This window comes from Corynebacterium sp. CCUG 51687 (genome assembly GCF_024453995.1).
Lineage (GTDB): Bacteria > Actinomycetota > Actinomycetes > Mycobacteriales > Mycobacteriaceae > Corynebacterium > Corynebacterium pseudogenitalium.
The window spans coordinates 1-89,679 of the sequence record NZ_JAGPYT010000009.1; the positions used below are offsets into that span (position 1 = coordinate 1).

Below are 89,679 nucleotides of genomic sequence, written 5' to 3' on the forward strand. Positions count from 1 at the left end.
GGTGTTAAAGGAGTGCGACGCTGGTCGCCGGAAATCGCCCGGGGTGGGTCGAAATGCGCGACCTGCATCGCACGCTTTGAAGCGCACGCTACGAGCAGGTTTGAGGTGCGCCGGGGCTGATTACAGGCCTGGTTGATCATGAATGGCGCTGTGGAGATAGCACGCTGCTTGCTGAAATCCGTTCCGGTCGAGGTGTTAAAGGAGTGCGACGCTGGTCGCCGGAAATCGCCCGGGGTGGGTCGAAATGCGCGACCTGCATCGCACGCTTCGAAGCGCACGCTACGAGCAGATTTGAGGGCCGGAGGCGGCAGAGAGCCGGGGCAGCCGCCTACCAGGTCGGGCCGGGCAGGTGGGCGCGCCAGCCGAGGACCACGTTGACCAGGCAGCACAGGGCGAGGATGGTGCCGATGACGAACAGGGTGGTGAAGCCGACGACGGGCGCGGCGGCGCTGAAGACCATCGGGATGAAGAAGCCGGTGTAGGACACGGAGTAGTAGACGGCGGTCAGGCCGGCGAGTTCGTCGGCGTTGGCGATGCGTTGGACCTCTGAAAGTCCGGCTACCAGGGCCAGGCCGTAGCCGGCGCCCATGATGGCGGCAGCCGCAACGCCGATTGGCAGCGACAGCGACCGGGACGCTTCGGCGGCGAGGATGCAGCCGACGGTGATCACGGCCATCGCGACGGCGGACGCGCGGGCGGACCTACTCGTATCGATGACACGGCCGAGCATCTGGACGCCGACGCCGCAGCCGAGGGTCACGACCGTCATGAAGCCGGAAAACGCGATGGGCATATCGTGCGCTGAGCTGGACAGCAGCTGCGGCAGCAGGGCGTACGCGGCGCCGGCGCAGCCGAACACCCACGGCGCGACCGGCACGACGATGCGCACGAAGCGGCGGTGCGCGGCGGATGGGATGTGCAGCATCTCGAGCATGTCGCGAACTCGCAGTTCAAGGAAGGTTTCCTTCACGGTGCCCCGGCGCGGCGGGCGGGTCTCCGGGGTGTCGAGCAGCCAGTAGGCGGTGCCGAGTGTGAGCAGGATGTGCAGCACGTACGCGGTGTGCGTGGGCCACGGGCCCCACTGCGCCAGCACGGAGGCGAGCGCAGCGCCGATCAGGAAGCCGACGGTCAGGCACATCGACGCCTTGCGCGGCCCCGACGCCGGGTCCCCGCCCGCTTTAATAATCAGCTCCGAGACCCACGTGGACCCCACCGCCATCACGATGCCCAGGGCGAGCCCGCACAGGATGCGGCCCGTCGCGATCACCAGCGGCTCGTTCGGGGCGATGGACAGCAGGAAGGACCCCACGAGCGAAAGTGGTGCGGCTGGGAGCATGGTGGGGCGTCGTCCAATGTGGTCGGACAGCGGACCGCTGATCAGCAGCGCCGGGATGATGCCCAGGACGTAGGCGGCGAGCAGCCCATTGACGGTGACCTGCGAAAAGTGCGAGGTTTCGCGGTACATCACGAGCAGCGGGGTGAACTCGTTGCCGCCCCACGCGACAGCAACCATGCTGCCTGCGACGGGGAACCATGCGCGCGGATGAAATTGTTGAGTCATAATCAGTTCTTCACGTTGTCCGATTGGTAGCACGAATATATTGCTCCTCGGATGAGGTATGACCAAATCGCGCCCCGCTAGGGGTCCAACTTTTCGACGACGGCTCCGCCCCTCAATCTTCTGAAAATCTGGAAAAGCAGAACTTAGGCGCTGCTCGATACGCACCTATCTTATAGAAATCGCGGTTTTTAAAAGATAGCTCCGTGCACGAGCCGTTCTATCTTCTGTCCCGCACGGTTGTTAGAATGACGCCATGATTACAGGCGCACTAAAGTCCCAGGTAGACCGCATTTGGGACGCTTTCTGGTCCGGCGGCATCTCAAACCCGATCACCGTGATCGAACAGTTCACCTACCTCCTCTTCATGCGCCAGCTCGACGAGCGCCAAGCACAGGCCGAATTCTTCGCCAACACACTGGGCGGCGAGCCCGATGACACCCAACTATTTTACGACGCCACCCACGACCACCTGCGCTTTTCCAAATTGTTGGCCGTCGATTCGCCGGAAGCACGCTTCGCCGCCTTCCGTGAGGGGTTCGACTACATCAAACAGCTCGGCGCCGCGCGTGACAGTGGGTTTGTCACCCATATGAAAGACGCGGCGTTCCTGATCCCGAACGCGGCGACGCTGACGGCGGTAGCGACGATGATCGCGAAGCTGGAGTTCTCGAATAAGGACATGACGGGCGACTTGTACGAGTACATGTTGTCCAAGCTGGCCACCGCCGGCACGAACGGACAGTTCAGGACACCAAGCCACATCATCGAACTGATCGTGGCGCTGACTGAGCCGACAATCACCGACCGGCTCATCGACCCAGCCTGCGGCACCGCAGGTTTCCTCGCCGCCACCAGCGAATACCTGCGCGACGACTTCAAGGACGCCACCAAACTGCAGCGCGAGCAGTACCTCGCCTGCGGCCTGACCGGATTCGATTTCGATTCCACGATGGTGCGCATCGCCGCGATGAACATGGTGATGCACGGCTTTAGCGACCCGAACATCTCCTACCTCGACTCCCTGCAGGAACTAGCCCCCGAACAACTCGAGGCGTTCGATGTGCTACTCGCCAACCCGCCGTTTGCGGGCTCGATTAATCAGGACATTTTGGACCCAAAGTTGGCGTCGATCAAGACGAAGAAAACAGAACTACTCTTCATCGCAAGGTTTCTGACCTTGTTAAAGCTCGGTGGCAGAGCAGCTGTCGTTGTGCCGGAGGGGGTGCTGTTCGGCTCGACGCGCGCGCATAAAACCCTGCGCAAAGAACTTGTGGACAACCAGAAAATCGACGGCATCATCAAACTGCCGTCCGGCGCGTTCAAACCGTACACCGGGGTGTCGACCGCGATCGTGTGTTTTACCCGCACCGACTCACCGGGCCAAAATGAGCACATCTGGTTCTACGACATCACCGCCGACGGGCGCTCCCTCGACGACAAACGCACCCCACTGCTCGACGAGGAACTACTCGGCCCGTGGCCTGAGACTCCACTTGACGACGACCAGCTGCGCCTCAACAACCTCCCCGACGTCGTAGCCCGCTTCCACAACCAGACCGCCGAACAGGACCGCGCCCGCACCGAGGCGTCCTTTACCGTCCCCGTCGACGAGATCCGGGAGGCGGACTACGACTTGTCGATGAACCGGTATAAAGAAATCGTTTTTGATGCCGAAGAAACCCGTAACCCGCAGGACATCCTCGCCGACATCGACGCCCTCGACGCCCAAATCGCCACCGCCATGAGCACGCTCAAGGGGCTGATCTAGATGAGGTGGGAGATGGTGAAGCTGGGGGATGTTGCCGAGATTGTAATGGGGCAAGCGCCGAAGGGAGCAGACACTTCTGAAGAACCAGTTGGGATTCCACTGATTGCTGGCGCCGGAGACTTCACTGCCACCGGAATCAAATGCACCAAGTATGCATCAAAAGCGCCACGCCTCTGCAAACCTGGTGACGTCATTCTTTCGATTCGGGCAACAATCGGAACTTACCGAATTACAGATGACAAATACTGCATTGGCCGAGGCGTTGCAGCGATTCGCCCAAAATCTGAGTCCATTACGCACGAATTCCTACCATTCCTTCTCAGACACATGAAGCCGCAATTGATGCGGCAGGCACGCGGTGCAACGTTTCTCCAGGTGTCTAAGGCAGATATCGCTGACTCCCCAGCCCCTCTCCCTCCCCTGGAGGAGCAGCAGCGCATCGCGAAGATTCTGAACGCAGCATTATCGATGACGGAATTGTTCCAAAAGCAGCTTGGTGAGGTTTTGGACCTGAAGCATAACCTCGTTCATGCAGCGCTGGTCTCGTCGACAATTGAGAGAGTGCCACTACAGGAATTGGTTACTGTCAATCCGAAACAACGCCGCGGCATTCCCGATGAGACGCCAACCACCTTCGTCGCAATGTCAGACGTCGACGAGCGCCTTGGCCTTTGCTCGCACACCTCTGGCACGGTTGGAGAATACAAGAAGGGATACACGGCCTTCGCCCAGGACGATGTGCTTGTGGCAAAAATTACGCCATGCTTCGAAAACGGGAAGTCCGCAATTGCGTCGATTCCGACCGAGCTCGGCCATGGATCAACTGAGTTTCACGTGCTGAGAGTGAAAGACACTTCACGAACTTCGCCAGAAATTATTTGGTCGCTTATGAAATCAAAGGCGTTCCTCGCTGAAGGCGAAAACTCAATGCGTGGCAGCTCAGGACACCGCCGCGTACCTGACTGGTTTATCAAGAAGTATCCTGTCCCAGTTTTCGACAAAGAAAAAACGATGTCACTTACTAAACAGTTGACCTCACTAGACCAGGTCGCGGGCCACATCAATCAGAAAATCGGTCTTTCCAAAGAGCTCTACGCCTCCCTCTCCTCTCGGGCTTTCGCGGGAGGACTTTAGAGCTGACAGATAAAAGGACTAGTTGAAGACCCCTTGGCAATCTACTCGAAACAGTTTCGAGTAGATTGTTTTACGCTTTTCACGACTTGAAAGTTCGTTTCGAGTACGTTTCGAGCTATACGTAGAATTACATTTGGACTATCTTCCACCCGGTCGCATCTCGGACAATGTTGTAGTTCTCTTTTACAAACCCCTCGGGTCTATTCCGCAGGCGGACAATCCTCAAGGTTCTGCTGTCCGCGGCATCGGAACAACCAGCGACTTTCCTGGCGTAAACCCGTCGAGGTGTCTGCCGCGCGGACAACCAACTACACCGGCTTTCCGCGGGGCGGACAAGTTGTCACTGGATTCCGCCGCGCGGACAGATCTTCATCGCTCACCCGGAAGCCGGGTCATGTTGTTGGTGGTTAGCGTGGTGGGACGGAGAGGGCGTCAATAAGAAAGTATTCGCTGCTTCCACTGTCCGCGGCACCATCGTGACCAGCGAGCTTCTTGACGGCAACCAGTTGAGGTGTCCGCCGCGCGGACAGTCGGCAGCAGTGAACATGATGTGGATGACGGATGAAGGTATCCGTGGTGGGAGGGCCACCTATAAAAAGCTGCGACAGATTCCGCGGGGCGGACTGACATCCACCACTCACCCGGAAACCGAGGCGCGTTGTGAAAGGTAAACGTGATGGGACGGAGCCGGCGTTGATTAGAAAACCCGCCGCTGCTTCCACTGTCCGCGGCACGCCATCTACCAGCAACTTTCCCGGCGTGAAGCCGTCAAGGTGTCCGCCGCGCGGACAGGCAACCACACCGACTTTCCGCGGGGCGGACAGGTTGCCACCGGTGAATGTGGCTTCGGGGTTACGGCAGAGTTCCGCGCCGCGGACACTCTGGAAAACCTCGGTTTCCAAGTCGAACTGTCCGCGGGGCGGACAGTGGGATCGGTATTCGGGTGTCCGCCGGGCGGACAGTTGGCAGCAGTGAACACGATGTGGATGACGGAAAGGTATCCGCGGTGGAAGGGGCGTCGATAAGAAAGCTGCAGCAGATTCCGCCGCGCGGACAATGGAGTCGGTATTCAGGTGTCCGCGGGGCGGACAGGTAGTCGCTGGATTCCGCGGCGCGGACAAATAATCACAGTTCACCTGGAAACTGGATCATGAGTGTTAAAGGTAAGCGTGGTTGGTCGAAGGGGCGTCGATAAGAGCCCTCGTGCTTCCACTGTCCGCGGCACTGCCACTGCCAGCAACTTTCTCGGCGGTGAACTTATCAAGGTGTCCGCCGCGCGGACGAAATAGCCGCGAACATCCTGCAGCTCATGGGATGAGGAGGCGGCAACCCGACTGATAGTTTCGCAGGAGTTATGAAATCTCCGTGCTGCAAAACTATCCTATATGGTAATTTTTGAAGTATGGATGCCGCCGAATCGTTGGAGATCATCGGGGAGATCGCTTCCCAACAGTGGGGACTGTGCACGGCAAAACAAGCACGCGCAGAAGGAGTAACGCCCTTGACTCTCTCCCGACTAGAGACAAGGGGTGGACTCATCCGAGTTCGACATGGGGTTTATGCGACCGTCGGCACCATGATGAGTCCAGCGTTAGACGTCAAAGCACAATGGCTTGCACTCCGACCCGAGATGATGGCCGCTGACCGGGTCCACGACCCTACATTGGCGTCCGAATCCGTCATCTCCCACACCACCGCAGCTGAACTCTGGGGCATCGGTGACCTCTGGCCCGATGGAATCCACTTCACCGTCAACCGTCGACGCCAAAGTAGGCAACCAGAAGTCCAGTTTCATCGAAACAAACTCGACGACCACGAATGGACCCTGCACCCCGAACACAACCTCCCCATCACAACTGCAGCTCGCACCATCGTGGACCTCGCACTAGACGGACATGAACCCCAACATCTCCTTGATCTCATCGCAGATGCGAGCGAAAAGCAATTACTGCAAGAACCTGAGCTACTCAGCGCTTTTGCTGGAAACGAAACAGCTTTCGGCCTGCCAAAAGGTGATCAGGAGGGGCTACGTATGCTTTGGAAAGAATGCTTTCCACCTGTTCCCGCGGCAATCATGGAAGAGCAAATCCAAAGAGCTGTCGCCAAGGCGCTCGAGCCATTTGCTGAAGAGTTAAAGGCGCTCGTCGCAAAGATGCCACTTCAAACCGACTTTCACAGCAGCAATGTAGAAGAGGCACTCCAGAACATGCTCGCTGGCAGAGCAGCTACTGCCCATGCGCTCGAAGCAACACATAAACAATTAGCCGAAACGATCGTGCACAGTGAAGGTTTGAAGACCCTCTGGCTGTCCACCCCTCTTCCCCCATCCCACACAGCAAAACCTCAAGGAGAATCCTGTGCCACAACCTCAAAAACAAAGGGAGCGCCACGGTCAGATCGTTTCAGCACTGAAGAAGGAAGCAAGCCACGCCGGAAAGAAGCCAAACGACGTATATAACCAGTTTTTCCGTGAGGTGTTCCTTCATGAACTCATGCGCCTAAACGACGGTTGGGTGCTCAAAGGGGGCGCCAACATTTACTGCCGAATACCAGGCGCCCGGCAGACAAAAGACCTCGACCTATTTCGGCAATATGCCCCTACCTCAGCCTTAAAAGCCGCTGACAGCCTCATCGCGACAATGAACAAGCACCGAGTAGGCCCTTATACATTTCAAGTGGAAAAGAGCAATGGCAAGGCGGAACGAATCGGCACGATAGACAGCAAACGCCTCAAAGTTACAGTCACTTACGGCTTAGGTAGCAGCAACCGCTTCATTGAGTTTTCCATCGACGTCAGTGGTGACCTTGAGGTCACTAGTGAAGTGGAATCAGTCACCGTAGCTTCAAGTTACGACGTCCAGACACCTTATCTTCCAGAACATTTCCAAGTCACGTCGTACCCCATCGCAAACCAGATCGCAGATAAAGTCTGCGCAATGTATGAGATACACGGCGACACACCTCCGGGCAAAGCGTCGACACGCTATCACGATCTCTACGACATTGCGCTATTAGCTTCAGAGCTTCCGCCAACAACACAGCTCAATGCTGCTGAACTCCGCGACGCTCTCAACTCACAGCAACAAATCCGAGGCGTTACTCTCCCAACAAATCTCAATATCCCTGATGCAACGTGGGCAGATCGGTACCCGAAAGCCGCAAAGAAATTTGGCAACGAAATACGAAAAGAATTCTTGATTCTAGATGAAGCCCTTCGGGTTGCTGCACTCCTCATTGACCCCGTTCTGAACAATGAACTCCATACGTTGACCACAACCTGGAACAGCGCAACACTTTCCTGGACACAATAGCCAGCGCCGGATATCCGCTTGAGGGTGTTCACTCTTCCTCAACCAACTGCACCAAACGCACATTGCCAAAGTGCAAAACCAAAGTGTGAAAGTGCAAAACTTTTTGCGTGGCTTGAACATATGGCGATGAAAACTAGACTTCAAGTAGTTGAACTTTTGGTATGGAGATGCCTATGCGTAAGACCTTAATCAGCCTCACCGGCCCCGCCTTCGTTGCTGCAGTGGCTTACGTCGACCCCGGCAACGTAGCCGCCAACATCAGCGCCGGCTCCCACTACGGCTACCTCCTGGTGTGGGTACTCGTCGTGGCCAACCTCATGGCCATGTTCATCCAGTACCACTCCGCCAAACTGGGCCTAGTCACCCACCGCTCCCTGCCGGAAATCATGGGCGAGCGTCTCTCCCGCCGCGCGCGCCTAGGCATGTGGGCCCAGGCCGAGCTCATCGCCGCGGCCACCGACCTCGCCGAAGTCATCGGCGGCGCCATTGCCCTGCAACTCCTCTTCAACCTCCCCCTGTTCGCGGGCGCGCTCATCATCGGCACGGTCTCCATCATTCTCCTCATCTTCCAGAAGAAGAACCAGTGGTTCGAGGGGCTTGTCATCGGCCTGCTCCTGGTCATCTGCATCGGCTTCCTTGCCGGCCTCGCCATCGCCCCGCCCGACCCCGCCGACGTGGCCGGCGGCCTCATCCCCCGCCTAGAGGGCAAGGACAGCATCCTGCTGGCCGCCTCCATGTTGGGCGCCACCGTCATGCCGCACGCCATTTACCTACACTCCTCCCTGACCAAGCAGCGCTACCCCGACCTGGAAATCCCCCACGTGCTGGCCGGCACCCGCGCGGACATCGCCGTGGCGCTGTCCATCGCCGGGCTCGTCAACGTGGGCCTGCTGGTCCTGGCGGGCTCGGCCCTCTACGGCGTGGACGGCACAGAGACCATCTCCGGGGCCCACACGGCGATTGCCAGCCACCTCGGCCCGCTGGCCGGCGTTCTCTTCGCCATCGGCCTGCTGGCCAGCGGCCTCGCCTCGACGTCAGTGGGCGCCTACGCCGGCTCCGAAATCATGGACGGCCTGCTTCACATCAAGGTCCCCCTACTAGTCCGCCGCCTGGTCACGCTCATCCCGGCGCTGGTCATCATCGGCTGCGGGGTCGACCCCACTATGGCACTGGTGGTCAGCCAGGCACTTCTTTCCCTGGGCATCCCCTTCGCCATCATCCCGCTTTTCCGCTATGCCGGCTCCCGGGACGTCATGGGTGAGTTCGCCGCGAAACCCTGGTCTATGGCCGTGGGCTGGACGCTTGCCGCGCTGGTCATCGCACTCAATCTCGCCCTCGTGCTCCTGCCGCTGCTCTAGGCCGCCTACAATCAGCAGCCATGATTGAAGTAGCAGCCGTCGTCATCCGCAACCCACAAGGCCACGTGCTTACCGTGCGCAAGAAGTCCTCCACCAAGTACCAACTGCCCGGCGGCAAGCCCGAGGCGGGCGAGGCGCTTGTCGACGCCGCCCTGCGCGAAGTTGCCGAAGAAGTAGGCCTCACCCTCGACGCCGAGAGCCTCAACAAACTCGGCACCTTCGACGCTCCCGCCGCCAACGAACCGGGCGAGGTCGTCGTCGGCACCATCTTCACCTACACCCGCACCGTCACCGCCGACGAACCCCATGCCGCCGCCGAAATCGGCGACACCGCCTGGGTCAACCCAGCAGCCCCCGACCGCGAGCTTGCACACCTGCTGCGCGACCGCGTCTTCCCCACGCTGGCCTAGCGCCAACTGTCAACACTTCGGCGTCATTGACCTCGAAACCATCAAGAGCTACCCTTTTGAACATGTTCACTGAACACGTTCACTCATCGCGCTCGGCCGCCAAAGCTGGCACCGTCAGCAAGGTCCTAGCCACCGCCTACGAACTCTTCCTCACTCAGGGCTACGCCACCACCAGCATCCGGACTATCGCATCCGAAGCTGGCGTTAGCGTGGGAACCGTCATGGGAGTCGGCGACAAACAAACGCTGCTCATCCGCACCATTGGCCAACACATTTCAGAACTCCACGATGACATCCGGGGACAATCCGATAGCCTTCTCGATGTCCTGAGACCTTTCCTCCAGATGTTTACCGGCCACGAAGAGCTCTCCCGCGCCTTTGGCGCAGCACTCATCCAACAAGGCAATCAAGGCGAAGCGCTCACCGCACTCAAAACGCTCCTGACCGATGAAATCACCCTGCGACTCGGCACCAGGCTCAGCAGCGCCGATGCGGCCGAGTACGCCGACCTGCTGTACAACGTCTACCTCGGCTTACTCATCGGCTGGGCCGCCGGAATCTACGACACCGAGCACCTCACATCCCAAGCCGCCTCATCGATCGAACGCCTCAACACCGCATTCGGAGTAACCCAATGATCCTAGAATCTTCCCCAGCCTGGCCCTCCCTTCTACTAGCAGCCATTCTGCTTGGCGACGCCGCCCTCTCCCTCAAACCAGTCCCCTTCATCGAAGCCTGCCTCAGCGGCGTCAAACTCCCCAAGGACTGGTGGTGGGCGCTCATTGTCATCAAGTGCCTCGCCGCCGTAGGACTCATTGCCGGCCTCTGGTTCCCCGGCGTAGGAATCACAGCCATGATTGGAGTCATCGCCTATTTCTGCGCGGCCGCAGCAGCCCATGTCCGCGCCCACTTCCTCGGTAGCGCATTCTGGATCAACTGCTTAGGCATGCTCGCATTCTCCATCGGAGTACTGATCCTGACGCTCGCACTGAATTAAGACACCAGTCAACCTTTCACGGCTTCCTGAAGGCAGATACATCATTGCACCTCTTGAATGATGACTTGATGCTTTCTACCCTAAAGGTATGCGCACGACGATAAACCTCCCGCCGAAACTCCTTGAAGAAACGAAGGTCCAAGCCAAAGCCAACAATGTCACTTTGAGCTCATACGTCGAAGAGGCGGTCCGCGCTGCCCTCAAGAAGGAAGCCCGCATCAGTACCGAAGACACCCCCGTTAACCTGCCCTCCTTCGATTGCGGCGGACCGGCTCTAGTTGATCTCAGCAACAAAGAAGCTGTGTGGGCGGTACTCGATGATCATTCCTGATGTCAACATTCTCGTTTATGCCTTCCACTCCGCTGCACCGCAACATAAACCCGCTCAACAATGGCTAAGTAGTGCTCTAAATCGGCATGAAACAATTGGACTCCTGGATGTTGTGGCAACGGGCTTGCACTGAGGAGGGCTTCCCACTATTCAAACTGCTAAACATGCAGGTGATCAAAGTGTGAAACTTCAAAAACCATACTGTTAAAGTGTAAAACTGTTGCTTGCTCCCAGACCAGTTATGTTTCACATGAAACGGAGTGTCGGGTTGTCACAAAGTTCCGCGGACGGCGGGGCGGACACCCCGGGCGGCCTCTGCCTACAGGTCGAACTGTCCGCGGGGCGCACAAGCTGTCGCGGGGTTCCGCCGCGCGGACAACCACGCTGACGAAGGCGGCGGCACCCGCGAAGCGATCACCTCCTGCCGCGAATCACGCGTAGCGACGCCCCGCTTCATCAACACCAGCGTCCAATTCACCGTACTGTTCCCACGAGGCTCCCGCTCCAGCGCAGAACACGATGCCCGGCTGGAAGACATAGGCTCCAATACCCGACTCTCCCCGACCGAGGAAGACCTACTGGTCAACCTCCAAGCCTTGGGCAAGAACGTACCCCGGATCTACCAGGCACTCTCCGCGACAGGTAGCGGTATCACCGTGAACGTACTGGCAGCCAATACCGGACTTTCCACAGGCCAAGTGCGCTACGGACTCGCGCCACTGCTTCGCGAGGGCATCGTCACCATGGAAGGTGGCCAAGGCGACCGAGCAACGGTGTACAGGATTGTGCAATCGGTGAGTTAGTAAAACCGCATCATTTTCTTTATTAAGCCTTTCTGGGGAAATTTTTTCCCGTAATGAGCTTTTCTCACCTAAACTTACTTCCATGAGACTGCTTAGCTTTATTGCGGAGAATCACCGTAGCTTCCGTGATGAGTTTGCGCTGGAAATGACGCGCAGCTCCTGGCGCACCGCAGTTCCTCGTCAAGGTGAGAGTTGGGCCGATGCCGTTCTACCGGTTGCAGCCATCTTTGGACCCAACGCGTCAGGAAAGACGGCGGTACTCGACGCAATGCGCTATGCAATGGAGGCAATCCAATGCTCTGCAAGCAGATGGCTTGAATTTCAGAAAAATCGTCGATCTCCATTCAAGCTAGATGAGGACTCTGTACGTTCCCCCAGCTTCTTTGCACTCGATTTCACGTTAACCGGTGGCATTGGCGGCCCGGAGCTTGCGGCCCGAGAAATTCGATATCACTACGAATTCTCCATTTCCGCGAACCGCATTGAACACGAGCTGCTGCTTGGTTATTTCTCCTCCCGCCCAACACGACTTCTGGAAAGAGACGCCGAACAAGGCATAACCAGCTGGCATAAGTATCTGGGACCACGTATATCTCCAGCCCCGCGAGAACTTGTGCTCTCCCGTGGCTACGTTGCAGGTCACGACAAACTGCAGTCGTTTGTGGGAAGCATTATCGCTGGCGTCGATTTCTACGACATCAGCGACAGTGCCCGGCGGCAACGCCTCGACCGAATTGCGGCGGATATCGCCGATGAACGAATTCCGTTGAACGTACTCACCACACTCGCAGCAGTAGCGGATATCGGAATCACGCGAATTGATGTAGATGAACGAGAGTTACCCCCGGAAATACGCAAGATTCTCGAGCGATCTGCGGCACGGGGCCTGAAGGCGACCGGGAAAGCTCTATCAGGCCAAAGTCTGATCGACCACGACTTCGTAAACAGAACACTGCGGTTTTATCACCATGGCAACGAATCCGCCGACGCCGGCTTTCTCATGCGCGATGAATCATCCGGAACGTTGGCATGGCTCGCCATGGCCGTTCCCATCTTAGAAGCGCTCCGCGACGGCACAATTTTTTGCGTCGACGAGCTGGATACCAGCCTCCACCCCATTCTCGCCGAAGCAATCGTCGCACTGTTCCAAGATCAAGATACAAACCCACACGGGGCCCAACTGATCTTCACGTCACATGACGTATCCCTGCTCCAGCCGCAGTCTTCTGCGAACCTGACGAAAGAGCAAGTCTGGTTCACCGAAAAAGACAGCTCTGGTGCAAGTACGCTCTATAACTTGCAGGACTTCCGCGATTTGAAACCGGCATCAAATCTTGCAAAGCAATACCTGGAAGGCCGATTCGGCGCGCTACCGTATCTATTACCAGGTTTAATGCGAAGTGCTGTTGAAGAACTATCACCTACACGACGGGGGCAAGAAAATGGGGAACGTGGCAGCGCGTAAAGGTACACCCAGAAAGCCCAAGAGCAGGGCAAAGCGGAAGCTGAAAAGTCGGCTTCTGATTGTTGTAGAAGGCGACAAAGGAAAGTCTGAGCAAGTTTACTTCCAAAGGCTCGCACAAATTCTGCGTTCCAACGACGTGGCCACGGACATCAAGGTTGTACCTAGTAAGGGAGAACCCAAGCGAGTTCTTGATACATGCGAGAACCATCTGAAGTCCGACAACTTTGACCGCGCGTTCCTAGTCGTCGATTGTGACCAACACACCACCCTGGGTGATGTTCTTCAGCTCGCACAAAAGAGCAATATCTCAGTCGCAGTAACGAACCCTCAATTTGAGCAGTGGCTGTATTGGCACCTCTACGACGGCGGGAGCGACGCGAAGAAAATGACCGATGTACTGCAAAAGGAACGCTATCTCACAGGCCGCAATGCGAAAGAACTCGGGGTAACGTTCCCAGTCGAGAGATACCCTGAGGCAACGGCACGCGCAAAACGCCACTGGACCGAAATGCGCCCCAATGCACCAATGCAAAAGGGCCATGCCCGTCATCTTCAATCCCGTACCTTATAGAAGCGATGCAAAAGTAATGACTAACTAGAGGGCCACACAAACCTCCCCACGCACCCGTGGGGAACTTTTGTTCGTTGGTCATGTATCAGTAACGCAGCGGGCTGACCGCTGACCATGTTGCGCGAGGATCCCTCAAACCGCTTCCGTTCCACTGCACGAGTCCAGCGTCCCGGAGTGCTTGCAGAGCACGGCGGACGGGAGGGTTCGAGAGGTGAAGGGCGTTGGCAACTTGGCCCGTCGATAAGGGATGTGGGCTTGCCTGCAAGGCTGCAAGCACCTCTGTTGAGTAGCGCGGCAAGTCCGCACGAAGCGACTCGTCGAGGCGTTGCACTGCCTTCAATGTCAAGACAACACTGCCACTTGTCTGCCGGTACACGGGGTCTGCAAAACCCGCCTTTCGCATACCAGCGATCATTCGTCGAATCCCTTCCCCCAACTCCTGCCCAATCCGCAACTCAGCAGTCCCACGTGCAATCAGCGGGTTTCTTGCAAACCTCGCAATTGCTTCGGGTTTCGACGGGTCCACCAAGCCAGGGAACCTGCCAGGGCTAGACACCTCAACCCGATCAGGATAGATCTCGAACCTGACGTGATCCCCAGCCATACTGTAAGACCTGTGGATCACCGCATTCACCAAACCCTCTAGCCACACATCCGGCGGGATCAAATCCTCCTCTTCAAAAAGCCCACTGCCCACAAGACGGCGCACTTTTGGAAGAATCTTGCTAATCGCAGTTCTGGCCTGCTGAATCTGTTCTGGCAGGGTGCCGTCGAAGCGTTCGTCGTAAAGAATTTGCTGACCATGACCCGGCAACCGATCTATGTCATTGAACTGAACCACACGAACATGAGCGTTTGGAAAGAACTCCTGCGGATGTTTTCCGAAAAGCAACAATGCCGCTGTCCGCGGGTTGCCTGCCCTATCTATCAAGTTTCGCGCCCTCAACGCATCTTGGGCCGAGGCAGAACCAATCGCCTCCGCATACCGCTCGACCTGCGCCATATCGAGGTCTCCAGGCTCAGCACGTGGTGGAACAATTGCATCAAACTGCTGCTCCCCCTTCAAATACCGCAACTCTAAAATGCCGTCGGGGCCCAGCTGCTTCGTTTCATCCCCGATGCGCAGGAAGCACTCCCCCGAATTGGAATAATGTACACGCTCACTAGGCAAAATATGGAATAGGTATACAGAAGTGGCGTCATCAATGCGAAGGCTCTCGATCTCGACTCGAACCGTTGGATCGGTGTGATCAAACGCCGATTGCCGTAAGTCGTTGTCCTGCCGTGCGCTAGGCAACCCATCGAATTGTCGATCAGTGATACCGACAGCGATGACCCCGCCCTCGGCATTGGCAAATGCGATAATCGCCTTTGCAAGATCCTTCGGTTTAATACGAAACGATTTCCGCTCAAACCACTGATCTTCGGGACGCGTAAGTAACTCATCAACCTTTACCGCAGTATTCATGTGGATCACTCTACTCGAAACGATTTCGAGTAGAGTGATATACCCAGGTCAAAACATGTGAATCCGTTTCGAGCATGTTTCGAGTAGGTTTCGAGCCACAATCCAACGGTATAGAATAACGCGCAGGCGAACGAGCGCACCGGGAAGAAAGGCGATCAGGTGAGCATCACTCCACGTCCGTCCAACTTTGGCTTCGTTGGGCAAGCATGGCCCCAGCTCATTATTGAGTGTCGCAATGCGGAGGATGCCGCGCTGACCAACCCGCGCGCGTCGATGTTCCAATCCCGGTTCGTGTTAGAGCAGGTCATTGGGCATATCGCGGCGTTGAATGGGCTGGAGAAACAGTCCAACATCTTTGATACGCTGACCAACCCGGACTTCTCGCGGCTGCTGCCGGAGACGATCCGTTCCAAGATGCACATCCTGCGCAAGGTCGGCAACACCGCGGTGCACAGCGAAGCGCACATCACCAGCGATGAGGCGCTGCAGGCCCTGAAGCACCTGTATGACGTGATGGTGTTCGCAACTACGCACTTCTCGGGGAAGGCGATTCGGGGGATCGCGCCGTTTGACGTCGAGATCTTGAAGCAGGCGCCGCGGCAGGCGGCGTTGAACCAGCGGCAGATGATGGCGCTGGCGGCGAAGGAGAAGTCCGCGAGGGAGCAGGCTGACCTGTACAAACTGCAGCTGGATGAGGCGCAGCAGCGGGAGCTGGAGCAGGCTGCGGGGTATGAGGAGGAGATCGCGAAGCTGCGGGAGCAGATTCGCAAGCAGCAGGAGAAGCTGACGCCGCCGGCGCCGCAGTTGGCGGTGGATGAGGCGCAGACGCGCCGTGACATCATCACGCCGATGCTGGAGGATGCCGGGTTTGTCCGCGGCCGCACGCTCATCGAGGAATACCCGGTGGCGGGCATGAAGGTGGACTATGTGCTGCTGGATACACAGGGTGTGCCGATCGCCGTTGTGGAGGCGAAGAAGGCCAGCCGCAGCATTAACGACGGCCGCCAGCAGGCCGCGATCTATGCCGATGCCATCGGCAACGCGACGGGCCGTGTACCGCTGATCTTCTACACCACCGGGTACGAGGTGCGCTTTTGGGACAGGGACGCCGACCTGCCGGGCGGTGTCGGCTACGAAACCCGCACTATTGAGTCCTACCCAACAGTGCGTGCGATGGAGGCGCTCATCGCCCGGCGCGACAAGCGCCAACCGCTCAGCGCGCACAGCGCCACCATCACCGAGATCGCCGGTAGGCCCTACCAGCTGGAGATGATCCAGTCCGTGGCGGAGGCGTTCGGCAAGGGCAAGCGCCGCGCGCTGTTGGTCATGGCGACGGGGACGGGCAAGACGCGCGTCTCCATCGCCACCGTGTCCATGCTGTTGGAGGCCGGCTGGATCCGCAACGTGCTCTTCCTCGCCGACCGCAAAGCGCTGGTCACGCAGGCGCACGCGGCGTTCAACGAGCACCTCGCAGAGGCGGTGCCCGTCAACCTGACCACCAACCCCGCCGGCGAGGGCCAGGTGTACGTGAACACGTACCAGACCATGATCGGCATGATCGGCGAAGGCCAACGCTTCAACTCCTTCGACTTCGACCTCATCATTGTCGACGAGGCTCACCGATCCATCTACCAGCGTTATCGACGCATCTTCGACTACCTGGACGCCCTCGTCGTCGGGCTGACAGCCACCCCGCGCAGCAACCTCTCCCACGACACCTACACCTTCTTCGGCTGCGAGCCCGACACCCCGACCGGCTACTACAGCCTGCACCGCGCCATCGAGGAAGGCAACCTCGTGCCCTACGAGGTGTTCTCCGGCAGCACCGCCTTCATGCGCCGCGGCATCTCCTACGGAGAGCTCACCCCCGAGCAGCAGCTGGAGTGGGAGAACGCCGAGTGGGGTGTCGACGAGCACGGCGACCCACTTTCCGCGCCCCAGGAGGTCAACGCCGCCGAGATCAACGCGAAGCTGCTCAACCGGGACACGATCCGGAAGGTGTTGCGCCAAGTCATCGGCAAGGGGCTGAAGGTCGACGGAGCGGACCGGCTGGGCAAGACCATCATCTTCGCCCGCAACCAGGCCCACGCCGACCTCATCGCCGACGAATACCGGGCCATCTTCCCCACCACCGCCACCCGCGCCGAAGTGATCACCCACGGCGTGTACAACGCGGAAGCGCTCATCGCCGAGTTCAAGCAGCCCGACTCCGGCCTGGACATCGCCATCAGTGTGGACATGCTCGACACAGGTATCGACGTCCCCGAGGTGGTCAACCTGGTGTTCTTCAAACCCGTCTACTCCCCCACCAAGTTCTGGCAGATGGTCGGCCGCGGCACCCGCCTGCGCCCTGACCTGTTCGGCCCCGCCGTGGACAAAACGTGCTTCTACATCTTCGATTACTGCGACAACGTGCACCAATTCAGCGGCACCACCAACACCACGGAGGGCTCGCACCAGATCTCGCTGTCGCAGCGCAGCTTCACCACCCGCGCCCGCCTACTGCTGACGGCCACGGATGAAGTGCGAGGGGACGTCGCAAAGCATCTTTCGGACGCAGTGCGCAGCGTGCCCCACCGCAGCATCCTCGTGCCCACTGAAGCACGCGCCTACCTCGACATATTTAGCGACGCCACCCCCTGGCTCACCGCCGACGCCGACACCCACCAACAAGCCGTGAGCGCGCTCGCGCCACTACCCTTCGCCGCGACCGGCGACAAAGAACAAGCCCGGCGCTTCGACTACCTCATGTACCAGCTCGAACTCGGACTATTCGAAGAACGCGGCGACTGGGACGTGCTCGCAGAGAAAGTCTCGACCATCGCCGCGGCGCTACTGCAGAAAACCAACATCCCCACCGTGGCCAACAACGCAGCACTACTCGAGGCGATCGCCAACCCGCAGTGGTGGGACGGCGTAACCTACAAGGACCTCGAACTCGCCCGCAAAACAGTCCGCGGACTCACCGTCTTCCTCGACAAAGCGCAACGCGCCGTAGTGATCACCGACATCGAAGACGAACTCGGCGAACTCGAACAAAGCACCCTCCAAGCCACCGGCGGCACCCAACGCGAAAGCTCCGTCGTCGAAGAAGAACTCCGCCGCGCACTCGAAGGCAACACCACCAGCCTGGCGCTGCGCAAACTCCGCAACGCGCAACAACTCAGCACGCACGACCTCGACGAACTACGCCAACTGCTGCTCAACGCCCACGTCGACGGCGCCGCCGAACTCGCCGAGACCCACCAAGCCAAACTCGGCCTCTTCCTGCGCGAAGTCGTCGGGATGGACGCAGCCGCCGTCGAAGCGCACTTCGAGGAACTGCTGCACTCCACCGACCTCAACTCCGTGCAGCGCACGTTCCTCAACACCGTCGTCAGCGAGGTGATCCGCAACGGCGTCGTCGAAGCCCACGAGCTCACCCAACCGCCTTTCGACGAAAACGGCTCCATCATGGACATCTTCCACGAGAACGTCGGCGTAGTCCTGCAACTTCGCGACAGCCTCGAGCAGCTCAACAACACCGCCATGCCGACCGCCGGGTAGCTTCGATAAAATCAGGCGCATGAGCAAATGGGCACAAATCCTTAGCGTTGGCGCGACGGCACTGCTGATCGGCGGCGGAGTCGGCGCGGGCACCTACGCAGCCATCGACGAGCCCGACCCGGCGCACTACGCCATCGCTACCACCGCCGAGGCGCCACGCCTGCAACTGACCAACCCCGACGGCCTGCTCACCCCAGCTGACCAGGCGCAACTCGAGCAGAACCTCCAGCGCATCGACCACCCCGAAGTCGTGCGCACCATCCACATCCTCGCGTTCAACAACGCCGAAAACACGCGCGAGAACATCAACGACACCATCGAGGAATACTTCCGCGCCCACTACCCCGACGAAATCCTGGACAAGCACGGCTTCCGCGACGGCACCCTCGTCCTCGCCGTGGACATGGCGCACCGCCACCACGCAATCTACGCCGCCGACGACGTCGCCGACGTCCTCGACCTCCACAGCGAATCATCGCGCGTCTCCTCAGTTATCGACGCCATGGTCCCCGGGCTACAAAGCAACAACGTCCCCGCCGCCCTCTTCGCCGGCGCGAGCCTGGCCATGGACACCGTCGGCCTGCAGCAGGAGCGTTACGAGTCCGCAGTCGACGACCGGATCGGGGGTGGCATCGGCGCCGGTGTGGGATCCGGCGTGTTGGCAGGCGTTGTTGGCGGCACAGGCGTCGCGCTGCGCAACCGGCGCCGCCGATTGATCGAGCAGGCGCGGGCGGACTACTCGCTCGTGACCAAGGAATACGCCGACCTCGCCGGGCGCCTCGACGGCATCGACGTCCGCGCCAACTCCCTGACCAGCGCGTTTGCCGATGCGGAGCTGCGTCGTCAATGGGGCGACGTCCGCGACCGCTTCCTCAAACTCCACGACACCGTCTCCGGCGCCGGCGGCATCAGCAGCATCCCCATCTCCGACGACGCCGCTGCCTACCGCGCCCGCAAACAACTCGCCGACGCCGCCGAAACCCTCACCCACACCAGCCACGCCGAAGACAACATCAACCGCCTCTTCAACATCGAACAAGGCGACACCACCACCCGCCGCACCGACCTCGCGCGCCTCAGCAGGGACATCACCAAAGCACGCACCTCAATTAACGACGCCACCCTCCGCCAAGAACTCGTCTCCTTGGAGGAGCGCGTCCGGCAGCTGCATGCGGACCCCGCCAGCCCCACCTTCCTCGACGACTACCTCCGCCTCCTCTCCGACTACCGAATCGTCCTCGACGCCGTCAAAGACAAAGAGTTCAGCGACGTCAAAGACCGTCACAAACTCACCACCCCAGCCATCTACGACAAGGACTACTGGTACCCCACCTACATCCCATTCGTTGCGATGCAATCCTGGCACAACACCAACGTCGCCGCCGCGAACTCGGCTGCTTCTTCCTCCTCTTCGGGCGTGAACACGACGTTCAGCTCCGGGTTCACGGCCGCTGGCGGGTCGGGGAGTTTTTAGTTCACACTGGCTTGGGAACTATTTTGGGCCAGGGCATTTGACACCTGGGAAACGCTATTGTTGGGTCCGGTTTCGGGATTGAGACGTGAAATAGTTCCCCATCACAGGAGGTCGCGCACCAAATTCCCTCATACGCCCTAGCCGACCTGGGCTTTTGCAGATTGGGCTGCTGAAAAGCGGGAATGTGGTGCGCGCCCCGGCTATAAAAACATCAGAACGCAGATTGATGCTAAATTGGCGTTGCAGACCTCCACCGCACATGCGGAATTTGGGGGTCTAGCTGTTTTCCAGGGCTATTGGCCGTATCTTCGGGGAGTTCCACCCCAGTCTCACCTCTCAACCGGTCCGGGACAGATCTTGAAATCTTGTAAATTTGAGGCCTGTGGAATCCATCTGAGCAGGAGGAATCTGAGTGATAGCCTTATTCTCGTGCGAAAAATGAACATTAATTTCAGGGCCGAATGGAATAACGTGCAAGCCATCGTCGCTCTGCTCGTTGCTTTCGTATCGTTCCTGGTCATGGTGCACTGGGGGTTGGTGATATTCTGGGAAAAGCCCTGGCAGGAATCGCTTGCGACGATATTTTCATATCGTGGAGCGATACCTGCTGCCGCAGCCGCCGTACTTACGCTAGGTATCGCCACCAAGTCACTGTCGCAGAAATCAAATGCTGATGACCGCTCTGCGTACTACGAACGTGTTCAGTGGGCAATCGATATGACACTTGCAGAAAATCCCGCTCAGCAGAATGCAGGTTGGCATTTTTTGACCCCAATGCTGGAGTCAGGGTTGAAGTCTTCAGAAGATATCGGGTTTACTCGGGCAATTCTTGAATACGACAATAAATTTAACCCGAAGAATTCAACCTTTTCGCCGGGTACTACTTCGAAGAACTGGGTTTCAGACCTAGAGATTTTGTTACTATTATCCGTACTAGGTCATAACAGGGATAGGAAGGAGTCTGCTGATGACTAATCAGGCAATGGCAGAGCGGAAGTATCCACTGACCGAGTCCCATAAACGAATGATCGAGCAGTTGCCAATGACACAGGCGAAAGCTAGCCGTGATTTGCAAGAGTATGCCAAGAAACTCGAAGCACGTCAGAACCGGCCCTTATGGCAGCGGATTCTAGGCATTTACCCGATATAGATGGTGTTGCCCGGAGGGCTCCACACATAGGTTAAAAGACCGAGTGTGATCCATGCGACCATCAAACACAGCCACAAGCAGCGGTACTAAAACGTTTCACGGGCTTCTCCTAGTATGAGTAGTGTTTCCTTGCAGGATAAATGCAAATATTTTTGCACACAATTGTTTGCTCTGCCCGAACACATTCACTCCAGCTGACTGACTAGCCGTCACCGACCTGGGCTTTTACAACTTGGCCAACTCAAAACGAGGGAATGTGGTGCAGGCACCTCTTCCCTGCGCACCAAATTCCTGGTTTTTCGCGGGGCGCTCGGCGTTTTCCCAGGTCGCGATTCGGCAAGATGGGAATGTGGTGCGCGTCCCGGGCACTTGAGTGCCAAAGGACGCAATTCCAAAAAGTAGCACCGACATAGTGCCTGGTCAGCAATGGGCTGGATGTTTTGGGGTGCGTCCTTTGGCACTCGCGGCACTCGAGACCTAAGAACGCCAAAGGCCCCACCAAAAAGGCGGGGCCCTAAGCCAAAAACTAAAACTACTCCACGGTGACGGAGTTGATCACGACGTCCTCGACGGGGCGGTCCATGCGGCCGGTCGGGACGTTGGCAAGCTCGTCGACGACCTTGCGGGAAGCCTCATCGGTGACCTCGCCGAAGATGGTGTGGCGGTTGTTCAGCCACGGGGTTTCGGCGACGGTGATGAAGAACTGGGAACCGTTGGTGCCTGGGCCGGCGTTGGCCATGGCCAGCAGGTATGGGCGGTCAAACTGGAGTTCTGGGTGGAACTCGTCGGCGAACTGGAAGCCTGGGCCGCCGGTGCCGGTGCCGGTTGGGTCGCCGCCCTGGATCATGAAGTCGGGGATGATGCGGTGGAAGATGGCGCCGTCGTAGAAGGGGCCTTCGGTGGTGCCGGAGGCGTTCTTGGTGGAGTAGTCGAGGGTGCCCTTCGCCAGGCCGGTGATGGTGTCAACGGTGTGTGGGGCGTGGTTACCAAACAGGTCGACTTTGATGTCGCCGTGGTTGGTATGGAACGTCATTGTCTGCGTCTTTTGAGTCATGGTGTACAGCGTACACGACCCTCCACGCCCCTCGTCCGGTGTTAGCGCTGGGCGAGCACCGCGTCGCGTGCGGCTACCAGGTTGCGTAGCGAGGGCTCCACTTCCTCATACTTGCGCGTCTTCAGGCCGCAGTCGGGGTTGACCCAGAGGTGTTCGGCTGGGACGTGACGCAGTGCTGCTTGGAGCAGCTCGACGATCTCCTCGACGGAGGGGACGCGTGGTGAGTGGATGTCCCAGACGCCGGGGCCGATTTCGGAGTGGAAGGTCTCGTCGATGTCGGCAAGCAGCTCCATGCGAGAGCGGGCGGCTTCGATGGAGGTGACGTCGGCGTCGAGGCCGGCGACGGCTTCGATGATCTGGCCGAACTCTGAGTAGCAGAGGTGGGTGTGGATCTGGGTGGTCGGTTTGGCGTCGACGGCGACGAGTCGGAAGGAGCGGACGGCCCAGTCGAGGTAGGACGGGCGGTCTTTGGCGCGGAGTGGGAGGAGTTCGCGCAGGGCTGGCTCGTCGATTTGGATGATGCTGATGCCGGCTTCCTCGAGGTCACGGACTTCGTCGGCGAGGGCGGCGCCGATTTGGTCGGCGGAGACGGACAGGGGGACGTCGTCGCGTTTGAAGGACCAGGCCAGGATGGTGACTGGGCCGGTGAGCATGCCCTTGACCGGCTTGTTGGAGAGGGATTGGGCGTAGGTGGCCCATTCGACGGTCATTGGGGCTGGTCGGGAGACGTCGCCGTAGACGATTGGTGGGCGGGTGCAGCGGGAGCCGTAGGACTGGACCCAGCCGTTTTCGGTGACGACGAAGCCGTCGAGGAGTTCGGCGAAGTATTGGACCATGTCGTTGCGTTCGGCTTCGCCGTGGACGAGGACGTCGATGCCGATTTCTTCTTGCAGTTCGATGACCTGCTTGATTTCTTGCTGCAGCGCTTCCTTGTATTGAGCGTCGCTGAGTGTGCCGTTGCGGTGTGCGGCGCGGGCTTGGCGGATCTCGGGGGTTTGGGGGAAGGAGCCGATGGTGGTCGTCGGCAAGCTGGGGAGGTTCAGGGCGTCGCGCTGAGCCTGCTGGCGCTCGGCGAACAGCGGCTGGCGCTGCACCTGACCTGCAGGAAGCGTGCCAAGACGCTTCGCGACGGCCTCGTCGTGGCGCAGCGGGGACTCCGCGCGGGTGCGCGCGACCCGGGCGGATGCGGCGAACGCGACCTCGGCGTCCTGCGGGCCGGCGCTCAGGGCGAGGGCTTCCGCGATCTTCTCGTCGGCGAAGGCGAGCCAGGTGGCGACGTCCACGGGCAGGTTGCGCTCGGCCTTGAGGGTGTGCGGCACGTGCTGCAGCGAGGTGGACGTGGTCACCGATGTGGCGCCGAGGGTGGTGAGGATTTCGGTGCGTTCGGCGAGGTCGGCGGCCCAGACGTTGCGGCCGTCGATAAGTCCGGCGACGAGGTGCGTCTCGGGCGCGACGTGGGTGCGGACCTGCTCGACGTAGTCCGGGGTGGCCTGCAGGGTCCATGGGGACAGGTCGACCTGGAGGGCTTCGGGCTTCAGTTCGCCGAGGACGGGCAGGGCGGCGTCGGCGGCGCCGTATGGGGTGGTCAGGTAGACGCTCGGGCGGGCGTCGGCGCCGAGGAGCGTCGACCATGCCTCACCCAGGTAGCGCGCGATATCGGTGTCCGGGGTATCAACGTCAGCAACGACGATCGGTTCGGCGACCTGGACCCACTCCACACCAGCCTGGTGCAGCGCCGCGAAGACCTGGGCGTATGCCTCGACTAGGGCCGGGAGCAGGGACCACTCCACCGGCTTCGACAGCGCGAGCAGCGTGACCGGGCCGACGAGGTACGGGCGAATCTGGTGGCCGGCCTCGCGGGCCTCCTCCACGATGCGCACGATGCGGTCCGGCACCGGCGTGATCTCCTGACCAGCGGCGACCTCGGGCACGAGGTAGTGGTAGTTGGTGTCGAACCACTTCGTCATCTCCAGTGGCACGCGGGTGGCGGTGCCGCGGGCGAGCGCGAACTCCTCGTCAAGGTCGGTGCCGCCGGCGACGAGGCCGACGGTCAGCGCGGTCTCCAGGACGTGGTCGTAGAGGGCGACGTCCGCCGGGATGGCGTAGGGCTCGGAGAGACCGAGGTCACGCAGGTGGTTGTACGTATCGATGCGCAGGGCGCGCGTCGTGGAGCGGAACGTGTCCGCGTCGATCTGCCCGGACCAGTAGGACTCCAGGGCGCGCTTCAGTTCGCGTTGCGCGCCGATCCTCGGGTAGCCCTCGATGGTCGTGGTGGGGAATGCTACGGTGCTCACAGGTTGAGTCCTTTCAATAGTTCACGTGTTACTGCTAAGTCGTTATGTGTGTAAACATGCAGGCCACCGGCGCCGGCCTGCAGAATCGTGCGCGCTAATGCAACGGTGAGTCGCATGCCAATCTGGTGCTCTTCCTCCGGTGTCCGCGCGGCTTCAAGCTGCTTGATGACGTCCACCGGGGGTGCCACACCGGACAACTCGCCCATCCTGCGCACCCGGTTCACGCTGGTCATCGGCATGATGCCGGGGATCAGCGGGATGCGCACCCCGGCGAGCCGGGCACGTTCCGCGAAGCTGAGGTAGTCCTGCGCGTCGAAGAACAGCTGCGTGATGGCGAAGTCGGCGCCGAGGCGCTGCTTCGCCAGCAACACGTCCAGGTCCTGGTCGTCGCTGGTGCTCTCCGCGTGTCCCCGCGGGTAGCAGGCCACCGACAGCGCCAGCTTGCCGGCGGCGAGGCGGTAGGCCTGGGCGTCGGCGACGTCCTGGATCAGGTTGAGCAGGTCCGTTGCGTGCTGCAGGTGTGTGTCCGGCAGGCGGTCGAGTCCGGCTGGGATGTCGCCGCGAAGGGCGAGGAATCCGCGGACGCCGGCGTCGATAAGCTGGGTGATCCACTGCTCGAGCTCGTCGGGCGTGCCGGCGGTGCAGGCGAGGTGCGCGATGGGGCGCATGCTCGTGGTCTGCGCGATGCGCTCGATGAGGCGGGCGGTGCCTTCCAACCAGTCGCTGCGGTGCGAGCTGGTGACCGACACGTAGTCGGGTTGGTAGGCGGCGAGCCCTTGGATGAGGGCGTCGAGCTTGGCGGAGTCGGCGCTGTGACGCGGCGGGATCACCTCGAAGCTGAGTGCCGTGCGTGCCCGCTGCGCGCGTGGTGCGAGCTCCTCCTCGATGCCGTCCAACGGTGCCGACGCCGAGATCCGCGTTTCCAACGTTGCCTGCCGCACCTGACTCACCTGCCTTCTGTTGCTTCCTGTTGATGGGGTGCAATGAAATTTAAGACTGGCCGCAAGGGTGCACAACTACTTTTGCGTATCGCGATGTATTGTCACAGGTCAGCGACCTGCGAAATGTGAATAATATTTCCCAAAACTGAACCGCTTGGTCTACTTCGCGCGGACTGTGGGGGCACATGTCGGTGCAGCCCGCTAGGGTGGTTGGGAAAGAACACAACGAAGGAGCACACATGAACCTCACCACTGCACGACTCGCACTGCGCGGCATCAGCGGCGCCTGGAACTACTTCCGCGAACTCAACAGCAAGCAGCAGCGCGACGTCTACGAAGCACTCACCGAAGCCATCAAAGACGACAACATCGACGACCTCCACGACCTCGCCGACGTGCCACAGCTCGAGGGGATCTACGACGCCGCGCGCCAGCAGGCCGGCAAAGTCACCCGCGCCAGCCACGCGCGTATCGACGCCCGCCGCGCCCTCCACGCCGCAACCGCCCCTGACCGCAAGGCCCGCCAGATCGCGCTGAAGAAGGAGGCGCGCAAGCGTGGGACCGGCTCGAAAGTCCTGCTCGCCTCCCTCGGCGCGGGCGCGCTCGCAGCCGCCGGCTGGGCGCTGTGGGAGTTCTACCTGCGCGAAAAACTCGAGGAGCGCAACCACGAGCCGAAGCACGCGCTGCGGGAAGACGCGACTGAGGGCACGTCTGAAGGCACGGCCACGCTGGTGTACTCCACCGATTCCGCCGACGACCAGTTCAGCACCCTCGACGCCCTCGACGAAGACCAGCGCCGCGCCACAAAGTAGCTGCTAGCTGGCGTCCACGCGCCACGCCAGCAACAGGTGGTTGACCAGGCGGGTCTTTACGTCTGGGAAGAGGTCGCGCAGGTTCGCGCTCATCGGGCGGGTGACCACGATCAGCTCGGCGGCGATCTCGGAGGGGGTCAGCGCTGGGTCGACGAGGCCGTGAGCGGCGGCGAGGTCCAGCAGCTCTTGGACGTGCGCGAAGAACTCGTCGCGCCGCTGCCGTACCGTGGGCTCCAGGGCGTGCGGCGGCTCGTCCGCCAGGGCCGCCACCAGCATGCCGATCCCGGAGTCCACGCACGCCCAAATAAAGGCGCGCCACTGCTCCTCCGGGGCGCTGTCAAACTTAGCCAGCGTGTCCCCCAGCTTCGCGTCAAGCACGTCGATGAACTCGAGGGCGCACGCCTGGCGTAGGTCGGCGCGCGTCGGAAAATGCCTGTACAGCGTGGCTATGCCCACACCCGCGTGCTCCGCGATTTCACCAAGCGTGACCTCCGAGTTTGGGCGGGTTCGGAAGTTCTCCACCGCTGCCCGGATAAGCTGTTCGCGTTTCTGTCTCGCATCGGCCCGCATGGTGCTTCCTTTCCGCTTGACATTAACTGATAGTCAATCCTACGCTTAGCACCATTCTGCAACGAAAATCAACCAAAGTAGGTGTTCAATGGACTGCATCCTACGAGCCGTCGACGTCGTCGTGCGCCCAGGGAACAACCCGGTCAACCTCGAGGTTGGCGAAGGGTTCACGCTGGTCACATCGCCGCGCGAGTCCGGCGCGTCCACACTGAGTATGGCGCTCGCCGGCCGCTACGAACCACACAGCGGCACCATCGAACTTTTCGACGAGCCCACCACCGCCCGCCAGCGCTTCCCCGAGATCGCTCTGGCCGGCATCCCGCTCATAGACTCCGTCGAGCGTTCCGTTCCAACGAAGGAAATCATCCGGGAGCAGATCTCCTGGGAGCTGCCGTTCTTCCGGCGCATCCCGCGTGACCTGCTCGGCCACGAACTTGTCGAACCCTGGCTGGAGCCACTCCAATTCGACCTGGACGAGGACAAACTCAAGCTCGGTATCGGCGACCTCAGCATCGTTGACCGGATGCGGCTGCGTGTACTGCTCGCGCTCATCGCGCGGCCAGACGCGCCACTCATCATCGTCGACGACCCCGACCAGCTGCGCAACTTTGAGCTGCGCAAAGAATTCATCGACAACTTGCGCGACGTCGCAGCACTCAAACCAGTGCTGGTCAACAGCGTGAACAAGGAGGACCTATGATCGCAGGGCTGCACATCGGCAGCAACTTCCGAAAGTTCGGTCACGGCAAACTGCCGCCGCTCGCCATCATCGCCATCACGCTCATCCCGCTGCTCTTCGGCGGGCTGTTCGTCTGGTCCTACTACGACCCGCTGGGCAACCTGCACAAGATGCCCGTCGCCCTGGTCAACTCCGACGAGGGTGAGCACGGCCTGACCGTCGTCGAAGAGCTCATGGATGAGCAACCCATGGACTTCCGCCTCGTCAGCGCGGAGGAAGCCCAAAAGGGCGTTGCCGACGGCACCTACTACCTCGGCGTGGAGATCCCCAGCGACTTCTCCGAAGCCGCCGAATCCGTCAAGTCCGAAAACCCCCACCAGGCGAAACTCAACATCTCCCTCAACGAGACCAACGGGTTTATCCCCACCATGCTCGGCAACCAGGTGACCATGATCATGAGCTCCGTCATCTCGGAGAGCGTGAGCAAAGAGGTGGTCAACCAGCTCTTCGTCGGCTTCAACACCATTCACGAAGGGATGGAGAAAGCCGCCGACGGCGCCGGCAAACTCGATGACGGCGCCAACAAAGCCAAAGACGGCAGCGGCAAGCTGAAGGACGGCGCCGGGAAGCTCGACGGCGGCGTCGGGGAGCTCGACAACGGCATCAAGAAGCTCGCCGACGGCGCGCAGCAACTCGACTCCGGCATCGGCGAACTCCAGCAGGGCGCCAACACGCTCAACGAGAAGCTCGGCGAAGCCTCCCAAGGCGCCAACAAGCTTGCCAACGGCCTCACCGCCCTCCAAGACGGCACCGCCCAGCTCGGCGCCGGAGCAGCCGCCATCGCCGGCGGTGTAGGCAAGCTGACCTCCATCACGGACCAGCTCAACGTGGCCCAGAACACCTTCAACAGCATCAACGCCACCCTGGACCAGGCCATCCGCCAACTCGACGCCACCCCAGTTCCCGGCGCCTCCGACCTGGCCAACCAGGCGCGCGGCCTGAAAGCTCAGCTCAATGCCGACCAGTTCGTCGCCATGAACCCGCAGATGATCAACGATCTGACCAAACTGCGCAACGGCACCCAAGAGCTGTCCACCCAGCTCAACGACCCCACCGCCAAGTACCGCGCCGGTGTCGAGCAAGCCGTCTCCGGCGCGCAAACGCTCGCCCAGGGTCTGCAGATGCTGCACGACGGCTCCGGCACGCTCGTGGTGGGCGTCGGCAAGCTGAAGGACGGCTCCTCCCGCCTCGTCGTGGGAGCGAACTCCGCAGCCGAAGGCACCTCCAAACTCGCGGGCGGCTCCAACCAGCTCGTCGTCGGCCTCAACGACCTGAACGACGGCCTCGTCACCCTCAGCGACGGCACCGGCGAACTCAGCCTCAAACTCAACGAAGGCGCCGACAAAGCCCCAACCTGGGAAGGCGACCGCCTCGAGAAAGCCACCGAGGCCGCCGGCAACCCCGTCGTACACAACAACACCGGCGACGAACTCACCTTCTTCGGCAAGGGTCTCTCCCCCTTCTTCCTGTCCCTCTCCCTGTGGATCGGCGGCCTGGTGCTCTACATGATCCTCGCGCCGTTCTCACGCCGCGTCATCGACTCCGGCACCAACCCCTTCCGCATGGTCGCCCACACCCTGCTGCCGTCCCTGATCGTCGGCTTCGTGCAGGCCGTGCTGCTGTGGCTCGTGCAGGTCGTCGCGATCGGCGTCGAGCCGAAGCACCCGCTCGGCCTCTTCGGCGTGCTGTGGTTCGGCTCCTGGGTGTTCATGTCGATCATCCTCGCCATCAACATGGTCTTCGGCCCCGCCACCGGCAGACTGGTCACCATGGCGCTCATGTCCCTCCAGCTGGTGGCCTCCAACGGCCTCTACCCGCCCGAAGTGCAGCCAGGGTTCATCCAGTGGGTCCACGCCTGGGACCCGATGCGCTTTACCGTGGATATGATCCGCGTCGCCTTCTTCGGCACCCACGCCGAGGACCCGCGCCTGCTGCGCGCCATCGTGGTGCTCACGTTGCTAGCTGTGGCCGCGTGGTTGATCAGCGCGTGGGGCATGTGGAAGCGTCGCATCCTCAACGACAAGGACATCCACCCAGAGCTGGCGCTGTAAGGGGTGTGTGGGCGCTGGGGCCTGGTCCCTGGCACCACATTCCTATTTGGGGGTTCGGTGAGCTGGGGAAGCGCTGCGGGCCTTTTCGAAATTCGGGAATTTGGTGTCTGGGCAGGGGATGCCAGTGCCAAAGGACGCAATTCTTGTTGCGGGAGGGGGTAAAAACCCAGGTCGTGAAGAGGGGGTTGCGTGCTTTGGCACTGAGGTGAGGGGGAGTGCACCAAATTCCCCCTCGTGGAGTTGACAACCTGGGGAAACGCCGCGGCGCCTTTTCGAAATTCGGAAATGTGGTGTCGTGATGCTTGGCCTGCGCACCAAATTCCCCCTTGGGCGTTTGGCGAACTGGGGAAACGCCCGACCGGTCGTTCGAAGTTAGTGATTTTGGTGCGCTCCCCTTCTGCGCGTGAATTCCTCGGCTGGTAGACTCGCGCCCATTGTTGATGCGTCAACTCGCATTGCGATCTACCAACACTGAAGGAGCACACTATGTCTACATCTGCGAAGCTTGCATCCGTTGCCCTGCGCGTACCGGCGGGGCTTTTCATTTTGAACTCTGCCCTGGGCAAGTTCGGCCTCAACCGTGAAGCCGCCGAGGGCCTCCAGGGCATGGCTGCCACGGGCATCCCTGCGCTTGGCAAGTTGGATCCGGAGCAGTTCGGCAAGGGTCTCGCTGTCTCTGAGGCTGCGGTGGCCGGCGCGCTGCTCGCCCCCTTTGTGAGCAACCGTCTCGCCGGTGCGGCCCTTGGCTCGTTTGGCGCTGGCATGTTGACGATGTACTTCAACAACGACGCCATGACCGAGGACGACGGCATCCGTCCTTCCCACGATGGCCTTTCCTTGGCGAAGGATTCGTGGCTGGTTTCGATGGGTGCGGCGCTGATGGCGTTGCCGAAGAAGCGGAAGTAGCCGATTCGCTTTACTGCAAGAGAAAACCCGGCCCGCGCACCGTGTGGTGTGCGGGCCGGGTTTTGTTATGCCCTGGCCTCAGCCTGAGGCGGAGTCAACGTTAGTTGTTCTCCGCTGGCTTGTCCTCGGAAGGCTTTGCTTCCTCGGCGACCTTGTTGCCCGTCTTGGAGGAACCGTCAATCAGGGTCTGGTTGCCGGTTGCCTTGCCCAGCTGGTAGGAGGACGTTGCTTCGTCCACACCACAGCTACGCAGGACGACGTCCATGATGATCAGGCCGGCGGTGATGGCACCGAGGGCGCCACCTGCGAGGCCGATCATCTGTGGGTTCGCTACCTGGAACGCACCCTGCAGACCAGCAGCGGTCTGTGCACGGTCGCGATCGTAGATGCCCAGGCCACGCTGGATGTCATCGTTAGCGCGCTTGATGGCTGCGTTGACCTGTGCGCTCAGGTTCTCGAGACCCGGAACGCGGACCTGGGAGAGGATGCCCAGCGGGATCAGCAGCAGTAGTGGCGACGCCATGCCGACCAGACCAGCGATGCACTTCGGGTCCTTGAAGTTCGCGTTCGAGGAACCCTTGGTTTCGTTCGTGGCGGTGACATTTACCTCAACATCGACTGGAGCACCCTGAGCAGAGTTCGGGAAGATCGGCACGATGGTGAGGTTGCCATTCTTCTCTGGGGTGATGATCCACTTGCCGTCCTTGAACTCCTTCGTCGCCTTACCGCCGACAATGTCGAAGTCGACCTTGCTCAGGTCAAGCTTCACGCCAGAGTCAGGGTTGAGCTCGATGGTGATGACGCCGGTCTTCTCGTTCTTCTTAATGATGAAGAGCTTGTTCGGGTCGGCAATGTTTGCACCCTCTGAGGTGGACCAGCCCTTTGGCAGGACGGAGATGGTGTATCGAGTCACCAGGTCACCGTTGGCGTTGTACTCCTCAACAACCACAGACTGGTTTGCAGCCTTGTCCGTCGGAGTGAAGACGGAGTTATCAGCGCTGATGTCGGTGAGAAGGTCGCGACCCTTGACGATGGCCAAGGTGTTGTCCTTGTCCTTCTTCTCGATGGTCAGCGTCTCACCAACAAGAGCGCCCTTCTGAACCTCATCGAACTTACGGACCTTCGGCGCCGTGATGTTCAGCGTGTAACGGTTGACAACGTTGCCGTCTGGGTCAACCTCCTGCACGATGCCCGACTTGCCAGCCGAATCCTTCACAGGCTTTGCAACCCACTCAGAGATCTTGTTGCTCTTGCCGTCGACAGAACCGCTGTCCTGAACGTTCGTCGTGAAGTTCTCGGAACCGCTGACCCACACCATGGTGTTCGGGTTGATCTGCAGCACGCGGAACTCGGACGATTCAGGGATCTCGAAGGTGCGGTTGCTCTTGTTCTCGCCAGCGCCGACGGTGAACTCGTAGTTCGCGTACACGCCACGGTCGTCAGCGATCTGGAAGGTGAAGACCTTACCGATTGCTGCCTCGAGCGGCACGAGCTGGAACTCGTTCGTCTCCTCGGAGTACTTGAAGTACTTCTTGAACTCGCTGGTGATGTCCTTACCGTCAGCAAGGGTGCCCTCGAGGACCTTAAAGACCTTGTCGTTCTCGTAGCGGGCCAGCTTCGCGGTGCTATCCGTCGTGATCACGCGCTTGATGACCTTGTTCAAGTCACGACCAGGCTTGAAGTTGATGGTGTAGCGCTCGAAGACGTAGCCGTCCTTCGTACGGTTCTCGACGACAACGGTGCCTTCTGCCTCACGCTTCGGCTCCAGCTTCATGATGGAACCTTCTTCAGGCTTCGACTTCAGCAGCTCCTCGCCCTTGGTGAGCTTGAGGTCGGTGCCCTGAATCGTCAGATCGTTGTCAGTGGTGAACTCGTGGTTCAGCTCCTGGACGTGACCCGGCTCGACATCAACAACCCACTCGGTGATGACAAGGTCAACGTACCGCTTGCCGTCCTTGTCCGTCTTCGTTCCACCGGCAGGGGTAGAGCCCTCAGGGAGGTTCTCTACGTCGTGCCAACGCATGGTCTCCTGGATCTTGACCTGGCCCTTCGTGCCCGGCTTGAAGCGGAAGCGCAAATCGGTGGTGTCACCGTTGTCGTTGGTCTTCGTATTCTCCTCATCCTTGACGACCAAGTCCTCACCCTCAGTGATGGTGAGGTTGTTGTTCGTGGCGTTGCCAGCGTTAATCGTCATGTACGAACGATCAACCGTCTCACGCTTCAGCACGCGCTTCTCGAAGGTGTCTTGGTTGAGAGCAGGGTTAATCTGAATGTTCCAGATGTTGCTCAGCTCACCCTTGTCGTCGTTCACCTGAACGACGACAAGGCTGCCCTGAAGGTTATTGGCAGCTGCGTCGGTCGGCTTCACGACCCACTTGCCATTCTCTTCAATGATCTTCGCGTAGTCTTCGCCGCTGACAATCTTGATGGTGTAGTTGTCGCGGCGCTCGATCTCGACCTTGCCATCGGGGTTGATGAGACGGTCACGGATGTCCGGGCCAGCATTCACGTCCTTCTTGACGATGAACGTGAACTCGTAAGTGCGGCCGTCCTTGTCGGTGAAGGTGACGGTTGCTTCGCCTTCAGCGCCTTCGTTCGGAACGATCTTCCAGTTGTCGCCGTCCTCGACGATCTCCTTGATGACCTTGTTCTCGTCGGAGGTGATCTCGAACTTGGTACCACCACGACGCTCAACGAAGCCCACGGAGGTGTTGAGGATCTCGCGGGTCACCTTGTAGGTGGAGTTGATGTTCTCAATGGTGATGATGTTCTGCTTCTCTTCACCGTTCTTCGACGTGATCTTGACGATCACCTCACCGTGAACATCCTTGTCCTTCGGGATGATGATGAGCTTGCCAGCACCATCGTCCTTCACGGTCGCGATGTCGCCACCCTCGAGAACCTCTACCTTGTCACCCTTGTCCAGCGTGATGATCTTGGTGCGATCAGAGCCACCCTGGTTGATGTTGTAGAAGTAGTTGTTCACGATCTTGTTGAGGTGCTCGACCTCACCAGTGCGATCGTTGATCTGCAGCTCGTAGATGTACTCGTTGCCGTTCTCATCGGTAACGACGATCTCAACAACACCGGATCCCTTGAAGTCATCCTTCGGCTTGATGATCAGGTTGTTGTCCTTATCGCGATCCACGATCACGAGGTCCTCGCCCTTCGTGATGCGCCAGGAGTAGCCCTGCTTCTTCAGATCGCCCATGTCAAGGATCTTCTTCTCGTCCTTGTGACGGATGTCGATCGTGTTGTGGATCTCGTAGACTTCCTTCTCGATCCGGGTGTAGTACTCCTTGATGATCTCCTGAACGTTGACGTTCGTGGAAGTCGTCGTAACGGTGGACTGCTCGGTCTTCGTCTCGGTGACGTCAGACGGGGTGACCTCAACCGTCGTTGGGACGGTCGTGTAGTGGGTCTCCGTCGTCGGGGTGACATGCTCCTTGACCGTGGTCACGACTGGGCGCTCAGTAACGGTCGTCGTGTTGGTGACCGTCGAGCCTGGAACAACCGTCTCAACAATCGACGGCTCCGGCGTGATGGTCTTCGTGACCGTGACGTCCTTGCCGTTTTCACGCTTGGTCGTCGTAACTGTCGACGGCTCGTGAGTGACCGTGGTGGTCTTCGTCTCCGCCGGCTTCGTTACGGTCGTCACCTTCGTGGTTGGCGGAATTTCCTCCCAGCGGGTGACGGTCGTCTCTGGGACCGTCACGACGGTGGTAATTGTGCTCTTCGGCAGCGTCACCGTCGTGTTCGTGTAGTGAGGCTCCTGCGGCTGTGGCGGCTTCGGCTTCTCCAGACCTGGCTGGTACGGCGTGATCAGACGCTGGGACGTGTACTCACGCCTCCAGCTGAAGTTCAGGTTGTAGTTGTTCGGCATCAGAACAACGATGTACTCGCTGGCCTTTACGGAGCTACGAATCTTCTGCATCGCCTGCTCGTTGACGACGAGGTAGTAGTTAGGCCCCGGGTTTGCCCGATCAACGCGCTTGTAGCGAATCTCGAAACCAGTGAGCTGGGTGAACATCGCGTCACCCATCAGGTTTGGACGAACCTCGTTGAGGTATGCAAGGTTGTTGGACACCAACGCCTGCATGTACATCATCTTGCGCTTAACGCCCTCGATGTCGCCCTTCTCCTGGTCCTCGAGAACGGCCTTCATCAGGTTGATGGCGCCCTTCTCAACATCCGGGTTGATGCGGTTACCAACGCCGTAGCGGCCGGACTGGCCAGTCAGCTTACGGAAGGAGTAACCCTTCGGGTTGTTCCATGGGTTATCGACGCCCCAGTCGATGCACCAGCCCGGGCCGTACTGGGTAGCCAGCAGGCCGAGAGCGTTCTGGCCGTGCGGGACCTTCTCCTTCCAAATCTGCTGGCCTTCAAAGACCTTCTGCAGTTCTTCTTGGGAGAGCTGATCGTACTGGCTTGTAACAGCAATGTCTGCGCTTGCGTTCGGCGCAGCAACGTGCACGGTGCTAACGGCCATGACGCCTGTAATCAGGCCGGCCATGATTCGCTTCTTAAGATGTGCGTTTTGCAACGGCTCAATCCTTAAAAATCGTAGGAGATATTCGAAGCAGCCTGAAGACCATCTGAACACGGATCCACAAACTGACAGACATTTATTCAATCACAAAAATCTCCCTGAAAGTAGTCCACTACACCCCCACCACCACAAAAACACCACCACACCCCACAACCCCCAAAAACCCCCTGACCAGCAGCTTCACAAAAGCTGTCAAAGTATGCAACAAAAACGTGATCTATCACACTCAAAACACCACTGCCACCAAACAGGGGGGACACATGTCAACGCATAAAGAACCACACGAAAAAACCCTGGCCTCTGAACCGGAGACCAGGGTGAACCTGTGGAGCATAGGAGAATCGAACTCCTGACATCCTGCTTGCAAAGCAGGTGCTCTACCAACTGAGCTAATGCCCCTTTTGTTCCTGTGGGCCTAGCAAGAATCGAACTTGCGACCTCATCGTTATCAGCGATGCGCTCTAACCGACTGAGCTATAGGCCCTGGGAACGAGAAGTAAGATTACCTACCACTATAACCTTTGACAAATCGCCAGTACAAGCGTTGTTTTTAGCGTTGTCATAGTGGGGTTATAGCGGTAGGTATCTCACGGCTATCGCGCCCTGTTGGACATCACCAGGGTGACGCCGCCGACCAGGTCCGCGATGGCGTTGTAGAGCAACGCCGTCAGCGGGGCCATCACTGCGATGAACACCACGCCGATGAGCCCGAAGAGGCCGGCTGCGGACATGACCAGGGTGGCGTCGATAACTTGGCCGCCGCCGACGCCACTGACCAGCGAGTTCAAGGAGTCGATGACCCCTGTCTGCGCGAGGCCGTAGTAGACGATGGCCGCGCCCAGCATCCAGGCGACGAAGCCGACAAGGGCGAGGATCGTCGCCACCTTAAACACGGAGGCGACACCCACGCGCCGCACCACTATCTTGCGGGCGGCCATGGTTTACTCCCCATCCTTCGGCGAGGCGGAGATGGACGAGGAGGTCTGCTCCTTGGCTTCCTCAATCGTCTTCTCGCCCTTGGCAACCGCGGTTGCCTCCTCTTCGCCCTGCTCCTCGACGTTCTTGTCGATGGCCAGCAGCTCAACGTCATCCGCGAGGTCGACGAGGCGGACGCCCATCGTGGCGCGGGAGGACGGACGGATCTGGTTGACCTCGGTGCGGATCACGCCGCCAGCGGAGGTGATGGCGAAGATCTGGTCTTCCTCATCGACCGCCAGGGCGCCGATCAGCTTGCCGCGCTTCGGGGTGTACTTGAACGTCATCACGCCCATGCCGCCACGGCCCTGGGTGTTGTACTCCTCAATCGCGGTGCGCTTGCCGTAGCCACCAGCGGTGGCGACGAGCAGGAACTCGCCGTCCTGGACCACGGTCATCGCGAGCAGCTTGTCGTCGCCGCGGAAGCGCATGCCCTTCACGCCGGCGGTCGCGCGGCCCATTGGGCGCAGCTGGTCGTCGTCGGCGGTGAAGCGGATGGCCTGGCCCTGCTCAGAGACGAGCAGCAGGTCGTCCTCCTCGCCGGCAAGCGCCGCGCCGATCAGGGCGTCGCCCTCGTTGAGGTTGATCGCGATGAGGCCCGCGGAACGCGCCGACTCGTAGTCGGTCAGGCGGGACTTCTTCACGCGGCCGTCGCGGGTAGCCAGGACCAGGTACGGGGCGTCCTCGTAGGACTGGATCTGGATGACCTGCGCGATGCGCTCCTCCGGCTGGAACTCCAGCAGGTTCGCCACGTGCTGGCCGCGGGCCGTGCGGCCCGCCTCCGGCAGCTCGTAGGCCTTGAGGCGGTACACGCGGCCGAAGTTGGTGAAGAACAAGATCCAGTCGTGGGTGGAGCAGATGAAGAAGTGCTTCACCACGTCGTCCTGCTTCAGTTCCGCCCCGCGGACACCCTTGCCGCCGCGCTTCTGCGACTTGTACGCATCCACCTTCGTGCGCTTCGCGTAGCCGGTGGAGGTGATGGTGACCACGACGTTCTCGCGCGCGATGAGGTCTTCCTCGGTCACATCGCCGGTCGCGGCCACGATCTGGGTGCGGCGCTCGTCGCCATACTTTTCGACGATCTCACGCAACTCGTTGCCAACGATCTCCCGCTGGCGCTCCGGACGGGCCAAGATGTCCTTGTAGTCGGCAATCTTGCGCTCGATCTCGGCCAGGTCGTCGACGATCTTCTGGCGCTCCAGCGCTGCCAGGCGGCGCAGCTGCATTGCCAGGATTTCGTTGGCCTGGATCTCGTCGACGTCGAGAAGCTTGATCAGGCCCTGGCGGGCGTCGTCAACCGTTGGCGAGCGACGGATCAGGGCGATGACCTCGTCCAACGCATCGAGCGCCTTGACCAAGCCGCGCAGGATGTGGGCGCGCTTCTCGGCCTCATCCAGGCGGAACTTGGTGCGGCGAACGATGACCTCGATCTGGTGCTTGACGTAGTAGCGCAGCATCTGGTCGAGGCGCAGCGTGCGCGGCACGCCGTCGACGATGGAGAGCATGTTCGCGGAGAAGTTCGTCTCCAGCTGCGAGTGCTTGTACAGGTTATTGAGCACCACTCGAGGAACCGCATCGCGCTTGAGCTTGACCACGATGCGCATGCCGATGCGATCCGAGGACTCATCATCAATGTCGGCGATGCCCGCCATCTTGCCCGCGGCGACCTGGTCCGCAATGTTGTGGATGAAGTTATCCGGGTTGACCTGGTACGGCAGCTCCGTAATCGTGATGAACTGGCGGTTGCCGATCTCCTCGATCTCGGTCACACCACGCATACGGATGGAACCGCGGCCCGTGGTGTAGGCGTCCTTGATGCCCTGATCGCCGACGATGAGGCCGGCCGTCGGAAAGTCCGGGCCCTTCACTCGCTCCATCACCGCGTCGAGCGCCGCCTGCTCATCCGCGTCATAGTTGTCGAGCATCCAGTAGATAGCCTCCGCCAACTCGTTCAAGTTGTGCGGCGGAATGTTGGTGGCCATACCGACAGCGATACCGTTCGAGCCGTTCATCAGCAGGTTCGGCACACGTGACGGCAGCACGTCCGGCTCGCGGGTCTTGCCGTCGTAGTTCGGGGAGAACTCCACGGCGTCCTCACGGATGTCGCGGACCATCTCCATCGCCAGCGGCGTCATCTTGCACTCGGTGTAACGCATGGCCGCTGGGCCGTCATTACCAGGGGAACCGAAGTTACCCTGGCCGTCGACCAGCGGGTAGCGCATCGCCCAAGGCTGAGCCATGCGCACCAGCGTGTCGTAAATGGCGCTGTCGCCGTGCGGGTGGAAGTTACCCATCGTGTCAGCGACAGGCTTGGCACTCTTCACGTACGAACGCTCGGGGCGGTAGCCGTGGTCGTACATGGCGTAAATGATGCGGCGGTGCACCGGCTTCATGCCATCGCGAACATCCGGGAGCGCACGGCCGACGATCACGCTCATCGCGTAATCGATGTAGCTCGTCTGCATCTCCTCATTGATGTCAATGGGCTGGATGGCGTCGGAACCGCCGCCACCTAGAGTGTCATCACTCATTGCTCACCTTTCGTCAAACATTGGTTCCTACCGATTCTAGCGCTTTGTGCGCCGAATCACCCCTGCACCGTGGTATCACTCTGATACCATCGCGGCATGGCTATGACGCTACAACTCAGCACAGACGAAGACACAGCACTCATCATGCTCGCCTCCGCATGGGGCTGCTCGAAGCAAGAGGCCGCCCGCCGCGCCATCGTCACCGCCGCCTCCCGCCTTCTTGACGACGCCACCATTACCAACCTCGCCCGCACCACCCTGCAGGAATACGCCCACACCGAACGCCGCATCCGGCAGGCCCGCGATGCGTAGCCTGAGCAGTGAGCAGCTGCTGGCCATCGCCGACGAATGCGCGCATATATATAAGGTGCGAATACGTTCCTTCGGCGCGCTCTGCGCCTGCGCCGCCGTCCCCGGCGCCCACCTCCACGGCGTGCCCGTCTACGACACCGCACACGCCGCCGCTCGCGGCCTCGCCGACACAATCCGGGCCCTGCGCCCCCTGACCGGAGCCAACGACGCCTTCGCTGACGTCGCCGGCACCACCTATTTGCGGTGGGTCGAGGAAGCGTAATCGCGTACTTTCTCCTACACTGGCAACTATTTACACGGACCATTAGAGAACACTTGGTGGAGGAACAATGAACGCTACAAAGTACACCGCAGTACTGGCAACCACCGTGGCACTGATCGGCGCCGGCCTGGCCGCACCTCAGTTGCGCGCGGAAGAGACTACTGAGACGACCGCAGCATCAGATTCGGCATCTCAGTCACAGGAAGCGCGCGAATGGCGCAACGCTGAAATTACCGCCGGCGGCACCATCACCGTCGAGCCGAGCGTCCCACTCCCAGAGGGCGCCAAGGCAGTCGGCCCGACCAGCATCGACGGCTGGAAGCTGACCACCGACGAGAAAACCGGCGCTGTGACGATCGAGGCCGCACCGAAACTGCGCCCCGGCCAGGGACTGCGCTACCGCGTCTTAGTTCTCTTCGCCGACAAAACCACGGCCACCTACGACGCCGAAGTGACCGTCGTTCCTGGTGGCAACAACAACGCCAACACCTCCACCATCGAGTACAAGGACTCGCTGGTCCAGCCGAAGCAGAGCGTCACCGTTACCCCCACGGGCACGTTCACGCAGGGCACCAAGTTCTACCTCAACAGTGACAAGATTGAGAAGTGGGACGTGAGCGTCGACGAAACCACCGGCGCCGTCACCGTCAAGGCCGGCGACATCGGCTACGGTTCCTGGCTCTCCATCCCAGTTCGCGCTGAGTTCCCCGACGGCTCCTCCGACGTCAAGCACGCCAAAGTCACCGTCGCCGACCAGCACGGCAACACCACCCCGCCGTCCGACCGCCTCGCCGCGAAGCACACGCCGGTGTACGCCACAGCGCAGATCGCGGGTAACGAGACGGCCACCCTCAAGCAGACCGCTGAGCTGCCTGAAGGCACCAACTTTAAGATCATGGGCGAGTCCAAGTTGTGGGACCTGTCTATCGACGCCTCAACCGGCACCATCACCGCAACACCAAAGCAGCCGCTCGCTGCCGGTGCCGTCGCGAATGTGCCCGTCATCGTCACCTACTCCGACGAATCCCAAGACTTCGTACAGGCCAAGGTCGAGGTGACCAAGGACCCCGTGTGGCAGTCCAGCAAGGCTAGCGTCGACTACCCGGTGGAGAAATCCCCAGCCGATGAGACCGCCACCATCACCCCTGCTCTCAAAAATGTGCCGGAGGGCACCAAGTTCGCCATGAACGCGACGCCACCAACGGGTTGGGAGATCGGCATCGCGCCTGTGACCGGTGTGGTGACCGTCAACGCCCCAGAGGGCACCCGCGCAGGCACCCAGATCAACGTGCCTGTCCGCGTCGAGTTCCCCGACGGTTCCCGCACCGTCACCAACGCGGTCGTCCTCTTCGAGGCACCAACCAACCCCGAGTCCGACAAGTTCAAGGTCACCTACAAGGACGTGACCGTCAAGGCCGGCGAGAACCGAGTGTTCAAACCAACCGAAGCACTACCTACCGGTGCCATCGTCAACGGCCCGAAGAACCAGAGCGTCAACGGTGTGAAGGTCAATACCGACAAGGACGGCGCTGTCTCCGTTGAAGTACCAAGCCACGCCCGTGACTTCGACTTCACGGTTCCCCTCGAGATCTTCTTCCGCGACGGCTCCAAGCAGGAGACGAAATTCCACGTCACCGTAAAGGCAAAGGAGACGACTACTCCGACGACCTCCACCAAGGAGTCCACGCCGACTTCGGAGGAGTCCGCGCCGCGGACAACCGACCCGTCAACGACTACGCCGACGACTTCCGACAAGACGACCGAGCCGACCACGTCCGCCCCGCGGACAACCGAGAAGTCCACCACCCCGGAGACGACCACCCCGGCCACGTCGACTACCAACGCAACGCCAACAACCAAGGCAACGACGACCACGAAGGAGTCCGCGCCGCGGACAACCGAAGAGGCGTCGACAAGCGAGGCGACTCCGACGACTCCAACGACCTCGACAAAGCCTTCGAAGCCACAGGCTACGACGACCAAGGTTGAGTACGCGCGCACGCCGGTGCACGCGGGTGAGTCTGTGACGCTGAAGCCGAAGGGCGAATTCCCTACGGGGACGAAGTTCAACGGGCCGAGCGGGTCGCAGCAAGGATGGTCCGCCACCACGAACAGTCAGACTGGTGAGATTCGAATTACTGCACCAGCGGACGCGACGGTTGGTACCACTGTGAGCTTCCCTGTCACCGTGGTCTTCCCAGACAAGTCGAGGCAGATTCACGAAGTCACCGTCTACGTAGAGCGCACCACCACGGCGCCGTCCACCAGCGAACAGCCGACCAGCGAACAGCCAACGAACACTACGACGCCAGCAAAGCCGAAGGAGTCCCAGGCGGACAAGACCGACGTCAACTTTGAAAACCAGAAGGTGAACGCTGGCGGCACGATCGTGCAGCGCCCGAGCGGCAACGCTCCTGCAGGCACCAAGTTCACGGGCCCGAACGGCACGTACGACGGCTGGAAGTTCGCCACCGACCCGAACACGGGTGAGGTCACGATCACGCCTCCGGCGGACGCGAAGCCTGGTGCCTCCATCGACTACACCGTCACCGCGACGTTCCCCGACTGGTCGACGAAGGACTACAAGCTGAAGGCGACCGTTACGGGCGGAGTGGACGACGATAACGGTGGTGACACGGGCTCGAGCTCAGGCTCCAGCAGCTCCTCGTCGAACGAGGAGGGCTCGAGCACGGGTGCGACCATCGGCATCGTGGTTGGCGTGCTCGCGCTGCTCGGTCTGCTGGCCGGCGCGGCGAACTATGTGCTGCAGTACGTCGACATCAACGCGCTGCTTCGCTAACACCGTTCGCGCGGGGACGATATTCTAAGCACTATGAAGAAAATGAGTGCTATCGTCCTCGCCGGCGGGGTCGCGGCGTCGCTGATCGTCGCGCCGCAAGCCACCACCGCCCCAGCCGGATCCTCCAAGCCGACGCCGGTGATCACGCCGACCGTCACCCCTCCAAAGCAGCCACCGCTCGGCAGCGCATACACGGGCTCAGCGCCGGTCTCGCTGACCATCGCGGCGCTGCTCACCCTGCTGGTTGGCCAAGTCATTGTCGACGCCGTCCCCCCACTGCGCGCAGCCGTCGATGACCTCGCGCGCCAGGCAGGACTCTCGGGCGTGATGGGATCCTCCCAGGGTAACCGTATTTTCGACTTCTCCAAGATCGACCTCAACGAGCTGCAGAAGATGCTGCCCAAGGTCTAAACCCCACCCCAAATATGTAACCGCTGTGACTCATGATAAGTTTGTTCCTGTTGTGGTTACAGTGTCCTGTGTGACTGCTGTGGCGGAAGAGCCGCAACGCTCAACGTAACAATGCGACCTGCCGGGGGGCAGGTCGCATTTGTCATACAATCAACGGCATGGAAACACCACAAGGACTCAACGCACTGCTGCACAATGGGCGCCGCCCAGGAATCGTCGACGCGCTCGCCGGAGTGGTCGACCAGACCGTCGCAGACCAAAGCGGACTCACCGGCATGGCGCTGCGCTCCGCAATCGCGGGCGTAAAGAAAGTCGACGCCCGGATCCTGCACAAAGGCATCAACACCGTACTCCCCCAGCTGCTCGAGCAGCTCAACCCCCGCTGGGAAGACTACAAAAACAGCGACCACGCCGCCTTTGGCGAATACCTCGCACAACACGAAGACGACGTGGTCACAGAACTCGTCTCACTCGGCGACAACCTCCGCGACTCCATGCCAGCCGGCGTACAGAAGATCTACGCCACCTTCCGCAGCAAGGCCGCCAAAATTGTGGGGCCTGCGCTGCCGCGGATCGGAGAGGTCGTCGAAAAGCAGATGGAAAGCTAGACGTCCAGGAAGCGGACGTCCTTCGCCTTGCGGGTAATGAAGGAGCGGCGAGCCGCCACATCATCGCCCATCAGGATGCTGAACAGCTCATCAGCGCGCTGGGCGTCCTCCACATCAACACGACGCAGAATACGGTGATCCCGGTCAAGCGTGGTCTCCCACAGCTCGCTCGGGTTCATCTCACCCAGACCCTTGTAACGCTGGATGCCGTCATCCGTGTTGATCTTACGGCCGGCCTCCAGGCCCTCCGCGAGCAACTGGTCGCGCTCCGCGTCGGAGAAGGCGTAACCAGGCTCGCCCTTCGCCCACTTCAGCTTGTAGAGCGGCGGGTTCGCCAGGTAGACGTGGCCCTCCTCGATGAGCTCCGGCATGAAGCGGAACAGCAGGGTAAGCAGCAGCGTTGCGATGTGCTGGCCGTCGACGTCAGCATCCGCCATCAGCACAATCTTGTGGTAGCGCAGCTTCGAAATGTCGAACTCTTCGTGAATACCCGTACCCAGCGCAGTGATGATCGCCTGGACCTCCGCGTTCTTCAACACGCGGTCCATGCGGGCCTTCTCCACGTTCAGGATCTTGCCGCGGAGCGGGAGGATCGCCTGATACATCGAGTCGCGGCCCTGCTTCGCCGAACCACCTGCTGAGTCACCCTCAACAATGAACAGTTCGGACAGCTTCGGGTCCTTCGAACGGCAATCCGCCAACTTACCCGGCAGGCCACCCAGGTCCGTCGCCGACTTGCGACGCACCAAGTCACGCGCCTTGCGCGCCGCCTGACGCGCCTGCGACGACGACACAGCCTTCGAAATGATGGCCTTCGCCTCCGCCGGGTTGGCATCAAACCAATCCGACAGATTCTCGTTCACGGCGCGCTGCACGAAGCCCTTCACCTCGGTATTGCCGAGCTTCGTCTTCGTCTGGCCCTCAAACTGCGGGTCCGCCACGCGGACAGACACCACGGCCGCGAGACCCTCACGGCAGTCATCACCAGTGAGGTTCGGCTCCTTGTCCTTCAGCAGCTTATGGTCACGCGCGTAACGGTTCATCAGGGTGGTCAACGCCGCACGGAAACCCTCCTCGTGCGTACCGCCCTCATGCGTATTAATGGTGTTCGCGAACGTGTGCACAGACTCCTTAAACGAGCTGTTCCACTGCATCGCCACCTCAGCCTCAAGACCATCACCCTTCTGGTCGAAGCCCACGATCGTCGGGTGGATCGCCGTCTTCGACTTATTCAGGTAGTTGACGTAATCAATCAAGCCGTCCGGGTAGTGGTACGTGACCTTCTTCTCGCGCTTCTTCGGGGCAGCAGATGTGTCACCCTCGGCGGCGTCGTCAAACGAATCCGAACCAACCTCGGCGGCCGTATCGCCCTCCTCCGCGATCGCCTCAAGCTCAAGCTCCTGCTCAGAAACGCGCTCGTCCTTCAACGTGATGGTCAGGCCCTTATTCAGGAACGCCATCTCCTGCAGACGACGCGAAATGGTCTCCCACTTGAACTCCGTCGTCTCGAAAATCTCCGGATCCGGCCAAAAACGAATCGCCGTACCCGTGCCGCGGGCATTGCCGCCCTCCTCCAGAGGCTCCGGCTGCGCGTTCACAAACCGCTGGTACCAGTGCTTGCCATCGCGCTTAATGTCCGCCTCAACACGCGTGGACAGCGCGTTCACCACGGAAATACCCACACCGTGCAGACCACCCGACACCGCGTACGACTCCGAGTCGAACTTACCGCCCGCGTGCAGCTGCGTCATCACGACCTGCACCGTCGGCGCACCAGACGGGTGCATCTCCACCGGAATACCACGACCATTATCGACGACCTCTACGCCGCCATCCGCGAGCAGAGTCACATCGACGCGATCGGCATAGCCCGCCATCGCCTCATCGACCGAGTTATCCACGACCTCCCACACCAAGTGGTGCAGGCCACGCTCGCCGGTCGACCCAATGTACATACCTGGGCGCTTCCGGACGGCCTCAAGGCCCTCGAGGATAGTAATCGACGACGCGTCATAATGAGGTTGTTGATCAGCCACTGGAAAAGACGCTCCTCCTGAAAAATGTCATTAACCCGTCCCATCTTACACGTAAAACAGGACACCAAACCCCACGACTACCCGTACGTGTCCCTCGGACCCCGCCCCTTCACGTGCAGCGGACCATAGCGCCAACTCTTCACCCGCGGCCCATAAATGTGCAGCTTCCGGATCACATCCGGGCCCACCTTCTCCGCAATCGCGCGCAGCACCGTCGACTGCATGTACTTCAGCTGCGTCGCCCACGCCGTCGTCGTACACGTGATGAAGACCTCGCCGTCCTTAATCATCTCCACCTTCGTATGCTCCGCGATCTTCGCACCGACCAGGCCCTCCCAATTGCCCATCACCCAGCCATACGCCATGTTCTCCGTCCAATCGCGCTTCCGGATCTCCTTGCCCAACAGCGACGAAAACGACTTCACCTTGTAACTGCGCGGCAACGCCCGACCATCCTTGCCCGTCGGCCGACCCCGCTCCAACCACGGCCTGCGCTCCTCCTGCTCAAAGTGCAGCCCCGGCACCGTAATATCCTTCACCGGACGGCCCTTGCCCTGGCTGCGGCGCGGCACCACGCTCGTTCCCTGCTTCGACAAATCCGGCAACCTCCCGCCGCGCCGCTTCGCCGTGCGCCGCAACTGGTCAAAGGTAGTGCCCACCAAGTCACGCTCGCTCAATGTGCGACACCCCCTCCTCCATCCGCACGTGATACCGCGCCGTCACCGCCCCATCAAGGTTGCCCGGCAAGTCATCCCCGACCGCCGCCGTAATCAACACCTGCTCCGCCGACTCCGCCACGTGCACCAACCGCTCACGGCGCTTCGCGTCCAACTCCGCAAACACATCATCCAGAATCAGCACCGGATCCGTGCCCTCACCAGCCAACAAGCGGTACTCCGCCAAGTGCAAACTCAGCGCAAAGGACCACGTCTCCCCATGCGACGCATACCCCTTCGCCGGCTGCTGACCCAACATCAACACCAAATCATCCCGGTGCGGACCAACCAGCGTTGAGCCACGCTCAATCTCCTCTTTTCGACGCCTCCCCAACTCCGACAACATCGCCGCCTCCAACACCTGCGGATCCCGCGACGCCTCCCCCGTCAACTCCAACACCGCCCGATCCAACGTCGACGTATACTCCACCGACGCCGCCCGCGACTCCGGCGCCACCGACGCATAGGACTCCGTGATGGGGTCGGAGAGGGCGTCGACAAGCAGAAGCCTGCCCGCCAGCACCTGCGCACCATACCGCGCCAACTGTGCATCCCACGCATCCAACGTGCTCAACGCACCCGCGCCCGCCGCATCCCCATAACCGCGGCGCAACGCCATATTCTGCGAACGCAACAACGCATTACGCTGACGCAACACCTTGTCATAATCCGCCTTCACCCCACCATGACGCGGCGTACGCACCGCCGCCAACGCATCCAAAAACCGGCGACGATCCCCCGGCTCCCCATTCACCAACCGCAAATCCTCCGGCGAAAACATCACCGTCCGCAACACACCAAGCAGCTCACGCGCCGACTTCAACCTCGTCCTATTAATCTGCGCCTGATTCGCCCCACTCGCCTTAATCAACAGATGCGTCGTCAGCGCGCGCCCCTCATTCACCGTCGTCGCCGACACGCGCGCATCACTCGCCCCCGGATGGATCAGCGGAGCGTCCGTGGCCACCCGGTGACTCCCGAGCATCGACGTATACCGCACAGCCTCCACAATGTTCGTCTTCCCGTGCCCGTTGCGGCCCGAAAACACCGTGACGCCCGGCTCCAAATCCACATGCAACTCCCGCCACGAACGGAAATCACGCAGGTCAAGCTCCGAAACGTACATCGCGGCAAACTAGCCCGGCAGGCGAACCGGCATCAACAAATACGTGAAATTCGTCTCCGGCGTCGGGAACAACCCATCATCACCCTTCTCCGGAAACGACTCCGGCTCCGGAATCATAATCGCCGGACGCGACGACTCCGTAAACCCAAACACCGCACGATCCGTCCCAATCACCGACAAACCATCACGCAAATAACCAGCGTTAAACGCAATCAGCAGCTCATCCTCCCCCACAAACTGCGCAGGAATCGACTCCGACGCCTCACCAGAATCAGCCCCCGACGCAAACAACGTCACCTGACCCTCCGAAAAATGCAACCTCAACTGCGCATTCCGATCCGCCACCAACGACACACGGCGAATCGCCTCCAGCAACGGAGCCACCTCCACCGACGCCATCGACGTATGCGCCTTCGGCAACAACGGCTGCACATTCGGGAAATCCGCATCCAACATGCGCGTCGTCGTCTCACGATTGCCCGCATGCAAACCAAACAAGCCGTCCGCGCCCACATTATCGACGCCACCAACGGCAATCTGCACCGGCTCCTCCAACTGCGTATCCAACGTCCGCGCGTTATCCAACAACGTCTTCGCCGGCACCAACAGCTTCGCCTGCACCCCCTCACCAGCAGGCGACCACTCCAACGAACGCAACGCCAACCGGAAACGGTCCGTCGCCGTCAAGTGCAACGTCGAACCCTCCACCTCAATGTGGATACCGGTCAGCATCGGTAACGTGTCATCCTTACCCGCCGCGGCAGCCACCTGCATCACCGCGCCACTCAGGTCCTCCGAACCGATCGTGCCCGTCACCTCAGGCAACTGCGGCAACTGCGGATAATCGTCCAACGGCATCAAAGGCAGCTCGAAGTGGGCGGAGCCGCCGTCGAGAAGCAACTTTGTGTCACTCGTAGAAACCTCAACCGGCTGATTCGGCATATTCGCAACAATGTCAGACAACAACTTGCCCGCCACCGCCACGCGACCAGGCGTATCCACCTCAGCCGCAATCCGCACCCGCGACGACACCTCATAATCGAAGCCCGCGAACTCCAAACCCTCATCCGACGCCGTAATCAACACCGCGCGAAGAATCGGCTGCGTGTTCTTCGTAGGCAACATCCGAGCAACCCACGCCACCGCGTCCGACAGGTCCTCCTTGTGCACGCGGAAGGAAACGTTGGAATTCAAGTTGTCTTGGATGTCCGCCATAGTGACACGGGCTCCTTGCAGTACGTAGAGATTCTTGTAATTACGTACTCACTCTAGGCGGGGACGCGCTTTTTGTCATTCGAGTTTTCACACGCCTAGCTCATGGCTTTTTGGGGCGTTGGTCGTTTGTGCGCCGTTCTGCACAGGTCCCCTTTCTACTCTAGGAATTACAAGTAAAAAGCTTGGGAACAACAATAAGTCCTGTGCAATCTGTGGAATTACACGAATTCGCCGTGGTCGGAACGCAAAAACAGGGTGTGCAATTGCCTGTGGATGAAATGTGGATAACTCCGGGCGTTTGTGGATAGATTTTCTGTCATTTGATCTGTGCACAACTCGGGAAGGGTTGTCCACTGGGGATTCACACGTTATCCACAAGGCCTGTGGTGTGTGATGTGGGTCTCTTTGTGGTGGGGGTCACTTAGGTCTTTTGCCCCTGAATGTGAATTACAGCGGTGTAATTACACAGGTGTGGATAAGTCTGTGGATGGATTTTTAGGGTGCGGGAGGTGGGAGTGCCAAATGTCGCAATCTGATATGGACTAGGTGTTCAAAGTGTCTGGCAGAAAAAGGGCTAGGCAAAAGTGGGTGCGTCTTTTGGCACTGAGAGACCAGGTAGGGGCACCAAATTCCGGGATTTGGGGAGTCGGGCTTGTGTTTCCCCAGGTCGCTGGGGGTGCGTGAGGGAATTTGGTGCGGGCGACGCCGAGAGCGACGAAAGTTAACGCAGGGTGCGGGCGCGGGCCTTAATAATCTGGGTGAGCTCCTGGATTTCGTCGTAGGTGCCGCGGTTCTCCGTCATCTCCTTGCGGATCTTGCGGTCCGCGTACATCACGGTGGTGTGGTCCTTGCCGCCGAACTCGTCGCCGATCTTGGGAAGGGAGAGTTCGGTCAGTTCGCGGCACAGGTACATCGCGATCTGGCGGGCGTGCGCCACCTGACGGGTTTTACCTGCGCCGATGAGCTGGTCCATCGTGACGTTGAAGTACTCGGCGGCGTACTCCTTGATGGTGGAGGCGTTGATGTTGATGTCGCCTTCGTCGGGAAGGATGTCGCGAAGTGCGACTTGGGCGACGTCGAGGGTGATGGGCTCGTCGATAAGGGAAGAGTAGGCAGAGACCCTGATGAGGGCGCCCTCGAGCTCGCGGATCGACGACTCGAATTGTGAGGCGATGAGCTCGAGCACCTGGTGGTCGACCTGCGTGCCGTCGGCGGCCGCCTTCTTCATCAAGATGGCGATGCGGGTCTCCAGGTCTGGTGGCTGGACGTCGGTGATGAGGCCGCCCTCGAAACGGGTGCGGAGGCGGTCCTCGAGGGTGGTGAGCTGCTTCGGCGGGCGGTCAGACGACAGGATGATCTGCTTATTTGCCTGGTGAAGGGCGTTGAAGGTGTGGAAGAACTCCTCCTGGGTGCCTTCCTTTCCCTCGAGGAACTGGATGTCATCGACCATGAGGATGTCGAGGTTGCGGTAGCGACGCTTGAAGCTTTCTTGGCGGTCGTCGCGCACGGAGTTGATGTAGTCGTTCGTGAACTCCTCGGAGGAGACGTACTTGATGCGGAGGTTCGGCTGCAGGACCTGCGCGTAGTTGCCGGCGGCGTGCAGCAAGTGCGTCTTGCCGAGGCCGGAGCCACCCCAGATGAACAGGGGGTTGTAGGCGCGGGCCGGGTTCTCGGCGACGGCGACGGCGGCGCCGTTGGCGAAGCGGTTCGAGGAGCCGATGACGAAGTTCTCAAAGGTGTACTTCGGGTTGAGGCTGGTCTCGCGCTCGGGGTCGTGGGCAGGCTTTTCGCGGGGGATTCGCTTAGGGACGGTCGGGTGCGCCGGCGCCTGGTGTTGTTGCTGTTGGCGGGCGTGCATCTCAGCGAGTTCGTCGAGGCCCATTGGGATTTGCTCGCCGGGGGTCATGTGGGCCGGGTCGACAGCCTCGGGGGCAGGCGGAGCTGAAGGCGCCTGGATCGAGACGGCGAGCGTGCAGTGTTTGCCCAGGTGGGACGCCAGCAGCGCAGTGATGTGCGGTGCGAGGGACTGCTCCACCACCGTTTTCGCTGCGGCGTGGGGGGCGGAGAGGATGGCGTAGCCGTCGACAAGCATGACGGGGCGGACGAGCTGGAGGTACGCGCGTTCTTGCGGGGTGAGCGACGGGACCTGCGAGCTGGGCTGCGCGGATAGCGCCAGCAGGTCAGCGACGATGGTGCGCCATAGCGTTTCGATGTCTTGCTCTGCCAACGTCCCGCTCTCCTCCTGATCCGACATGTCATTTAGTGACGTTCATCACAACTGTGGAATTTCACGTACATTCCACCGCTGCTTCACAGATTTTGTAATTCCAAAACCTGCGTCTCACCAGTATCTTCCACAGACTTGTCCACACCTGTGGATAACTTCGGTGAGCAAGTTGTCCACAGCCTTCCCCCTCCCCTGTGGATAACTTTTCACGGAACTTTTACCGGCTGTGACCTGCTGTAATTATAAATTACGCCGCAAAGTCTCAACCTGTTGTTCACAGTTATCCACAGCGATGTGGAGAAAGAACGTGTGTAATTGTGGTGCTTTATCATTGTTACCCGGTGTGAGCTTGCAATGTCTAACAGCCCGCACGCCACAACCCTGTGGATAACTCGTTTCACGGATGTGATTCACAGGAAATCTCGAACATTGCGTACGCGTGTTGGGAAGTAATCGCGCGTCAGGCCGGTGATAGCGCGGCCCCCGGTGTTCGAAAATATGCAACCACCTGCGCGAAAGTACACCTTTGTAATTACGGGGGTAAACGAATGGACCTGCGCCCCACCCGGCGCAAAAGGCGGTGTGTCGATTTGAACAACCAGCGGTTTTTCGCGTAGTCTGGCGTAGTCTGTCACACCACGGGCGCGAAGCAACATGCCCACGGTGTGCTTGAGAGCACCATCTACGCAGTGCACCGGGCCGCCCACCCAGGGCGAGTCAGCGAAGGTGATGCATGCAGGTCAACGCGCACAACGCGCCGCGGCCGGGCAATCTCAACCTGAACATTACAATTCCGGGACGGCTACTACCCCGGGAGGGAATGCGTCGCACACCGCGGCGGGTTCCCGCTGGCCGTCGTGACCTCTTATAAGGAGTCCACCGTGTCTAAGCGGACTTACCAGCCAAACAACCGCCGTCGTTCACGCAAGCACGGCTTCCGTGCCCGCATGCGCACCCGCGCCGGCCGCGCAATCGTTTCCGCGCGCCGCAAGAAGGGCCGCGCCAGCCTGACGGCATAAACGCCCGAAGCGCAGCGACATCGTGTTACCCCGCCCGCACAAACTCTCCTCCTCTGCCGACTTCCGGCAGACCATGAGGAAAGGAGTGCGCGCGGGGTCTCGCACTTTAATCGTCCACGTCCGCTCCCGGGCCGACGACGCCGTCGCGCTGCACGGCGGGCCGCGCTTCGGACTGATCGTGTCCAAGCAGGTCGGTAACGCGGTGACCAGGCACGCGGTGTCTCGGAAACTGCGGCATGTGCTGCGAGGGGGCGTCGATAAGCTGGAGCTGCACCACGACGTCGTGGTGAGGGCCCTGCCCGCCTCAGCCACCGCCACGAGCGCGCAACTCGCACACGACTACGACGCCGCACTGCGCAAAGCCCTGGACAAATGGCGTACTACAACTTCCTAGGCCAACGCATCCCCGCACCACCAACCGCGGCCGCGCGGGCACTCGTGAAGGCCGTACGCTGCTACCAAAAGTACCTCTCACCCCTTAAGATGGGTGCGACGTGTCGTTTCATGCCAGTGTGCAGCGCCTACGCACTCGAAGCGGTCGCGCGACACGGTGCCATCAAAGGCACCCTGCTCAGCGTGGCCCGCGTCTGCAAATGTGGGCCCTGGCACCCCGGCGGGTTCGACCCAGTACCCGGAAGCGGTACGGACGCGTCCACAGAAACGACCACCAAGTAACCAACGAGGAGAAACACCCCAAAGTGCTGAATTTCATCTACTGGCCGATTTCTTGGGTGCTGTGGTTCTGGCACAAAGTATTCGGCTTCATCCTCTCGCCAGACTCGGCGTTGTCATGGATCCTGTCCATCGTCTTCCTCACCTTCACCCTGCGAACCCTGCTGGTCAAGCCCATGGTCAACCAAATGCGGTCCATGCGCAAGATGCAGGAAATGCAGCCGAAGATGCAGGAAATCCGCCAAAAATACAAGAACGACCAGCAGAAAATGGCGGAAGAGACGCAGAAGCTGTACAAGGAGATGGGTACCAACCCGCTCGCCTCGTGCATCGTCCCGCTGGCGCAGATGCCCGTGTTCATCGGCCTGTTCCACGTGCTGCGCTCCTTCAACCGCACCGGCACCGGCCCCAACCAGCTGGGCCTCAGCGTTGAAGAGAACCGCAACCTGGCCAACTACGCGTTCTCCCCAGAAGACGTCCGCTCCTTCCTGGACGCCGACTTCTTCGGTGTGCCGCTCTCCGCGTACATGTCCATGCCAGAAGACGCCTTCGCGGCGTTCACCGGCCTGGACTTCACCCGCGCCAACATCATCATGGTGTGCCTGCCGCTCGTGCTGATCTCCGCGACGTTCACCCACCTCAACGCCCGGATGTCCATGAACCGTCAGGCCGCACGCCGCGCCGCCGGCAAGGTCAACTCCCCGTCCGGTGACAACGCCGCCATGATGGAACAGCAGATGCAGATGATGAACAAGATGATGCTCTGGGTCTTCCCGGTCATGATCATCGCGTCCGGCTTCCTGTGGCACATCGGCCTGCTGTTCTACATGCTGGCCAACAACGTGTGGACCTTCTTCCAGACCCGCATCGTCTTTGCCAAGATGGACGCCGAGGAAGAGGCCGAGGAACGCGCCAAGGCGGAAGCCAAGCGCGCCTCCGCTCCCGTTGTCGGTGCCCGCAAGGTGGACAAGCGCAGCAAGAAGCAGCGCAAGCAGCAAGGCAAGTAACCGGTAGCCCCCAGCCCCCAGCAAGTGTTTGCTGGGGGCGTTACTTTTACTAGAGTCGATGCCAGACTAAAAATTCAAAGGAGTACACAGCCGTGTCAGAACAGCCCACAGCAGCCGCCACCATCTTCGGCGACCGCCTGCCGCTCGCCGAGGCCTACCACGAATCGCTCGCCACAACCGCCGCCGAGCGCGGCTTCATCGGCCCCAAAGAAGTCAGCCGCCTGTGGGAACGGCACATCCTCAACTGTGCGGTGGTCTCCGAAGCACTTGACGACGCCACCACCGTCGCAGACATCGGCTCCGGCGCAGGGCTGCCCGGCATCCCACTGGCCATCGCGCGCCCCGACGTCTCGTTCACCCTCATCGAGCCGCTGCTGAAGCGCTCCACGTACCTCGCCGAGGTGCAACGCGAGCTGGGTTTGGACAACGTCACCGTCGTCCGCGGTCGCGCTGAAGAGCAGCCCGGCGGGCAATTCGACGTGGTCACCTCTCGCGCCGTCGCACCCCTGGGCAAGCTCGCCGGCTGGAGCCTTCCACTGGTACGCCACGGGGGCTCGATGTTGGCGCTGAAAGGCGCTAGTGTTGCAGAAGAACTAGAACGCGACGCGCGGGCGATTGCGAAAGCCGGGGGGATCACGCCGAACATTTTCCAGGTTGGCGCCGACGTCCTCGACCAGCCCACCACCCTCATCCGAATCGTGCGGAAATAGCGGAAAGGAACACCACCAGCATGGACAACGCCACGCTGCAACGCCCCGCGCACACCCGCGTGTTCACCGTTGCGAACCAGAAGGGCGGCGTCGGCAAGACGACGACATCGGTGAACATGGCGTCGGCACTCAGCCGCCAAGGCATGCGCGTCCTCGTCATCGACCTGGACCCGCAGGGCAACGCCTCCACCGCGCTCGGCGCCGAGCACACCTCCGGCACCACCTCCAGCTACGAAGTCCTCATCGGCGAAGCAACGCTCGAGGAAGCACTGCAGGCGCACGCCAACAACGAGAACCTCTACTGCATCCCCGCCACCATCGACCTCGCCGGCGCCGAAATCGAGCTGGTGTCCATGGTGCGCCGCGAATACCGGCTGCACGACGCCATCCGGCGCGGCTTCCTCGAAGAGCACAACTTCGACTACGTCTTCATCGACTGCCCACCATCACTCGGGTTGCTCACCATCAACGCCATGACCGCCGTCGACGAAGTCATGATCCCCATCCAGTGCGAGTACTACGCGCTTGAGGGCGTCGGCCAGCTGCTCGGCAACATCGGCATGATCCGCGAGCACCTCAACCACAACCTGCACATCTCCGCGATCGTGCTCACCATGTACGACGCCCGCACGCGGCTCGCTGCGGACGTCGCCGGCGAAGTGCGCAACCAGTTCGGCGAAGTGGTGCTGCGCAACGTCATCCCGCGCTCCGTGAAGGTTTCCGAGGCGCCAGGCTACGGCCAGACCGTCATCGACTACGACCCACTCTCCAGCGGAGCGCTGGCCTACTACGACGCCGCCCGCGAACTGGCAACACGCGGCGACTACCAACCACACGCCACCACGGGGCCCATCGGAGTCAGCCCGCAGGTGGCCCAACAACTTGACGAGGGCGAGGAATAACCATGGCACAAGAGCGTAAAGGCGGCCTCGGCCGCGGACTAGCAGCACTTATCCCGCAGGCACCCGCTGCGACCGACAAAACCGGCAAGACCGGCGGCATCGGCGGCAAGGCCTCCGACGTGATCTTCGGCGCAGCCGGCGCAGCCGGGGCTTCGGGAGCTTCAGGGGCTTCCGGTGGCGGCGACAAACTTCCGCCCCGCGGAAAACGACCCAAGGTCGCGGGCGCGCCCACCGTGGGCGCCACCCCCGAAAACGTCATCCAACCCGTGCCAGTCGGCGCGCGCTACCAGGAAATCGCGGTCGGGCAAATCATCCCGAACCCGAAACAGCCACGCCAAGTCTTCGACGAAGACGAGCTCAACGAACTCGTTCACTCCATCCGCGAATTCGGGCTGCTGCAGCCCATCGTCGTCCGCGACACCCCAGAAGGCTTCGAGCTCATCATGGGCGAGCGCCGCTGGCGCGCCGCCTCCAAAGCCGGCCTGAAACACATCCCGGCCATCGTCCGCGAAACCTCCGACCAGGACATGCTTCGCGACGCCCTGCTGGAAAACATCCACCGCGTCCAACTCAACCCACTCGAAGAAGCCGCCGCCTACCAGCAGCTCCTCGAAGAGTTCGGCGTCACCCAGGAGCAACTTGCCGACAAACTCGGCCGTTCCCGCCCCGTGATCACCAACGCGATCCGCCTCCTGCGCCTGCCCGTGCCAGTGCAGCGCCGCGTCGCCGCAGGCGTGCTGTCCGCAGGCCACGCCCGCGCCCTCCTCGGCCTCAAACTCGGCAGCGACGCCCTGACCTCCAACGGTCAAAACCTCCTCGCCGAACGCATCGTCTCCGAAGGCTTAAGCGTCCGCGCCACCGAAGAAGCCGTCACGCTCATGAACAACGAAGGCGGCGTCCCACAAAAGAAACGCCGCGAACCCATCCCCCAGCCCGAATACCTCACCCGGGCCGCCGACCAACTCGCCGACGAATGGGACACCAAAGTCTCCGTCACCATGGGCAAACGAAAAGGCAAAATCGTCGTCGAATTCGGCGACCGTCAGGATTTCGAACGCATCATGGGCCTCATCCAGGGCACCGATTAATTACAGGTGCTCCTGGCGGAGCAAGTCCTGGAAAGAGTAGGTGCCTGTCGGCTGGTCATCAGAATCCAGCAAGTACAGGCGCTTCACCGCCACCACAATCGCCTCCGCGATCGCGTCCCGCTGCTGCGGATCCGTCACCACCTCAACATCGTGCGGATTCGTGACATAGCCAGCCACGATCTCCACCGACGGCATCCGCGTCATCCGCAGCATCTCCCACGTCCGGGCATGATTCCAGCAATTACGTAGCGACGTCCTCGCCGCAATCTCACGCTGAATATAGCCCGACAGCGTCTCCCCCGTCATCGACGACGTCCCGTTCTCCGAACCGAAGTAGAACGTCGCCACACCATTCGCCTTCTCATTGGCATAACGGTCCAACTGCAGGGAAATCACCAAGTCGGCGTCGAAGCCGTTCGCCAGATCAGCGCGCTCCTTACACGACGGATTATCACCACGCGGGCGCGAGATGATCGTCTCCACACCAGCCGCAATCATGCGGCCCTCCACGCGCTGCGCCAAATCCCACAGGATCTCCTCCTCCGTGATCTGGCCAAAGGGGCCGTCGACAAGCGCGCCCTTATCCGCACCACCAAGATGCGGATCAATCACCACGCGCTTGCCCGCCAACTGCGGGCCAGCCGCACGCACATGCTCACGCTCACGAATCGCGTGCGCCGAACCGCCCGTAATCCGGCGGCCCAACAGACTCAACGCGTGCAACGTATCCGGGCCACACACCCCATCGTCTTCCAAGCCCGAATTCAGCTGGTAGTTCATCACAGCTTCGTGCGTGCGCGGACCGAACCGCCCATCCACACGATCCGAATAAAAGCCCAGCTCATGCAGCTGTGTCTGCAGCTGCCCCACGTCGTCGCCCACCAGCTCCTGATTCGGCTGGTACTGCAACACACGCGCCCCCAACGTATACGACGCCTCACGAAGCTCACGCAACGTCAAGTCATCGATAGCGCCAGTCGGCATAATTCCCCGCGACTGCTGAAACGCTTTCACAGACTCCGCCAAAGGGGCGTCGAAAAGCATCTCGTCGGGAGTGAACTGCCGCGAGTTGAAGTCCTCGATATCCCCATCGAAGTCCTCCAACATGCCCAAACGCGCAAGCGTCGCACGCGCCTCGGCCACGCGAGCACTCGAATCACCTACGCGGAGAATGTCACCCACTGGGCACCTTTCTACAAAACCAACAATGCAGTCCATCCTACGACGGACAGCCTACAGATACGACTCAACCTTCTGGACGATCTGCGCCTTCGGAAGCGCCCCCACAAACTCATCCACCTTCTGGCCATCCTTGAAGATCAACACAGTCGGAATCGACATGACCTGGAACATCATCCCCAGCTCACGCTCCTCATCCACATTCACCTTCGCGACCTTCACCTTGCCATCCAGCTCAGACGCAATCTCATCCAACGTCGGCGACAACTTCCGGCACGGAGCACACCACTCAGCCCAAAAATCCACCAACACCGGCGTCGAAGCCTCAACGACCTCAGCCTTAAACGTATTCTTCGTCACATCAACAGGTGCACTCATCGTTCCTCCTTGAACACAGTTCTTTCTATTCTAAAGCGCCGCAAGGAAATGCTGCGCATCCAACGCCGCCCGGCACCCCGAACCAGCCGCCGTAATCGCCTGACGATAGTGGTTATCCACCAAATCGCCACACGCAAACACGCCCGGCACGTTCGTGCGGGTCGAAGGGGCGTCGACAAGGACGTACCCACCCTCGTCCGTGGCCACCTGGCCCTCCAGGAACGCCGAACGCGGATCATGCCCGATCGCCACGAACAACGCCGTCGCGTCCAGCACCGACTCCTCGCCCGACTGCACATTACGCACCTTCAGGCCGCCAACCTTGCCATCCTTTTCGACGACCTCTTCGACCACCGAATGCGTAATAAACTCAATCTTCTCATTCGCCCGGGCGCGCTCCAACATAATCTGCGACGCGCGGAAGTTCTCCGAACGGTGAATGATGGAAACCTTCGACCCAAACTTGGTCAAAAACGTCGCCTCCTCCATCGCCGAATCCCCACCACCGACAACGGCAATGTGCTGATCCTTAAAGAAGAAGCCGTCACAGGTCGCGCACGTGGACACACCGCGACCCGTCAGCTCAGCCTCACCCGGAATGCCCAGGTGACGCGGCGCCGCACCCGTAGCCAGAATCACCGCCCGAGCCTGGTACACGTCATCCCCCACGAACACCTTCTTCACGTCACCGCTGAGATCAACCTTGTCCACCAGCTCCGACTCCAGGCGCGCGCCGAACTTCTCCGCCTGATCGCGCATCTGCATCATCAGATCCGGGCCCATCACCCCATCCTTGAAGCCAGGGAAGTTCTCCACCTCAGTGGTGTTCATTAGCTCGCCGCCGTACTCGTAACCCTCAAACACCAACGGGTTCAGCTCCGCACGCGCCGCGTACAGCGCTGCCGTGTACCCCGCCGGGCCCGAGCCGACAATAATCACGTCATGAATTTGTTCTGTTTGTTCGCTGGCCTCGTTGGTCATGGAAACTCCTCGTAGATTTGCTCTGTCAGGGGTGTAAACGTAGCCAGTCTACTGTTTGTTCCAGACGTGTGCTTTTGGCATGTGCACCAGATTCCCGCTCGAGGGGTTGGCGACCTGGGGAAACGCCGAGCGTGCTATCGGGAAATCGGGGATTTGGTGCGCAGGCTGAGCGTCACGACACCAAATTCCTTCTCACTCCGATGGCGACCTGGGGAAACGCCGAGAGCGATGTTGGGATCTAGGAATTTGGTGTCACGCAGCCCCTACGAGGGCTAGCAGGCGCCTTCCATGTGCTCGAGCATCATGGCGCGAGCCCGGGCGCGGCGGGACTTCATGGTGCCGGGCTGGACGCCGCAGGTGTCGGCGGCGGACTGGAGCGACATGCCCATGATGTCGATGAGGAAGACAGCCTTCCGGTGCGCCTCCGGTACGACGCGCAGCGCGTCCTTGACGGCGATGAGGCGGTCGAGGTGAGCGGTCGGGTCGTGGGCCAGGCGAGGATCCTTGTCCTGGGAGAGCTCATCGTTGTCGTCGAGGGACACGGTGTACTCGGCCTTGCGGCGGCGCTGGTGGTCCAAGCTTGCGTTGGCGACCAGCCGGTATAGCCAGGTAGACACCTTCGACTCGAAGCGGAAGCCATAAAGGTGGCGGGACGCCTTGAGCAGGGCGTCTTGGACGATGTCTTCGGCGTCGCACTCATTGCGTGAGTAGCGAAGGGCGACGCCGAGCATGTTGCGTTCGTGGCGCCGGACGATGAGGTTGAAGGCGCGGATGTCGCCTGCGATGTATTCGTGGACGAGTTGGTGGTCTGTTTTTCTGCGCATGATGCACCCTCCCATTGCTGATGCATCCAGTGTGATGCATCAGCGCCGGAAGAGGAAGCGTTTCTTGTCCACCATGGTGGACATCATCGGAGGCTAGTGCGCCCGATGAGGGTGACGTCCCGGAGGATGATGTCCTGGCCGGAGACGTTGAGGACCAGGCCGGTGAGTTCCGGTGAGTCTTCCACGTCGATGCCGTTCTGGCCGTTGAGGAACGTGCCCTCCTGCAGCAGCGGCAGGTCTGCGACGTCGCCGTTCCACGAGGCGCCGGCGGGCAGGCCGTAGATCCGGAAGGTATCGCCGTTGGACGGGGTGTCGACGATCACGTGCTCCAGGGTGAACCCTTTGCGGGCGGTCGCGCCCTTGGCGGGTCGGAGCTCGACGCTCACGTTGTCTGAGCCGGTCCAGGTGGTGGAGCGGTCGGCGTCGACAAGCTCGGGTGCGGAAGCACCTTCGATGGTCGCGCGCATCGGGGTGAGCAACACGGGCAGGCCCGTGACCTCCTCCTCGACCTCCTCTACCCCGGTCTGGACCGAGTCCACCGTGACGGGCGCGTTCGTGTCGTCGCCGGAGAGGAAGCCGACCAGGTACGCGGTGAGCGCCGCGATGATGATCACCGCGCCAACCGCGAGCGACAGCAGCACCGCGAGTGTGACCGGGCCGTAGCGGCGGGATCCGAAACCGCCGCGCAGGTCCTTCGGCTCCTCCGGCTCCTCCTCCACCGGCTCGACGGGGTCGATTGCTTCGGCGGGTGCGTCCTCGGCTTCGTCGCGGGTGAGCTGGCGCTCGAGCTCGCGGAAGTCGTGGGACTCGATGGCGTCGGCGTCGACGAGGGCGCGGGTGGTGCTGGCGACGTCGGCGAGGTCATCGGAGTCCACGTTGGTGGTCAGCAGCTGCAGCGCGGAGGCAAAGGCGTCGGCGTCGTCGGCTGCGGAGGCGTCCGGCAGGACTGCCGGGAACGCGAGGCGCACGTGGCCCTCGCGGTCGATGCGCAGGCGCTGGCGGTTATCCAACCCGAGCGGCACCCCAGCCTCGTGCGCCGCGGCGATCGCGCCCGCCAACGGGGCAAGCGCGTTCGCCACCGCGTCCGTGTGCAAGGTCTGGCCGGACTCGGCGACGGCGCGGACCGAGGAGCCCTCCACCCAGTCAGCGACCACGAGGGCGCCCGTGCGATACGACACGATCTCGATGTTCTCCGGCAGCGCCGGGTGGCGCAGCATCGCGAGCTTGCGCGTGCGACGCGACACACCCGCGGCGTCGATAGCGGCCTGGCGCGGCGTCGCCGGAGCCATCGGCGCCATGCCCGTCGTATCGACGAACGTCAGCGCCACGGAGCGGCCCGTCGACACCTCGCGGGCCTGCCAGAACTGCGCGCCCGTGGTGGAGCCGTGATCGCGGATGAGGCGGAAGCGGCCATCCGACACCGACGCTCCCGGCACCAAACGCGGACCACGCACGACACCAGCCGACATCGGCGGCGGCACCGGCGACGCATTGAACGTATCGGCGGCCAGGAACTGCTGCGACACATCCCGCAGATCCACCTCGCCGACCTCGATCGCGGCGTCCTCGTCCGGGCGGATAAAGCGACCCATGCCCGGGATGCGCGCCAGAGCACGGCCCAGGTTCTGCACCTCCGGCAGGCCAGAGCGCGACAGCACCAGGCCCGTCGCCACCACGAACAGCACGCCGAGGACCATCACCTCAAGCAGGAAGCCCAGCGACGGCAGGCCGATGAGGCCGCCGAGGAAGGACGGGGCGTCGATACCCGCGACATCGCGCACGAGCCAGCGCACCAGGAATATCACCGCGATACCGATCAGCGCCGAGGCCGCCGCCCACAGCGATGTGTGCAGCACCGAGCGGGCCTCCAGCGTGCCCAACTTCCGACGCAGCAACAGCGCGCCGATCACCGCGCCGGCGACGAAACCGAAGCCGTTCGCAGCGCCCAACAGCACCACGACGGACTGCGTCGAGTCCGCAACCAGCGGTGCAAGATACGACAGCACCACCTTCGTGATCGTGATGCCGGCGATGATGAACGTCGGCGTCCATGCCTCCTCCCGCGCGTAGAACACGCGCAGGTGCAACATCACCAGGGCGTACGGGATCAGCGTAAACGCGGAGAAGCTCACCGTCAGGCCCAGCGTGCGGGCCGTGCCGCCGTCGAAGTTGCCGTAGGCGAACAGCGCGTGCCCGATGTCCGGGCCGAGCGCCGTCATAAAGACAATGATCGGGATCAGGGCGATGAACGTCAGCTTCGTGCCCAGCGTCAAGTCCCGGACCACCGCGGCGTCGTCACCGTCGGCGGCGTTGCGGGACAGGCGCGGCATGATCGCCGTCAGCAAGGTGACGCCAATGATGCCGTAGGGCACCTGCAGCAGCATCCAGTGCTGCTGGTAAATAATCGGGGCGGCGTCGCTCGCCATCGACGCGATACGCGTGGTCACGATGTAGCCGACCTGGCTAATCCCCACATAAGTCACGATCGCCAGGGCCATCCCGCCGAACACCTTGAGGCGGTCGTCGATACCCCACAGCGGCCGCAGGTTAATGCCGAGCTTGCGCAGCGCCGGCAGCATAATCAGGCACTGCACCGCCACACCCAACGTCGTGCCGACGCCCAGCAACAGCACATGCGGATTCGCTATCGACGCCGGCGCCGCGGGATTCAAACTGCCCGGCAACATCATGTACCCCAGCAGCACCGCAATCGACACCACGTTGTTCGCCACCGGCGCCCACGCACCCGGCCGGAAATGCTCCTTCGTATTCAGCACCGCCATGAACAGCGAGAACATGCCGTAGAAGAAAATCTGCGGCAATACCAAATACGCAAACGACGTCGACTGCGCGACGTTCACCTGGCCCTCATCGTCGAGGAAGACGCGAGTCAGCAGCGGCGCGGCGGCCACCGCGATGATGGTCACCACCGTCAGGAGCGTCAGCGTCAGCGTGAACAACTGGCGGATAAAGCGCTCCCCGTGGTCCGGGTCCTCCTTCTCCGCGCGCACCAACACCGGCACCACCAGGGCCGTCAGCACGGACCCCAGCACGATCTCCGTAATAATGTTCGGCAGCGTATTCGCCGTATTAAATGCCGACGCCACCGCCGGGCCCAACGCGGCGCCGATCAGCACCGTGCGGATGAAGCCCGTGATGCGCGAAATCAGCGTCGCGATCGCCATCGATCCCGTCGCCCGCACCACGGAATTGCTCTCCGGGGCGGGATCTGGCACCGCCGCGGAAGGGTCCGCCGTCAGCGTCGAACGGTCCGGGGCCTCGGCCTCGGTGGCGTCGATAAGCTCTGGGTTCTCTCGCGGGGTGGGCACCGGCGCCGGCGGCGCAGGGGGCACGATTCGGCCACGCGTACCAGCCCGAGGTTGCTCAACCACGTCAGTCTCCAATCAAAGGTGGGTGTTCATTGTCCAAACGTTGCTGTGTTGTTGGGCTGCGTGGCGCTGCCCGAGCCCGGCGCCGGCGTCCAACCGAATACATCAGCATCAGCACCACCAGCACGCCGAGCCCGGTAACCAGCGCCCAGCCCTCCACGGCGGCGCCCGCCGTGCGCACCGAAATGTTCACCGGCTGCGAGATCGGACTGCCATCAGAACCCGCCAGGTACAGCTGCAGGTCAATACTGCGCTGGTCCTCCGGGTAGTCCGCCGTCATCTGTACCGTCTGCGAGCCGCGGGCCGGGATCCGCATCGTGGTTGGCACGTGCAGCGTGATCAGGCCGCTCGCCGCCTGGAACCGGATGGTCGTCTGTACCGGCAGCGGCATCCCGTTCTGCGCCACGATCAGCAGTGGGCTCGACGGGGAGGTCCGCGTGTACACGTTGCCCGGCGGGATCAGCGTCACCGACGCCCGCAGCGCCTGCAGTACGTCGCGGCTGCCCCGCAACCGCTCGGCCGTGGTGCGCACGGAAGCGTCGTACCGCGACAGCGACTGGCGCTCCTGCATACTCAGGGCCGCCAGCACATCGCGGCGCAGCGGCAGCGTGAACCCGTAACGCGTCAGCGCCACCTGTGGGTCGTTCGCGAGCAGCTGTGTTAAGTCATCTGTGAACTCAGCCTGCTGGGAGGCCGTCAGCACCTCCGCGTCCGAGACCACCGTCGGATCCGGAAACAGCGTGCCCACGCGCGTCGCCGCCGGCACCTCCGCCGGGTCGGGCGCATTCAGGAAGTCGCCGAAGCTCATCGGCGCGACCTCGCCGGACCGAACCAGCTCCGCGACCGTGCCCAGCAGCAGCGCCGCCGAGTCCGCGTCCCAGCTCGCCGGTGGGTTCACGAACACTGGCTCCTCCGGCGTCGCTTCTTGCGCCGCCAGCCTGAGCGCGGAGGCCGCATTGATCGCGCGCGCCCGCTGGGAGTCCATCTCGTAGCGGTACCGCAGCGCGTCATTCGAGTAGCCGACGGTGGCGGGGGCGGAGCCGACCGTCGCTAAGACCGAGGCCAGCGAGTCCTGGAACTGCACTGCCATCACCCCCGGCGCCACCCACGCGGCGTTGCCGGGGCCCGGGTGGTCGACGCTGCTTCGCGCCGCCAGCACGTGCACCGGGTGCACGGGCGCCGCCGGGAACACGTCCGCGGGGTCCGGCAGCTCGTTGCGGTCGAGCGCCGCCTGCCCGTCCCCACTTGTCGACGCCCGCTCCGCCCGAGCCGCCTCCCATTCCCCCTGCAGCCCGTGCTCCGGGATCGCGGAGTCGATGTGGTTGGCCCAGCCGAAGGCGGGGGCAGCGTCCGGCGTGATGTAGCCGGCGCCGGGGATGACGGCGTTGAGCGTGCCGGTGGTGCCGAGCTCCCGCTCGAGCACGAACGGACCGCGCTCCAACGCCTCACGCATCAGCCACGGATCCCCTGTGCGGGCCAGCGTGTTGACGTCGACGTTTTGCCACGGCAGCGCCACCGTGCAGCCCTTCGCTGCGACGCTGCGCAGCTGAGCCAGCCACGCCTGCGCGTCCGCTTGTCCCTTACCTATCTCGCCCTGGGCGGTGGTGTCGTCGGTGTTCCAGCTGTCACGCAGCCGTTTTGGCTCCTCAGCGACCGGCGGGCGCGTAGTGGTGACGCGGTAGCCCTCCGCCATCCGCGCCACCGTGTCCACGAGCGCCGGGTCCAGCCCCAAGCACGTGGCGAAGCCAACGCCAGGTTCCTCTACCGCGTCCTCGTACTGGCTGAGCAGCCGCTCAAGGCGCCCGCCGGGCGCGAGCTGGCTCGCCAACGTCTCCGACTTCAGCAGCAGCGGGGAGCGCTCCGGGGCTTCCCCAGTCTCGCCAGGCACGATGTCAATCGGCGCGGTGATCGGGTACAGCGCGGTCATAGCCGGCGCCGGGTCCTCCGACGGCTCGCCGCGCACCGAGATGTGGAAGCGCTCAGTGTCCAGCGTCGTCAGGCTCTGTTTGAGTTCGAAGAGCAGCGGGTACGTCCCCGCGCCCGGCAGCTCAACATCCAGCTCGACCTCTGCCGACTCCCCCGCGCCCAACTCCTTATCGACGTCCACTCCGCGCCCCACCGGGCCGTACTCGCTCACCGAGGCGACCGCCGCCGCGCGCTGGTCCAGCACGGAACCCGTGGCCGGGCCACGCCGTGGAACCACGCGCAGGTTCGCCAGTGGCGCGTCCGTTTCGTTGTGGATGCGAAGTTTCACGTGAAACATTTCGCCGGCGTTGAGGGCCGAGGGGGCGTCGACAAGCTTGATGGACGCGCGGGTGCCCTCCCCCGGACGCACTGCCGGGTTCACCCACTGCGACGCCACCGCCGGGTCCTCGGGCGACGTTGGCGCTGGTAGGGCGCCCGCCGTGACCGGAAGCAGGCCCAGCGCCGCCACCGCAATCGCCGCGGCTCCGCTACGCACGCTGCTCATCGCGGTGTCAACCTTCCGGCCGCGGCTTCCTTGCGCGCCAAGTCCGGCATCCTGTTCACCGCGATCCGCGCGAGCTTGCGCTCGTCCGCGTACGCCAGGCGCTCGATCAGCTGGTTCATCGGCACCCACGCGACTTCCGTGACCTCCGGGTCTTCGTCGTTAAACACTCCATCGACGTAGCGCAACAAGTTATGGTGCACCGTCTTATGAATGCGGACGCCCTCAGAAATGAACCAATAATCAATCACGCCAAGCGTATTGAAGGCCTCACCGGTAATCCCGGTCTCCTCCCACACCTCACGCTCCGCAGTGCGCCACTGCTCCTCGCCTTCCTCCACGTGACCCTTCGGCATCGACCACAACAGACGGCCCCGACGGTCCAGCCGCCCAATGAGCGCGACGTAAATCTTCGACAGGTCCACCTTGTCGTGCCGGTCCACAGCCTCCGCCATACCAGACACCACCAGGCCGCCCGCACTCGTCTCGTTCCTGGTCTCCAGCGACGAATCAACCGGCCGCTGCTGCCTCTTGCGTGCCGAGGTCCCCCTGCCCCGCCGGTTCGACCCGCGGCGACGCTGCTGCTGCGACCCCCGCTTTTTGGCGTGCGAACCACGCCGACGGCCACGCCGCCGCTTCGGGGAGTCACCCCCCGCCTTCGAGTTAGCGCCGTCCCCGCGCCCCTTCCCGCCAGAGTTCGGAGACTTCCGCTCCGACGGAGGAACCGGCTTCGGCCGAGTGTTCTCAGTCATTCAATTCATGGTATCCGTACTGGCCACCTTTGTGGTACTTAACAGCACCAGGGAAGCAAAGTATCGTGTGAGAGGTGACAAAGACTGAAGAAACACACCGGTGCCCGTTCGACCTCCCCGACCCCTCCGACCCGAACGCCGTCGCGGCGTTGCAGGTTCGGGCCGAAGAGGGCGTCGCAAAGCTGAGTGGCTTGCTGACGCCCCTCGCCCAGCGCTTCGTGGAGCGCGGCGAGCACCTCTACCTTGTCGGCGGGCCCGTGCGCGACGCGATGCTGGGCAAACTTGGGCACGACCTCGACTTCACGACGTCCGCCCTGCCCCCCACCGTGCAGGAAATTCTCGACGAATGGGGCGAGACGACCTGGGACACCGGCATCGAGTTCGGCACCGTGGCCGCCGTGCGCGAGGGCCAGCAGGTCGAGATCACGACGTTCCGCTCCGACCTGTACGACGGCGTGACGCGCAACCCCGAGGTGACGTTCGGCGACACCCTCGACGGCGACCTCATTCGGCGCGACTTTGCTTGCAACGCGATGGCCATCGAGCTCGACGTGGTCGACGGCGCACTCCGCCCAATCTTCCACGACCCGGTGGACGGTATCAGTGACCTGCTGCAACGCCGCCTTGACACCCCGCAGGCGCCCGAGATTTCCTTCCGCGACGACCCGCTTCGCATGCTCCGCGCCGCCCGCTTCGCCTCCCAGCTCGGCTTCGAGGTTGCTCCGCGCGTCTTCGACGCGATGCGCGACATGGCAGGTGAGATTCAGCGCATCACCGTCGAGCGGATCCAAGCCGAGCTGGACAAGCTCATGTGTGGCATCGCCCCCTGGGAGGGCATTGACCTGCTGGTTCGCACCGGCATCGCCGAGTTCGTGCTGCCTGAGGTGCCGGCGCTGCAGCTCGAGCAGGACGAACACATGCAGCACAAGGACGTCTACGCACACTCGCTGACGGTGCTGCGCCAGGCCACCGAGCTCGAGGACGACGGCCCCGACCTCAAGTTGCGGCTCGCTGCGCTGCTTCACGACGTCGGCAAGCCCGCCACCCGCGCCGTCAAAGAAGGCGGCGGCGTGAGCTTCCACCACCACGAGGTCGTTGGCGCGAAGCTGGTGCGCAAGCGCCTCCGTGCGCTGAAGTACCCGAAGCACGTCATTAGTGATGTCGGCCAGCTGGTCTTCCTGCACATGCGCTTCTACGGTTTCGGCGAAGGCAAGTGGACCGATTCGGCGGTGCGTCGCTACGTCACCGACGCCGGCGACCTCCTCGGCCGCTTGAACAAACTCGTGCGCGCCGACTGCACGACGCGAAACCCACGCAAGGCGCGCCGCCTGCAACGTGCGTACCAGAACCTCGAGGAGCGAATCGCGACGCTCGCCGAGCAGGAGGACCTCGCGCGAATCCGCCCTGACCTTGACGGCAACGAGATCATGCAGATCCTGGACCTCAAGCCCGGCCCGGAGGTCGGCGAGGCCTGGAAGTATATGAAGGAACTACGTCTGGAGCGCGGCGAACTCGAGCACGACGAGGCCGTCGCTGCGCTGAAGTCTTGGTGGGAGGAACGTAATGCCTGAGTATTTCTTCGGTGACCGCCTGTTTACGTCACTCGAACGCACGGAACCTGACAGCGGTATGCTGCTCGTCGCTGCACCCGGGATGTACTCGCCTGAGTTTTCTCGGACGGTTGTGCTCGTGATTGAGCATGGCGAGCAGGGCACGCTCGGCGTCATCTTGAATCGTCGTTCCGACGCCGCCGTGGCGAACGTGCTGCCAGAGTGGGAGTCGCTCGCCAGCGAGCCGGCGGTGATGTATTACGGCGGACCCGTCAGCCCGAACGCTGCCGTTGGCTTGGGAGTGACCCGCAACGATGTTGATATCGCCGAGCACCCGACGCTGACCAGACTGGCGAACAAGCTCGTACACGTCAACATGCATGCGTCGGCTGAGCAGTTCACTGGGCTGCTGGAGGGCTTCCGCCTGTTCGCCGGGTTCTCGTCCTGGGACGCGGGTCAGCTCGACGAGGAGATCGAACGCGGCGACTGGTACGTCGCCCCGGCCCTCCCCTCCGACGTCATCACACCCGCGAGTGTCGATTTGTGGGCCGACGTCCTACGCCGCCAACCCATGCCTCTACCCCTTTTCGCCACCTTCCCATCCGACATCGAGGACAACTAGATGAATGTTTCACGTGAAACATTGCGAGAATTCGGCCTCGGAGTGCGCGACATGTGGCTCGTCGGGCTCGGCGTTGTGCCCCTCGGGCTAGCGTTTGGGCTGCTCATGGTGCAATCCGGGTTCGCTTGGTGGTGGACACCGGTCTTCTCGATGCTTATCTACGCCGGCTCCACCGAGTTCCTCGCAATCCCGATGGTACTCGGCGGCGTCGGCCCCGCCTCCGCCGCGATGACCGGTTTCATGGTGAACTTCCGACACCTCTTTTACGGCCTCACCTACCCGCGGGACGCGATCCGCTCGACGTTTGGCCGCCTCTATTCGATCTATTCACTGACCGACGAAGTCTACGCCGTCATCAGCGCCCGACAGCAGACCACGCGCCACACCGGCCCGCGCCTCATCGCCATCCACGTGATGTGCCAGGCGCTCTGGGTCGTGTCCGGGCTCGTCGGGGCGCTTGTCGGCGAACGCCTTCCCGGCACAATCGAGGGCATGGACTTCGCACTCACCGCACTCTTTATCGTCCTCGCCTACGAAGGGTTCCAGGCTTCGCGAGACATGAGCGCCGTGCTCATTGCTGCGGGGATCGCGCTCGTAGCAGCCTTCGTCGTCCCTGGCCAGATGCTGATGGTGGCGCTGATCGCGTACTTCCTTGTCCTGCTGGTTCGATTTTGGGTACCTGGCGTCGATAAGCGATTGGAGTGGAAGCGATGAACGGACTTCCCGCCGGCGTTGACCTGCCCATGGTGTGGGCCGTCATCCTGCCGATCGCCGTGGTCACCGTGCTGCTCCGGGCGCTGCCATTCGCCTTTCGTGGGTGGCTAGACGGCAGCCCACTTCTCGACTTCCTCCGCCTCTACATGCCCGTCGGTGTCATGGTCGTCCTCGTGCTGTACACCTTCACCAGCTCCGACCAGCCTGTGTGGGCCGGGCTGTTTGTCGGTCTTGTAACGCTCGTCCTCCACGCCTGGCGACGCTCCCCCGCCCTCTCCATCCTGGTCGGCACAGGCTTGTACGTGGCGCTCGTCAACCTTGTCTTGTGAATAGAAGTGTTGCTGAGTTAGAAACTGCCTGATACATTGGCGGTTGTTGTCAAAACCCTGGCAATATCGCCCTCTGTATTCAGGAGATTTCCATGAAGCGTTTCGCTACCGCTGCCGTCGCAGCCGCCACTGCCCTTTCGCTCGCTGTTGTTCCGGCGGGTGCTGCAGACACGTCAAGCAACGATGACGAAGTCACCTCGTCGGTTGGTCTTTTGGCTCTGTTGCAAGCAGGCAAGCTGGCCGGTGCCGAAAACCAGGCGGATTACGATCAAGCAGCTGTAGAGACGCTGTTCGGCGCCGCCGCATTGCAAAGTTCCTTTGAAAACGACGAGAAGAAGGGCTGGCCCATGGGTCGCACCTTCGACATCATCTGGGGTTCCTTGCTCGGTGTTGCGGCTCTTGGTGGTCTTGCGTTCCTGGCACTAAACGCAAAGTAGATTTCAAGATTTAGCGCTCGGCTCGGGTTTCGGGCCGGGCGCTTTCGCGTATATGCCACAGGGTTTAATAACGTCACATACGTTAGACTGGTCCATAGTCTTGGTAGGGGCGAAGCTTCAATTTCTGCCACTTACTTGCCTCGTCCGAAGCGTTCCCAGGGGATGTTGTGCCTATATTTATTGTCACTCAACAGTGTGGTGTGGGGCTGAGATGATCCACGAGCGGCTGATGGGGCCGCGCTATTGATTTGGTATTAATAAACGCCAAACAGATTGAAAAAACCCAGCCTTATACGAGAGGCTGGGTCAGAATGTGGCGTCGAAAAGTGAATTAGAACGGCAGCGCTGGAAGCTGAATGCCCGGAATGACGCCGGAGACTGCAGCAACGACACCAAGAAGTGCAACGAGCGCAGCCGGAACGCCGATCAGGAGACCGAGAATGCCTGCCTTGTAATCCTTGTCGTTGATCAGCTCCTTGACACAATCCAGCTCGTCAGAAGAAGAGGTCAGCTCCTCGCGGATCTCCTGACGAGTCTGATCAGCCTTGTTCTTAGCGATGTCACCAGCAGTCTGTGCCTCAGCTGCCTTCTTCTTTGCCTTAGCCTCCTTTTCCTTCTCTGCGGCCTCAGCCTTGGCCTTGCACTGCGCGTAGGCAACCGAGGAGCCAACCTTGGCATCCTTGTCGGAAGGCTGAGCCTCAGCCGCGAATGCAGGGCCAGCGACCAGGGACAGGGACAGAGTTGCAGCAGTTGCTACGGAGGTAAAACGCTTCATGGGTAGCTCCTTTGTGGGATCGGTTAAAGTTAGGGACTCGCCAAAGTTTTGGCATGTCTGCAACTAACATCGATCGGAACGTCCTGTGCGTTACTTCGGAGATCAAATGATTCCGAGAGGTGATTTGGGAACAGCGCTCCCCTGCCCTGCGCGGGCTCGGACCAATAGGTCAGAGTGGGTTGAGAACTTGCTACTCCCACGGGGCCGTCGAACGGCTCCGATTGTCCGCGGGGCGGACAGTTGATTGCGTGTTTCGATATTCCGCGGGGCGGACAACTCGCCGTTGTTGCAACCCACCTCTCAATAAGTAAGGTTTCCGCGGGGCGGACAATTTACCCGTTGTTGCAAAGCAACCTCGCGCACAGTCCGCTGCGCGGACTCCAACGAAGCTTTAGTCGACTCCAGTAGCATTCCGCGGCGCGGACAGAGCGCGAAAGCCAATTGGGCGAGTCGAGATTTGAGCTGTCCGCGGCGCGGACACTTCGAGCCCTTTGTGACGGCCTTGTTCACAGTCCGCGGCGCGGACAGAGCGAGTTCAGCTCAAGACCCCAACGATTGCATCAAGGTGTCCGCCGCGCGGACACCCACCCACACACCCGTGCTCGAAAGTGGCGTCGCAAAGCACCCCGCGCACTGTCCGCCGCGCGGACACCCACCAACAAATATTTGGATAAACCTCTTGACACCACCATTCGAACACGTATACTAAAAAACAACCAAAACACCAGGGGGAACCATGCACACCACCACCATCGACGCCGACACCATCATCAACACCATCGTAGAAAGCGCACGCCTGTTCGCATACTCACACGCGGAAATACTGACCGCGATCGCCGAATTCGACGCCCACAACCTCGCCGAAGCCTACGGGTGTGCCTCAACCGGGGCATGGCTTGCCAGAGTGCTAAAAATGAAACGCACCCGCGCCTACGAATACGCCGCCGTCGCACGCAAACTCACAAGCTTTCCCACCATCCTCGACGCGCTGCGACAAGGAAGCATCGACTACACCAGTGTGCGCTACATGCTCGACTACGCCACCGACACAAACCAACACGAACTCGTAGAGATAGCCGCCGAATCTGGCTACCAAGGCCTCGTACACGCCCTTGCAGGCGCAACACCCACCAATAGGCAACCCCAGGATGCTGGTGCACACTGCGGGCTGACCATCCGCGAAGACGGCCAATACCTACGCGGCTGGTTTTGCATGAACGCTACCGACGGTGTGGCCTTTCAAGCAGCCCTGCGCGCAGGAGCACACGCCTATGCGGACGACAACGCGATGGATGAGGCTGATGCGCAGATGATGCGCTCGACCTTCGGGCTGCCACCGGCACGATTAATGCTGCAATCACTCATGGGGATGGTGCACATGGTGCGCACCGGGGCCGCCACACATGCGACGATGGCGCCAGCGGCACAAGTGATGGTGCATATGACATCAGATGGGCGGGCGTTTTTACCGAATCATATGGCGGCGCCTGCCGCACGGCTTGCCAATCTGGTAGATCATGCAGATTTGATGGGTGTGCTCTATGACGCCCAGGGGCAGGTGATTAGGTTTGGGCGCAAACGCAGGCTTGCAAGCCCGAAGCAGGTGCAGGTGTTGTTAGGGATGTGGGGGCATAAGTGCGCGGTGCCAGGCTGTGGGCATACCAGGTTCTTGCAGATGCATCATATTCGGGATTGGGCCGAAGGAGGTGCAACGGATATAGAGAATCTTGTGCCGTTGTGCTCGAGGTGTCATTCGTTGGTCACGGATGGGTTTATTCGGGTGGTCAAGCCGGGTCCGACGTTGTATTTCCGGTTTGCTAGTGGTGAGCAGTGGGTGTGTGAGCCTGGTCGGGTGGGGTATCGCGATGATGCTGCCGAGATTGAGTTGGATGGGTGGGGTGTGGATTCGTTTGCGGATGAAGCCGCACCGACGTGGGATTGGGACACCCCCAAGGTTTAAGCATGCCCCAGCAGACTACAAGCCTCAGCCCACAGCGCCTCGAACTCCTCTACCGCAATGGCTGTCGCAGAAATGCCCTCGAACTGTGCGTACAGGTCTGGGTGCGGAACGATAGACATCGGCTCATTCGCCTGACCAATCACTTTGCCGTCGGTATAAATGCCAGTAATGGTCTCGCTCGGGTCCAGCTCGATCATCCGAACCATCGTACATTCGCGAGGGTTCAGCTCCTCAAGTTCGGCAATATTGAGAAGCTCTCCCCCAAGATCTGGAGCGCTGTAATGAATCCGGACGTAATGTTTCACGTGAAACTATTCCTTCGAAGCTGTGGTTTGGGCAAGGCGCGAGACGTACGCGGAGCACGTCATCAACTGAATCAGATGGTAGACCATCAACGGCACAATCAGCACACCGAGTTGACCGCCGCCAAAGATAACCGACGCCATCGGCAGCCCCGCCGCCAAAGACTTCTGCGTCCCGCACATCTGGATGGCTACCGTGTCCGCCCTCGAGAACCTCAAGGCCTCCGGGACAACCCGTGTCACCCACAGCATGACGCAAACCAGAACCAGAGCGAACGCAGAGAGGAAGACCAACTCGAGCGCAGAAACATTCGACCACACGCCAGAAACAACACCGGCTGAGAACGCCGAGTACACGACCATCCAAATGGACCCGCGGTCAACAAGCTTGGTAGCTTTCCGCGCAGCGAAGCCAGCAACACCAGGCACCACTGCCCGAGCGACCTGACCCAGCACGAAAGGAAGGAGCAACTGTAATGCAACATTCCGGAACACGGATGCATCGATATGAATGCCACTGTCGGCACCCATCAGGACCATAACGAGGGCGGGCGTCGCTACGACACCAACTATCGACGACAGGCTCGCCGCCACCACCGCTCCCGGCACATTGCCACGCGCGATGCCTGTCAGTGCAACCGAGGACTGGACAGTCGACGGCACCAGGCAAAGATAGAGGATCCCCTGGTATACCGAGTCGGAAATGAACGCGGTTGTGGGGCGCATGGCCAGGCCGATCAAAGGATACGCGATGAACGTAAAGGCGAGGATGATCGAATGCAGGCGCCAATTCGTCAAACCTTGCAGCGCCTCGCGGGTGGAAAGACGCGCACCATAGAGGAAAAACAGCAGACCGATTGCAAGTTTGACAGCAATGGAAAAGCCCTCGGCAAACGAGCCTCGGGCGGGCGCAATGAACGCGAGTACCGCGGCGAGGATGATGCCGAGGAGCAAGGGGTCAATACGGCGAAGAAAACCTGGCATGCACACATGATAGCCACGCAGGCCACGCCAGGCAGGCCGAGAAAGCAGCAGTTTTACATCGACGCGTTCAGCGTCTCACCCTCTTCTGTCAGCTGCGCTGGGGTCAGTGGATTTTGCGTTGGCCCGGAGACTGCGGAGCCGTCGATAATGCTGAAGACGGAGCCGTGGCCGGTGCAGCGAACAGTGTCCCCATCGACCTTGGTGATCTTCTGGCCCTGGTGGGGGCAGGTTTGGGAGTATGCGACATACTCACCGGCGGTCGGTTGGGCGATAATGAAGCCGTCGAGGATGACGGCGCTGCCGACCGGTAGTTGGGTTTTGGCTACCTCGGCGGTTGGTTCAGATCCGCAGGCGGCGAGGAACGCGCCGGCGAAGGTGGTGGCGGTGCCGAGGAGGAACATGCGTCGTGAACAAGTCATGCCCTGATAGTAGCCTGTTTCATTGCCGTGACGTAGGAGGACAGCTCGGCGGTCAGCGCGTCGATGTCCGTAATGCGCGCGGGGTTCGGGTGCGAGTGTTCGGTGTATTTGGCCACGATGTTCGCGATCGCGGAGCCGGTGATGGCGCCTGCTGCCCCGGCTGCGATTGCGTCCGCGACGTGCTGCGGTGTGGAGATCCCGAACCCGAGCAGCACCGGTGCGCCGCCGTACGCCCGCACGTTATCCACCACCTCGCGAAGTCCGTCGACGGAGGCTTCCTTGTCGGCGCCGGTCACGCCGTCGCGGGAGATGGCGTAAATGTAGCCGCGGGATTGCGCGGCGACGCCCTCCAAAGTCTGCGGGCTGGCTTTGGCAGGGGCGATGTAGATCGGGTCGACACCCGCGGCAAGAGCAGCTTCGCTGAACGGCGCCGATTCGCGCACAGGAACGTCCGGGAGTAGCACGCTGTCCGCGCCGGCCTCTCGGAACGCCTCGTAGAACGAGGAAAGACCACGCACGTAGGCGACGTTGGCGTAGATCAGCATGCCGATCGGCAGGTCGGGGTATCGCTCGCGGATCGTCCGAACTTGTGACAGTGCCTTATCGACGGTCGCTCCGCCATCGAGTGCCCGCACGTGTGCCGCCTGGATGGCGGGGCCGTCGGCGACGGGGTCGGAGAACGGGACGCCGAGTTCGAGGGCGTCGGCTCCGGCGGTGACGGCGGCGTCGATGATTTGGAGGGCGTCGTCGGGGGTTGGGTCGGAAAGCATGATGAATGGGACGAAGGCCCCCTCTCCCCTCTCCTGTAGGGAGGTGAAGAGTCTTTCGTAACGTGACGTAGTAGGGGTGGACATGTTAGTTGGTCTCCTTCGGTGAATTTTCGACCCATTCCGGGTGTTCGGCGAGTGTTCTACGGACGTGAGCGACATCTTTGTCGCCGCGGCCCGAAAGGGAAACGAGGATTGTGAGGAGCTCCGCGTCAGCCGGGTGGGAAGCCGCGCGTTGCAGCGCGTACGCCAACGCATGCGAGGACTCGAGCGCCGGGATGATGCCCTCGTGCCGTGACAGCAACTGGAACGCACGCAGGGCGGATTCGTCGGTGACGGGAACGTACTTCGCTCGGCCCGTCTTGGCAAGGTGTGCGTGCTCGGGTCCGACCGCGGGGTAGTCCAGGCCGGCGGATATTGAGTAGGACTCAGCCACTTGGCCGTCGGTGTTACGTATCAGGTAGGAGCGCGTGCCGTGCAGAATGCCGACGGTCCCGGCAGCAATCGCGGCGCCATGCTTGCCGACGCCCACGCCCTCTCCCCCGGGTTCGACGCCGACGAGTTCGACGCCCTCCTCGTCGATAAACTCGGCGAACATCCCGATAGCGTTGGAGCCGCCACCGACGCAGGCGCAGACGACGTCCGGCAGTTCACCGGTACGCTCAAGCATCTGTGCTTTCGCCTCGGCGGAGATCACGCGGTGGAACTCTTTGACGATCTTGGGGAACGGGTGCGGTCCGGCAGCGGTGCCGAGCAGGTAGTGTGACTCGTGGACGGTGGCGGTCCAGTCGCGTAGTGCCTCGTTGACGGCGTCTTTCAGGGTGCCGGCGCCGGAGTCGACGCCCACTACCTCAGCACCCATCAGCCGCATGCGGTACACGTTTGGCTCCTGCCGCGCCATGTCGGTCTTGCCCATGTAAATGACGCAGTCCAAACCCAGCAAAGCGCAGGCGAGCGCGGTCGCGGTGCCGTGCTGGCCGGCGCCGGTCTCGGCAATGATGCGAGTTTTGCCCATCTTCTTCGCCAGTAGTGCTTGACCGATGACCTGGTTCGTCTTGTGTGCGCCGCCGTGCACCAGGTCCTCGCGCTTGAGGAAGATGCGCGCGTTCGCGCCGTTGAGGGGCAGATTGCGACATTCGGTAAGCGGGGTCGGTCGGCCGAGGTAGTCGCGAAGCAGCGCGCGGTATTCGGCCATGAAGCTCTCGTCGGCGAGGGCGTCGACAAACGCTCGCTCGAGCTGGTCAAGCGCCGGCAGGAGCGACTCGGGGACGAATTGCCCGCCGAATTCGCCGTAGTATGCGGGCAGGATGGTGCTGCCGCCGTGGGTGTAATCAGTCATTCTCTGTCCTTGGGTAGTGGTAGTTGCCGATGATCTCGAAGGCCCGCCGCAGCGCGCCCGCGTCCTTACGCCCGGCCTGAGCAGGGTATTCGACGCCCGAGTTGAGGTCTACGCCGGAGCAGCCGACGGCGAGCGCGTCCGCAAGGTTGCCCAGGTGCAGCCCGCCGGCGAGGAGCGAGTCGCCGCGCACCTCATCGGGGATGTCGGCCCAGCGGAAGGTCTCGCCGGAGCCGCCGTCGCGCGCGTCGAGCACCAGCTTGTCGACGCCCCCTCGGATCTCCAGCGCAACCTCGACGCCAGCCCGGGCAGTCATGGAGACCGCCCGCCAGAGCTCGACGCCCTCCCCTATCTCCGCGCGCACCCGGTCCACCAGCGAGCGCTCGGCCTCGAGCGATCCCTGGTACGGAGCGTGCACCTGCACCGCGTGAATGCCCGGCTGGATCAGTTCGCCGTACCCGGACGTCCGGCGCGAGACCGCAACGTACCGCAGGCCCGGCTCATGCGCGATGATGTCCGCCGATGTTTCACGTGAAACATTGCGTGGACTCGTCTCCTCGAAGATGAGCCCGCCGTAGACCGCGCCCGCCGCCTTGGCGGCCTGGGCGGCGCTCCACGACGTCAGCCCGCACACCTTGTTTGGCCCGTACACCAGTTTCCGGGCGGCCAGGTCAATGTCCGGCTGACTGGTCAGCTGCGATCCGACCAGGAACCCGTCCGAGTGCCCGCCGAGTTGCCGCACAGTCTCCACGGACCGGATGCCGGACTCCGACACCACCGCCGCGTCTGCGGGAGCAAGCCGGGCCAAGCGCTTGGAGCGCGTCAGGTCAATCGACAGGTCGTGGAGGTTCCGGTGGTTCACGCCGAAGATCCGCGCGCCGAGCCGGCGAGCCCGCACGGCCTCCTCCTCGCTAATCACTTCGGTGAGCACATCCATCCCCAGCGACTCGGCGAGGCCGGAGAGGTGGGCGTAGCTGGCGTCGTCAAGAATCGAGAGCATGAGCAGGATAGCGTCGGCGCCGAAGTAGCGCGCGGCGTAGACCTGGACCTCGTCGATGATGAAGTCCTTGCAGAGTACGGGCAGGTGCGTGCTCGAGGCGACCGTGGCCAGGTGGTCGTAGTCGCCGCCGAAGCGGGAGGGCTCGCACAGCACGGAGATGCCGGCGGCGTAGCGCGAGTACACCGAGGCGATTTGGCCGGGCTTGTAGTCGGCGCGGATCAGGCCGAGGGACGGCGAGGAGGACTTGCACTCCATGATGAAGCTGGTGCCCTCGCGCTTCAGGTTGCCGTAGAGCGAGCGCTCCGAGCGCGGCAGCGCAGCGACATCCACGTGGGCAAGACGCTCGCGGATCGCTGCCAAATCGCCGCGTCGGCTTGCCACGATCTCCTCGAGCACGGTGGGTAATTGCTTAGGCACTGTAATCAGCCTCTTCGTGTTGCTGCAACCATGCTTGCACGGTGCCGTCGGCAAGCAGGTTGAGGGCGTGGGTGACGCCGTCGGCGATGGTCGGCGCTGTGCCGTTGAGGTAGAACATGGCACCCGCACCGGCGGCGACGGCCGAGCGGTGCGCCGCCGGGCCCTCCCCCGCGAAGGTTGCGCGGATGGCGGCGGCATTCTCCACGCCGTCGCCGCCGCGCAGGTCCTCGAGCGAGCAGCGCTGAAGGCCGAGCTCCTCCGGCGTAAGCACGTACTCAGTGATGGAACCGTCGCGGCCCAGCTCCCAGACCTGCGACTCGCCGTGCACCGCCAGCTCGTCGGTGCCCGCGCCGTGGACGACGAGCGCGCGCCCGCGCCCGAGCTCGCGCATCGTCTCAGCGATGACGCGTCCCTGCGCCGGGTTGGCGATGCCCATGATCTGGTATTCCGGCCGCGCCGGCGAGAGCAGCGGTCCCATCGTGTTAAACAGCGTGGACACGCCGAGCGCCTTGCGCACCGGCTGCACGTGCGCGATGGCCGGGTTGTACGCCGGCGCGAAGAGGAAGGTGAAGTTGGAGGACTCGAACTGTCGCACCGCGCGCGAGGGGTCGAGGTCGAGTGGGATGTTCAGGGCCTCGAGGACGTCGGCGGAACCGGACTTGGAGGACACGGACCGGTTGCCGCATTTCACCATCGGCACCCCGCCCGCGGCCGCCACCAACGATGCCGCGGTGGTGATGTTGATGGTGTTTGCGCCGTCGCCGCCGGTGCCGGCGGTGCCCATCAGCCCCTCCCCCGTCACCGGGAACGGTCGGCCTGCGGCGAGGAACGCGCGTGCCGCGCCGGCGATGTCGGCGAAGGTTTCGCCGCGGGTGCGGATCGTGGCAAGGAGTGCTGCGATGTGGACGTCGTCGTAGTCGCCGACGGTGAGCGGGGTGAATGCCTCGATCGCTTCCTCGAGGGTCGGCTCCCGGTTGTCCAGGAAGCGCTTGAGGATGGTGAGGGATCGTTCGGTTGCCATGGTTAGTTTCCTTTCTTCAGCTTGTCGACGCACCGGCGCAGCATCGTTGGGCCTGCGGGTGTGAGGATCGATTCGGGGTGGAATTGCAGCCCGATGGACATGCCGTCGTCGGTTGCGGCGGCCATGACGATGTCCCCGGTGCGTGCCAAAGCGTGCATTCCCGTAGGGAGGGACACCGCCCCGAGCGAGTGGTAACGTGCCACGGGCACGTCGCGCCCGGGGTGTCCGAGCTGGCTGGTCATGCCGCGGAAGAGCCCGGACGCAAGGCCCTCCGACGTTAGTCTCATGGTGTCCGAGACGCCGTGGACGGGCCCACAGGGCTGGACGGTGCCGCCGAAGTGTTCCACGAGGGCTTGGTAGCCGAGGCAGATGCCGAGCATCGGCACGCTGCCCTGCGCTCGGCGGATCAGCTCGGGCATGCAGCCGGCATCGGCCGGGTACCCAGGGCCTGGTGAAAGCACGATCAGTGAAGGATCCAGCGCCAGTATTGAGTCCTCATCAACGGTGTTGCGGAAGACTACTGATTCATACTCAGCAAGCGCGTCCACCAAGTTGTAAACGAACGAGTCCTGGTTATCCAGCAGCACAATCATTTGATTACCTCCAGTTCTGCGCCGGCGGCCAGCGCGATCGCGTTGAGTACCGCGTACGCCTTGTGCAGCGTCTCGTCGGCTTCGGACTGCGGGTTGGAGTCGCGCACGACCCCGGCGCCTGCCTGCACGATCGCTTTCCCGCCGGTGACGTACGCGGAGCGGATCACGATGCAGGTGTCAAAGTCGCCGTTGCTGTCCAGGTAACCGACGGCCCCGCCGTAGGACCCTCGACGGGTGCCCTCGAGCGAGCGGATCAGCGAAGTGGCGCGCAGTTTCGGAGCCCCGGTGAGCGTGCTCATGTTCATGCACGCCCGGTACGCATCGAGTGCGTCGAGGTCCTCAGCCAGCCGCGCGGTGACCCGGGACACGAGGTGCATGACACGCGAGTAGCGGTCTACCTGCAGCAACTCCGCGACCCTCCGCGTGCCGGGCTCCGTAACGCGGGCGACGTCGTTGCGCGCGAGGTCCACGAGCATGGTGTGCTCGGCGACTTCTTTGGCGTCGGTGCGCAGCTGCAGCTCCATCCGCGTGTCCAGCTCGTGGTCGACCGTCCCGTCCTCGGCGAGCCCACGCGGCCGCGTCCCCGCGATCGGGTACAGCTGCACCTCGCGGTCGGCGTTGCTGTACTTCAGGTTGGACTCGGGGGAGGCGCCGAAGAGCTCGAAAGACTCACCATGCTTATCGACGCCCCTTTGGTAAAACATGTACGGCGAAGGATTAGTTGCGCGCAGTTGGAGGTACGCGGCGAACGCGTCCGGGCAGTCGACGACAAAGCTGCGGGCGGGCACGACTTGGTAGATGTCCCCGTTGTAGATGTGCTCCTTGAGGCGTTCGACGTCGGCGCAGAACTGCGCGTCGGGGATGTCGGCGCGAGCAACCAGGGTGCCGCCGGCCTCCTCCGAGGAACGTAATGGTGTGGGCGAAGCAGCGTCGATACGCTCGGCGAGCGCGTCAATCCCAACTCCGCTGAGCGTCGCGGACTGTGCTTGGTGATCGATGCGCAGGAGCACTTCGGCGAGGACGAACTGGTAGTCGGGGTAGGTGTTGGCGCCGTCGGCGACGGCCGGGAGCTCCTCGAAGGTGTCGAGGTAGTCGTAGGCGAACCCGCCGGCGAGGAAGCCGAAGTTGCTGAGCGCGCGCAGTACCTCGACGGTGGAGGTGGCGGTGAGGCGCTCGCGCTCGTCCGCAACAACAGCAGCGGCAACAGGCGGAAACGCGTAGACGTTCTCGCCGACGTGGTACTCCCCCAGCTGCTCCCGCAGTTGAGCAGCCACCGTGCGCCCGAAGGCGGTCAGCGGCTCGACGTGTACATGGCTGCCCGAGCAGGTGACGCGCACCGCGGCCCGCAGCACCGCGACCGATTGGATACCGGAGCGGGTGGTGATGTCGGCGGACTCCAGCAGGACGGTGTCCCGGGTTGTGGTGCCGCCGAGGTGCGCGAAGAGGCTGGCGGCGTCCGCGTGGTACTTCACGCGGCGGGTGGTGTGTGTGCTCATGGTCGTCCTTCGGGTGTTGGTACACCGAGGGCGTGTGAGCCAAAGCAAACGGCCCGCGGTGCTTGTGGTTACAAGCCGGCGGGCCGTTGTTGAGACTCTAGAACGTACTAGAAGAGGTGGCTCGCCGTGTTGGGGAGCCACCACCAGTTCTTCTGAGTCGTGAAAGTCATAGGTGTAAAGGTAGCGGAGAGAGCGAACGCTGTACGCGGAACCATCAAACTCCCTGCGTACAGCGTGAATATAAAACGGCTACTGCTGTTCGTCCGCCTTCCCGGCGGCCTTGCGTAGCGCGCCGAGGTCCACGGCGGGCTCGTCTGAGGAGTCTGAGTCTGAGGCGTCCAGGGCGGCGTCGACAAGCGCGGCGGCGCGGGCTCCGAAGTTGCCGCCGACGGAGATGCTCACGAGTGCGGCGATGACCGCCACGGCGACGAGAATCCACATCCAGCCGTATGCAATAAATGCAAAGGCGGCGCCGATGGCGAAGGCGACTGCGGCGAGCACCCAGAAGGGGCCGGTGACGCGGTGTGCTTGGCGCCAAGTGGACTCGTGCTTGCGAACTTCCGGGACACGCAGCCCGATCACACCGTTGCCGGGCAGCTTCCCGGCGGTCGCGAGGACGCCGGGTATGAGAAGTGCCACAGTGAATACTATAAGGAGTATCCCAATGATAGTATTTATGGAACTTGTGTCAGAAAATGGCCCATTAGGGCTCTGTGCAAGCAACATACCGTATAGCATAACCATCACAGGTTTTTCGCCTGTGGATCTGTCCATCGCCTCGTATTAAAGGTGCAACAATGAAATCGAAAGTGTTGAGCTCGCTGCTCTTCTGGATTGTCGTGGCGATCGTCGCCGGCTTTCTGTGCAGTTTTTTCTTTCCTGACTGGCTCGCGCGCGTCTTCGTGACGTTCAACGGCCTGTTCTCGAACTTCCTGGGATTCTTCGTCCCAATCCTGATCTTCTCCCTGATCGCCCCCGCGATTGCGGGCCTGGGCAAGGGCGCGGGTAAGTGGTTGGGTATCACGGCCGGGGTCGCCTACGGATCCACGATCATTTCCGGCCTGATTGCCTGGGGTGTGGCTTCAGCACTCTACCCAACGTTGCTGGCTGGTACGCAGCTGCGTACAGATATCGACGACCCCTCCGAGGGCGGCCTGTCGCCGTTCTTCGAGGTGGAAATGCCTGCACCGTTTGAGGTGATGTCGGCGTTGCTGCTCGCGTTCGTGATTGGTATCGCGATGACCACGGTGAAGTCCCGCACGATGCACGAGGTGCTCAACGAGCTGCGTGACGTGATCATGAAGGTGGTTCAGAGCTTCGTCATTCCGCTGCTGCCGTTGTTCATTTTCGGTACGTTCCTGAACCTGGCTATGAACGAGAACTTCGGTTCGACGATGGCCGCGTTCGGCGTGGTGTTGCTGCTCTCGGTCGGCATGACGATCGTGATCGTGCTGGGCCAGTACCTGATCGCTGGTGCTGTGGCGGGTCAGAACCCGTTCACGGCGCTGAAGAACATGCTGCCGGCGTACTTCACGGCGCTGGGTACGTCGTCCTCCGCGGCGACGATTCCGGTCACCTACCAGTCCACCCTGAAGAACAAGGTGGACGAGAACGTGGCGGGCTTCATCGTGCCGCTGTGCGCGACGATTCACCTGTCTGGTTCGATGATGAAGATTACGCTCTACGCCCTGGCGATTGTGTTCATGGCGCAGCTGCCGATCACCGGTGGCGCGGTCGTCGGCTTCGTGCTGCTGCTCGGCATCATGATGATTGCTGCGCCGGGCGTGCCTGGTGGCGCGATCATGGCCGCGGTTGGCCTGCTGCAGGCGAACCTGGGCTTCGACGAGTCGATGATCTCCCTGATGATCGCCGCTTACATTGTGGTTGACTCCTTCGGTACCGCGGCGAACGTGACCGGTGACGGCGCGATCGCGATGATTGTGAACCGTTTCGCGAAGGGCAAGATCGTCACGCAGGATATGGAACGCGCTAAGGAGATTCAGGCGCAGGACGCCTAGTCGTTAGCGAGCCCCCGCCCGAGCGGTGCCGCGACGAGCAGCTGCACAAGAAACAGCGTGAGCGCCGGCACCAAAAAGAAGTAGGCGGGGATCCACACGGCAACTGAGGTCCACAGCGGCAGGGATGCCGCCGCCCCGATGCACAGGAGTGCGCCGAGGGTGCGTGGCAGTTGCTGGAACGTGAGGATCACGGAGCGCCCCAGGGTTTCGCCCAGGGGCGCTTTTTGCTGCCCTTCTGGGGTTGTCTGGAGGTCCAGCTGCGCCTGGAGGGCGAAGAACCACACGCTGATGCCGGCGATGATGAGGATGCCGGACAGGGTGAGCCCTTGCGTGAGGTTGAGGAGGTGGCCGTCGATACTTGCTTGGAAGATGACCCACTGTTGGTAGATGACTCCGAGGGCGATGGCGACGAGGATCCCCCACCACTGCGTGGAGGCGCCGCCGAATTTGCCGCCGCCGTAGCGGAACTCGCGGAGGTAGTGCAGACCGTAGCGGGAGCCGCGGCCTTCGACCATGTAACCGGTGACGACGTTCGCCGCGCGGATCGCCATGCCGCCCGTCACGATTGGCAGGCTGGACAGGACGAAAAGCATGTTGACAATGACAATGTCCGCCATCAAGGTGAAGGCGGACATAAATCGGGAATCGGGATTGAAAAGGCTCACGCCAGCATGTTATCCCTTCACGGCGCCAGCTGCGACACCTTCTACGATGTGCTTCTGGGAAGACATGTAGAAGATGATGATCGGGACGATGGCGAGCACGAGCATTGCCATCATTGCGCCCATGTCGCGGTTGCCCTGGGATCCAACGAACTGCTGGATGACCACTGGGATGGTGCGGTATGGGGTGGACAGGCCGATGACGAGGTATGGCAGCAGGTAGTCGTTCCAGACCCACATTGCGTTGAGGATGGCGACGGTCACTGCGGTTGGCTTGAGCATCGGGAGGACGACGCGGAAGAACGTTTGCAGTGGGCTGCAGCCGTCGATGGTTGCTGCTTCTTCAATCTCGAGTGGGATTGACTTGACGAAGCCGGCGAACATGAAGACGGATAGGCCTGCACCGAAGCCGGTGTAGAGCACCACCATGCCGAGCGGGTTGGCCAGGCCGAGGCGGTCGGCGATGGTGACGGTTGGGAACATCACCATCTGGAACGGGATGACCATGGAGAACACGAACAGGTAGTACAGCGTGGACGTCCACCACGTTTTCACGCGGGTGATGTAGTAGGCGGTCATCGAGGAGAAGAAGACGATGGAGGCGACGGAGAGGATCGTGATGGTGAAGGACCACACGATGGCCCACGCGAAGCCTTCGCCTTGGATGCCGGTGATGTAGTTTTCGAATCCGGCCCACATGTCGCCGAGTGGGATGGCGAATGGGTTGTTGGAGATTGCGAACTTCTGCTTGAAGGAGTTCAGGAAGATGAACACGATGGGTCCGAGGAAGACCACGGTGAGGAAGACCAGCACCGCGTAGATGAGTACTTTGGCTGGGCCGCTGACGCTCGCCTCGGAGGCGGTGACGGGTGCCTTTGTTTTGGTTGCCATGGGTTATGCCTCCACTTCCTTGCTGCGTGTTGCGCGCAGCTGGAACATTGCGATGACGACGACCACTACGACGAAGATGACGGCCTTGGCTTGGCCGACGCCCTCGACGTTGTTGCGCAGGAACATCGTGTTGACGATGTTCAGGGCGACCATTTCGGTGGATCCTCCTGGTGCACCGTTGGTGAGCGCGAGGTTCTGGTCGAAGAGTTTGAAGGTGTTGGACAGGGTCAGGAAGAGGCAGATGGTGATGGACGGCATGATCATTGGGATGGTCACGTGGCGGAGCATTTCCCACTTGGAGACGCCGTCGAGTTCTGCTGCTTCGATGAGCTCTGGTGGCACGTTCTGCAGGCCGGCGATGTAGATGATCATCATGTAGCCGACGAGCTGCCAGTTAATGAGGATGACCAGGCCGAGGTAGCCGTACTTCCAGTCGGAGACGATCGTGGTGCCGTATTGGGCGAGCACGGCGTTGATCATGGACTGCCATGTGTAGCCGAGGACGATGCCGCCGATGAGGTTCGGCATGAAGAATACGGTACGGAAGAAGTTGGTGCCTTTGAGTTTCCGTGTCAGTGTCCAGGCGATTGCGAACGCGAAGACGTTGACGGTGATGATGGAAACGATGGAGACGAGGGCGGTGAATCCGAACGCTCGGACGAAGCCTTCTCGTGCTTGGAACGCTTGGACGTAGTTGTCGACTCCTACCCAGGTTGCGTCGGTGATGGTGTGGAAGCTGGTGAATGACAGCAGGAAACCAATGACGAATGGGGCAAGGAAGGCGATCAAGAACGCAAGCAGCGTCGGCAGTACGAAGATTGGGAAATATTTCTTCAGTGATTGCTGCATTTGTGGTGCCTATCTGGGGAATAAAAAGCGCGGAGTGCGCTGTTCGCACACCCCGCGCTCTGGTTTACAACATGTTCAGTGCTTAGTTGGAGCCCTTTTCGGCCTTCCAGTCCTCGCTGAACTTAGCGACGACGTCTGCCCATTCCATGTTGCCGGATGCGTACTGGGCGAGGTTGCCGCCGAAGTCATCCTTGAATTGCTGGGATGGGAAGAACTGGAAGTCCCATGGCAGGGTGGTCAGCTCGGTGTTGGAGATTGCCTCCTGCACCTGGCGTGCCAGTGGGTCTGCCGGGACGTCGGTCTCCGTGTAGTTCTTGAACGGCGCGATGAAGCCGAGGTCCTCGATGACGTGCTTCTTGCCTGCCTCGGAGGTGAACAGCCAGTTCAGGAAGTCCTTGGTGGCCTGCTGGTCCTCTTCTGGGGCCTTGGCGTTGATGGCGAGGTAGTTCTCGGTGCCGACGTTGATGCCGGTCTTCTCCTCATCTGGGAGGCCCATGTACATCGGGAGGAACTTGATCTTGTCTTCCTTCACGACGTTGCCGTTCACGTCGGCGATCTGCGACCATGCCCAGTTACCGTTCTGGACGAAGGCTGCCTGGCCGAGTGCGAACTCTGCCATGGAGTCGGAGACTGCCTTGGACGGTGCCAGGGTCGGCGCGACGGTGGAGTTGTTCAGGTACAGGTCAAAGAGGTTCTTGAACTCCTTGTTGTACTTGAAGGTGACGTCCTCTGCGTCGGTGGTGCCGAGGTCCTCGAACTCGAAGTGCATCGGGCCGTTGGCCAGGTGCGTCTGCCAGCGCCAGTCCTCACCGCTGGTGAGGGAGGTGGAGGCGAAGGTGCCGTCGATGCCAAGCTCGTCCTTCTTCGACTGCATGTCTTCGGCGAGCTTCTTCAGGGATTCGAAGTTCTTGACTTCGTCCATGGAGGCGACTGCCGGGTTTGGCAGTGCGAAGTACTTATCGGTGATGTCCTCGTTGTAGATGATGCCGAAGCCTTCAACTGCGAACGGGATGCCGCGCACGGTGCCGTCTTCCGCGGTGAGCGGGGTGACGTCCTCGTTGAGGTCCTGTGCGAGGGAGAAGTCGGACAGGTCTGCGGTGTAGTCCTTCCAGGTCTTGAAGCCGGTTGGGCCGTTCATCTGGAAGAGCGTCGGAGCGTCGGACTTGCCGACCTCGGTGCGCAGGGTCTGCTCGTAGTTGCCGGATGCCGCGGTGACGACCTTGACTGGGACGCCGGTCTCTGCGGTGTACTCTTCGGCGATTGCTTGGTAGGTCGCGTCCTGCTCAGGCTTGAAGTTGAGGAAGTAGACGTTCGGACCTTCGGTGTCGCCACCGCCGCCACAGGCGACGAGGGCGGATGCTGCCAGTGCTGCGACAGCGGTTGAGGCAAAAGCTCGCGTGAATTTCTTCATGGGCCATCCTTCATGTGTAGCCGTGCTCCTTGCCAGCGTTACCCGATGCGGTTCACGGCGCGTTATAAGGTACTACCTCAGCATAGTGACCATTTATGGAGCACGGCAAACATTATGGCCCGCGTCACATCTCCGGGGGTAATTTATAGACGATTGCTTCGTCCGGATGCCCCGGCAGCACATGATCGAAATAGGACTGCGCCGCCTCGGCCAAGGTGACGTAGCGTTGGTCGTTTTGGCTCATGAACCAGCGGTGATCCAGGATTTCGTGGAAAATCTGCGCGGGTTCGAGCTTCTCGCGCAGCTGCGGCGGGATGAGTTCCACGATGGGTTCGTAGTTCTTTACCATCCAGCGGTGCGCGACGGCTTCGAGGGGGAGCTTGCCGCCGTAGCGCACGGCGCGGTAGACCTCCATCTCGCCGAGGAGGCGCTGCGCCTGCCGGTCCTGCACCTCAAGTCCGGTGAGCCGCAGCAGCTTTTTCTGGTAGAAGCCTGTGGAGAACACGGCGGGTTCGATGATCACCCGGTAGGTGTCTTCCCCGTCGTGTTCGATCTCGACTTCGCCGACGTCGAAGCCCAGCTCATTAATCTTTGCGACGCGCCCAGCGATCGCCCCGAACGCATCACCTTCGACGATGAGCTCCCCTGTCATCAGGTCCCACAGTTCGTTGTAGGTGGAGGCGATGTCGTTGCCGAGGGTGATCACGTCGACGTCCTCGCGAAGGTAGCCGCCTGCCTGCAGGTCCATCATCTCGCCAATGATGTTGACGCGGGCGACGTCGACGTCGTAGAGGCGTCGTCCGTCGGAGATGGGGTCGTGGAATTCGCCGGTTTCGGCGTCGACGAGGTAGGCGGAGAACTGGTCGGCGTCGCGCCGGAACAGGGTGTTGGACAGGGAGACGTCGCCCCAGTAGAAGTGGAGCAGGTGCAGGCGCACCAGCAGCACCGCCAGGGCGCGCACTAGCTTGTTGATGGTGTCGACGGTGATGTCGCGGGAGAACACATCGCGGTACGGGAGTGAGAACCGCAGGTGCTCCGTGACCAGGCAGGGGGTGAGTTCCTCGCCGTTCTCGTCGACGCGGTGCGTGATGACGGCCACGGGGACGACGCAGGGGGCGTCGAGCTCTTGGAGCCTCCGGAGCATGTTGTACTCGTGGTAGGCGACTTCCCCGCCGATTTCCTTGACTGCGAAAACTAGCCCGTCAGCTTCGATGAGGCGCACCGTGTGTCGCGAAATGCCGCGGGGCAGCGCCGCGAGGAGGTCGGAGGACCAGTCCTCGAGTGGCTGCGCCCACGGCATTTTCAGCAACGTCGGTGCGTAGACGGGCGAGACAACGCTGAGTTTCTCGCGCAATGTGTGTCCTTAGATCCGCTGGCCGGTTGCCTTGCTGAAGACGTGGAGCCCACCGTCAACGATCTGGACGTGGACGACGTCGCCCTTCATCACGCCGGACAGTGGCGCGGTGCGCACCACGATCTGGCCGGAGGTTTCCTCCTCGAGGCCCTCTTCCTTCCACCCGCCGCCTGCGAGGTGGCCGTACAGGTAGGAGTCGGAGCCGAGCTCCTCCACGAAGTCGATCTCGACCGGGATGGAGTGCTTCGCGGTCTCGTCGACGACCTGCAGGGACTCTGGGCGGAAGCCGAGGATGACCTGGCCGTCGTCTTCCACGGTGAGGTGGGAGATGTGCTCGTCGGAAAGCGGGATGGAGGCGCGGCCGAGCTTGGCCACCTTCTCGTTCAGGTCGACGTCGAAGGTAGACAGGTTCATGGCCGGGGAGCCGATGAAGCCTGCGACGAAGACGTTATTCGGGTGATCGTAGAGCTCACGCGGGGTGCCTACCTGCTGCAGGACGCCGAAGTTCAGGACGGCGATGCGGTCGCCCATGGTGAGGGCTTCCGTCTGGTCGTGGGTGACGTACAGCGTGGTTACGCCCATGCGGCGCTGCAGGTTCGCGATCTGGGTACGGGTCTGCACACGCAGCTTCGCGTCCAGGTTGGACAGTGGCTCGTCCATAAGGAAGACCTGTGGCTTGCGCACGATGGCGCGGCCCATAGCCACGCGCTGGCGCTGACCACCGGACAGTGCCTTCGGCTTGCGGTCGAGGTACTGGGTCAGGTCGAGGGTCTTTGCAGCCTCTTCCACTCGCTTGTCGATCTCGGCCTTGTCCATGCCGGCGATCTTCAGCGCGAAGCCCATGTTCTCGCGCACGGTCATGTGCGGGTACAGGGCGTAGTTCTGGAAGACCATCGCGATGTCGCGGTCCTTCGGGCTGACGTGGGTGACGTCGCGGTCGCCGATGCGGATGTGGCCTTCATTGGTGTCCTCGAGACCGGCGAGCATGCGCAGCGCGGTCGACTTACCGGAGCCGGACGGGCCGACGAGGACGAGGAACTCCCCGTCCGCGATTTCAAGGTTGAGTTTGTCGACACTCGGTGTGGTCGCACCCGGGTAGATGCGCGTTGCGTTGTCGTAAGTTACTGATGCCATGTGGTCCTCCATCGGCAGGTACGTGCCGAACGTTCCGTAGTGGGGATAAGGTACTCCCTTAACCTACCATCTGGAATCACAAGCCCATACTCGCTATGTCGCGAGTCACACTCCCGCTACCCCCGTTACATCCTCCCCCCGTACGGGGCTGAACTGCGTGACGTGTCCCCGTTTTTCAAACTTTTTTCTATTTGGAATACCCCAAGGTCAGCGCGAAATTAAGAGAAAGTTAAGAAACCTTCGTTGTCCCCTGTCTTTAAAGTTTAGGCCGATTTTCTCACGGGTATTCCCCTTTTCGCAGCTGGTTCCGTATAGTCCCAAGTAGAGAAATTCGAAGCAGAGACCCGGCACCTAGAACACGAGGTGCCGGGTTTTTCTTTGCCTTCTTAGAATTTTTTTAGGGTTAAGCGACAAAATGTGTGCTTTTCTCGGCGTGTCGACTTAAGTGACAAATTGTGTGCTTTTTGGGGGTTGGGATGGGTGGGTTGTGGGGTGTTGTGCTGGGGTTATGAGCGTCCTGCCCAGCCGTGTCGGATGGCCCAGGAGGGGTTGAAGTCGGTGTCGATGCCGGTGTCGTAGACTTTCGGTCGACCGTCGGGTGAGTTGGCTTGGTCGCGTTCACGCATGTGTGCCTGGCGGGCGTGTGCGTAGCCTGCGTGGCCGAAGTCTTGCTCGATTGCTAGCGCCAGCGGGTCATCGTGGTGTTGGGTATGCAGGTAGAGCCACCAGTCCATGATGATTCGCTGGTGTTCGTCAAATGTGCCGCGGTGGGCTCGGGCGAGGTGTTT

The 89,679-nt window shown here is 61.6% G+C and carries 77 protein-coding genes, 2 tRNA genes and 1 pseudogene; 39 read left to right on the forward strand and 41 right to left on the reverse strand.

Translation table 11 applies throughout. The features are described from left to right. Positions 1 to 328 precede the first annotated feature (328 nt). Positions 329 to 1,561: an MFS transporter gene (locus tag KBX13_RS08690; RefSeq protein ID WP_071573210.1), complete on the reverse strand. Its 1,233-nt coding sequence runs from the start codon at positions 1,559 to 1,561 to the stop codon at positions 329 to 331. A 253-nt stretch (positions 1,562 to 1,814) separates the two neighbouring features. Between KBX13_RS08690 and KBX13_RS08695 the strand changes: the two genes are divergently transcribed. The 12 genes from KBX13_RS08695 (at position 1,815) to KBX13_RS08750 (ending at position 13,709) form a co-directional block, all read left to right on the forward strand. Next, positions 1,815 to 3,329 (forward strand): class I SAM-dependent DNA methyltransferase, encoded by a 1,515-nt coding sequence (locus KBX13_RS08695; protein ID WP_256021748.1) that lies wholly within the window; start codon positions 1,815 to 1,817, stop codon positions 3,327 to 3,329. Positions 3,330 to 3,341: 12 nt separating this feature from the next. Next, positions 3,342 to 4,463: a restriction endonuclease subunit S gene (locus KBX13_RS08700; protein ID WP_256021750.1), complete on the forward strand. Its 1,122-nt coding sequence runs from the start codon at positions 3,342 to 3,344 to the stop codon at positions 4,461 to 4,463. A 1,402-nt stretch (positions 4,464 to 5,865) separates the two neighbouring features. Next, positions 5,866 to 6,921: a type IV toxin-antitoxin system AbiEi family antitoxin domain-containing protein gene (locus KBX13_RS08705; RefSeq protein ID WP_070479067.1), complete on the forward strand. Its 1,056-nt coding sequence runs from the start codon at positions 5,866 to 5,868 to the stop codon at positions 6,919 to 6,921. Beyond that, positions 6,821 to 7,774: a nucleotidyl transferase AbiEii/AbiGii toxin family protein gene (locus tag KBX13_RS08710; RefSeq protein WP_256021751.1), complete on the forward strand. Its 954-nt coding sequence runs from the start codon at positions 6,821 to 6,823 to the stop codon at positions 7,772 to 7,774. The genes KBX13_RS08705 and KBX13_RS08710 overlap by 101 nt, the downstream gene beginning before the upstream one ends. A 173-nt stretch (positions 7,775 to 7,947) precedes the next feature. After that, the gene (locus tag KBX13_RS08715) at positions 7,948 to 9,132 is read left to right on the forward strand and encodes an Nramp family divalent metal transporter (protein ID WP_070363637.1); all 1,185 of its coding nucleotides are present in this window, start codon (positions 7,948 to 7,950) and stop codon (positions 9,130 to 9,132) included. A 20-nt stretch (positions 9,133 to 9,152) separates the two neighbouring features. Beyond that, positions 9,153 to 9,542 carry an NUDIX domain-containing protein gene (locus KBX13_RS08720; protein ID WP_005292595.1) on the forward strand — a complete coding sequence of 130 codons (390 nt, stop codon included), beginning with the start codon at positions 9,153 to 9,155 and terminating at the stop codon, positions 9,540 to 9,542. A gap of 62 nt (positions 9,543 to 9,604) precedes the next feature. Further along, entirely contained in the window at positions 9,605 to 10,180 is a 576-nt protein-coding gene (locus tag KBX13_RS08725) for a TetR/AcrR family transcriptional regulator (protein WP_005292598.1), read from the forward strand. Then, positions 10,177 to 10,539 carry a DoxX family protein gene (locus KBX13_RS08730; protein WP_005292602.1) on the forward strand — a complete coding sequence of 121 codons (363 nt, stop codon included), beginning with the start codon at positions 10,177 to 10,179 and terminating at the stop codon, positions 10,537 to 10,539. The genes KBX13_RS08725 and KBX13_RS08730 overlap by 4 nt, the downstream gene beginning before the upstream one ends. An 88-nt stretch (positions 10,540 to 10,627) precedes the next feature. Continuing rightward, complete coding sequence (locus tag KBX13_RS08735; RefSeq protein WP_005292604.1) at positions 10,628 to 10,870, forward strand: CopG family transcriptional regulator; 243 nt, start codon at positions 10,628 to 10,630, stop codon at positions 10,868 to 10,870. Between the two features lie 260 nt (positions 10,871 to 11,130). Then, complete coding sequence (locus KBX13_RS08740; protein ID WP_070363354.1) at positions 11,131 to 11,673, forward strand: winged helix-turn-helix domain-containing protein; 543 nt, start codon at positions 11,131 to 11,133, stop codon at positions 11,671 to 11,673. Between the two features lie 82 nt (positions 11,674 to 11,755). Continuing rightward, positions 11,756 to 13,138, forward strand: coding sequence for an ATP/GTP-binding protein (locus KBX13_RS08745; protein WP_256021753.1), 1,383 nt, complete (start codon positions 11,756 to 11,758; stop codon positions 13,136 to 13,138). Then, the gene (locus KBX13_RS08750) at positions 13,125 to 13,709 is read left to right on the forward strand and encodes an RloB family protein (RefSeq protein ID WP_168156208.1); all 585 of its coding nucleotides are present in this window, start codon (positions 13,125 to 13,127) and stop codon (positions 13,707 to 13,709) included. The genes KBX13_RS08745 and KBX13_RS08750 overlap by 14 nt, the downstream gene beginning before the upstream one ends. An 85-nt stretch (positions 13,710 to 13,794) precedes the next feature. On the opposite strand, the gene KBX13_RS08755 is transcribed toward KBX13_RS08750, so the two are convergent. Further along, positions 13,795 to 15,177, reverse strand: coding sequence for an RNA-binding domain-containing protein (locus tag KBX13_RS08755; RefSeq protein WP_071573205.1), 1,383 nt, complete (start codon positions 15,175 to 15,177; stop codon positions 13,795 to 13,797). A 159-nt stretch (positions 15,178 to 15,336) separates the two neighbouring features. On the opposite strand from KBX13_RS08755, the gene KBX13_RS11550 reads away from it, so the two are divergent. The 4 genes from KBX13_RS11550 to KBX13_RS08780 all read left to right on the forward strand — a co-directional run bounded on the left by KBX13_RS11550 (position 15,337) and on the right by KBX13_RS08780 (position 21,347). After that, a complete protein-coding gene (locus tag KBX13_RS11550) occupies positions 15,337 to 18,723 on the forward strand; it encodes a DEAD/DEAH box helicase family protein (RefSeq protein ID WP_370687330.1) in 3,387 nt (1,128 codons plus the stop codon). Between the two features lie 19 nt (positions 18,724 to 18,742). After that, complete coding sequence (locus KBX13_RS08770) at positions 18,743 to 20,197, forward strand: DUF5129 domain-containing protein (RefSeq protein WP_256021755.1); 1,455 nt, start codon at positions 18,743 to 18,745, stop codon at positions 20,195 to 20,197. Positions 20,198 to 20,626: 429 nt separating this feature from the next. After that, positions 20,627 to 21,172, forward strand: coding sequence for a hypothetical protein (locus KBX13_RS08775; RefSeq protein ID WP_256021756.1), 546 nt, complete (start codon positions 20,627 to 20,629; stop codon positions 21,170 to 21,172). Beyond that, positions 21,165 to 21,347: a hypothetical protein gene (locus KBX13_RS08780; protein WP_070363358.1), complete on the forward strand. Its 183-nt coding sequence runs from the start codon at positions 21,165 to 21,167 to the stop codon at positions 21,345 to 21,347. The genes KBX13_RS08775 and KBX13_RS08780 overlap by 8 nt, the downstream gene beginning before the upstream one ends. A 532-nt stretch (positions 21,348 to 21,879) precedes the next feature. On the opposite strand, the gene KBX13_RS08785 is transcribed toward KBX13_RS08780, so the two are convergent. Genes KBX13_RS08785 through KBX13_RS08795 form a run of 3 tightly spaced genes read right to left on the reverse strand, consistent with a single transcriptional unit; the run spans position 21,880 to position 25,636 of the window. Continuing rightward, positions 21,880 to 22,401, reverse strand: coding sequence for a peptidylprolyl isomerase (locus tag KBX13_RS08785; protein WP_070363359.1), 522 nt, complete (start codon positions 22,399 to 22,401; stop codon positions 21,880 to 21,882). 41 nt (positions 22,402 to 22,442) lie between these two features. Beyond that, entirely contained in the window at positions 22,443 to 24,695 is a 2,253-nt protein-coding gene (gene metE / locus KBX13_RS08790) for a 5-methyltetrahydropteroyltriglutamate--homocysteine S-methyltransferase (RefSeq protein ID WP_256021758.1), read from the reverse strand. Further along, positions 24,692 to 25,636 carry a methylenetetrahydrofolate reductase gene (locus tag KBX13_RS08795; RefSeq protein WP_370687331.1) on the reverse strand — a complete coding sequence of 315 codons (945 nt, stop codon included), beginning with the start codon at positions 25,634 to 25,636 and terminating at the stop codon, positions 24,692 to 24,694. The genes metE and KBX13_RS08795 overlap by 4 nt, the downstream gene beginning before the upstream one ends. A 239-nt stretch (positions 25,637 to 25,875) precedes the next feature. Here KBX13_RS08795 and KBX13_RS08800 point away from each other — a divergent pair, with 239 nt between their 5' ends. After that, positions 25,876 to 26,448, forward strand: a complete 573-nt coding sequence (locus tag KBX13_RS08800) for a hypothetical protein (protein WP_256021759.1) — start codon at positions 25,876 to 25,878, stop codon at positions 26,446 to 26,448. 3 nt (positions 26,449 to 26,451) lie between these two features. Here KBX13_RS08800 and KBX13_RS08805 read toward each other — a convergent pair whose 3' ends face one another. Further along, complete coding sequence (locus tag KBX13_RS08805; protein ID WP_256021761.1) at positions 26,452 to 27,018, reverse strand: TetR/AcrR family transcriptional regulator; 567 nt, start codon at positions 27,016 to 27,018, stop codon at positions 26,452 to 26,454. Positions 27,019 to 27,106: 88 nt separating this feature from the next. On the opposite strand from KBX13_RS08805, the gene KBX13_RS08810 reads away from it, so the two are divergent. From KBX13_RS08810 to KBX13_RS08820, 3 genes are all read left to right on the forward strand, one after another. Then, entirely contained in the window at positions 27,107 to 27,718 is a 612-nt protein-coding gene (locus tag KBX13_RS08810; RefSeq protein WP_256021763.1) for a hypothetical protein, read from the forward strand. Beyond that, the gene (locus tag KBX13_RS08815; protein WP_256021764.1) at positions 27,715 to 29,808 is read left to right on the forward strand and encodes a YhgE/Pip domain-containing protein; all 2,094 of its coding nucleotides are present in this window, start codon (positions 27,715 to 27,717) and stop codon (positions 29,806 to 29,808) included. Before KBX13_RS08810 ends, KBX13_RS08815 begins: the two co-directional genes overlap by 4 nt. Positions 29,809 to 30,294: 486 nt before the next feature. After that, positions 30,295 to 30,714 (forward strand): hypothetical protein, encoded by a 420-nt coding sequence (locus KBX13_RS08820; protein ID WP_256001460.1) that lies wholly within the window; start codon positions 30,295 to 30,297, stop codon positions 30,712 to 30,714. A 100-nt stretch (positions 30,715 to 30,814) separates the two neighbouring features. Here the strand turns inward: KBX13_RS08820 and KBX13_RS08825 are convergent, their stop codons facing one another. The 5 genes from KBX13_RS08825 to gyrA form a co-directional block, all read right to left on the reverse strand. Then, positions 30,815 to 35,257, reverse strand: coding sequence for a hypothetical protein (locus KBX13_RS08825; protein ID WP_256021766.1), 4,443 nt, complete (start codon positions 35,255 to 35,257; stop codon positions 30,815 to 30,817). Positions 35,258 to 35,589: 332 nt separating this feature from the next. Next, positions 35,590 to 35,662: transfer RNA gene (locus KBX13_RS08830), tRNA-Ala, on the reverse strand. 11 nt (positions 35,663 to 35,673) lie between these two features. After that, positions 35,674 to 35,747 (reverse strand) — tRNA-Ile (locus tag KBX13_RS08835). A 109-nt stretch (positions 35,748 to 35,856) separates the two neighbouring features. After that, positions 35,857 to 36,201 carry a DUF3566 domain-containing protein gene (locus tag KBX13_RS08840; RefSeq protein WP_256021768.1) on the reverse strand — a complete coding sequence of 115 codons (345 nt, stop codon included), beginning with the start codon at positions 36,199 to 36,201 and terminating at the stop codon, positions 35,857 to 35,859. 3 nt (positions 36,202 to 36,204) lie between these two features. Next, positions 36,205 to 38,769 carry a DNA gyrase subunit A gene (gene gyrA / locus KBX13_RS08845; protein WP_256021771.1) on the reverse strand — a complete coding sequence of 855 codons (2,565 nt, stop codon included), beginning with the start codon at positions 38,767 to 38,769 and terminating at the stop codon, positions 36,205 to 36,207. Positions 38,770 to 38,865: 96 nt separating this feature from the next. On the opposite strand from gyrA, the gene KBX13_RS08850 reads away from it, so the two are divergent. The 5 genes from KBX13_RS08850 (at position 38,866) to KBX13_RS08870 (ending at position 43,162) form a co-directional block, all read left to right on the forward strand. Beyond that, the gene (locus KBX13_RS08850) at positions 38,866 to 39,081 is read left to right on the forward strand and encodes a CopG family transcriptional regulator (RefSeq protein WP_256021773.1); all 216 of its coding nucleotides are present in this window, start codon (positions 38,866 to 38,868) and stop codon (positions 39,079 to 39,081) included. Next, entirely contained in the window at positions 39,074 to 39,343 is a 270-nt protein-coding gene (locus tag KBX13_RS08855) for a TetR family transcriptional regulator (protein WP_070975461.1), read from the forward strand. Before KBX13_RS08850 ends, KBX13_RS08855 begins: the two co-directional genes overlap by 8 nt. Positions 39,344 to 39,410: 67 nt before the next feature. Then, the gene (locus KBX13_RS08860; protein WP_256021775.1) at positions 39,411 to 42,143 is read left to right on the forward strand and encodes a Rib/alpha-like domain-containing protein; all 2,733 of its coding nucleotides are present in this window, start codon (positions 39,411 to 39,413) and stop codon (positions 42,141 to 42,143) included. A 33-nt stretch (positions 42,144 to 42,176) separates the two neighbouring features. Further along, on the forward strand, positions 42,177 to 42,554 hold the full coding sequence (locus KBX13_RS08865; protein ID WP_256021778.1) for a hypothetical protein: 378 nt from the start codon (positions 42,177 to 42,179) through the stop codon (positions 42,552 to 42,554). Positions 42,555 to 42,712: 158 nt separating this feature from the next. Next, positions 42,713 to 43,162, forward strand: a complete 450-nt coding sequence (locus KBX13_RS08870) for a hypothetical protein (RefSeq protein ID WP_070363374.1) — start codon at positions 42,713 to 42,715, stop codon at positions 43,160 to 43,162. Here the strand turns inward: KBX13_RS08870 and gyrB are convergent. The 5 genes from gyrB to dnaA all read right to left on the reverse strand — a co-directional run bounded on the left by gyrB (position 43,159) and on the right by dnaA (position 50,509). Continuing rightward, entirely contained in the window at positions 43,159 to 45,198 is a 2,040-nt protein-coding gene (gyrB, locus tag KBX13_RS08875) for a DNA topoisomerase (ATP-hydrolyzing) subunit B (protein ID WP_256021781.1), read from the reverse strand. The two genes, KBX13_RS08870 and gyrB, sit on opposite strands and share 4 nt — an antisense overlap. 77 nt (positions 45,199 to 45,275) lie before the next feature. Beyond that, the gene (locus tag KBX13_RS08880; protein ID WP_252931820.1) at positions 45,276 to 45,875 is read right to left on the reverse strand and encodes a DciA family protein; all 600 of its coding nucleotides are present in this window, start codon (positions 45,873 to 45,875) and stop codon (positions 45,276 to 45,278) included. Then, a complete protein-coding gene (recF, locus tag KBX13_RS08885) occupies positions 45,862 to 47,040 on the reverse strand; it encodes a DNA replication/repair protein RecF (protein ID WP_256021783.1) in 1,179 nt (392 codons plus the stop codon). Before recF ends, KBX13_RS08880 begins: the two co-directional genes overlap by 14 nt. A gap of 9 nt (positions 47,041 to 47,049) precedes the next feature. Beyond that, positions 47,050 to 48,255, reverse strand: a complete 1,206-nt coding sequence (gene dnaN, locus KBX13_RS08890; RefSeq protein WP_256021785.1) for a DNA polymerase III subunit beta — start codon at positions 48,253 to 48,255, stop codon at positions 47,050 to 47,052. Positions 48,256 to 48,976: 721 nt separating this feature from the next. Continuing rightward, complete coding sequence (dnaA, locus tag KBX13_RS08895) at positions 48,977 to 50,509, reverse strand: chromosomal replication initiator protein DnaA (RefSeq protein WP_256021787.1); 1,533 nt, start codon at positions 50,507 to 50,509, stop codon at positions 48,977 to 48,979. Between the two features lie 854 nt (positions 50,510 to 51,363). Between dnaA and rpmH the strand changes: the two genes are divergently transcribed. From rpmH to KBX13_RS08930, 7 genes are all read left to right on the forward strand, one after another. Next, positions 51,364 to 51,501: a 50S ribosomal protein L34 gene (gene rpmH, locus KBX13_RS08900; RefSeq protein ID WP_070363641.1), complete on the forward strand. Its 138-nt coding sequence runs from the start codon at positions 51,364 to 51,366 to the stop codon at positions 51,499 to 51,501. Between the two features lie 22 nt (positions 51,502 to 51,523). Then, complete coding sequence (gene rnpA / locus KBX13_RS08905; RefSeq protein ID WP_256005830.1) at positions 51,524 to 51,895, forward strand: ribonuclease P protein component; 372 nt, start codon at positions 51,524 to 51,526, stop codon at positions 51,893 to 51,895. After that, positions 51,874 to 52,176, forward strand: a complete 303-nt coding sequence (gene yidD / locus KBX13_RS08910) for a membrane protein insertion efficiency factor YidD (protein ID WP_256021789.1) — start codon at positions 51,874 to 51,876, stop codon at positions 52,174 to 52,176. Before rnpA ends, yidD begins: the two co-directional genes overlap by 22 nt. Before the next feature lie 23 nt (positions 52,177 to 52,199). Then, on the forward strand, positions 52,200 to 53,180 hold the full coding sequence (gene yidC, locus KBX13_RS08915) for a membrane protein insertase YidC (RefSeq protein ID WP_070363380.1): 981 nt from the start codon (positions 52,200 to 52,202) through the stop codon (positions 53,178 to 53,180). Positions 53,181 to 53,272: 92 nt separating this feature from the next. Further along, positions 53,273 to 53,890, forward strand: a complete 618-nt coding sequence (gene rsmG, locus KBX13_RS08920; protein WP_256021791.1) for a 16S rRNA (guanine(527)-N(7))-methyltransferase RsmG — start codon at positions 53,273 to 53,275, stop codon at positions 53,888 to 53,890. Between the two features lie 20 nt (positions 53,891 to 53,910). Continuing rightward, positions 53,911 to 54,792, forward strand: a complete 882-nt coding sequence (locus KBX13_RS08925; RefSeq protein WP_256021792.1) for a ParA family protein — start codon at positions 53,911 to 53,913, stop codon at positions 54,790 to 54,792. Positions 54,793 to 54,794: 2 nt separating this feature from the next. Next, positions 54,795 to 55,880: a ParB/RepB/Spo0J family partition protein gene (locus KBX13_RS08930; protein WP_256021794.1), complete on the forward strand. Its 1,086-nt coding sequence runs from the start codon at positions 54,795 to 54,797 to the stop codon at positions 55,878 to 55,880. Here the strand turns inward: KBX13_RS08930 and KBX13_RS08935 are convergent, their stop codons facing one another. The 7 genes from KBX13_RS08935 to KBX13_RS08965 form a co-directional block, all read right to left on the reverse strand. Continuing rightward, a complete protein-coding gene (locus tag KBX13_RS08935) occupies positions 55,881 to 57,062 on the reverse strand; it encodes an N-acetylmuramoyl-L-alanine amidase (protein WP_284804844.1) in 1,182 nt (393 codons plus the stop codon). 51 nt (positions 57,063 to 57,113) lie between these two features. Next, positions 57,114 to 57,437 (reverse strand): thioredoxin, encoded by a 324-nt coding sequence (gene trxA / locus KBX13_RS08940; RefSeq protein WP_070478319.1) that lies wholly within the window; start codon positions 57,435 to 57,437, stop codon positions 57,114 to 57,116. Between the two features lie 30 nt (positions 57,438 to 57,467). Next, on the reverse strand, positions 57,468 to 58,418 hold the full coding sequence (trxB, locus tag KBX13_RS08945; protein WP_070478321.1) for a thioredoxin-disulfide reductase: 951 nt from the start codon (positions 58,416 to 58,418) through the stop codon (positions 57,468 to 57,470). Positions 58,419 to 58,690: 272 nt separating this feature from the next. Beyond that, positions 58,691 to 59,242 carry a sigma-70 family RNA polymerase sigma factor gene (locus KBX13_RS08950; protein WP_256001258.1) on the reverse strand — a complete coding sequence of 184 codons (552 nt, stop codon included), beginning with the start codon at positions 59,240 to 59,242 and terminating at the stop codon, positions 58,691 to 58,693. A gap of 83 nt (positions 59,243 to 59,325) precedes the next feature. Then, positions 59,326 to 62,427 (reverse strand): murein biosynthesis integral membrane protein MurJ, encoded by a 3,102-nt coding sequence (locus tag KBX13_RS08955; RefSeq protein ID WP_305086097.1) that lies wholly within the window; start codon positions 62,425 to 62,427, stop codon positions 59,326 to 59,328. Between the two features lie 208 nt (positions 62,428 to 62,635). Then, positions 62,636 to 65,101 (reverse strand): DUF6049 family protein, encoded by a 2,466-nt coding sequence (locus tag KBX13_RS08960; RefSeq protein ID WP_256021797.1) that lies wholly within the window; start codon positions 65,099 to 65,101, stop codon positions 62,636 to 62,638. Then, complete coding sequence (locus KBX13_RS08965) at positions 65,098 to 65,850, reverse strand: NUDIX hydrolase (protein ID WP_252931843.1); 753 nt, start codon at positions 65,848 to 65,850, stop codon at positions 65,098 to 65,100. The genes KBX13_RS08960 and KBX13_RS08965 overlap by 4 nt, the downstream gene beginning before the upstream one ends. 149 nt (positions 65,851 to 65,999) lie before the next feature. On the opposite strand from KBX13_RS08965, the gene KBX13_RS08970 reads away from it, so the two are divergent. The 5 genes from KBX13_RS08970 to KBX13_RS08990 all read left to right on the forward strand — a co-directional run bounded on the left by KBX13_RS08970 (position 66,000) and on the right by KBX13_RS08990 (position 69,502). Continuing rightward, entirely contained in the window at positions 66,000 to 67,421 is a 1,422-nt protein-coding gene (locus KBX13_RS08970) for a CCA tRNA nucleotidyltransferase (protein WP_256021826.1), read from the forward strand. Further along, positions 67,414 to 68,022 carry a YqgE/AlgH family protein gene (locus KBX13_RS08975; protein WP_256021799.1) on the forward strand — a complete coding sequence of 203 codons (609 nt, stop codon included), beginning with the start codon at positions 67,414 to 67,416 and terminating at the stop codon, positions 68,020 to 68,022. Before KBX13_RS08970 ends, KBX13_RS08975 begins: the two co-directional genes overlap by 8 nt. Then, complete coding sequence (locus KBX13_RS08980) at positions 68,023 to 68,736, forward strand: AzlC family ABC transporter permease (RefSeq protein ID WP_256021800.1); 714 nt, start codon at positions 68,023 to 68,025, stop codon at positions 68,734 to 68,736. Beyond that, a complete protein-coding gene (locus tag KBX13_RS08985) occupies positions 68,733 to 69,065 on the forward strand; it encodes a branched-chain amino acid transporter permease (RefSeq protein ID WP_256021802.1) in 333 nt (110 codons plus the stop codon). The genes KBX13_RS08980 and KBX13_RS08985 overlap by 4 nt, the downstream gene beginning before the upstream one ends. A 92-nt stretch (positions 69,066 to 69,157) precedes the next feature. Then, positions 69,158 to 69,502, forward strand: coding sequence for a hypothetical protein (locus tag KBX13_RS08990; protein ID WP_256021803.1), 345 nt, complete (start codon positions 69,158 to 69,160; stop codon positions 69,500 to 69,502). Between the two features lie 331 nt (positions 69,503 to 69,833). Here the strand turns inward: KBX13_RS08990 and KBX13_RS08995 are convergent, their stop codons facing one another. Further along, a complete protein-coding gene (locus KBX13_RS08995) occupies positions 69,834 to 70,277 on the reverse strand; it encodes a hypothetical protein (protein WP_256021806.1) in 444 nt (147 codons plus the stop codon). Positions 70,278 to 71,013: 736 nt separating this feature from the next. On the opposite strand from KBX13_RS08995, the gene KBX13_RS09000 reads away from it, so the two are divergent. Then, the gene (locus KBX13_RS09000) at positions 71,014 to 72,237 is read left to right on the forward strand and encodes an HNH endonuclease signature motif containing protein (protein WP_256021807.1); all 1,224 of its coding nucleotides are present in this window, start codon (positions 71,014 to 71,016) and stop codon (positions 72,235 to 72,237) included. On the opposite strand, the gene KBX13_RS09005 is transcribed toward KBX13_RS09000, so the two are convergent. The 10 genes from KBX13_RS09005 to KBX13_RS09050 form a co-directional block, all read right to left on the reverse strand. Beyond that, entirely contained in the window at positions 72,234 to 72,542 is a 309-nt protein-coding gene (locus tag KBX13_RS09005; RefSeq protein WP_070975444.1) for a hypothetical protein, read from the reverse strand. The two genes, KBX13_RS09000 and KBX13_RS09005, sit on opposite strands and share 4 nt — an antisense overlap. A 6-nt stretch (positions 72,543 to 72,548) precedes the next feature. Continuing rightward, complete coding sequence (locus tag KBX13_RS09010) at positions 72,549 to 73,523, reverse strand: bile acid:sodium symporter family protein (RefSeq protein WP_070478612.1); 975 nt, start codon at positions 73,521 to 73,523, stop codon at positions 72,549 to 72,551. Between the two features lie 53 nt (positions 73,524 to 73,576). Beyond that, entirely contained in the window at positions 73,577 to 73,924 is a 348-nt protein-coding gene (locus KBX13_RS09015; RefSeq protein WP_370687332.1) for a Rieske (2Fe-2S) protein, read from the reverse strand. Between the two features lie 14 nt (positions 73,925 to 73,938). Next, positions 73,939 to 74,796 carry a tryptophan synthase subunit alpha gene (gene trpA, locus KBX13_RS09020; RefSeq protein WP_256021810.1) on the reverse strand — a complete coding sequence of 286 codons (858 nt, stop codon included), beginning with the start codon at positions 74,794 to 74,796 and terminating at the stop codon, positions 73,939 to 73,941. Between the two features lies 1 nt (position 74,797). Beyond that, a complete protein-coding gene (gene trpB, locus KBX13_RS09025; RefSeq protein ID WP_256021813.1) occupies positions 74,798 to 76,048 on the reverse strand; it encodes a tryptophan synthase subunit beta in 1,251 nt (416 codons plus the stop codon). After that, a complete protein-coding gene (gene trpCF / locus KBX13_RS09030) occupies positions 76,041 to 77,462 on the reverse strand; it encodes a bifunctional indole-3-glycerol-phosphate synthase TrpC/phosphoribosylanthranilate isomerase TrpF (protein ID WP_256021815.1) in 1,422 nt (473 codons plus the stop codon). The genes trpB and trpCF overlap by 8 nt, the downstream gene beginning before the upstream one ends. Next, positions 77,455 to 78,483: an anthranilate phosphoribosyltransferase gene (trpD, locus tag KBX13_RS09035; RefSeq protein ID WP_256021817.1), complete on the reverse strand. Its 1,029-nt coding sequence runs from the start codon at positions 78,481 to 78,483 to the stop codon at positions 77,455 to 77,457. The genes trpCF and trpD overlap by 8 nt, the downstream gene beginning before the upstream one ends. A gap of 2 nt (positions 78,484 to 78,485) precedes the next feature. Further along, positions 78,486 to 79,076, reverse strand: coding sequence for a gamma-glutamyl-gamma-aminobutyrate hydrolase family protein (locus KBX13_RS09040; protein WP_070975438.1), 591 nt, complete (start codon positions 79,074 to 79,076; stop codon positions 78,486 to 78,488). After that, entirely contained in the window at positions 79,073 to 80,572 is a 1,500-nt protein-coding gene (locus KBX13_RS09045; protein WP_256021818.1) for an anthranilate synthase component 1, read from the reverse strand. The genes KBX13_RS09040 and KBX13_RS09045 overlap by 4 nt, the downstream gene beginning before the upstream one ends. Positions 80,573 to 80,821: 249 nt before the next feature. After that, complete coding sequence (locus KBX13_RS09050) at positions 80,822 to 81,211, reverse strand: SdpI family protein (protein WP_256005797.1); 390 nt, start codon at positions 81,209 to 81,211, stop codon at positions 80,822 to 80,824. Positions 81,212 to 81,369: 158 nt separating this feature from the next. Here KBX13_RS09050 and KBX13_RS09055 point away from each other — a divergent pair, with 158 nt between their 5' ends. Beyond that, positions 81,370 to 82,590: a dicarboxylate/amino acid:cation symporter gene (locus KBX13_RS09055; protein ID WP_070975436.1), complete on the forward strand. Its 1,221-nt coding sequence runs from the start codon at positions 81,370 to 81,372 to the stop codon at positions 82,588 to 82,590. On the opposite strand, the gene KBX13_RS09060 is transcribed toward KBX13_RS09055, so the two are convergent. The 7 genes and pseudogenes from KBX13_RS09060 to KBX13_RS09090 all read right to left on the reverse strand — a co-directional run. Further along, positions 82,587 to 83,255: a hypothetical protein gene (locus KBX13_RS09060; protein ID WP_256021820.1), complete on the reverse strand. Its 669-nt coding sequence runs from the start codon at positions 83,253 to 83,255 to the stop codon at positions 82,587 to 82,589. The two genes, KBX13_RS09055 and KBX13_RS09060, sit on opposite strands and share 4 nt — an antisense overlap. Before the next feature lie 9 nt (positions 83,256 to 83,264). After that, complete coding sequence (locus tag KBX13_RS09065) at positions 83,265 to 84,143, reverse strand: carbohydrate ABC transporter permease (protein ID WP_070361625.1); 879 nt, start codon at positions 84,141 to 84,143, stop codon at positions 83,265 to 83,267. 3 nt (positions 84,144 to 84,146) lie between these two features. After that, on the reverse strand, positions 84,147 to 84,992 hold the full coding sequence (locus KBX13_RS09070; RefSeq protein WP_070478633.1) for a carbohydrate ABC transporter permease: 846 nt from the start codon (positions 84,990 to 84,992) through the stop codon (positions 84,147 to 84,149). Positions 84,993 to 85,074: 82 nt separating this feature from the next. Next, on the reverse strand, positions 85,075 to 86,403 hold the full coding sequence (locus KBX13_RS09075) for an ABC transporter substrate-binding protein (RefSeq protein WP_256021821.1): 1,329 nt from the start codon (positions 86,401 to 86,403) through the stop codon (positions 85,075 to 85,077). Between the two features lie 124 nt (positions 86,404 to 86,527). Beyond that, positions 86,528 to 87,757 carry a DUF4032 domain-containing protein gene (locus tag KBX13_RS09080; protein ID WP_070361628.1) on the reverse strand — a complete coding sequence of 410 codons (1,230 nt, stop codon included), beginning with the start codon at positions 87,755 to 87,757 and terminating at the stop codon, positions 86,528 to 86,530. 9 nt (positions 87,758 to 87,766) lie between these two features. After that, complete coding sequence (locus tag KBX13_RS09085; RefSeq protein WP_070363397.1) at positions 87,767 to 88,891, reverse strand: ABC transporter ATP-binding protein; 1,125 nt, start codon at positions 88,889 to 88,891, stop codon at positions 87,767 to 87,769. A 506-nt stretch (positions 88,892 to 89,397) separates the two neighbouring features. After that, positions 89,398 to 89,679: pseudogene (locus KBX13_RS09090) on the reverse strand (IS256 family transposase); the annotation flags it as partial.

Bases quoted from the DNA above. Each gene is read 5' to 3' on its own strand.
- KBX13_RS08690 (WP_071573210.1), bottom strand. From the start codon at position 1,561: ATGACTCAACAATTTCATCCGCGCGCATGGTTCCCCGTCGCAGGCAGC.
- KBX13_RS08695 (WP_256021748.1), top strand. From the start codon at position 1,815: ATGATTACAGGCGCACTAAAGTCCCAGGTAGACCGCATTTGGGACGCT.
- KBX13_RS08700 (WP_256021750.1), top strand. From the start codon at position 3,342: ATGGTGAAGCTGGGGGATGTTGCCGAGATTGTAATGGGGCAAGCGCCG.
- KBX13_RS08705 (WP_070479067.1), top strand. From the start codon at position 5,866: ATGGATGCCGCCGAATCGTTGGAGATCATCGGGGAGATCGCTTCCCAA.
- KBX13_RS08715 (WP_070363637.1), top strand. From the start codon at position 7,948: ATGCGTAAGACCTTAATCAGCCTCACCGGCCCCGCCTTCGTTGCTGCA.
- KBX13_RS08720 (WP_005292595.1), top strand. From the start codon at position 9,153: ATGATTGAAGTAGCAGCCGTCGTCATCCGCAACCCACAAGGCCACGTG.
- KBX13_RS08725 (WP_005292598.1), top strand. From the start codon at position 9,605: ATGTTCACTGAACACGTTCACTCATCGCGCTCGGCCGCCAAAGCTGGC.
- KBX13_RS08730 (WP_005292602.1), top strand. From the start codon at position 10,177: ATGATCCTAGAATCTTCCCCAGCCTGGCCCTCCCTTCTACTAGCAGCC.
- KBX13_RS08735 (WP_005292604.1), top strand. From the start codon at position 10,628: ATGCGCACGACGATAAACCTCCCGCCGAAACTCCTTGAAGAAACGAAG.
- KBX13_RS08745 (WP_256021753.1), top strand. From the start codon at position 11,756: ATGAGACTGCTTAGCTTTATTGCGGAGAATCACCGTAGCTTCCGTGAT.
- KBX13_RS08755 (WP_071573205.1), bottom strand. From the start codon at position 15,177: ATGAATACTGCGGTAAAGGTTGATGAGTTACTTACGCGTCCCGAAGAT.
- KBX13_RS08770 (WP_256021755.1), top strand. From the start codon at position 18,743: ATGAGCAAATGGGCACAAATCCTTAGCGTTGGCGCGACGGCACTGCTG.
- KBX13_RS08780 (WP_070363358.1), top strand. From the start codon at position 21,165: ATGACTAATCAGGCAATGGCAGAGCGGAAGTATCCACTGACCGAGTCC.
- KBX13_RS08785 (WP_070363359.1), bottom strand. From the start codon at position 22,401: ATGACTCAAAAGACGCAGACAATGACGTTCCATACCAACCACGGCGAC.
- KBX13_RS08800 (WP_256021759.1), top strand. From the start codon at position 25,876: ATGAACCTCACCACTGCACGACTCGCACTGCGCGGCATCAGCGGCGCC.
- KBX13_RS08805 (WP_256021761.1), bottom strand. From the start codon at position 27,018: ATGCGGGCCGATGCGAGACAGAAACGCGAACAGCTTATCCGGGCAGCG.
- KBX13_RS08810 (WP_256021763.1), top strand. From the start codon at position 27,107: ATGGACTGCATCCTACGAGCCGTCGACGTCGTCGTGCGCCCAGGGAAC.
- KBX13_RS08815 (WP_256021764.1), top strand. From the start codon at position 27,715: ATGATCGCAGGGCTGCACATCGGCAGCAACTTCCGAAAGTTCGGTCAC.
- KBX13_RS08820 (WP_256001460.1), top strand. From the start codon at position 30,295: ATGTCTACATCTGCGAAGCTTGCATCCGTTGCCCTGCGCGTACCGGCG.
- KBX13_RS08840 (WP_256021768.1), bottom strand. From the start codon at position 36,201: ATGGCCGCCCGCAAGATAGTGGTGCGGCGCGTGGGTGTCGCCTCCGTG.
- gyrA (WP_256021771.1), bottom strand. From the start codon at position 38,769: ATGAGTGATGACACTCTAGGTGGCGGCGGTTCCGACGCCATCCAGCCC.
- KBX13_RS08850 (WP_256021773.1), top strand. From the start codon at position 38,866: ATGGCTATGACGCTACAACTCAGCACAGACGAAGACACAGCACTCATC.
- KBX13_RS08855 (WP_070975461.1), top strand. From the start codon at position 39,074: ATGCGTAGCCTGAGCAGTGAGCAGCTGCTGGCCATCGCCGACGAATGC.
- KBX13_RS08860 (WP_256021775.1), top strand. From the start codon at position 39,411: ATGAACGCTACAAAGTACACCGCAGTACTGGCAACCACCGTGGCACTG.
- KBX13_RS08865 (WP_256021778.1), top strand. From the start codon at position 42,177: ATGAAGAAAATGAGTGCTATCGTCCTCGCCGGCGGGGTCGCGGCGTCG.
- KBX13_RS08870 (WP_070363374.1), top strand. From the start codon at position 42,713: ATGGAAACACCACAAGGACTCAACGCACTGCTGCACAATGGGCGCCGC.
- recF (WP_256021783.1), bottom strand. From the start codon at position 47,040: ATGTACGTTTCGGAGCTTGACCTGCGTGATTTCCGTTCGTGGCGGGAG.
- dnaN (WP_256021785.1), bottom strand. From the start codon at position 48,255: ATGGCGGACATCCAAGACAACTTGAATTCCAACGTTTCCTTCCGCGTG.
- dnaA (WP_256021787.1), bottom strand. From the start codon at position 50,509: ATGTCGGATCAGGAGGAGAGCGGGACGTTGGCAGAGCAAGACATCGAA.
- yidD (WP_256021789.1), top strand. From the start codon at position 51,874: ATGGCGTACTACAACTTCCTAGGCCAACGCATCCCCGCACCACCAACC.
- KBX13_RS08925 (WP_256021792.1), top strand. From the start codon at position 53,911: ATGGACAACGCCACGCTGCAACGCCCCGCGCACACCCGCGTGTTCACC.
- KBX13_RS08930 (WP_256021794.1), top strand. From the start codon at position 54,795: ATGGCACAAGAGCGTAAAGGCGGCCTCGGCCGCGGACTAGCAGCACTT.
- trxA (WP_070478319.1), bottom strand. From the start codon at position 57,437: ATGAGTGCACCTGTTGATGTGACGAAGAATACGTTTAAGGCTGAGGTC.
- trxB (WP_070478321.1), bottom strand. From the start codon at position 58,418: ATGACCAACGAGGCCAGCGAACAAACAGAACAAATTCATGACGTGATT.
- KBX13_RS08950 (WP_256001258.1), bottom strand. From the start codon at position 59,242: ATGCGCAGAAAAACAGACCACCAACTCGTCCACGAATACATCGCAGGC.
- KBX13_RS08955 (WP_305086097.1), bottom strand. From the start codon at position 62,427: ATGGCGATCGCGACGCTGATTTCGCGCATCACGGGCTTCATCCGCACG.
- KBX13_RS08960 (WP_256021797.1), bottom strand. From the start codon at position 65,101: ATGAGCAGCGTGCGTAGCGGAGCCGCGGCGATTGCGGTGGCGGCGCTG.
- KBX13_RS08965 (WP_252931843.1), bottom strand. From the start codon at position 65,850: ATGACTGAGAACACTCGGCCGAAGCCGGTTCCTCCGTCGGAGCGGAAG.
- KBX13_RS08975 (WP_256021799.1), top strand. From the start codon at position 67,414: ATGCCTGAGTATTTCTTCGGTGACCGCCTGTTTACGTCACTCGAACGC.
- KBX13_RS08980 (WP_256021800.1), top strand. From the start codon at position 68,023: ATGAATGTTTCACGTGAAACATTGCGAGAATTCGGCCTCGGAGTGCGC.
- KBX13_RS08985 (WP_256021802.1), top strand. From the start codon at position 68,733: ATGAACGGACTTCCCGCCGGCGTTGACCTGCCCATGGTGTGGGCCGTC.
- KBX13_RS08990 (WP_256021803.1), top strand. From the start codon at position 69,158: ATGAAGCGTTTCGCTACCGCTGCCGTCGCAGCCGCCACTGCCCTTTCG.
- KBX13_RS08995 (WP_256021806.1), bottom strand. From the start codon at position 70,277: ATGAAGCGTTTTACCTCCGTAGCAACTGCTGCAACTCTGTCCCTGTCC.
- KBX13_RS09000 (WP_256021807.1), top strand. From the start codon at position 71,014: ATGCACACCACCACCATCGACGCCGACACCATCATCAACACCATCGTA.
- KBX13_RS09010 (WP_070478612.1), bottom strand. From the start codon at position 73,523: ATGCCAGGTTTTCTTCGCCGTATTGACCCCTTGCTCCTCGGCATCATC.
- KBX13_RS09015 (WP_370687332.1), bottom strand. From the start codon at position 73,924: ATGTTCCTCCTCGGCACCGCCACCACCTTCGCCGGCGCGTTCCTCGCC.
- trpA (WP_256021810.1), bottom strand. From the start codon at position 74,796: ATGTCCACCCCTACTACGTCACGTTACGAAAGACTCTTCACCTCCCTA.
- trpB (WP_256021813.1), bottom strand. From the start codon at position 76,048: ATGACTGATTACACCCACGGCGGCAGCACCATCCTGCCCGCATACTAC.
- trpD (WP_256021817.1), bottom strand. From the start codon at position 78,483: ATGGCAACCGAACGATCCCTCACCATCCTCAAGCGCTTCCTGGACAAC.
- KBX13_RS09040 (WP_070975438.1), bottom strand. From the start codon at position 79,076: ATGATTGTGCTGCTGGATAACCAGGACTCGTTCGTTTACAACTTGGTG.
- KBX13_RS09045 (WP_256021818.1), bottom strand. From the start codon at position 80,572: ATGAGCACACACACCACCCGCCGCGTGAAGTACCACGCGGACGCCGCC.
- KBX13_RS09055 (WP_070975436.1), top strand. From the start codon at position 81,370: ATGAAATCGAAAGTGTTGAGCTCGCTGCTCTTCTGGATTGTCGTGGCG.
- KBX13_RS09065 (WP_070361625.1), bottom strand. From the start codon at position 84,143: ATGGCAACCAAAACAAAGGCACCCGTCACCGCCTCCGAGGCGAGCGTC.
- KBX13_RS09070 (WP_070478633.1), bottom strand. From the start codon at position 84,992: ATGCAGCAATCACTGAAGAAATATTTCCCAATCTTCGTACTGCCGACG.
- KBX13_RS09075 (WP_256021821.1), bottom strand. From the start codon at position 86,403: ATGAAGAAATTCACGCGAGCTTTTGCCTCAACCGCTGTCGCAGCACTG.
- KBX13_RS09085 (WP_070363397.1), bottom strand. From the start codon at position 88,891: ATGGCATCAGTAACTTACGACAACGCAACGCGCATCTACCCGGGTGCG.